Annotated in this window: 96 protein-coding genes and 4 tRNA genes (1 of these 100 running past the window's edge); 15 read left to right on the forward strand and 85 right to left on the reverse strand. The window is 62.6% G+C overall.

What is annotated here, in order from left to right; genetic code table 11:
• The 32 genes from JAB8_RS05080 to rpsO form a co-directional block, all read right to left on the reverse strand.
• Positions 1-1,106, reverse strand: partial view of a PQQ-dependent sugar dehydrogenase gene (locus JAB8_RS05080; protein WP_070288748.1) — the 5' portion only. The gene continues 58 nt to the left of window position 1, outside the view; only the first 1,106 of its 1,164 coding nucleotides appear in the window; it begins with the start codon at positions 1,104-1,106; the stop codon falls past the left edge of the window.
• 37 nt (positions 1,107-1,143) lie between these two features.
• Positions 1,144-1,644: a 2-C-methyl-D-erythritol 2,4-cyclodiphosphate synthase gene (gene ispF, locus JAB8_RS05085; protein WP_070288749.1), complete on the reverse strand. Its 501-nt coding sequence runs from the start codon at positions 1,642-1,644 to the stop codon at positions 1,144-1,146.
• Between the two features lie 16 nt (positions 1,645-1,660).
• Positions 1,661-2,374 (reverse strand): 2-C-methyl-D-erythritol 4-phosphate cytidylyltransferase, encoded by a 714-nt coding sequence (ispD, locus tag JAB8_RS05090; protein ID WP_070288750.1) that lies wholly within the window; start codon positions 2,372-2,374, stop codon positions 1,661-1,663.
• Positions 2,375-2,386: 12 nt separating this feature from the next.
• A complete protein-coding gene (locus JAB8_RS05095; protein WP_070288751.1) occupies positions 2,387-3,082 on the reverse strand; it encodes a hypothetical protein in 696 nt (231 codons plus the stop codon).
• Between the two features lie 8 nt (positions 3,083-3,090).
• The gene (locus tag JAB8_RS05100; protein WP_070288752.1) at positions 3,091-3,663 is read right to left on the reverse strand and encodes an NUDIX hydrolase; all 573 of its coding nucleotides are present in this window, start codon (positions 3,661-3,663) and stop codon (positions 3,091-3,093) included.
• A gap of 59 nt (positions 3,664-3,722) precedes the next feature.
• Positions 3,723-4,046, reverse strand: coding sequence for a DUF2818 family protein (locus tag JAB8_RS05105; RefSeq protein ID WP_070288753.1), 324 nt, complete (start codon positions 4,044-4,046; stop codon positions 3,723-3,725).
• Positions 4,047-4,049: 3 nt separating this feature from the next.
• Complete coding sequence (nuoN, locus tag JAB8_RS05110) at positions 4,050-5,552, reverse strand: NADH-quinone oxidoreductase subunit NuoN (RefSeq protein ID WP_070288754.1); 1,503 nt, start codon at positions 5,550-5,552, stop codon at positions 4,050-4,052.
• A 16-nt stretch (positions 5,553-5,568) separates the two neighbouring features.
• Positions 5,569-7,068, reverse strand: a complete 1,500-nt coding sequence (locus JAB8_RS05115; RefSeq protein WP_070288755.1) for an NADH-quinone oxidoreductase subunit M — start codon at positions 7,066-7,068, stop codon at positions 5,569-5,571.
• A 29-nt stretch (positions 7,069-7,097) separates the two neighbouring features.
• Complete coding sequence (nuoL, locus tag JAB8_RS05120; protein WP_070288756.1) at positions 7,098-9,182, reverse strand: NADH-quinone oxidoreductase subunit L; 2,085 nt, start codon at positions 9,180-9,182, stop codon at positions 7,098-7,100.
• 46 nt (positions 9,183-9,228) lie between these two features.
• The gene (gene nuoK, locus JAB8_RS05125; protein WP_010399724.1) at positions 9,229-9,537 is read right to left on the reverse strand and encodes an NADH-quinone oxidoreductase subunit NuoK; all 309 of its coding nucleotides are present in this window, start codon (positions 9,535-9,537) and stop codon (positions 9,229-9,231) included.
• A complete protein-coding gene (locus JAB8_RS05130) occupies positions 9,534-10,166 on the reverse strand; it encodes an NADH-quinone oxidoreductase subunit J (RefSeq protein WP_034779507.1) in 633 nt (210 codons plus the stop codon). Before JAB8_RS05130 ends, nuoK begins: the two co-directional genes overlap by 4 nt.
• A 65-nt stretch (positions 10,167-10,231) precedes the next feature.
• Positions 10,232-10,720 carry an NADH-quinone oxidoreductase subunit NuoI gene (gene nuoI / locus JAB8_RS05135; protein WP_010399726.1) on the reverse strand — a complete coding sequence of 163 codons (489 nt, stop codon included), beginning with the start codon at positions 10,718-10,720 and terminating at the stop codon, positions 10,232-10,234.
• Between the two features lie 14 nt (positions 10,721-10,734).
• Positions 10,735-11,817, reverse strand: coding sequence for an NADH-quinone oxidoreductase subunit NuoH (gene nuoH, locus JAB8_RS05140; protein WP_070224109.1), 1,083 nt, complete (start codon positions 11,815-11,817; stop codon positions 10,735-10,737).
• Complete coding sequence (gene nuoG / locus JAB8_RS05145) at positions 11,817-14,150, reverse strand: NADH-quinone oxidoreductase subunit NuoG (RefSeq protein WP_070288757.1); 2,334 nt, start codon at positions 14,148-14,150, stop codon at positions 11,817-11,819. Before nuoG ends, nuoH begins: the two co-directional genes overlap by 1 nt.
• Before the next feature lie 22 nt (positions 14,151-14,172).
• Positions 14,173-15,468: an NADH-quinone oxidoreductase subunit NuoF gene (nuoF, locus tag JAB8_RS05150; protein WP_010399729.1), complete on the reverse strand. Its 1,296-nt coding sequence runs from the start codon at positions 15,466-15,468 to the stop codon at positions 14,173-14,175.
• Positions 15,465-15,944, reverse strand: a complete 480-nt coding sequence (gene nuoE / locus JAB8_RS05155) for an NADH-quinone oxidoreductase subunit NuoE (RefSeq protein WP_035820520.1) — start codon at positions 15,942-15,944, stop codon at positions 15,465-15,467. Before nuoE ends, nuoF begins: the two co-directional genes overlap by 4 nt.
• 12 nt (positions 15,945-15,956) lie before the next feature.
• Entirely contained in the window at positions 15,957-17,210 is a 1,254-nt protein-coding gene (locus JAB8_RS05160; protein WP_034749992.1) for an NADH-quinone oxidoreductase subunit D, read from the reverse strand.
• Complete coding sequence (locus JAB8_RS05165; protein WP_070224111.1) at positions 17,210-17,803, reverse strand: NADH-quinone oxidoreductase subunit C; 594 nt, start codon at positions 17,801-17,803, stop codon at positions 17,210-17,212. Before JAB8_RS05165 ends, JAB8_RS05160 begins: the two co-directional genes overlap by 1 nt.
• A 17-nt stretch (positions 17,804-17,820) precedes the next feature.
• Entirely contained in the window at positions 17,821-18,297 is a 477-nt protein-coding gene (locus JAB8_RS05170; RefSeq protein WP_010399733.1) for an NADH-quinone oxidoreductase subunit B, read from the reverse strand.
• 3 nt (positions 18,298-18,300) lie between these two features.
• Complete coding sequence (locus tag JAB8_RS05175) at positions 18,301-18,660, reverse strand: NADH-quinone oxidoreductase subunit A (protein WP_010399734.1); 360 nt, start codon at positions 18,658-18,660, stop codon at positions 18,301-18,303.
• Between the two features lie 177 nt (positions 18,661-18,837).
• Positions 18,838-18,922: transfer RNA gene (locus tag JAB8_RS05180), tRNA-Leu, on the reverse strand.
• Positions 18,923-19,113: 191 nt separating this feature from the next.
• Positions 19,114-19,518 (reverse strand): preprotein translocase subunit SecG, encoded by a 405-nt coding sequence (gene secG, locus JAB8_RS05185; RefSeq protein ID WP_034749996.1) that lies wholly within the window; start codon positions 19,516-19,518, stop codon positions 19,114-19,116.
• A gap of 28 nt (positions 19,519-19,546) precedes the next feature.
• Positions 19,547-20,296 carry a triose-phosphate isomerase gene (tpiA, locus tag JAB8_RS05190; RefSeq protein WP_071654384.1) on the reverse strand — a complete coding sequence of 250 codons (750 nt, stop codon included), beginning with the start codon at positions 20,294-20,296 and terminating at the stop codon, positions 19,547-19,549.
• Positions 20,297-20,369: 73 nt separating this feature from the next.
• Positions 20,370-21,350, reverse strand: a complete 981-nt coding sequence (locus JAB8_RS05195) for an NAD(P)H-quinone oxidoreductase (protein ID WP_070288759.1) — start codon at positions 21,348-21,350, stop codon at positions 20,370-20,372.
• A gap of 73 nt (positions 21,351-21,423) precedes the next feature.
• A complete protein-coding gene (locus tag JAB8_RS05200) occupies positions 21,424-22,032 on the reverse strand; it encodes a tetratricopeptide repeat protein (RefSeq protein ID WP_070288760.1) in 609 nt (202 codons plus the stop codon).
• 62 nt (positions 22,033-22,094) lie between these two features.
• Positions 22,095-22,856: a DUF2807 domain-containing protein gene (locus JAB8_RS05205; protein ID WP_070224115.1), complete on the reverse strand. Its 762-nt coding sequence runs from the start codon at positions 22,854-22,856 to the stop codon at positions 22,095-22,097.
• Between the two features lie 109 nt (positions 22,857-22,965).
• Positions 22,966-23,175 (reverse strand): hypothetical protein, encoded by a 210-nt coding sequence (locus tag JAB8_RS05210; protein WP_070288761.1) that lies wholly within the window; start codon positions 23,173-23,175, stop codon positions 22,966-22,968.
• 154 nt (positions 23,176-23,329) lie between these two features.
• Positions 23,330-25,276, reverse strand: a complete 1,947-nt coding sequence (locus JAB8_RS05215) for a methyl-accepting chemotaxis protein (RefSeq protein ID WP_070224117.1) — start codon at positions 25,274-25,276, stop codon at positions 23,330-23,332.
• 143 nt (positions 25,277-25,419) lie between these two features.
• The gene (locus tag JAB8_RS05220) at positions 25,420-25,716 is read right to left on the reverse strand and encodes a hypothetical protein (RefSeq protein WP_070224118.1); all 297 of its coding nucleotides are present in this window, start codon (positions 25,714-25,716) and stop codon (positions 25,420-25,422) included.
• A gap of 9 nt (positions 25,717-25,725) precedes the next feature.
• Positions 25,726-26,421, reverse strand: a complete 696-nt coding sequence (locus JAB8_RS05225) for a hypothetical protein (RefSeq protein ID WP_070288762.1) — start codon at positions 26,419-26,421, stop codon at positions 25,726-25,728.
• Positions 26,422-26,637: 216 nt separating this feature from the next.
• Positions 26,638-28,755 (reverse strand): polyribonucleotide nucleotidyltransferase, encoded by a 2,118-nt coding sequence (gene pnp / locus JAB8_RS05230; RefSeq protein WP_010399742.1) that lies wholly within the window; start codon positions 28,753-28,755, stop codon positions 26,638-26,640.
• Positions 28,756-28,987: 232 nt separating this feature from the next.
• Positions 28,988-29,257, reverse strand: a complete 270-nt coding sequence (gene rpsO / locus JAB8_RS05235) for a 30S ribosomal protein S15 (RefSeq protein WP_010399743.1) — start codon at positions 29,255-29,257, stop codon at positions 28,988-28,990.
• 185 nt (positions 29,258-29,442) lie between these two features.
• On the opposite strand from rpsO, the gene bamE reads away from it, so the two are divergent.
• Complete coding sequence (bamE, locus tag JAB8_RS05240; RefSeq protein ID WP_070288763.1) at positions 29,443-29,940, forward strand: outer membrane protein assembly factor BamE; 498 nt, start codon at positions 29,443-29,445, stop codon at positions 29,938-29,940.
• A 76-nt stretch (positions 29,941-30,016) separates the two neighbouring features.
• Here the strand turns inward: bamE and JAB8_RS05245 are convergent, their stop codons facing one another.
• The 9 genes from JAB8_RS05245 to JAB8_RS05285 form a co-directional block, all read right to left on the reverse strand.
• Positions 30,017-31,561, reverse strand: coding sequence for a 2-isopropylmalate synthase (locus JAB8_RS05245; RefSeq protein ID WP_070288764.1), 1,545 nt, complete (start codon positions 31,559-31,561; stop codon positions 30,017-30,019).
• 48 nt (positions 31,562-31,609) lie between these two features.
• Positions 31,610-32,461: a CDP-diacylglycerol--serine O-phosphatidyltransferase gene (pssA, locus tag JAB8_RS05250; RefSeq protein WP_070288765.1), complete on the reverse strand. Its 852-nt coding sequence runs from the start codon at positions 32,459-32,461 to the stop codon at positions 31,610-31,612.
• Between the two features lie 157 nt (positions 32,462-32,618).
• Positions 32,619-33,374, reverse strand: coding sequence for an SIMPL domain-containing protein (locus JAB8_RS05255; RefSeq protein WP_070288766.1), 756 nt, complete (start codon positions 33,372-33,374; stop codon positions 32,619-32,621).
• 101 nt (positions 33,375-33,475) lie between these two features.
• Positions 33,476-34,231 (reverse strand): SIMPL domain-containing protein, encoded by a 756-nt coding sequence (locus JAB8_RS05260; RefSeq protein ID WP_070288767.1) that lies wholly within the window; start codon positions 34,229-34,231, stop codon positions 33,476-33,478.
• Positions 34,232-34,436: 205 nt separating this feature from the next.
• The gene (locus tag JAB8_RS05265) at positions 34,437-35,663 is read right to left on the reverse strand and encodes an MFS transporter (RefSeq protein ID WP_070288768.1); all 1,227 of its coding nucleotides are present in this window, start codon (positions 35,661-35,663) and stop codon (positions 34,437-34,439) included.
• Positions 35,664-35,839: 176 nt separating this feature from the next.
• On the reverse strand, positions 35,840-36,289 hold the full coding sequence (locus tag JAB8_RS05270; RefSeq protein ID WP_139142951.1) for a hypothetical protein: 450 nt from the start codon (positions 36,287-36,289) through the stop codon (positions 35,840-35,842).
• Between the two features lie 110 nt (positions 36,290-36,399).
• Positions 36,400-37,416: a ketol-acid reductoisomerase gene (ilvC, locus tag JAB8_RS05275; protein ID WP_034750044.1), complete on the reverse strand. Its 1,017-nt coding sequence runs from the start codon at positions 37,414-37,416 to the stop codon at positions 36,400-36,402.
• 74 nt (positions 37,417-37,490) lie between these two features.
• On the reverse strand, positions 37,491-37,982 hold the full coding sequence (gene ilvN, locus JAB8_RS05280) for an acetolactate synthase small subunit (protein ID WP_010399754.1): 492 nt from the start codon (positions 37,980-37,982) through the stop codon (positions 37,491-37,493).
• 1 nt (position 37,983) lies between these two features.
• Complete coding sequence (locus JAB8_RS05285) at positions 37,984-39,714, reverse strand: acetolactate synthase 3 catalytic subunit (RefSeq protein ID WP_071650268.1); 1,731 nt, start codon at positions 39,712-39,714, stop codon at positions 37,984-37,986.
• Positions 39,715-40,210: 496 nt separating this feature from the next.
• Here JAB8_RS05285 and JAB8_RS05290 point away from each other — a divergent pair, with 496 nt between their 5' ends.
• The 5 genes from JAB8_RS05290 to JAB8_RS05310 all read left to right on the forward strand — a co-directional run bounded on the left by JAB8_RS05290 (position 40,211) and on the right by JAB8_RS05310 (position 42,966).
• Positions 40,211-40,780: an RNA polymerase sigma factor gene (locus tag JAB8_RS05290; RefSeq protein WP_034779551.1), complete on the forward strand. Its 570-nt coding sequence runs from the start codon at positions 40,211-40,213 to the stop codon at positions 40,778-40,780.
• Positions 40,777-41,181, forward strand: a complete 405-nt coding sequence (locus JAB8_RS05295) for a DUF3619 family protein (protein WP_070288770.1) — start codon at positions 40,777-40,779, stop codon at positions 41,179-41,181. The genes JAB8_RS05290 and JAB8_RS05295 overlap by 4 nt, the downstream gene beginning before the upstream one ends.
• Complete coding sequence (locus tag JAB8_RS05300) at positions 41,182-41,949, forward strand: DUF3106 domain-containing protein (protein ID WP_070288771.1); 768 nt, start codon at positions 41,182-41,184, stop codon at positions 41,947-41,949.
• Entirely contained in the window at positions 41,939-42,475 is a 537-nt protein-coding gene (locus tag JAB8_RS05305) for an RDD family protein (protein ID WP_070288772.1), read from the forward strand. Before JAB8_RS05300 ends, JAB8_RS05305 begins: the two co-directional genes overlap by 11 nt.
• A 62-nt stretch (positions 42,476-42,537) precedes the next feature.
• Positions 42,538-42,966, forward strand: a complete 429-nt coding sequence (locus JAB8_RS05310; protein ID WP_070288773.1) for a group III truncated hemoglobin — start codon at positions 42,538-42,540, stop codon at positions 42,964-42,966.
• Here the strand turns inward: JAB8_RS05310 and JAB8_RS05315 are convergent.
• The 15 genes from JAB8_RS05315 to JAB8_RS05385 all read right to left on the reverse strand — a co-directional run bounded on the left by JAB8_RS05315 (position 42,963) and on the right by JAB8_RS05385 (position 54,696).
• The gene (locus JAB8_RS05315; RefSeq protein WP_070288774.1) at positions 42,963-43,721 is read right to left on the reverse strand and encodes an rRNA pseudouridine synthase; all 759 of its coding nucleotides are present in this window, start codon (positions 43,719-43,721) and stop codon (positions 42,963-42,965) included. The genes JAB8_RS05310 and JAB8_RS05315 overlap by 4 nt on opposite strands.
• 198 nt (positions 43,722-43,919) lie before the next feature.
• Positions 43,920-44,759, reverse strand: coding sequence for an SAM-dependent methyltransferase (locus tag JAB8_RS05320; RefSeq protein ID WP_139142954.1), 840 nt, complete (start codon positions 44,757-44,759; stop codon positions 43,920-43,922).
• Between the two features lie 64 nt (positions 44,760-44,823).
• The gene (gene iscX, locus JAB8_RS05325) at positions 44,824-45,018 is read right to left on the reverse strand and encodes a Fe-S cluster assembly protein IscX (protein WP_070288776.1); all 195 of its coding nucleotides are present in this window, start codon (positions 45,016-45,018) and stop codon (positions 44,824-44,826) included.
• 1 nt (position 45,019) lies between these two features.
• Complete coding sequence (fdx, locus tag JAB8_RS05330) at positions 45,020-45,361, reverse strand: ISC system 2Fe-2S type ferredoxin (RefSeq protein ID WP_034750070.1); 342 nt, start codon at positions 45,359-45,361, stop codon at positions 45,020-45,022.
• A 71-nt stretch (positions 45,362-45,432) separates the two neighbouring features.
• Positions 45,433-47,313, reverse strand: coding sequence for a Fe-S protein assembly chaperone HscA (gene hscA, locus JAB8_RS05335; protein WP_070288777.1), 1,881 nt, complete (start codon positions 47,311-47,313; stop codon positions 45,433-45,435).
• A gap of 108 nt (positions 47,314-47,421) precedes the next feature.
• Positions 47,422-47,937 carry a Fe-S protein assembly co-chaperone HscB gene (gene hscB / locus JAB8_RS05340; protein WP_070288778.1) on the reverse strand — a complete coding sequence of 172 codons (516 nt, stop codon included), beginning with the start codon at positions 47,935-47,937 and terminating at the stop codon, positions 47,422-47,424.
• Positions 47,938-48,003: 66 nt separating this feature from the next.
• Complete coding sequence (gene iscA / locus JAB8_RS05345; protein ID WP_034750079.1) at positions 48,004-48,324, reverse strand: iron-sulfur cluster assembly protein IscA; 321 nt, start codon at positions 48,322-48,324, stop codon at positions 48,004-48,006.
• Between the two features lie 51 nt (positions 48,325-48,375).
• Positions 48,376-48,765, reverse strand: coding sequence for a Fe-S cluster assembly scaffold IscU (gene iscU, locus JAB8_RS05350; protein ID WP_034779562.1), 390 nt, complete (start codon positions 48,763-48,765; stop codon positions 48,376-48,378).
• 175 nt (positions 48,766-48,940) lie between these two features.
• Positions 48,941-50,167, reverse strand: a complete 1,227-nt coding sequence (locus JAB8_RS05355) for an IscS subfamily cysteine desulfurase (protein WP_275528097.1) — start codon at positions 50,165-50,167, stop codon at positions 48,941-48,943.
• A 70-nt stretch (positions 50,168-50,237) separates the two neighbouring features.
• Complete coding sequence (iscR, locus tag JAB8_RS05360) at positions 50,238-50,714, reverse strand: Fe-S cluster assembly transcriptional regulator IscR (RefSeq protein WP_034779566.1); 477 nt, start codon at positions 50,712-50,714, stop codon at positions 50,238-50,240.
• Positions 50,715-50,903: 189 nt separating this feature from the next.
• Complete coding sequence (locus tag JAB8_RS05365) at positions 50,904-51,455, reverse strand: NADAR family protein (protein ID WP_070288780.1); 552 nt, start codon at positions 51,453-51,455, stop codon at positions 50,904-50,906.
• A 38-nt stretch (positions 51,456-51,493) separates the two neighbouring features.
• The gene (locus tag JAB8_RS05370) at positions 51,494-52,273 is read right to left on the reverse strand and encodes a hypothetical protein (protein ID WP_070288781.1); all 780 of its coding nucleotides are present in this window, start codon (positions 52,271-52,273) and stop codon (positions 51,494-51,496) included.
• A 136-nt stretch (positions 52,274-52,409) separates the two neighbouring features.
• On the reverse strand, positions 52,410-53,060 hold the full coding sequence (gene maiA, locus JAB8_RS05375) for a maleylacetoacetate isomerase (RefSeq protein WP_070288782.1): 651 nt from the start codon (positions 53,058-53,060) through the stop codon (positions 52,410-52,412).
• Between the two features lie 15 nt (positions 53,061-53,075).
• Positions 53,076-54,110 (reverse strand): fumarylacetoacetate hydrolase family protein, encoded by a 1,035-nt coding sequence (locus tag JAB8_RS05380; RefSeq protein ID WP_070288783.1) that lies wholly within the window; start codon positions 54,108-54,110, stop codon positions 53,076-53,078.
• Between the two features lie 52 nt (positions 54,111-54,162).
• Positions 54,163-54,696 (reverse strand): VOC family protein, encoded by a 534-nt coding sequence (locus JAB8_RS05385; protein ID WP_070224143.1) that lies wholly within the window; start codon positions 54,694-54,696, stop codon positions 54,163-54,165.
• 106 nt (positions 54,697-54,802) lie between these two features.
• On the opposite strand from JAB8_RS05385, the gene JAB8_RS05390 reads away from it, so the two are divergent.
• Together JAB8_RS05390 and JAB8_RS05395 are read left to right on the forward strand one after the other, a co-directional pair.
• Positions 54,803-55,771 (forward strand): LysR family transcriptional regulator, encoded by a 969-nt coding sequence (locus tag JAB8_RS05390; protein ID WP_070224144.1) that lies wholly within the window; start codon positions 54,803-54,805, stop codon positions 55,769-55,771.
• Positions 55,772-55,800: 29 nt separating this feature from the next.
• Positions 55,801-56,418 carry a gamma-glutamylcyclotransferase gene (locus JAB8_RS05395; protein ID WP_070288784.1) on the forward strand — a complete coding sequence of 206 codons (618 nt, stop codon included), beginning with the start codon at positions 55,801-55,803 and terminating at the stop codon, positions 56,416-56,418.
• A gap of 45 nt (positions 56,419-56,463) precedes the next feature.
• Here JAB8_RS05395 and JAB8_RS05400 read toward each other — a convergent pair whose 3' ends face one another.
• The 12 genes from JAB8_RS05400 to JAB8_RS05455 all read right to left on the reverse strand — a co-directional run bounded on the left by JAB8_RS05400 (position 56,464) and on the right by JAB8_RS05455 (position 69,327).
• Positions 56,464-57,606 (reverse strand): PA0069 family radical SAM protein, encoded by a 1,143-nt coding sequence (locus JAB8_RS05400; protein ID WP_070288816.1) that lies wholly within the window; start codon positions 57,604-57,606, stop codon positions 56,464-56,466.
• A 128-nt stretch (positions 57,607-57,734) separates the two neighbouring features.
• Complete coding sequence (locus JAB8_RS05405) at positions 57,735-58,403, reverse strand: tRNA-uridine aminocarboxypropyltransferase (protein ID WP_071650273.1); 669 nt, start codon at positions 58,401-58,403, stop codon at positions 57,735-57,737.
• A gap of 125 nt (positions 58,404-58,528) precedes the next feature.
• Entirely contained in the window at positions 58,529-60,286 is a 1,758-nt protein-coding gene (locus JAB8_RS05410) for a methyl-accepting chemotaxis protein (protein ID WP_070288785.1), read from the reverse strand.
• A 263-nt stretch (positions 60,287-60,549) separates the two neighbouring features.
• Positions 60,550-61,062 carry a lipocalin family protein gene (locus JAB8_RS05415; protein ID WP_070288786.1) on the reverse strand — a complete coding sequence of 171 codons (513 nt, stop codon included), beginning with the start codon at positions 61,060-61,062 and terminating at the stop codon, positions 60,550-60,552.
• Positions 61,063-61,087: 25 nt separating this feature from the next.
• The gene (locus tag JAB8_RS05420; protein ID WP_070288787.1) at positions 61,088-61,888 is read right to left on the reverse strand and encodes an ABC transporter substrate-binding protein; all 801 of its coding nucleotides are present in this window, start codon (positions 61,886-61,888) and stop codon (positions 61,088-61,090) included.
• A 33-nt stretch (positions 61,889-61,921) separates the two neighbouring features.
• Entirely contained in the window at positions 61,922-62,959 is a 1,038-nt protein-coding gene (gene tssA, locus JAB8_RS05425; protein ID WP_070288788.1) for a type VI secretion system protein TssA, read from the reverse strand.
• 34 nt (positions 62,960-62,993) lie between these two features.
• Positions 62,994-65,636 carry a type VI secretion system ATPase TssH gene (gene tssH, locus JAB8_RS05430; protein WP_070288789.1) on the reverse strand — a complete coding sequence of 881 codons (2,643 nt, stop codon included), beginning with the start codon at positions 65,634-65,636 and terminating at the stop codon, positions 62,994-62,996.
• Positions 65,633-66,109 carry a type VI secretion system baseplate subunit TssE gene (gene tssE, locus JAB8_RS05435; RefSeq protein ID WP_070224151.1) on the reverse strand — a complete coding sequence of 159 codons (477 nt, stop codon included), beginning with the start codon at positions 66,107-66,109 and terminating at the stop codon, positions 65,633-65,635. Before tssE ends, tssH begins: the two co-directional genes overlap by 4 nt.
• A gap of 65 nt (positions 66,110-66,174) precedes the next feature.
• Complete coding sequence (locus JAB8_RS05440; RefSeq protein WP_034750126.1) at positions 66,175-66,666, reverse strand: type VI secretion system tube protein Hcp; 492 nt, start codon at positions 66,664-66,666, stop codon at positions 66,175-66,177.
• A 31-nt stretch (positions 66,667-66,697) separates the two neighbouring features.
• On the reverse strand, positions 66,698-68,188 hold the full coding sequence (gene tssC / locus JAB8_RS05445; RefSeq protein ID WP_070224152.1) for a type VI secretion system contractile sheath large subunit: 1,491 nt from the start codon (positions 68,186-68,188) through the stop codon (positions 66,698-66,700).
• A 1-nt stretch (position 68,189) separates the two neighbouring features.
• The gene (gene tssB / locus JAB8_RS05450) at positions 68,190-68,699 is read right to left on the reverse strand and encodes a type VI secretion system contractile sheath small subunit (protein ID WP_070288790.1); all 510 of its coding nucleotides are present in this window, start codon (positions 68,697-68,699) and stop codon (positions 68,190-68,192) included.
• Positions 68,700-68,736: 37 nt separating this feature from the next.
• The gene (locus tag JAB8_RS05455) at positions 68,737-69,327 is read right to left on the reverse strand and encodes a tetratricopeptide repeat protein (RefSeq protein ID WP_070288791.1); all 591 of its coding nucleotides are present in this window, start codon (positions 69,325-69,327) and stop codon (positions 68,737-68,739) included.
• Positions 69,328-69,598: 271 nt separating this feature from the next.
• On the opposite strand from JAB8_RS05455, the gene tssJ reads away from it, so the two are divergent.
• From tssJ to icmH, 3 genes are read left to right on the forward strand one after another with little or no spacing between them, the layout of a single operon-like run.
• On the forward strand, positions 69,599-70,195 hold the full coding sequence (tssJ, locus tag JAB8_RS05460) for a type VI secretion system lipoprotein TssJ (protein ID WP_070288792.1): 597 nt from the start codon (positions 69,599-69,601) through the stop codon (positions 70,193-70,195).
• Positions 70,196-70,232: 37 nt separating this feature from the next.
• On the forward strand, positions 70,233-71,603 hold the full coding sequence (gene tssK, locus JAB8_RS05465) for a type VI secretion system baseplate subunit TssK (RefSeq protein WP_070288793.1): 1,371 nt from the start codon (positions 70,233-70,235) through the stop codon (positions 71,601-71,603).
• A complete protein-coding gene (gene icmH, locus JAB8_RS05470) occupies positions 71,600-72,385 on the forward strand; it encodes a type IVB secretion system protein IcmH/DotU (protein ID WP_070224157.1) in 786 nt (261 codons plus the stop codon). Before tssK ends, icmH begins: the two co-directional genes overlap by 4 nt.
• A 28-nt stretch (positions 72,386-72,413) precedes the next feature.
• Here the strand turns inward: icmH and JAB8_RS05475 are convergent, their stop codons facing one another.
• The 4 genes from JAB8_RS05475 to JAB8_RS05490 form a co-directional block, all read right to left on the reverse strand.
• Entirely contained in the window at positions 72,414-73,193 is a 780-nt protein-coding gene (locus JAB8_RS05475) for an OmpA family protein (RefSeq protein WP_070288794.1), read from the reverse strand.
• A 9-nt stretch (positions 73,194-73,202) separates the two neighbouring features.
• The gene (tagF, locus tag JAB8_RS05480) at positions 73,203-74,183 is read right to left on the reverse strand and encodes a type VI secretion system-associated protein TagF (protein ID WP_070288795.1); all 981 of its coding nucleotides are present in this window, start codon (positions 74,181-74,183) and stop codon (positions 73,203-73,205) included.
• Positions 74,180-78,001 (reverse strand): type VI secretion system membrane subunit TssM, encoded by a 3,822-nt coding sequence (gene tssM, locus JAB8_RS05485; RefSeq protein WP_070288796.1) that lies wholly within the window; start codon positions 77,999-78,001, stop codon positions 74,180-74,182. Before tssM ends, tagF begins: the two co-directional genes overlap by 4 nt.
• A gap of 217 nt (positions 78,002-78,218) precedes the next feature.
• A complete protein-coding gene (locus tag JAB8_RS05490; RefSeq protein WP_070288797.1) occupies positions 78,219-79,058 on the reverse strand; it encodes a M15 family metallopeptidase in 840 nt (279 codons plus the stop codon).
• Positions 79,059-79,197: 139 nt separating this feature from the next.
• On the opposite strand from JAB8_RS05490, the gene JAB8_RS05495 reads away from it, so the two are divergent.
• Complete coding sequence (locus JAB8_RS05495; RefSeq protein ID WP_254679454.1) at positions 79,198-79,896, forward strand: hypothetical protein; 699 nt, start codon at positions 79,198-79,200, stop codon at positions 79,894-79,896.
• 23 nt (positions 79,897-79,919) lie between these two features.
• Here JAB8_RS05495 and JAB8_RS05500 read toward each other — a convergent pair whose 3' ends face one another.
• Positions 79,920-80,297, reverse strand: coding sequence for a VOC family protein (locus JAB8_RS05500; RefSeq protein WP_070224162.1), 378 nt, complete (start codon positions 80,295-80,297; stop codon positions 79,920-79,922).
• Entirely contained in the window at positions 80,294-81,085 is a 792-nt protein-coding gene (locus tag JAB8_RS05505; RefSeq protein ID WP_070288798.1) for an alpha/beta hydrolase, read from the reverse strand. The genes JAB8_RS05500 and JAB8_RS05505 overlap by 4 nt, the downstream gene beginning before the upstream one ends.
• 340 nt (positions 81,086-81,425) lie before the next feature.
• On the opposite strand from JAB8_RS05505, the gene JAB8_RS05510 reads away from it, so the two are divergent.
• Positions 81,426-81,809 carry a hypothetical protein gene (locus tag JAB8_RS05510; RefSeq protein WP_227742012.1) on the forward strand — a complete coding sequence of 128 codons (384 nt, stop codon included), beginning with the start codon at positions 81,426-81,428 and terminating at the stop codon, positions 81,807-81,809.
• A 151-nt stretch (positions 81,810-81,960) separates the two neighbouring features.
• Here the strand turns inward: JAB8_RS05510 and JAB8_RS05515 are convergent.
• Positions 81,961-82,036: transfer RNA gene (locus JAB8_RS05515), tRNA-Asn, on the reverse strand.
• 270 nt (positions 82,037-82,306) lie between these two features.
• Between JAB8_RS05515 and JAB8_RS05520 the strand changes: the two genes are divergently transcribed.
• Complete coding sequence (locus JAB8_RS05520; protein WP_070288799.1) at positions 82,307-83,014, forward strand: GntR family transcriptional regulator; 708 nt, start codon at positions 82,307-82,309, stop codon at positions 83,012-83,014.
• Positions 83,015-83,082: 68 nt separating this feature from the next.
• Here the strand turns inward: JAB8_RS05520 and JAB8_RS05525 are convergent, their stop codons facing one another.
• The 8 genes from JAB8_RS05525 to JAB8_RS05560 all read right to left on the reverse strand — a co-directional run bounded on the left by JAB8_RS05525 (position 83,083) and on the right by JAB8_RS05560 (position 90,079).
• The gene (locus JAB8_RS05525; RefSeq protein ID WP_070288800.1) at positions 83,083-84,381 is read right to left on the reverse strand and encodes an NCS2 family permease; all 1,299 of its coding nucleotides are present in this window, start codon (positions 84,379-84,381) and stop codon (positions 83,083-83,085) included.
• Positions 84,382-84,480: 99 nt separating this feature from the next.
• The gene (locus JAB8_RS05530; protein WP_070224166.1) at positions 84,481-84,882 is read right to left on the reverse strand and encodes a GtrA family protein; all 402 of its coding nucleotides are present in this window, start codon (positions 84,880-84,882) and stop codon (positions 84,481-84,483) included.
• A 143-nt stretch (positions 84,883-85,025) separates the two neighbouring features.
• Positions 85,026-86,504: a c-type cytochrome gene (locus tag JAB8_RS05535; protein ID WP_254679455.1), complete on the reverse strand. Its 1,479-nt coding sequence runs from the start codon at positions 86,502-86,504 to the stop codon at positions 85,026-85,028.
• Complete coding sequence (locus tag JAB8_RS05540) at positions 86,501-88,159, reverse strand: GMC family oxidoreductase (protein ID WP_034788982.1); 1,659 nt, start codon at positions 88,157-88,159, stop codon at positions 86,501-86,503. The genes JAB8_RS05535 and JAB8_RS05540 overlap by 4 nt, the downstream gene beginning before the upstream one ends.
• Entirely contained in the window at positions 88,156-88,815 is a 660-nt protein-coding gene (locus JAB8_RS05545; protein ID WP_070288801.1) for a sugar dehydrogenase complex small subunit, read from the reverse strand. Before JAB8_RS05545 ends, JAB8_RS05540 begins: the two co-directional genes overlap by 4 nt.
• A 348-nt stretch (positions 88,816-89,163) precedes the next feature.
• Positions 89,164-89,466, reverse strand: coding sequence for a hypothetical protein (locus JAB8_RS05550; RefSeq protein ID WP_070288802.1), 303 nt, complete (start codon positions 89,464-89,466; stop codon positions 89,164-89,166).
• A gap of 137 nt (positions 89,467-89,603) precedes the next feature.
• Positions 89,604-89,679, reverse strand: a tRNA-Asn gene (locus JAB8_RS05555).
• 73 nt (positions 89,680-89,752) lie between these two features.
• Positions 89,753-90,079 carry a Dabb family protein gene (locus tag JAB8_RS05560; protein ID WP_070288803.1) on the reverse strand — a complete coding sequence of 109 codons (327 nt, stop codon included), beginning with the start codon at positions 90,077-90,079 and terminating at the stop codon, positions 89,753-89,755.
• 197 nt (positions 90,080-90,276) lie between these two features.
• Here JAB8_RS05560 and JAB8_RS05565 point away from each other — a divergent pair, with 197 nt between their 5' ends.
• Positions 90,277-91,221, forward strand: coding sequence for an alpha/beta hydrolase (locus JAB8_RS05565; protein ID WP_083287581.1), 945 nt, complete (start codon positions 90,277-90,279; stop codon positions 91,219-91,221).
• A gap of 12 nt (positions 91,222-91,233) precedes the next feature.
• Here JAB8_RS05565 and JAB8_RS05570 read toward each other — a convergent pair whose 3' ends face one another.
• Complete coding sequence (locus JAB8_RS05570) at positions 91,234-91,980, reverse strand: alpha/beta hydrolase (protein WP_070288804.1); 747 nt, start codon at positions 91,978-91,980, stop codon at positions 91,234-91,236.
• 186 nt (positions 91,981-92,166) lie between these two features.
• Positions 92,167-92,242, reverse strand: a tRNA-Asn gene (locus JAB8_RS05575).
• Positions 92,243-92,430: the final 188 nt, after the last annotated feature.

A 92,430-nucleotide genomic window follows, 5' to 3' on the forward strand; every position in this document is an offset into this window, starting at 1 on the left:
TAGCCATCCGGTCCCTGGCGCACGTCGCGCACGCGCGCGCCGATGTCCAGGCGGTCCTGGCCCGTCACCTTGCCGTTCGCATCGACGGCGATGCGGCGGATATCCTTGGCCGCCAGGCCGCCGCTGAAGATGCTGCCGCGCCAGGCGGCGATCTTGTCGCCCGTATAGACGGCCAGCCCCGACGGGGCCGGCGACGGCACCCAGGCCACGCTCGGATTGAGCATGCCGGGCACCTCATGCTTGCCGACGGGTTCATGCGTCTTGTAGTCGGCGCCGTAGCTTTGCAGGGGCCAGCCATAGTTGCCGCCCGCCACCACCAGGTTCAGCTCGTCGCCGCCATACGGACCGTGTTCCGTGGCCCACACGCGGCCGGAAACAGGGTCGAGTGCCAGGCCCTGCACGTTGCGGTGGCCGTACGACCAGATTTCCGGCAAGGCCCCCTTGGCGGCCAGCGGATTGCCGGGCGCCGGTTTACCGTCTTGCGTCAGGCGCAGGATGGAGCCCTGGTGCGTGGCGAGGTTTTGCGCCTGCTCGCGCGCCAGGCGGTCACCGATGCGCAGCGGCGGATTGCCGCCATCGGCCACGCTCATGAGCAAAGTGCCGTCCGGCAGCCACAGCAGGCGCGAACCGAAATGCTGGCCGCCGCTCTTGTCGGTCGCCACCTTGAACAGGGTCTCGATGCCCGTCACCTTCTTGCCGTCGAACACGCCGCGCACCAGGGTCGTGCGGTTGGCGTCATTCGTGCCTGTGGACACCGTCATGTAGACGCGCGGGTTCGGCTTGCCCGCATCCTGCGGATGCAGCACGATATCGAGCAAGCCGCCCTGCCCGCCCGTAAACACCGTGGGCATGCCTTCCAGCGCCACGTCCTCGAATGTCTTGCCAGTGAGCAGATGCAAGGTCCCCTGCTTGCTGGTGACGAGCGCGCGGCCCTCGCCCAGCCAGGCGATGCCCCACGGCTGGCGCACGCCCTGCGCGACGGTCTCGGCCTTCCAACCCTGTCTGGCGGCGGGCGGCTCGCCCGTGGCTTGCAGTTCGGCCCAGGCCGCTGGCGCGGCAGTCAATGCCAGTGCAAGCGCGATACCGGTACGGCGTAACTGGAACATGGCGACTCCTGTCGTTAATCGATCAATAGTTGGCGTCTCAGGCGCGCAGCAGCAGGGCCACGGCTTCTGCCGCGATGCCCTCTTCCCGCCCCAGGTAGCCCAGTTTTTCATTCGTCTTGGCCTTGATATTGACCTGGCCCACGGTCACACCCAGGTCTTCGGCCACGTTGGCGCACATGGCGGCGATATGCGGCGCCATTTTCGGACGCTGGGCGATGATGGTGGCGTCGATATTGCCGATGATATAACCGGTCGCTTGCACGCGGCGCACGGCTTCGCGCAGCAGGGTGCGCGAATCGGCGCCCTTGAATTGCGCGTCCGTGTCGGGGAAGTGGCGGCCGATGTCGCCCAGCGCGGCGGCGCCGAAGATGGCGTCCGTAATCGCGTGCAGCAGCACGTCCGCGTCGGAGTGGCCGAGCAAACCGAGGTGATGGGGAATTTTCACGCCGCCGATGATCAGGTCGCGGTGATCCACCAGCGCGTGGCAGTCATAGCCCTGGCCGATACGAAATGGGAGGTCGGGAGTCGTTGTGTGCATGCAGGTCTTTCTGGAGTCAAGAATGGGCCAAATACAGCTCGGCCGTGTGTATGTCGCGCGGCAAGGTCACCTTCAGGTTGCGCGGGTGGCCCTCGACCAGTTTCGGCGCCAGGCCCAGCGCTTCGACGGCGCTGGCGTCGTCCGTGATCGCCAGCGGATCGGGCGCCTCGGATAGTGCCCGGTGCAGCAAGGCGTAGCTGAACATTTGCGGCGTCTGCGCCAGCCAAAGATGATCGCGCGGCACCGTCTGCGCCGACACATGGGCGAGGCCGGCCCGCTTGACGGTATCGACCACGGGCAAGGCCAGCAAGCCGCCGGCCGGGTGGTCGCCCACTTCCATGATCAGCTTTTCGATCAGCGCCGGCGTCAGGCCGGGCCGGGCCGCGTCGTGCACCAGCACCTGGTCATGGGCATCGATGCTGCCGTGCACGGCGTGCAAGCCATTCAGGATGCTGTCCATGCGCGTGGCGCCGCCGCAGCGCAGCACGGTGACGCCATGCCCCGCGCCCTGCTCCGGCACGACGGCGTCGATCTGGCCATCCTCGGCGCTGACGACGACATAGGTGTGCGCGATCAGGGGGCTGGCGAGAAAGGCGTCGAGCGCGTGGCGCAGCATGGGCTTGCCGGCGATGGCCAAATATTGCTTGGGACTGCCCGCTTCCATGCGCGCACCCACGCCGGCGGCGGGGATCAGGGCAAAATAACGGACGGTGTTCGATGCTGCGGTCATGCCATTCCTTGTCTAGTTGGCGGGCGCTGTCTTGCCCGACAGGATGTTCTGGATTTCGCCCTTGCACGCCTTGCCCAGGCGCGCATATTCTTGCGGCGAATCGATGGCGGCCTGCAAGGTTTCCACCTTGCGCATTTCCGCCTTGATATACGGCAACCAGCCCGTGTCGATTTCGCGCGCCAGCGCCGCCTTGGCCGTGCCGCTGGGCGCGTACAGGGGCCGCGCCTCGAAGCGTCTGGCCAGCGCGGCGCGCACGGTCTTTTCCACGCGCGGCAAGTGTTCCATATAGGTTTTCATGTGCCGCAGCTCGTGCGCGAGTATCTCATCATACGCGCACGTGCCGGGGGCAAACTCGCGGCCGATATAGATCACCACGGGCGCATATGTCAGGCTCACGGTAATCTGCGGCGCCACGCATTCATAGCCGCTGGCCGGGTCTTGCAGCATGGGACCGGCCAGCGCGATGGCCACGCGCGAATCCGTCTTCGTCAAGCCCAGCACCCAGGTGTTCGCGCGCGCCGTGCCCTTCATCACCGTCAGGGCCTTGTACGGCAGATGCGTATCGATGCTGTAGCCGTTCTGCTGCGCCGTCAGCACGGACACGGTCTTGCTGATCGTGTCTTCGCAGCGCACCTGGAACGGCGTGCGCGCCTGCGCCTGCGCACCCCAGGTGACACAGGCCAGCAGCAGAAAAAGCGCCGTGCGCATGTGCGGAATCAGGCCGCTTGCCAGGCGCCGCTGGTAATCTTGTCGAGCCAGAAGATGCCGATGACGGTCTTCACGTCCGTGATGGTGCCATCCCTGACCCAGCCGAGCAGCTGCGGCACGGTGGCCGTAAACGTTTCCAGGAATTCGCCCTCGTCGAGCTGGCGTTCGCCGGCCACGAGTCCGCGCGCCAGAAACAGTTCCAGGTGTTCGTCGGAATAGGCGATGGCGTTGTGGATGGTGGACACGAATTGCCAGTCGCTGGCCGTGTAGCCCGTCTCTTCCAGCAATTCGCGCTGGGCGCAGGCCAGGTGCGACTCGCCCGCATCGATTTTACCAGCAGGAAATTCGATGAAGACCCGGTCCAGCGGATAGCGGTACTGGCGTTCCATCAGCACCGTGCCGTCGTCGAGCAGCGGCAGGATGACGACGGCGCCCGGATGCAGCACGAATTCGCGCGCCGTAATCTTGCCGTCCGGCAGTGCAACACGGTCGCGCTGCACGCGCAGGAAGCCGCCCTGGTAGACGAGCTCGCCGTCGACCTTAGTTTCAATCAATTGCGTATCAGTGGCTTGGGTATCCATACATTTCCTTATGTTCAATAAAAAACGGCGCCAGAGGCGCCGCTTTCGGAGGATGGTGCCTAGCGGCGTTTACGCAGATAACGAGTCACGAAACCTGGGAAAGCCAGCACCAGGAACAGGCATCCCGTGATGGCATAGAACTCCCACGTCTGCGGGAAACCGTTGCCGATGCGCGCTTCGAGGGCGAACGCCACGGCGCCGACGATGAAGTACAGAATCACCATCTCCAGCAGGCGCAGCGCCAGTGGCTTGCGCCAGCCCTGCTCCGCTTGCGCCGCCTTTTTCAGCGGCACGGCGGCAAACAGTTTCTCGTTCAGGAAAGGCAGGTTGGCGCCCAGGATGCCCAGGGCGATCACCAGCCAGCTCGAGGCGGTGACATCCATCGGTCAGGACGCCAGGGTCTTGGTGATGGCGGTCGCGCAGGCAGCCAGGATGCTGTTAGGCATCACACCGAGGGCCAGAACGAACACGCCGTTCAGTGCCAGCACGACGCGCATGTCGCCATGCACGACCAGCGCATTGCTGTCGGTCGGCTCGTCGAACCACATCATTTTCACGACGCGCAGGTAGTAGAAGGCGCCGATCAGCGAGAACAGCACGGCGGCGATGGTCAGCCACAGCTGGCCCGTCGCCAATACCGAAGCGAGCACCGAGTACTTGGCCATGAAGCCCATCAGCGGCGGCACGCCGGCCAGCGAGAACATGAACAGGGTCATCACCAGCGCGAAGATCGGGCTGCGTTTGCCCAGGCCCTTGAAGTCGGCCAGTTCTTCAGCTTCGAAACCGTTACGTGCCAACAACATGATCACGCCAAAGGTACCCAGGGTGGTAAACACGTAGGTGATGACGTAATACATCGAAGCGCCGTAGGCGGTGGCTGCGCCAGCCGCGTTCAGCGTGTTGTTCGGCGCGTCGACGGTACCGGACAGCAAGCCCAGCAGGACGAAGCCCATTTGCGCGATGGTCGAGTACGCCAGCATGCGCTTCAAATTGGTTTGCGCGATGGCGGTGAAGTTACCGATGGCCAGCGACATCACGGCCAGCACCAGCAGCATTTGCTGCCAGTCATGTGCCATCGGCAGCAAGCCTTCGGCCAGCAAGCGCAGGGTGATGGCGAAGGCGGCCAGTTTCGGCGCCGCGCCCAGCAGCAGGGTCACGGCCGTCGGCGAACCTTGATACACGTCAGGCACCCACATGTGGAATGGCACGACGCCCAGTTTGAAGGCCAGGCCAGCAACGAGGAACACCAGGCCGAAGACCATGATGGTGCCGTTGGTCTTGCCGTTTTCCAGCGCTACGCGCACTTCGTTCAAATCCAGCGTGCCGGACGCGCCGTACAGCATCGAGATACCGTACAACATGAAACCGGAAGCCAGTGCGCCCAGGATGAAGTATTTCATGGCCGCTTCCGTGGCCTTGGCATTGTCACGGCGCAGAGCGATCAGCGCGTACAGCGACAGCGACATCAGTTCCAGACCCAGGTAGATGATCAGGAAGTTGTTGGCCGAGATCATGATCATCTGGCCCAGCAGTGCAAACAGGGCCAGCACGTAGAACTCGCCGCCCAGGTTGCCCGACAGCATGCTGCGGTCGGTGGCATAGGCACGCGAGTAGATCAGGGTCAGCGCCACGGCGCCGTACGAGAACAGTTTCAGCAGCTGCGACATCGGGTCCGACACGAACATATTGTGGAACGTGTAGACGGTGGTGCCCGCGTTGAAGTCGCCCACGGTCAGCAAGGCGCAGCCGGCCAGGGTCAGCAAGGACAGCGCATAGGTGATCGAACGCTTCGCCGCAGGCAAGAACATATCGATCAGCAAGAGCGCCGACGTGGCGATCAGCAGAAAGATTTCCGCGTACAGCGGTACCAGATTAGGTGCATTAGTCATGTTATCGGTCTTCTATTTAAGGCAACTTGCTGATGGCGACATGCTGCAGCAGGTCGGCAACCGAAGTTTGCATCGTGTCGGTGAACGGGGCTGGGTACAGACCCATCACGAGCACGGCGATGGCCAGCACAGCAAGCATGAAGAATTCACGTTTGTTGATATCGGTCAGTTCGGCCACATGCTTGTTCTTGATCTTGCCGAACACCACGCGCTTGGCCATCCACAGCGAGTACGCCGCGCCCCAGATCAATGCCGTCGCAGCCAGCAAGCCGATCCAGAAGTTGTATTGCACCGCGCCCAGGATCACCATGAACTCGCCGACGAAGCCGGACGTCGCTGGCAGACCGCAGTTGGCCATCGAGAACAGCACGAAGAAGGCGGCAAATTTCGGCATGCGGTTCACGACGCCGCCGTAGTCGGCGATGTTGCGGGTATGCATGCGGTCATACAGTACGCCGATGCACAGGAACATCGCGCCGGAGATGAAGCCGTGCGAGACCATCTGCACGATACCGCCCTGCACCGAAATGTCGTTGAACATGAAGAAGCCCAGGGTGACGAAGCCCATGTGCGCGATCGACGAATAGGCGACCAGTTTTTTCATGTCGGTCTGCACCAGGGCAACCAGACCGATGTAGATGACGGCGATCAGCGACAAGGCGATCATGAAGCCCGACAGGTAGTGGCTGGCGTCCGGCGTGATCGGCAGCGAAAAACGCAGGAAGCCGTAGGCACCCAGTTTCAGCATGATGGCGGCCAGCACGGCGGAACCGCCCGTCGGCGCTTCCACGTGGACGTCCGGCAACCACGTGTGGACCGGGAACATCGGCACTTTCACGGCAAACGCCATCAGGAACGCCAGGAAGATGAAGATCTGCTCGTTCATCGACAGCTTGAACGCATGCCAGGCCAGGATGTCGAAGGTGCCCGACACATTGCGCAGGTAGATGATGGCAACCAGGGTCAGCAGCGAACCGAAGAAGGTGTACAGGAAGAACTTGAACGACGCGTACACGCGGTTCGAACCGCCCCAGATACCGATGATGATGAACATCGGGATTAGGGTTGCTTCAAAGAAGAAGTAGAACAGCAAGCCGTCCAGCGCGCAGAACACGCCGATCATCAGGCCCGACAGGATCAAAAACGAGCCCATGTACTGGGCGATGCGCTTCTCGATCACTTGCCAAGCCGAAATGACGACGATGACCGTGATGAAGGCCGTCAGCGGCACGAACCACAGCGACAGGCCGTCGATACCCAGCGAGTACCAGATATTGAAGGTTGCTATCCACGGCGCTTTTTCGACGAATTGCATGCCGTGCGCGGCGTTGTCGAAATGCTGGATCAGCGGCAAGGTGCACAGCATGCTGAGCACGGCGCCAGCCAGCGACAGCCAGCGGGTAAAGCCCGCTTTGCTGTCACGGCCAAGAGCCAGGATCAGGACGCCGCAAATGATCGGCACCCAGATCGACAGACTCAGGTAAGGAGGTAGTGTAGAAATCGTAGACTGCATCATGGTTCTCAGTATTCTTTTATCAGGTCAGCTTACTTAGCGGGCCAGAATGGCAGGAAATAGATCAGGAAGCCCAGCACGCCCAGGATCATCACGAATGCATAGTGATAGATGTAGCCGGTCTGCAACACTCGCGACAGCGAGGACAGCCAGGCGACAACCTTGGCGCTGCCATTGACGACGAAACCGTCGATCAGCTTCTTGTCACCGAAGTTCCACAGGCCATTACCCAGCAAGCGGGCACCGCCGGCGAACACGACTTCATTGAACTTGTCCATGTAGTACTTGTTGTCCAGCAGGGTGTGGATCGCGTGGAACTTGGCAAAGAACCAGGCCGGTACGCGCGGGTTGACCATGTAGCAGTAGTAGGCTGCCACCACGCCGGACAATGCCAGCCAGAACGGTGCCGTCGACAGGCCGTGGATCGCCATCGCCATCGCGCCGTGGAATTCATGCGACAACTCTTCCATTGCTGGATGGTTTTCGCCCACAAAAATCACGCCCTTGAAGAAATCGCCATGCAGCATCGGGCCGATCGTCAGGTAACCGATCAGCAGCGACGGGATCGCCAGCATCACCAGCGGGAACCACACGACGAACGGGGATTCATGCGGCTTCTGGCCAGGTTCCAGGCCATGGTGCGCGTGGTCGTCTTCGTCTTCTTCATCGTGCGCGTCCGAATCATGCTTGGCCGCAGGCGCGTGGTGGTCGTCATGACCGTGCGCGTGTGCCTGGCCGAAACGTTCCTTGCCGTGGAAAACGAGGAAATACATGCGGAACGAGTAGAACGCGGTGACGAACACGCCAGCCAGCACGGCGAACTGGGCAAAGCCAGCGCCCCAGATGTGCGTCGCTTCGACGGCTTCGATGATGCTGTCTTTCGAGTAGAAACCGGAGAACAGCGGCGTGCCGATCAGGGCCAGCGAACCGACCAGGGAAGTGATCCAGGTGATCGGCATGTACTTGCGCAGGCCGCCCATGTTGCGGATGTCCTGGTCATGGTGCATGCCGATGATGACGGAACCGGCGCCCAGGAACAGCAGTGCCTTGAAGAATGCGTGCGTCATCAGGTGGAACACGGCCACGGAGTATGCGGACGAACCGAGCGCCACGGTCATGTAGCCGAGCTGCGACAGGGTCGAGTAAGCGACGACGCGCTTGATGTCGTTCTGGATGATGCCCAGGAAGCCCATGAACAGCGCCGTGATGGAACCGATCACCAGGATGAAGGACAGTGCCGTGTCGGACAGTTCGAACAGCGGCGACATGCGCGAGACCATGAAGATACCGGCCGTCACCATCGTCGCGGCGTGAATCAGTGCCGAGATCGGGGTAGGACCTTCCATCGAGTCAGGCAGCCACACGTGCAGCGGGAACTGCGCCGACTTGCCCATCGCGCCGATGAACAGGCAGATGCAGGCAACGGTCAGCAGAGCCCAGTCGGTGCCCGGCATCGTCAGCAGTGCCAGTTCGTCTTTCTTGGCGAACACTTCCTGGTAGTTCATGGTGCCGGCGAATGCCAGCAGCAGGCCGATGCCCAGGATGAAGCCGAAGTCGCCCACGCGGTTGACCAGGAAAGCCTTCATGTTGGCCACGATGGCCGTCGGACGCTGGTACCAGAAACCGATCAGCAGATAAGAGACCAGGCCCACGGCTTCCCAACCGAAGAACAGTTGCAGGAAGTTGTTGGCCATGACCAGCATCAACATCGAGAAGGTGAACAGCGAGATGTAGGCGAAGAAGCGGTTGTAGCCTTCGTCGTCCTTCATGTAGCCGATCGTGTAGATATGCACCATCAGGGAGACGAAGGTGACCACGCACATCATCATCGCCGACAGCGAATCGATCTGGAAGCCCACTTCCATCTTCAGGGTGCCGATCGTCATCCAGTTATAGATCGTGCCATTGAATGTCGCGCCATCCATCACTGCCAGCAGTGTCTGCACGGACAGGATGAACGCAATCAGTACGCCCAGGATCGTCGCGGTATGCGACGTCTTGCGTCCGACCAAATTACCCAGGAACTGGGTGCCAAGCAAGCCTGCAATCGCGGCACCGGCCAGCGGCGCCAGCGGTACGGCAAGAAGGAGGTTAGGGTTGAGGAGTTGCCCCGCCATGATGAACCTTAATCGTTATTATTCGAGAGATCGAGTCTGAAAAACATCAGCCTTTGAGGCTGTCCAGGTCTTCGACGTTGATGGTATCCAGATTACGGAACATCACCACCAGAATAGCCAGACCGATAGCCGACTCAGCGGCGGCAACCGTCAGGATGAAGAAAACGAAGATCTGACCGGCCGCGTCGCCCATGAAATGGGAGAACGCGATGAAATTCATATTCACCGCCAGCAGCATCAATTCGATTGCCATCAGCAATACGATGATGTTCTTGCGGTTCAGGAAAATACCGACGATCGAGATTGCGAACAGGATCGCGCCCAGGACCAGAAAATGTGTGAGCGATAATGTCATGGTGCCTCCTTAACTTCCGGCTCAGCCGCAGGACGCTCGACGACCGCGTCCATCTTGATGATCTTCAGGCGGTCGTTGCGCTTGACGCGCACGGCATCGCCTGGAGCAAAATGCTTGGTGTCCTTGCGTTTGCGCAAAGTCAGTGCGACCGCGGCGACGATGGCCACCAGCAGCACGACGGCGGCGATTTCGAAGGCGAACACATATTTGGTATAGATCAACAGGCCCAGTTCCTTGGTGCCGCCCAGGTTGACGTTCACTGGCGCGATGCTCGGCGCAAAGTTGCGGAAACCGTGCCACAGGACGGCGGCCATTTCCAGCACGATGATCACGCCCACCGTCACGGACAGTGGCAAGTAGCCCCAGAAGCCTTCGCGCATGCGGTCGATATTGATATCGAGCATCATGACCACGAACAGGAACAGCACCATCACGGCGCCGACGTATACCAATACCAGCACGATGGCCAGGAATTCAGCTTGCAGCAGCATCCAGATGCCCGCTGCCGAGAAGAAGGACAGTACCAGGAACAGTACTGCGTGGACCGGATTACGGGCCGTGATGACGCGCGTCGCTGCCAGAATCAAGATCAGCGCGAAGGCGTAAAACAAAATTGTTTTAAAGTCCATAAAAAACCCAATAGACGTACAGATGAACGAGGGGCGCGCCGCAGCCAGGGGCTACGGCGCATCCATCAGCGATAAGGTGCGTCGGCGGCGCGCGCAGCGGCAATGTCATTTTCATAACGATCACCTACGGCCAGCAACATCTCTTTCGTGTAATACAAATCCCCGCGTTTCTCGCCGTGGTATTCCAGGATTTGCGTCTCGACGATCGAATCGACCGGGCAGGACTCTTCGCAGAAACCGCAGAAGATGCACTTGGTCAAGTCGATATCGTAACGCGTGGTACGGCGCGAACCGTCGTCACGCTGTTCCGATTCGATCGTGATGGCCATCGCCGGGCAAACCGCTTCGCACAGTTTGCAGGCGATGCAACGTTCCTCGCCGTTCGGGTAGCGGCGCAGCGCGTGCAAGCCACGGAAACGCGGCGAGATCGGTGTCTTCTCTTCCGGGAATTGCACCGTGATCTTGCGCGAAAACATGTACTTGCCTGTCAGCGCCATGCCCTTGATCAGCTCGCCTAACAAGAGGCTGCTGAAGAAATCTTTTACCTTATCCATTCGTATGCACTCTCTTACTTCCAAATATTCCAGGATGTCTGCATCCAGGCAGCGACGAAGACCAGGTAGACCAGCGTCAACGGGATAAACACTTTCCAGCCGAGGCGCATGATCTGGTCATAACGGTAGCGTGGGAACGTACCGCGTACCCAGATGAACACCGACACGATGAAGAAGGTCTTGGCGAACAGCCAGAAGAAGCCGCCGAAACCACCCCAGAACTCCAGGAAAGCAAATGGTGCGGACCAGCCACCGAGGAACATGATCGAAGCCAGGGCGCCGATCAGGATCATGTTGGCGTATTCGGCCAGCATGAACATGGCGTAGGCCATGCCCGAGTACTCGACCATGTGGCCGGCCACGATTTCCGACTCGCCTTCGACGACGTCGAACGGGTGACGGTTGGCTTCAGCCAGGCCCGACACCAGGTAGATGACGAACATCGGCAGCAGCGGCAGCCAGTTCCACGACATGAAATTGACGCCCTTGTCGGCGAAGAAGCCGATCTGCTGGCCGCCGACGATGTCGATGAAGTTCAGGCTGCCCGAGACCATCAGCACGATGACCATCACGAAGCCCATCGGGATTTCATACGAAATCATCTGTGCCGAAGCGCGCATGGCGCCCATGAACGAGTACTTCGAGTTCGAAGCCCAGCCGGCGATGATGATGCCGTAGACTTCCATCGAGGTAATCGCCAGCAGCATCAGCAAGCCGGCGTTGACATTGGCCAGCACGGCTTGCGGACCGAAGGGCACGACCGACCAGGCGGCCAGGGCCGGCATGATGGTCATGATCGGGCCGATCACGAACAGGCCTTTGGCGGCCTTGGACGGGATGATGATCTCTTTGAACAAGAGTTTCAGCGCATCGGCGATCGGCTGCAGCAAGCCCAAGGGGCCGACGCGGTTCGGGCCGACGCGGATCTGGATCCAGCCGATCAGCTTGCGCTCCCACAAGGTCAGGTAGGCAACCAGGCCCATCAGCGGCAACAGCACGCACAGGATCTTGATCAGGGTCCAGAAGAACGGCCACGAGCCGCCCAGCAGATCCTGGCCGCTGCTGTTGATGACGTTTACAAATTCAGGCAGAGCCATCAGATTTTCCCCTCTGCTGTTTCAACTGTGATGTCACCGAACATGCCGCCCAGGCTGGCCGTCGAGGCATGCGCCGCCGACACTTTGACCACATTGGCTGGCAGGCCGGCATGAAGTGCCGCCACCAGGATGGCGCTGCCGGAGCCTTGCGCCACTTTGACCTTGTCGCCCGCCTTGATGCCCAGCTTCTCGGCCAATGCCGGCGACAGATGGGCTTGCGGCGCGGCGCCGTCGACCGTGCGCAGCAGCGGTTCGGAGCGGCGGACCAGCGCGTCGGCGAAGTAGATCGGCACGTCGGCGATGCGTTGCAGCGCTGGCGAAGCCGGTGCGTAGCTTGCCGCTTCCGGTGCGTTCTTGGCGATATTGTTCAGCTGTGCCGACAGATCGGTCACGCCAGCGCCGAACGCTTCGTCGCGGATCGCTTCGGAGGTGTCGTAGTCGAAACCGGCCAGGCCCAGGATGTTGCCCAGGACGCGCAGCACTTTCCAGGCTGGACGGGTTTCCGCCAGCGGCTTGACGGTGCCGTTGAAGCTTTGCGCGCGGCCTTCGCAGTTGACGAAGGTGCCCGAGGTTTCAGCGAACGGGGAAATCGGCAGCAGCACGTCGGCGTAATCCATGCCGTGCTTGAAGGCCGACATCGCCACGACCATGTCGGCGCCATCGAGGGCGGCGCGGGCCGCCTGTGGATTGGCGGCATCGAGTTCCGGCTCGGCGTGCAGCAGCACGTAGGCTTTTTTCGGAGCAGCAAATGCGGCTTGCACGTTGGCGCGCGGCTTGGCGACCAGGTGCGCGCCTACCGTGTTGGCCGCTTCCGTCAGGTAACCGAGCTTGGCGCCCGTCTGTTCGGCGATCCATTGCGCGGCAGCATGCAGTTGCGACGCTTGCGGGTGTTGCGTTGCGGCGTTACCCAGCAGCACGGCACCGTGGTCGCCGGCCATCAGGCTGGCGGCGATGGCGACGGCCACGTCCGAAGCAACAACTGCTTCAAAACCGGCTGGCGCGGTGATTTCTTTCGCTTTAGCAACAGCGACGACCACTTCCGACAAGGCCGCCAGCCAATCGCTTGGCGCGACGATCATCTTGTTGGCGATGGTGATCAGCTGATCATCGTCGGAGGCGTGCAGGATCGACAGCTTGGCGCCGCCCTTGACGGACGCGCGCAAACGCGTGGCCAGCAATGGGTGATCCTTGCGCAGGAACGAGCCGATGACGAAGGCGCGCTTGATCTGGCCAAATTCGTTGATCGGCATGCCCAGCCATGGTTTCACACTGGCGTCGAGCGCGAAGTCGGTCTGGCGCAGGCGGAAGTCGACGTGCTCGGAACCGAGGCCGTGGGCGACTTTTTGCAGCAGGACCAGCTCTTCGACGGTCGAATGCGGGGTGGCCAGCGCGGCGATGGCGTCAGCGCCATGCTCGTGCTTGATATTTTTCAAACCGTGCGCCACGTATTCCAGCGCGGTCTGCCAATCGACTTCTTTCCACTCGTTGCCTTGTTTCAGCATCGGGGACGTCAGGCGCTCGGCGCTGTCCAGCGCTTCGTACGAGAAACGGTCCTTGTCCGAGATCCAGCACTCGTTGACGGCTTCGTTTTCCAGCGGCAATACGCGCTTGACCTTGCCAGCTTTCACTTGCACGATCAGGTTCGAACCGAGGCCGTCATGCGGGCTGACCGATTTGCGGCGCGACAGTTCCCACGTACGGGCGCTGTAACGGAACGGCTTCGAGGTCAGTGCGCCGACCGGGCACAGGTCGATCATATTGCCCGACAGTTCGGAGTCGACCGTCTGGCCGACAAACGACACGATTTCCGAGTGTTCGCCGCGGCCGATCATGCCCAGCTCCATCACGCCGGCCACTTCCTGGCCAAAGCGCACGCAGCGGGTGCACTGGATGCAGCGCGACATTTCCTGCATGGAGACCAGCGGACCGGCTTCCTTCGGCGTGACGACGCGCTTGTCTTCCTTGTAGCGCGATTCGCTCTTGCCGTAACCGACGGCCAAGTCTTGCAACTGGCATTCGCCGCCCTGATCGCAGATAGGGCAATCGAGCGGGTGGTTAATCAGCAAGAATTCCATGACCGACTTTTGCGCCTGCACAGCTTTATCGCTGGCGGAGCGCACGATCATGCCGGCACTGACCGGGGTCGCACAAGCGGGCAAAGGCTTGGGCGCCTTTTCCACTTCGACCAGGCACATGCGGCAGTTCGCTGCGATCGACAATTTCTTGTGATAGCAGAAGTGCGGAATGTAGGTTCCCAATTTGTTGGCGGCGTCCATCACCATGCTACCAGCAGGGACTTCGACTTTTTTGCCGTCTATTTCGATTTCAACCATGGTGATCGTTACCTGACGCAGCTTAGATATATGCGGGCACTAAGCAATGCTTGTGCTCGATATGATATTCAAATTCTTCACGGAAATTCTTAATGAAGGCCCGTACCGGCATGGCAGCCGCATCGCCCAGCGCGCAAATGGTGCGGCCCTGGATGTTGTCGGCGATCGAGTTGAGCATGTCCAGGTCGTCTGGACGACCCTGCCCCTGCTCGATGCGGTGCACCATGCGGTACATCCAGCCTGTGCCTTCACGGCAAGGCGTACACTGGCCGCACGATTCTTCAAAGTAGAAGTAGGACAGGCGTTCCAGCGCCTTTACCATGCAGCGTGTTTCGTCCATCACGATGACGGCGCCCGAACCCAACATCGAACCGGCTTTCGCGATCGAGTCGTAGTCCAGGTCGGTCTGCATCATGATGTCGCCGCGGATCACCGGCGCGGACGAGCCGCCAGGGATCACGGCCTTGATCTTTTTGCCACCGCGCATGCCGCCTGCCAGTTCCAGCAGGGTCGCAAACGGGGTGCCGAGCGGTACTTCGTAGTTGCCCGGTTTTTCCACGTCGCCCGAGATCGAGAAGATCTTCGAACCGCCGTTGTTCGGCTTGCCCATGGCCAGGTATTTCTCTGGACCGATGTTCAGCACGAAGGGCACGGCCGCGAAGGTTTCCGTGTTGTTGATCGTCGTCGGCTTGCCGTACAGGCCGAACGAGGCAGGGAAAGGCGGCTTGAAGCGCGGCTGGCCTTTCTTGCCTTCCAGCGATTCGAGCAGGGCCGTTTCTTCGCCGCAGATGTAGGCGCCATAACCATGGTGCGCATGCAACTGGAACGAGAACTCGCTGCCCATGATCTTGTCGCCCAGGAAACCGGCGGCGCGCGCCTCTTCCAGCGCTTCTTCGAAACGCAGGTATTCCTGGAAGATTTCACCGTGGATATAGTTGTAGCCAACGGTGATGCCCATCGCATAAGCGCCAATGGCCATGCCTTCGATCAGGGCATGGGGATTGTAACGAATGATGTCACGGTCCTTGAAAGTGCCCGGTTCGCCTTCATCTGTATTGCAGACGAGGTATTTCTGGCCCGGGAACTGGCGCGGCATGAAGCTCCACTTCAAGCCGGTAGGAAAACCCGCGCCGCCACGGCCGCGCAAGGACGAGGCCTTGAGGTCGGCGATGATCTGTTCCGGCGTGATTTTCTCTTCCAGGATACGCCGCAGGGCCGAATAGCCGCCGCGGTTCACATAATCTTGCAAATGCCAGTTCTTGCCATCCAGATCCTTCAGGATCAATGGATCGATATGGCGGTTGTGGAGTGACGTCATTTCTTGAGTTCCTCCAGCATGGCGTCGATTTTCTCGTTCGACATCCAGCTGCACATGGTTTTATTACTGACCAGCAAGACCGGCGCATCGCCGCAAGCACCCATGCACTCGCCCTCAACCAGGGTGAACTGGCCATCTGCGGTGGTTTCGCGGAAATCGATACCGAGTTTCTGCTTCAGGTACTCTGCAGCGCGCACGCCGCCCGACAGGGCGCATGGCAGGTTGGTGCACACGGTGATCTTGTGCTTGCCCACGGGTTTCACGTTGTACATATTGTAGAACGTGGCCACTTCCTGCACGGCAATCGCCGGCATGCCGATGTAATCGGCCAGTTCCTTCATGGTTTCCGGTGCCAGCCAGCCCAGTTCATCCTGGGCATGGGCCAGGGCGGCCATGACGGCCGACTGACGCTGGTCGGCCGGGTACTTGGCCAGCTCGCGGTCAATTTTCTTATAGCATTGCTCTGATAACAACATACTTTTTGCCTCTTAGCGGTCAATACTGCCGAACACGATATCTTGCGTCCCGATGATGGTCACGGCGTCGGCAAGCATGTGCCCACGCGCCATCTCGTCGAGCGACTGCAAGTGCGCGTAGTCTGGCGCGCGCAGTTTCATGCGGTACGGCTTGTTGGCGCCATCGGACACCAGGTACACGCCGAACTCGCCCTTCGGATGTTCCACGGCGCTGTAGGCCTCGCCTGGCGGCACGTGGAAACCTTCCGTGAACAGCTTGAAGTGGTGAATCAGCGATTCCATGTTGGTCTTCATGTCGACGCGGCCAGGAGGCGCCACCTTGCGGTTGCTGGTCATGACAGGACCTTCATTGTTGCGCAGCCACTCCACGCATTGCTTGATGATGCGGTTCGACTGGCGCAGCTCTTCCACGCGGACCAGGTAGCGGTCGTAGCAATCGCCGTTGGTGCCGATAGGAATGTCGAAATCCATCAGGTCGTACACTTCGTACGGCTGTTTCTTGCGCAAATCCCACTGCACGCCCGAGCCGCGCAACATGGCGCCCGTAAAGCCCATGGCCAGCGCATCTTCCGGCGAGACCACGCCGATGCCGACGGTACGCTGTTTCCAGATACGGTTGTCGGTCAGCAGGGTTTCGTACTCGTCCACCGAGTTCGGGAAACGGCGCGCGAAGTCTTCGATGAAGTCCAGCAGCGAACCCTGGCGGTTTTCGTTGAGCTTGCCGATGGCCTTGGCGTTGCGGATGATCGACGCCTTGTGCTGCGGCATCGCGTCCGGCAGGTCGCGGTACACGCCGCCCGGGCGGTAGTAGGCCGCGTGCATGCGCGCGCCCGAGACTGCCTCGTAGGCGTCGAACAAGTCTTCGCGGTCGCGGAAGCAATACAGGAACGGGCCCATGGCGCCAACGTCCAGCGCGTGGGTGCCGAGCCACATCAGGTGATTCAGGATGCGCGTCATCTCGTCGAACATGACGCGGATGTATTGCGCGCGCAGCGGCACTTCCAGACCCAGCATCTTTTCGATGGCCATCACGTACGCATGTTCATTGCACATCATCGACACATAGTCGAGACGGTCCATGTACGGCACGGATTGCAGGTAGGTCTTCTGTTCGGCCAGCTTTTCGGTGGCGCGGTGCAGCAGGCCGATATGCGGGTCGGCGCGCTGGATGACTTCGCCATCCATTTCCAGCACCAGGCGCAGCACACCGTGCGCGGCCGGATGCTGTGGCCCAAAGTTCAGGGTGTAGTTCTTAATCTCAGCCATTATTTCATCCCGTAATGTTCTTCGCGGATCACGCGCGGCACGTTTTCCCGCGGCTCGATCGTCACGGGCTGGTAAATCACGCGCTTTTGTTCCGGATCGTAACGCATCTCGACATAGCCGGAGACGGGGAAATCCTTGCGGAACGGATGGCCGATGAAACCGTAGTCGGTCAGCAGGCGGCGCAAGTCGTTGTGGCCTTCGAAGAGGATGCCCAGCAGGTCGAACGCTTCGCGCTCGTACCAGTTGACGGCGCGCCAGATGCCGACCACGGAGGGCAGCAACGGCATGTCGTCGTCGGGCGCGAACACGCGCACGCGCACGCGCCAGTTGTGCTTGACCGACAGCAAGTGCGAAACGGCCGCGAAACGCAGGCCGTCCCAGCTGCCGTCGCCATAGGTCGAGTAGTCGACGCCGCACAGGTCGAGCAATTGCTCGAAATGCAGGCTCGGATCATCGCGCAAGGTCTGCATCACGGCCAGGTAGTCCTCGGCCTTGACCTGCAAGGTGACTTCGCCCAGTGCAACCGTCGTGCTAACGCGATCGCCCAGGGCAGTGCCGAGGGCGTTTTGCAATACTTCTAAATGTGTTGTCATAATCTGAAGCGGCCCGGTTAGCGTGCGATCGTGCTGGTACGCTTGATCTTGTTCTGCAACTGCATGATGCCGTACAGCAAGGCTTCAGCGGTCGGAGGACAGCCAGGCACATACACGTCGACGGGCACGATGCGGTCGCAACCGCGCACCACGGAATAGGAGTAATGGTAGTACCCGCCGCCATTGGCGCAGGAACCCATCGAGATGACCCAGCGTGGCTCTGCCATCTGGTCGTAGACCTTGCGCAGGGCCGGCGCCATCTTGTTGCACAGGGTGCCGGCAACGATCATGACGTCGGACTGACGCGGCGACGGACGAAACACGACGCCGAAACGGTCCATATCGTAGCGGGCTGCGCCCACATGCATCATTTCGACCGCACAGCAGGCCAGACCGAACGTCATCGGGAACATAGACCCGGTGCGCGCCCAGTTGATCAGCTTGTCGGCCGAGGTGGTGATGAAACCTTCGCTTAATACGCCTTCAATAGCCATGGCTTATTCCCAGTCAAGGGCACCTTTCTTCCAAATGTACCAAAATCCGACCACGAATTCAGCGATGAACACCATCATCGTGACGAAACCGGCCCAGCCCAGGTCGCGCATTGCAACGCCCCATGGGAAAAAGAATGCCGTTTCCAGATCGAACAAAATAAACAGGATTGCGACCAGATAGTAGCGCACATCGAATTTCATGCGCGCGTCTTCGAATGCTTCAAAGCCACATTCGTACGGGGAGAGTTTTGCTGCGTCAGGCTTGTTAGGGCCTAACAGGCGCCCCAGGAGCTGGGGAGCGATACCGACACCGAGGCCGATAATAATGAACAGCAGGACGGGGAAGTAATTTTCGAGGTTCACGATTGATAAGCTTATATTGAACGATCGGTTAAATGAGGACGCTGCGATCATTTGCAGCGTATCTAACGCACGACCCCAATCAAAGCTAAGACCAGGATCGAACGACACATCCTCGTAAAAAAAGCCAGCAACTTTGTACGAGCCATGGCTCGTGCGCCGTTGCTGGCTTCTGATTTCTGGTGCCGACGACGAGACTCGAACTCGTACAGCTTGCGCCACTACCCCCTCAAGATAGCGTGTCTACCAATTTCACCACGTCGGCGGTAAGGCCCGTATTCTACTCTGCTTTGCCGCTAAAGTTAATGCACAAATGCATCAAAACACAGATAAAAACGATAAATTTTTACATCTTCCAGCGCGTCACGATTTTTTCCTGCCGCACTGCTGAAACATTGAGCAATAATCTGCCCGTAATGAGAATTACTCTCGATGAGGTATCGAGTTGCTACAGAATTACTTCGGAATCGCGCCTGCCGGGGTGCTGGCAACCGGTGCGGCCGCTGCTGGAGCGCTGGCCGCCGGAGCTGCCGCAGGTACCGTCGTCGGGATCGCGCCCGCGCCGGTGACCGGCACTGGCTTGACGACTTTGTCCATCACGCCGCCGCCCACCGTGGTGGCGCGCTGATTGGCCATCAGCGACAGGGCCAGCGTGGCGCCGAAGAAGATCGCGGCGGCAACGCCCGTCGACTTCGACATGAAGTTCGACGAACCCGTCGCACCGAACAGGCTGCCCGAGGCGCCCGAGCCGAAGGCGGCACCCATGTCGGCGCCCTTGCCGTGCTGCAGCAACACCAGCGCGATAATCGACAATGCCGAAATAACCTGTACTACCACTACCAGATTGAACATCATGTTCATTGCAATTCCATTCTCAGTTTAAATTAATTCAATCGGCGGCGTGAATAATCGCCAGGAAATCCGCCGCCTTCAATGCTGCTCCACCGATCAGACCGCCATCGATATCCGGCATCGCCATCAATTCTTTTGCGTTCTCCGGCTTCATGCTGCCGCCGTACAGAATCTGCACGCCGGCGGCCGCTACCGCATTCTTTGCCGCCAGCTGGGCACGCAATACCTGATGCACGTCCTGCGCCATCTGCGGCGTGGCCGTCTTGCCCGTGCCGATGGCCCAGACCGGCTCGTAGGCCAGCACCAGCTTTGCCACGTCGTCGGCGGAAATCGCCGCCAGCACGGCACCCAGCTGCTGCGCCACGACCGCGTCGGTCTGGCCCGCTTCGCGCTGCGCCAGGGTCTCGCCGATGCAGACGATAGGCGTGATGCCTGCCGCCAGCACGGCAACCGTCTTGGCCGCCACTTGCGCATCGCTCTCGCCATGGTAGGCGCGGCGCTCGGAATGCCCGATCACCACATAGCCGCAACCGAAATCCTGCAGCATGGCGGCCGAGATTTCGCCCGTGTAGGCGCCGCTGGCGTGCGCGGACACATCCTGCGCGCCCCAGCCCAGCGCCGTGCCTGCCAATTGCGCCTGGCACTGCGCCAGATACGGCGCAGGCACACAGACGGCGCTGGCGGCGCCAGAAGCAGCCAGGCCAGCAACTATTTCAGACAATAACACCGCGTTCGAGGTGCGACTGCCGTTCATTTTCCAATTTCCGACGACGAGTTTGCGACGCATAGTAGCCTAAATTCTTAATAACCCGTCATTCTAACTCCGGCACCGATGCCGGTCAAACAGGCAGTGCCCCGTTTCAGGCAACTTGCAACATGATCTTGCCCACGTGCGTGCTCGCTTCCATCAAGGCATGCGCCTCGTTGGCCTTTTCCAACGGAAAAGTTTGATAGATCACGGGCTTGATCTTGCCCGCCTCGATCAGCGGCCAGACGGTCGTGCGCAGGTGGTTTGCGACGGCCGCCTTGAAGGCGACGGAACGGGGGCGCAAGGTGGAACCTGTCACTGTCAGGCGGCGGCGCAGCAAGGCGCCCAGGTCCAGTTCCGCCTTGGTGCCGCCCTGCACGGCGATCAGGCCGATGCGGCCATCGTCGGCCAGGCAATCGATTTCGCGCGGCAGGTAGTCGCCGCCCACCATGTCGAGGATGACGTCGACACCTTTGCCATCGGTCAATTCCTTGACGACGGCGACGAAATCCTCCGTGCGGTAATTGATACCGCGTTCGGCGCCCAGCGCCTCGCAGGCGCGCGCCTTCTCGTCGCTGCCCGCCGTGGCGAACACGCGGTGGCCGAGCGCGGCCGCCAATTGAATGGCCGTCACGCCGATGCCGGACGTGCCGCCCTGCACCAATAACGTTTCGCCATCGGCCAGCGCGCAGCGGTCGAACACATTGCTCCAGACGGTAAAGAAGTTTTCCGGCAGGGACGCGCCTTCCAGCGCCGTCAAGCCTTTCGGCAAGGGCAGGCACTGGCCGGCGGGTGCGGCGCAGTATTCGGCATAGCCGCCGCCCTGCACCAGCGCGCAGACGAGGTCGCCCTTCTTGAATGCCGTGTTGCTGAAATCGCCATCGACGACTTCGCCCGCCACTTCCAGGCCCGGCAAGTCGGAGGCGCCCGCAGGCGGCGCATACTTGCCCAGGCGCTGCAGCACGTCGGGGCGGTTGATGCCGGCCGCATGCACCTTGATCAACAGTTCGCCCGCCTTATATTGCGGCGTGGGACGTTCGGCGATCTGCAAAACGTCGGCGGGACCTGGCTGGCTGATGGCAACTGCACGCATGGCGGGACTCTTTCAAGGGAAAACGGCGATTGTACGCCAAGCCGTCCACCCTTGCAGGCCGCTACATGACCTTTCAGCCACCGCCCGTTTTCGACTGGCGCGGCAAGGGCGTGCCCGGCTTCCATTGGGCCGACAGGGCCTGCCCTTCCTCGACTTGCTCATGCGTCATCTTGCGCACCACGGCGGCGCGCTGGTCGGCCGCATTCGCGTTGCCATTCGCCGCCGCCAGGTTCCACAGCATGTAGGCGATGACATTGTCCTGCTGCACGCCGCCCATGTGATAGCGGTACATCAGGCCCAGCACCTGCTGCGCCTCGGCATGGTTCTGCTCGGCCGCCTTGCGGAACCAGCCGACGGCCTGCTTGTGGTCCTGCAGCACGGCGTTGCCCGTGTAATACATGGCGCCCACCACGTACTGGGCGTCGGCCTTGCCCTGCTCGGCCGCCTTGCGGTGCCAGAACATGGCTTGCTTGTAATCCTGCGGCAAGCCCCGCCCCATGTAATACATCAAACCCAGCAAATGCTGGGCATCGGCATTGCCGGTCTTAGCAAGGGGCAATATTTCCTTGTAAGCCAGCGCGTAATTCTTGTTGTTGTAGGCGCTGGCGCCTTCGGCGAAGCCGGCCCGCGCGGGTAGCTGTATCGTCAACAGCATGAGTAATGTAATGATCAGTTTTTTCATCGGAATGGGATGTGGTCTGACAACTTATTCTTGTCCTGCAGAAGGCCTGCGGCAGGATGCTTTTACTTCCAGCTGACTTTGCCCAGGCCCTCGACACTGACATCGCGATTGGCCGGCTTGCCGTACACCACCACCGAACCGAGTCCGCTCAGGTTCAGCTTGGCATTCGTATGGGCATTCACCGTAGCATTACCCAGGCCGCTCAATTCCAGGTTGACGGCATCGACTTCGAACTGCTGCGCGTTCAGGCTGCCCAGGCCGCCCAGGCTCGCTTTCAGCAGGCGTCCGCGTCCGCCCAGCACCACGGAACCGGCGCCCTGCAAGTCCAGCTCCGCGCGCTCATTGTTGCCGATCCACAGCTGCATGCTGCCCACGCCGCCCAGGCTGGCATTGAGCTTGCGGTAGTCGCCCACCAGCTTGATGCTGCCCGCCCCTTCCAGCGACAGGGTCAGTTCCTCGCCCTTGAAACCCGTGATGTCGGTGCTGCCGAAGCCTTCCGAGCTCAGTTCGCGCAGGTTCGGCAAGACCAGGTCGGCGCGGATCGACGAAGGGCCGAGCTTGAAGCCGCGCACTTCCGTTTCGATGTGCAGGGTGTCGCCGCTTTGCGCCGTGCTGACATCGGCGATGTAGCGCTTGTCGGCCGTGATGCTCAGCGAAGGCACGTTGCCCTGGCGGATGCGCACCTCCATCACGCCGTCGAGCTTGACCCGCACCACGCGGGCGTCGACGTTGCGCATTTCCAGCAAGCGGGTCTCGGCGGCCACGCCGCGCACCAGGCCCAGTGTCGCCAGGAACAGCAGCGCCAGTTGCAGTATCTTTTTCATGTAGTGCATCCTCGGTATCTTGTTTTTATGTCTTGCGGCGCCCGCGTCGGGCGGCCGGCATTGCATCGCGCCTTGCACTCTAGCAGCGCGGAAAATGACTGGCAATCAATTATGCGAAACGGGCTTTTTCGGCCGCGTTCAGGCGCCTGGCCTTGACGACCACCACTTGCATGGCAGCCTTGTTTGCTGGCGCAGCCACGGTGGCCGTGGAACTGGCCACTTGCAGGGCCGGGGCGGCCGGAGCGATGGCGTAGCAGCCGGCGCCGAGCACGATGGCGGCGGCAACGGCGATGATTTCCATGTTTTTAGCGACGTTCATGTTGTTCTCCTCGGGTGTCTGGCAGTGGGCTTGCGGTATGGTGTCACTATAGCCATACCGCCCCCGCCAGACACGCCGATTGCGACGAACTGCGCTTTTGGCAGGCTGGCCTGACAAAAACGCGGATGAACGCGCAGATCGCTGCGCTTGCAGCTTAAAACTCTTCCCACTCGTCGGCGCCGGACTTGGCCGCCTTGACGGGCTTGGCCGGCGACAGCGCACGGGCCGGCGCGCGCGGCGCTGGCGCGGCCGGTTTCGCCTTGAGGCGCGCCACCGGTGCGGATGCCGCAGCAGGGCCAGCATCGCCCAAGCGGAACATGCCGACGGCTTGCGCCAGGTCCACGGCCTGTTCCTGCAGGCTTTCCGCGGCGGCCGCAGCTTGCTCGACGAGGGCAGCGTTCTGCTGCGTCATGGTGTCCATGTGCGTGACGGCCGTATTGATCTCGCCGATGCCGGCGCTCTGTTCGCGGCTGGCCACTGTGATCTCGCTCATGATGGTCGTCAGTTGCTGCACCGAGGCCACCACCTGGTCCATGGTCTGGCCCGCTTCATTGACAAGGCGGCCGCCCGCATCGACCTTCTCCACCGAATCGCCGATCAATTCCTTGATTTCCTTCGCCGCGCCAGCGGAGCGTTGCGCCAGGTTGCGCACTTCGGACGCGACCACGGCAAAGCCCCTGCCCTGCTCGCCCGCGCGCGCCGCCTCGACGGCCGCGTTCAGGGCCAGGATATTCGTCTGGAAGGCGATGCCGTCGATCACGCCGATGATGTCGACGATCTTGCGCGAGCTTTCCTGGATGCCTGCCATGGTGCCCACCACCTGCTGCACCACGCGGCCGCCCTTGGCCGCCACTTCCGAAGCGGACACGGCCAGCTCGTTGGCCGCATGCGCGTTTTCCGCATTCTGCTTGACGGTCGAGGTCAGCTCATCCATCGAGCTGGCTGTTTCCTCCAGCGCGCCCGCCTGCGCTTCCGTGCGCGAGGACAGGTCGGCATTGCCGGCGGCGATATCGGCCGATTCGCTGCGCACCAGGGTGCTGATGCTGCGGATCTGTACCAGCACGGTGGCGATCTTTTCGACGAACAAATTAAAGGCCTTGGCGATCTGCGCCAGCTCGTCCGAACCTTCCGCGTCGAGGCGGCTGGTCAGGTCGCCGTCGCCCGTGGCGATCGCTTCCATCGCATCACGGACCAGACCGAGGCGGCGCAAGGCGCGCGCGACCAGCACGCTCAAGACGGTGGCGGCCAGGGCCAGCACCAGCAAGGCCGTCAGGACCGAGGCGCGCAGCATGGAAGTCAATGCCTGCGTCGCTTCCGCCCGGTCGAGCACGGTAGCCAGCAGCCAGTCGCTGCCTGGCACTTTACTCACATGCAAGATGCCGTTACGGTCGCCCAGGCGGATGGCGGCGCCGTCGCCGCTCTTTTCGATATCGGCCAGCGCCTGCGCGCTCAGGCCCGGGTCCAGTTCGGCCAGCGGCTTCAGGGTCAGCTTGCCGTCCGGGTGGGCGATGATCTTGCCGCCGCCGTCGACAAGGAAGGCGTAGCTGGATGCCGTCGGCTTGATCGAGGCGACGTTTTGCACGACAGCATCCATCATCACATCGGCCGCCATCACGCCCGTCACGCTGCCCTTGCCGCCCAGCGGCTCGGCAAACGTCACCACCAGCTTGCCCGTGCTGGCGCCGATATACGGCGCCGTGATGATGGGGCCGCCCACTTCGGACGCCAGCTTGTACCAGGGCCGTGCCGTGGGATCGTAGTCGGCGGCGCGCTTGCGCTCCTGCGAAAAGACGGCGTGCTTGTCGGCAAAGCCGATATACGCCATGTCGAACGTGCCTGCCTGCTCGGCCGCCTTCAGCGCCGGCAAGGGATCGGCCGCCGTGGCGCCCTGCTTGAGCGAGCCCACGACGGCTTGCTTGGAACGCAGCCATTCGGCGATGGCTTGCGCATGGCTGTGCGACAACTGCAGCATCTGCGTGTCGAGCGCGGCCAGGGTACTTGCGCGCGTCGTGAAGAAATTGGCGATGGCGACGGCCAGCATGGCCAGCACGACGATTGAAACGGCAATGGCGATCAGCCGCGCCTTAAGGGAGGACAACATGGTGCATCCAATAAAAAAGAGAAAATCGGGAGGGATGCGCCATGGTCAGGGAATAAGATTTTGTCGTCAAGCAATACCGACTCTCGATTACCCATAAACAACAATTGATACCTTATATTAAGCACACGATAATAAAATACTAACTATATCTCGCCGCGCAGCTTGCGCAGAGCCGGCGAATCGCCGCCCGTCGCTTCGATGCGGAAGCGGGCAAATGCCTGTTCCAGCTCAGGGTACCGGCGCAAGCCGCCCTCCGTAAAATAGCGCCCGCCGGGGATATCGCCCCACGGCAGCGGTGCGCTCAAGGCACCGCTGCCCGCCAGGGCCAGCAGCGGCTCGAGCGCGCTGCGCAGGTCGGCCACTTCGCCGTCGGCGCTCGCCAGGCGCGCCAGCAACTGCTCCAATTCGGCGGCATGGGCTTGCAAACGCTGCTGATCCATCTTCTCTCCTCAATTCTTGATCGTGCCGATCAGCACGGGGGCCGACCACAAGCTGCGGTTGGGGAGCAAATACTGCTGCGCCCCGCCCTTGCGCCGCACCAGCCCGCCCAACTCTTCCGTCGGCGCGACCTGGCTGACGAACACGTTGACGGTGCCCTTGGGCATGATCTGATACACATCATACAGCGGCGCCTCGCTCTTCAAGGGCAAGCCGAAGCAGTCGGCCAGGGTGGCGCAGCGGCCCGAGGCCAGCTGCAACTGCGCGCTGGTGGTGAAGTATGGCGAATACGGCGACACATTCTGGCCATGCGGCACGATTTTTACCAGCGCGGCAGCCATGGGCTGCAGGTCCGGCAAGGTGCTGCCGGACGCGAGCTGCTCGACGGCCCGCGCATAGAGGGTGTCGGCCGAGGCGGCAGGATCGGCGGCGCGCAGTTCGCGCAAAAATTGCTGCCCTGGTCCGCTATCGAGATAGGAGTCGATAGCCTCACGCGGCAAGCCCGCCGTCCTGAAGGTGCTGAGGTCATTGATTTCGCGCGCATGCACGGCGCGCAAGGCGTCGAGGTCTTGCGCCGGCATGGCCCCAGACGCGGCGGCGATGGGGATGGGCAGCGGCACCGGCGTGGGTGCGTTGTCCAGCTTCGCCCAGGCGCCGGGCGCGACGGCAAGCAGAAAGGCGGCGGCCAGCCAGCAGAATGTGCGCATGCTGCATCTCCTTGGAAGACTCGTTCGAGGGAAAATCCCACTTCGAATCTACAAGGCGCGGCAGCGGCCGATACGCGCTGGATCAATGCCGGTGCACGCGTCGGCATACACCTTCGATACAGCGCAAACGCCGCGCATAAAAAAACCGCCAGGGCTTGCGCGCTGGCGGTTGTTGAGCATGCGGCCGAGGCCACATTCAGGCGAACCCGAAGGAAATTAAGCGGCTGGCGCTTCGTTGCCTTCGGCAGCTTTCATCGACAGCTTCAGGCGGCCGCGGTCGTCCGTTTCCAGCACTTTGACGCGGACCAGCTGGCCTTCTTTCAGGTAGTCGGCCACGGCGTTGACGCGCTCGTTGGCGATCTGCGAGATGTGCAGCAAGCCGTCCTTGCCTGGCATGACTTGCACGATGGCGCCGAAGTCCAGCAGTTTCAGCACGGTGCCTTCGTAGGTCTTGCCCACTTCGACGGAGGCCGTCAGTTCTTCGATGCGGCGCTTGGCTTCCTGGCCGGCGGCAGCATCGACGGAAGCGATGGTGACCACGCCTTCGTCGCTGATGTCGATCTGGGTGCCCGTCTCTTCGGTCAGCGCGCGGATCACGGCGCCGCCCTTGCCGATCACGTCACGGATTTTTTCCGGGTTGATCTTGATGGTGATCAGACGCGGTGCGAAATCGGACAGTTCGGTTTTGACGTGCGGCATGGCTTTTTGCATTTCACCCAGGATGTGCTCGCGGCCTTCCTTGGCTTGCGCCAGTGCCACTTGCATGATTTCCTTGGTGATGCCCATGATCTTGATGTCCATCTGCAGTGCCGTGATACCGTTGCGGGTACCGGCTACCTTGAAGTCCATGTCGCCCAAGTGATCTTCGTCGCCCAGGATGTCGGACAGCACGGCAAACTTGCCGCCTTCCTTGATCAGGCCCATGGCGATACCGGCCACGTGTTCTTTCATCGGTACGCCGGCGTCCATCAGTGCCAGGCAGCCGCCGCACACCGATGCCATCGACGAGGAACCGTTCGATTCCGTGATTTCCGACACCAGGCGCACCGAGTAGCTGAACTCTTCGGCTGCTGGCAAGGCGGCGATCAGCGCGCGCTTGGCCAGGCGGCCGTGGCCGATTTCGCGGCGTTTTGGCGTACCGACACGGCCCGTTTCGCCGGTGGCGAACGGAGGCATGTTGTAATGCAGCATGAACGAATCGGTGAACTCGCCCATCAGCGCATCGATCTTCTGGCTGTCGCGGGCGGTGCCCAACGTTGCCACGACCAGCGCCTGCGTTTCGCCGCGCGTAAACAGAGCCGAACCGTGGGTGCGTGGCAGCACGCTGGTGCGGATCGAGATAGGACGCACGGTGCGCGTGTCGCGGCCGTCGATGCGTGGCTCGCCGTCCAGGATCTGCGTACGCACGATTTTCGCTTCGATGTCGAACAGGATGTTGTTCACTTCAGCGCTGTCGATCGACGCGCCGCCGGCAGCAGCCGCTTCAGCCGACAGGTCGGCGATCACTTCCGACGTTGCTGCCTTCAGCTTGGCCGTACGCTCTTGCTTGTCCTTGGTTTGATACGCATCATTGATCTTGGCGTTGGCGAAATGCGCGACGCGGGCGATCAGCGCTTCGTTTTTCGGCGCAGGCGCCCATTCCACTTCCGGCTTGCCGCCGTCACGCACCAGGTCGTGAATCGCGTCGATGACGACTTTCATCTGGTCGTGGCCGAAGACCACGGCGCCCAGCATGATTTCTTCGGACAGCTGTTTCGCTTCCGATTCGACCATCAGCACGGCCGTTTCGGTACCGGCGACCACCAGGTCCATTTCCGACGTTTTCAGTTGCTGGACGGTCGGGTTCAGGATGTACTGGCCGTTGGCGTAACCGACGCGCGCGGCGCCGATAGGACCGTTGAAAGGCACGCCCGACACGCACAGGGCGGCGGAGGCGCCGATCATGGCGGCGATGTCCGGATCGATTTCAGGGTTGACCGACAACACGTGAATGATGACTTGCACTTCATTCAGGTAGCCTTCCGGGAACAGCGGACGGATAGGACGGTCGATCAGACGCGATGTCAGTGTTTCTTTTTCGGAAGGACGGCCTTCGCGCTTGAAAAAACCGCCCGGAATTTTACCGGCAGCATAGGTTTTTTCGACATAATCAACCGTCAAAGGGAAGAAATCCTGGCCTGGCTTGGCATCTTTGCGTGCCACCACCGTTGCCAGAACGACGGTATCTTCGATCGACACCAGCACTGCGCCGGATGCCTGACGCGCGATTTCGCCGGTTTCCAGGGTCACTTGATGTTGACCGTACTGGAAGGTTTTCGTAACTTTGTTAAACATGGGGTATCCCTTTTCTAATTGCCGACAGATTTTCAGGGGCTGTCGTTCACCTCACCACAGGCGGCGTAAAAATGCTGCCTTTACTTGTTACCACCTTTGCTACTTTACTTTTAAAACATGATATCGGTAGAGAATACTGTACTTCTCGACATAAATCCGGAATTCAAATGACAAAATGCCCGCGTCAGCGAACTGGCGCAGGCATTTCTGTATAAACCTTGTACGGCAAAAATTACTTGCGCAGACCAAGTTTAGCGATCAGGTCGCGATAACGGGTAGCGTCTTTAGCCTTCAGGTAGGACAACAGGCTCTTACGACGGTTGACCATCATGATCAGGCCGCGGCGGGAGTGGTGATCTTTCGAGTGGGCTTTGAAGTGGCCGTTCAGTTCGTTGATGCGAGCTGTCAGCAGTGCAACTTGCACTTCAGGGGAGCCGGTGTCGTTTTGACCACGTGCGTTGTCCGCGATGATAGCGGCTTTGTTGATGTTTTCTACTGTCATGATAAACCTTTCACATGCGGTGCACAGAGTCTGAACCCTATCCACCGTGAACTACGATTATTAAAATACTGGTCTATGCTTCCAACCAGACGCGCAAGTATATCGGAAAAATGCCCGCCTGTATCCTGCCGTGCGCGCTTTTCTCGGTGCATGATAGGGTTTTCCTGCATTTCAGGAGGTCAAACATGAAAAAACTGCTCAAATTAGCAACGCCGCTGCTGTTTGCCGCGCTGGCCGGCTGCGCCAGCTGGAACGTCCCGCCGCCGCCGCCGGGCGAGCCGCGCGCCGCCGTGGAAGCGCGCCTGGGCCGGCCCACGGCCATCTACCAGTTGCCCACGGGGCCCGAACTCGAATACGCGACGGGGCCGTACGGCCAGTACACGTATATGGCCCGCTTCGGCCCCGACGACAAGCTCATTTCCTACGAACAGGTGCTCGACACGCCGGGCTTTGCCCGCATCAAGGTAGGCGTATCGACGCAGCAAGACGTGCTGCACACCCTGGGCCGCCCGACGGAAACATCGTATCTGCCGCTGCCCAAGCTCTACGTCTGGTCCTACCGCTACAAGGAATCGGGCGTGTGGGATTCCATGATGCACGTGCACTTCGACCACGACGGCATCGTGCGCATGATGATGAACGGGCCCGATCCGGCCAAGGAAGAGCGGCGCTTTTTCTGGTGACGAGCGTCTTGCACCAAGACTAGCGCCTATCCCAAATGCAAATTCTGGGGTCAGACCCGGCGGGTCTGACCCCGGCTTACGGCTGCGGGTCGATGCGCTCATCCTTGGCATGCAGTTTGTTGAGCGCCGACAAATACGCCTTGGCCGACGCGACGATGATGTCCGGGTCGGCGCCCACGCCGTTGACGATGCGCCCGTCGCGCGACAGGCGCATCGTGACCTCGCCCTGCGACTGCGTGCCCGTGCTGATGGCATTGACTGAGAACAAGACCAGTTCCGCGCCGCTGGCGGCCGCGCTTTCGATGGCGTTGACGGTGGCGTCAACGGGACCGTCGCCCCGCCCTTCGCAGCTGCGCTGTTCGCCGCCGACGAGAAATTCCACGCGCGCATGGGGCACGGCGCCCGTCGTCGACTGCTGCGTCAGGGAAATGAAACGGTAGTGCTCACTCTCCTGCGCCTGCTGCTCCTCGCTGACGAGGGCCATGATGTCTTCGTCGAAAATCTCGGATTTGCGGTCGGCCAGCTCCTTGAAACGCAGGAAAGCGGCGTTGACTTCCGCCTCGGATTCGAGCGCGATGCCCAGCTCATGCAGCCGCTGCTTGAAGGCATTGCGGCCCGACAGTTTACCGAGGACGATCTTGTTGGCCGTCCAGCCCACGTCTTCGGCGCGCATGATTTCATACGTCTCGCGCGCCTTCAAAATGCCGTCCTGGTGGATGCCGGACGCGTGCGCAAAGGCGTTTGCGCCGACGACGGCCTTGTTCGGCTGCACGGCAAAACCAGTGATCTGCGACACCATTTTCGAGGCGGCCACGATTTGCGTCGTATCGATACCCACCGTCAAGTTGTAATAGGCGGCGCGCGTGCGCAGCGCCATCACCACTTCTTCCAGCGCCGTGTTGCCGGCCCGCTCACCGAGGCCATTGACCGTGCATTCGATCTGCCGCGCGCCGCCGATCATGACGCCGGCCAGAGAATTGGCCACAGCCAGGCCCAGGTCGTTATGGCAATGGACGGACCAGATGGCTTTATCGGAATTCGGTATGCGTTCGCGCAAGCGCTTGATGGTATTGCCGAAGATTTCAGGCACGGCGTAGCCCACCGTGTCGGGGAAATTGATGGTGGTGGCGCCCTCGGCGATCACGCCCTCCAGCACGCGGCAGAGGAAATCCTCGTCCGAGCGGCTGCCGTCTTCGGGGCTGAATTCGATGTCGTCCGTGAACTGGCGCGCGTAGCGCACGGCGTTCTGCGCCTGCAGCAGGACTTCCTCGGGCGTCATGCGCAGCTTCATCTGCATGTGCAGGGGCGACGTGGCGATAAACGTGTGGATGCGCTTGCGCTCGGCGGGCGCCAGCGCTTCGGCGGCGCGGGCGATGTCGCGGTCGTTGGCGCGCGACAGCGAACAGATGGTCGATTCGCGCACGGCGCCGGCAATCGCCCGTATCGACTCGAAGTCGCCCTGCGAGGCGGCGGCGAAGCCCGCTTCGATCACGTCGACCTTCATGCGCTCGAGCTGCTTGGCGATGCGCAGCTTTTCCTCGCGCGTCATGGAGGCGCCCGGCGATTGCTCGCCGTCGCGCAAGGTGGTGTCAAAAATGATGAGTCGGTTGCTGGTGTTCATGGCTGCTCCTGGCTGGCTGAAGACTGGCGACGCTACCGACTCGCCGTATTAATGCTCGGGGTCGGTCTGGATGATGCTGACGGGCTTGCCCTTCGCCATGCGCCAGAAAAACACGGCGTAGCCGGACAGGCCATAGACGACGAAAATCGGGAACAGCACTTTCGGCGGATCGATGGAAATGAGCGCGAAGAACAATGCCAGCAGGAATACCACGATGAAAGGCACGGACTTGCGGAAATTCACATCCTTGAAACTGTAGAACGGCACGTTGGTGACCATGGTCAGGCCCGAGAACAGGGCGATCGTCCACGACACCCAGGCCAGCTGGTTGCCGGCAAATTCCAGGTCGTTCATGAGCAGGATGAAACCGGCCACCATGGCCGCCGCCGCCGGGCTGGGCAAGCCCTGGAAGAAGCGCTTGTCGACCACGGCGATGTTCGTGTTGAAGCGGGCCAGACGCAGGGCGGCGCCGGCGCAATACACGAAGGCGGCCAGCCAGCCCAGTTTACCCATGCCGCGCAGCGACCATTCGTAGATCACCAGCGCCGGCGCGGCGCCGAACGACACCATGTCGGACAGGCTGTCGTACTGCGCGCCGAATTCGCTCTGCGTATTCGTCAGGCGTGCGATGCGTCCGTCGAGGCCGTCGAGGATCATGGCGATGAAGATGGCCCAGGCCGCGTGTTCGAATTTCTGATTCATGGCCATGACGATGGCGTAGAAGCCGCAAAACAGGGCTGCCGTCGTGAAGGCGTTCGGCAACAGATAGATGCCGCGGCGGCGCAAGGTTTTCTTGCCAGTGCCATCGGTCACCGGCTGGCGCACGAATTTGCTGAAGCGGGACGCTTTGGATACTGCGGGGGTGCCGTTCTTGCCTCTACGACGGGGGAAGTTTGCCATGTTGTTCCATATCTTGTGTACTGCGGGGGAATCGGTGCCAGATGGCAGGCGCATGACTGTCAGGGCATGCGCCTGCCGATGTTGTCATTATAGAGGAGCCGCCGCCAAAGAAAAGCGCGGCGGCGTCAAGCCGGCAATATTGACACCAATACTAGCCTTATTTGAACTTGACCTTGGCCACCAGGCCCATGTTGAGGGTCGTTTCGCCCGGTTCAAAGCTCGGTTCGGCCACCTGGCTGCCGCCGTAGCCCATGGAATCGGCGCTCATGGCGCGCGCGCCTGCCACGTTGGCGCGCTGCGTATAGTTGCCGGAACCTTCGAAATCGATGGTGTCGATCACGGCGTCATTGACGTTGCGGCCCATGGCGCCGGCGATGGCGGCCACGCGCTCGTTGAGGTTCTTGTAGGCGGCGGCGATGCGCTGGTCGTCGAGCTTGCGCACGGTGGCGGGCGCCAGGCCGAAGTTCAGGCGGTTCAGGGTCAACACACCTTGCGCTGCGGAAACGGTTTTCGGCAAGGCGGCCAGGTTGGTCGTCGTCACCTGCAGGTACTGGCCTACGCGCCAGCCGGTCGGCACTCTGGGCTTGGCAGCGACACCAGGCGGCAAGGGCGCCGTTTCCGGGTACACGGCATACGTGTAATAGCCTTGGGTCTTCAGCACGGCTTGCGGATCGGCTTTCTTGACGATGGCCGTGCCCTGGTTCATCTTCTGGTTGACGCGCGAGGCGGCGGCGGCCTTGTCCTTGTCCTGCTCTTCGATGGCCAGGGTGACGGTCACCTGGTCGTTCGCGTGCACCACTTCGCCATTGGCGGGCACCACCACGAGGGTGCCGGAAGTGGGCATGGCCTGGGCTTGGGCGCCCAGGGCAACGGTAGCGGCGGCTGCTGCCAGCAGCGATTTCATGACGGTCATGGTGTTCTCCTGGAAAATAATGGGGCAAAAACGACCATGGGGCCAACAGCCCCATGATTTTTAAAACAGTCTAACGCGAAAATATTTCCGCGCTAACGCGCTTACTTGAACTTGACCTTGCCGACGACGCGCATGTCGAGCGTCGTTTCGCCCGGCTCGAAGCTCGGTTCGGCGACGGTGCTGTCTTCGGCCATCTTGGCGCTGCGCATCATCATCGGCGCGGCGGCAGGACGGCTTTCCGTGGCGTAGTTGCCCGAACCTTCGAAGTCGACCGTATCGAGCACGGCGTCCGAGACGTTGCGGCCCATGGCCTTGGCGATGGCAGCCACGCGCTCGTTCAGGTTTTTATAGGTGGCGGCGATGCGCTGGTCGTCCAGCAAGCGGATGGTTTCCGGCTTCAGGCCGAAATTCAAGCCATTCAGGGTCAGCACGCCTTGCGCCGCCGACACGGTTTTTGGCAGGGACGCCAGGTTGGCCGTCGTCACTTCCAGGTACTGGCCGACGCGCCAGGCCGTCGGCAAACGCGGCTTGGCCACGGCGCCAGCCGGCAATGGACGCTCTTCCGGGTAAACGGGATAGGTGTAGTAGCCGTACGATTTCAGTGCCGCCGACGGGTCGGCCTGCTTGACGATGGCGATACCCTTGTTCATCTTCTGGTTGACTCTCGACGCAGCGGCAGCCTTGTCCTTGTCCTGTTCTTCGACGGCCAGGGTAGCGACCACCTGGTCATTGACATGCTTGACTTCGCCAAATGCGGGTACGACCACCAGGGTGCCGTTGGTCGGCAAAGATTGGGCTTGCGCGCTCAGGGCAACGGTGGCTGCGGCGGCAACAAGGACGGATTTCATCATGGTCATGGGGGTACTCCTAGGTAGTTAATGTGGCTGACAGCCCGCGAAAGGGACGCTTTTGCCATCCCTTTCGCCTGAGAAACTTGTCAAACTGTGTAGATTCTAACGCCTCATTCATTCCCGTGGCGCAAATTAACAAATCGTCACAAAATGTGCTTGCCAGTCACATCTGCTCACATTTCAACACACCGTCATTGAAAATAACAGTGTGTTAGTGACCCAGCACCGCGCCGCCGCTGCGCCGGCCCGGCTTGAAACTGTGGCGGTGCGCGCACCAGGCGATGGTCAAGGCCACCAGCAGCAAGGCCAGCATGGCCCACGGGAACGATGCCGCGCCATAGCCGTCGAGCAGCATGCCGCCCGCCAGGCCGCCGCCCGCGATGGCCACGTTCCAGATGGTCGCCACCATCGCTTGCGCCACATCCATGCCGTCGCCGGCCGCATCGGCCGACGCCGTCTGCAGCAAGGTGCCGGCGCCGCCAAAGGTGATGCCCCAGATGGCCATGCTGACATAGATCACGGCGGGCGAGTCCATCGCCAGGCCCAGCGCCACCATCACGAGGGCAAAGGCGGCGATGCAGCCCAGCACGAGCGGGCGCAGCCAGCGGTCGATCAGCTGGCTGACCAGCCAGATGCCGGCCAAGGAGCCCACGCCATACACGAGCAGCACCAGGTCGACGCGGGGGCGCAAGCCGGACGGCGCCAGGAACGGCGCGATATAGGTATAGAGAATGTTATGCGCCAGCATCCAGGCGACGATCACCGCCAGAATCGGCCGCACGCCCGGCGTCATGAACACCTGGCGGATCGACAGACGTTCGCCATTCTTTTGCCCCGGATAATCGGGCACGACCAGCAGCACCCACGCGACCAGCACCACGGCCAGGCCGGACATGATGCCGAAGATGCTGCGCCAGCCCAGCACGCCACCCATCAGGGTGCCCAGCGGCACGCCCAGCGACAGGGCCAGCGGCGTGCCGATCATGGCGATGGCCATCGCCCTGCCCTGCTGCTCGACGGACACCATGCGGCGCGCGTAGCCGGCCATCAAGCCCCAGGCCAGGCCGGCGGCCATGCCCGTCACGAAGCGCGCGACCAGGGCGACGATGTAGCTGGGCGCCAGGGCCGTCGCCGTATTGAAGATCAGGAAGCCGATGATGGCCAGCAACAGGACATTGCGCCGGCGCCAGGTGCTGGTCAGCGCCGTCAGGGGGATCGCCGTCAGGATGGAACCGATGGCATAGACGGTGACCAGCTGGCCCGTCATGACTTCGGAAATATTCAGGTCGCGGGCAATCTGCGGCAGCAAGCCGGCCGGCAAGGTTTCCGACAGGAGGGCGAGAAACGCCGTCATGGCCAAGGCCAGCAAGGCGAGGATGGGAATGGAAGAGTCAACAGCAGCCTGCGAGGGCGCCGTGGCGGTGATACGGTCAGTCATGGAGGCCTTTCTGGTTGCGCAAGCGGCTAAAAAACTAGCGCCTGGCGTGCTACAAAAGCGGTGATGCGCGTTGCGGTCGGCAGATACCGAAACAGATGCAGTCCATAGGAAACTGCAAAGGAAGGGCGGGATTGTAAAGCAAACGCGCCAACAGCGTGTGACGAAACCAACCGTGCTCAGGCTGGCGTCATGCAGGCATCATTGGCCGCCTTGCGCGGCGAAAACCAGGCATTCGATTTCGGGCTGTACAGGAAGGCGCAGATGACGGCGAACGTGAGCGCGCCAGGCAAGACGTACATCTTCTGCGGCACGGTCGCCAGGCAGATGGCAATGTCGATCACGCCCCACACCAGATACACGGTGCGCGCGCCACGCTGCCTTTGCAGCATGGCCAGCGCTGTCACCAGGGTAAGGCCCTGACTGAAGAGCAAAATCGCGTATTGCACTTCCGCGGGAATCACGCCGTCCGTCATCCACGCCTGCATGGCGGGATCGTTGCGGCCAAGGTAAGCAGACACCAGCGCTGACAGCGAGCCGAGGACCAGAAACCAGCAACTGATGGCAACCGAGACGGGGCGTTTGACCACGTGAAGATTGCCGACAAAAACTTTAGAAAAAACGAGCATGGTGCTGACGCTATGGTTGATTGGGCCTGATTGTAACGGATGTTGGCGGCCAAACGCCCGCGCAAAAAAAAGCCGGCTTGCGCCGGCTTCGTGTGAGGAACGATTGCTGCTTAGTTCTTCGACTGGTCAACCATCTTGTTCTTGGCGATCCAAGGCATCATGGCGCGCAGTTTCGCGCCCACTTCTTCGATCTGGTGCTCGGACGTCAAACGGCGGCGCGAGATCAGGGTCGGTGCGCCTGCCTTGTTTTCCAGGATGAAGCTCTTCGCGTATTCGCCCGTTTGAATGTCTTTCAGGCATTGACGCATCGCATCCTTGGTGGCCGAGGTGACGACTTTAGGGCCGGTCACGTATTCGCCGTATTCCGCGTTGTTCGAGATCGAGTAGTTCATGTTGGCGATGCCGCCTTCATAGATCAGGTCAACGATCAGCTTCAGTTCGTGCAAGCACTCGAAGTACGCCATTTCAGGCGCGTAACCCGCTTCCGTCAAGGTTTCGAAACCGGCCTTGATCAGTTCCACGGCGCCGCCGCACAGCACGGCTTGTTCACCGAACAGATCCGTTTCGGTTTCTTCGCGGAAATTCGTCTCAATGATGCCGGCACGGCCGCCGCCGTTGGCCGAAGCGTACGACAGGGCGATATCGCGGGCGATGCCCGATTTGTCCTGGTACACGGCGATCAGGTGGGGCACGCCGCCACCCTGGGTGTACGTGGCGCGCACGGTGTGGCCCGGGGCTTTCGGCGCGACCATGATCACGTCCAGGTCGGCGCGCGGCACGACTTGGCCGTAATGCACGTTGAAGCCGTGGGCGAAGGCCAGCACGGCGCCTTGCTTGGCGAACGGCGCGATGTTTTCGTTGTAGACCTGGGCGATGTTTTCATCCGGCAACAGGATCATGATGACGTCGGCCGCTTTCACGGCGTCGTTGACTTCCGCTACTTTCAAGCCGGCTTGCTCGACCTTGGTCCACGAAGCGCCGCCCTTGCGCAGGCCGACGGTGACATTGACGCCCGAATCGTTCAGGTTTTGCGCGTGTGCATGGCCTTGCGAACCGTAGCCGATGATGGCAACGTTTTTGCCTTTGATCAAGGAGAGGTCAGCGTCTTTGTCGTAAAAAACTTTCATGGTATTTCCTATCATTTGATGATGCGTTGTTGTTTTAAATGCGGCCCCAGGGCCGCGTAGTGCTGCTTATATTTTTATACTTTGAGGATGCGTTCGCCGCGGCCGATGCCGGAACCGCCCGTACGGACGGTTTCCAGAATGGCGGCGCGGTCGATCGAATCGATGAACGCGTCGAGCTTGACCTTGTTGCCGGTCAGTTCGATCGTGTACGTCTTTTCGGTGACATCGATGATGCGGCCACGGAAGATATCGGCGGTGCGCTTCATTTCCTCGCGCTCCTTGCCCACGGCACGAACCTTGATCAGCATCAGCTCGCGTTCGATATGCTGGCCTTCGGTCAGGTCCACCACCTTCACCACTTCAATCAGACGGTTCAGGTGCTTGGTGATCTGCTCGATGATGTCGTCCGAACCGCTGGTGACGATGGTCATGCGCGACAGGGTCGAGTCTTCCGTCGGCGCCACGGTCAGTGTTTCGATGTTGTAGCCGCGTGCCGAGAACAGGCCCACCACGCGCGACAGGGCGCCCGCTTCGTTTTCCAGCAAGACAGAAATAATGTGGCGCATATTAGAGATCCTCCGAACCGAGCATCATTTCGGACAGGCCTTTGCCGGCTTTCACCATGGGCCACACGTTTTCGGACTGGTCGGTAATGAAGTTCATGAATACCAGCCTGTCTTTCATGCCAAACGCCTCTTTCAGCGCGCCATCGACGTCGCCCGGTTTTTCAATTTTCATGCCCACGTGGCCATACGCTTCCGCCAGTCTCTCGAAGTCGGGCAGCGAATCCATGTACGACTCGGAATAGCGCGAACCGTAATCGATTTCCTGCCACTGGCGCACCATGCCGAGGAAACGGTTGTTGAGCATGATGATCTTCGGCGTCAGATGATACTGCTTGCACGTGGCGAGTTCCTGGATGCACATCTGGATCGAACCTTCGCCGGTAATACAAGCAACGGTGGCGTCCGGATTGGCCATCTGCACGCCCATGGCGTACGGCAAGCCGACACCCATGGTGCCCAGGCCGCCGGAATTGATCCAGCGGCGCGGCTTGTCGAAGCCATAGTATTGCGCGGCCCACATCTGGTGCTGGCCCACGTCGGACGTGATGAAGGCGTCGCCCTTGGTGATCTGGAACACTTTTTCCACCACCGATTGCGGCTTGATGACCAGGTCGGAAGTCGGGTATTTCAGGCATTCGCGGCCACGCCATTCGGCGATCTGCTTCCACCAGTTGCTCAAGGCATTGACGTTCGGCTTGGCTTCGGCCGCGTCGAGTTGCGCGAGGAACTCGATCAGCACGTCCTTGACGTTGCCGACGATGGGGATATCGACCTTGACGCGCTTGGAAATCGACGATGGATCGATGTCCACGTGGATGATCTTGCGCGGATGCGAGGCGAAATGTTTCGGGTTGCCGATCACGCGGTCATCGAAACGGGCGCCGATGGCGATCAGGACGTCGCAGTTCTGCATCGCCATGTTCGCTTCATAGGTGCCGTGCATGCCGGGCATGCCGACATACTGCTCGCTCGAGGCGCGGTAGCCGCCCAGGCCCATCAAGGTGTTGGTGCACGGGAAACCCAGGCGGTCGACCAGCTTGTTCAGCTCGGCCGAGGCATTTGCCAGGATGACGCCGCCGCCAGTGTAGATCATCGGGCGCTCGGCTTGCAGCAACAGCTGCACGGCCTTGCGGATCTGACCCGAATGGCCCTTGTCGACGGGACGGTAGGAACGCATCTCGACTTCCTTCGGATAGTCGAAATGGCATTTGTGCATGCTGATATCCTTGGGGATATCGACCAGCACGGGTCCCGGACGGCCGGTACGGGCGATAAAGAAGGCTTTCTTGATCGTCGCTGCCAGGTCCTTGACGTCCTTGACGAGGAAGTTATGCTTGACGACGGGGCGCGTGATGCCGACCGTGTCGCATTCCTGGAACGCATCCTGGCCGATGGCGTGGCTCGGCACCTGGCCGGAGATCACCACCATGGGAATCGAGTCCATGTACGCGGTCGACAGGCCCGTGACGGCATTCGTGACGCCCGGACCGGACGTGACGATGGCGACACCGACTTTGTTCGAGCTGCGCGAATAGGCATCGGCGGCGTGGATCGCGGCCTGCTCGTGGCGTACCAGGATATGCTGGAATTTGTTTTGCTGGAAGATGGCGTCGTAGATGTAGAGTACGGCTCCGCCCGGATATCCAAAGACGTGCTCGACGCCCTCTTCAGCCAGACAGCGCACGACAATTTCTGCGCCCGTAATTGGTCCTGCTGCTGCTTCGGTATTCATGAAACATTCCTTTCAAGGTCCATTGGAGATTGATCGGATGTTCTTTCCTGACGAGGTACGCCTAACGCAACAGTGCTCCTGCTTCCCTTTTCATGCGGTCACGCAATTTCTTTGGGCACCCATAGATACCTTACAAAACAACGCTTAACGCAACTCGTTTGGCCGGAGTTTCTGTGGCGCCTGTACGAACCGCTCGCGCTTGTGGCGCGGGTTAGAACAAACTGCCTACAAATGAAAGCGCGTCTTGCCGCTGCTGGCCTTGTGTGCCGGTCGCGACCTGACCATAGGGCTTTGGGGTGTTCAAAGCGTCCCATACGTTATCGCGTTGCACCATTATGGTCAAGGAAAATGTCGGCCTCGCTGCATTTTTGCTCGCACAACGTGCAAAAACCCTGCGGAAACGCACATTTTTTGCTAGCATGCACGGGGTTGCAAAAAGCATACCCGCCCCCATTTCGCCCACCGCATCCCGCAGCCGCTAAGATCCCCATACCGCATGGCAACAGACAAAGAATTATCCGACTTTCTAGAAAATGTCGAGCGGCGCGCTTTCAAGCAGGCCGCCTACGCGGTCCGCAAGGAAGAATCGGCCCTCGACATCGTGCAGGACGCCATGATCAAGCTGGCCGAGAAATACGGCGACAAGCCGGCCGCCGAGCTGCCGATGCTGTTCCAGCGCATCTTGCAGAACACCATCCTTGATTATTTCCGCCGTGAAAAAGTTCGCAACACCTGGGTCAGCCTGTTTTCCGGCATGAAGCCCTCGGGCGACGAACATGAAGATTTTGATATACTTGACACGTATGAATCGGAACAGGGCTCCAGCGCCGCCGAATCGTCGGCCGACCAGGTCGAACGCGCGCAAATCCTTGATTTGATTGATGCCGAGGTACAAAAACTGCCCTCACGTCAACGCGAAGCCTTCCTCATGCGTTATTGGCAGGACATGGATGTGGCTGAAACAGCGGAAGCGATGGGTTGCTCCGAAGGTAGCGTGAAAACACATTGCTCTAGAGCTACCCACACGCTCGCCGAATCGCTGAAAGCCAAGGGAATTAAATTATGAACACCGACGATCTCAATTTCGCTTACAAAGTGCGCCATGCACTGAACGAAAAACTCGACGACCTGCCCGCATCGACCGCCGATCGCCTGGCAGCGGCACGCAAGCTGGCCCTGTCGCGCAAGAAGGCGGACGCGCCCGCCGCTGTCGCCGTGCGCCAGAACGTGTTCGCCGGCGTCGCCAGCAGCCTGTTCGTCGAGCCGCTGTCGTGGCTGGGCCGCATGAGCGTCATCATCCCCCTGCTGCTGCTCGTCGGCGGCCTGGTGGGCATCTATCAGTTTGAGCAGGAACAACATATTGCCGAACTGGCAGAAATCGATGCCGCCGTTCTGTCGGACGAATTGCCGCTGTCTGCGTACATGGACCATGGCTTCAACGCCTACCTGACGAAACGCGAGCAATAAATGGCAGGCACGAGCGTACGCAAAGGCTGGCTGGCCGGCGGCATCGGCCTGGGCGCCTGCGCCTTGGCGGGCGCCGCCTGGGTAGGCGCGCAGCAACATCCCGCGCCCGCCGCGCCTCCCGTGGCGGCAGCGCCCGTGGTGGCGCCGGCGCCGGCCTCAGCCGTCAAGCCCGGTTCGCCCCGCACAGCCGGCAAGGGCGGCACGCCGCCCAAGGCCAGCGAGAATCCATCGTGGAACAAGCTGTCGCGCGCGCAGCAGGAAGCCCTGCAGCCGCTGGCGGGCGAATGGAACAAGCTGGAACCGCTGCGCAAGCAGAAATGGCTCGATATCGCCAGCCGTTTTGCCTCGATGACGGCGGACGAGCAAATCCGCGTGCATGAACGCATGCGCGAATGGATCAAGCTGACGCCGGAACAGCGCCGCCTCGTGCGCGAAAACTACACGCGCACGAAGAAGATTGATCCGGGTCAAAAAACCGCGCAATGGGAGCAATACCAGCAATTGCCGGAAGATCAAAAGAAAAAGCTGGCGACGGAACTCGTGCCGAAAAAACCGCTGGGCAAGGTGCCTGCGATCAATTCGACCACGAGCAAGCCGCCCGTGATCGTGCCGCCCGCCACGCCGGCAGCGCCTGCCGCCGCGCCCGTCCTGCCGCCAGCCGCTGCGCCAGCGGCGGTCGTGCCGCTGACGGATCCTGCCGCGCCCCCCGCCGCCGTGCCTGTCACGCCACCTGTTACGCCTGCCCCACTGCCGACCAATGTCAAATAGCACGCCCGCCGCCAGCATCACTTCCCATCCCACGATCAAGCGCCGCCTGATTTCCATGGTGTACGAGTCGCTGCTGGCCCTGGCCGTGCTGTTTCTGCCCTTCCTGCTGTTTGAACTGGCCGTGCAGGGCGCGCATACGCCCATGACGGAACACATGCGCCAATGCCTGGCCTTCCTCGTCATGGGCGCGTATTTCATCCATCAATGGAGCCGCGAAGGGCAAACCCTGGCCATGAAGACGTGGCGCCTGAAAGTCGTGCTACCGGGCCACGCCCACGTGCCGCTGCGCGTGGCCGCGTACCGCTACATCCTGTCATGGATGTGGCTGCTGCCAGCCTTGCTGGTGTCGTATGTATTCGGTTTGCAGCACTGGACAGCCTTGGGCGCCATCGGCGTGGGCATCCTGGCCTGGTCGGCCACGGCCCTGTTCACCGGCAACGGGCAATTCCTGCACGACAAGCTGGCGGGCACGCAGATCGTGCAATTGCCGGCCCCGGCGAAGAAGGCGAAGAAAGTCGCCGCCTGAGTTTTATGCGGCTTGACCTGGGTCATTGAAGCGCCACGGGGGCTCTGCGATCATGGCATGCCATGAAGAATACCGCCCCCCTCCCCCACACACGCTTCGCCGCCTATCGCGAGGAAGTCTGCAGCGAAGACGACGTCAAGCATCTCGTCCACACCTTTTATGCGGCCGCGCGCGACGACGCCATGCTGGGCCCCATCTTTGCCGCCGAGGTCAAGGATTGGGATGCCCACTTGGCAACATTGGTCGATTTCTGGTCAGGCTTGCTGCGCGGCACCATGCGCTACCACGGCAAGCCGCTGGCCCAGCACGCGAATATGGAAAACCTAACGCCGTGCATGTTCCGCCGCTGGCTGACCCTGTTCTTCGCCACGACCGAAAGCATGGGCAACCCGGCCCTGCAGGAGAAAGCCGATACCATCGCCTTGAATATTGCCGAACGGCTATGGAAAAGCTTTGCGGAAAACCACTCCATCGGAGCGCCGCAGCTTTAGAACCTCTCGTAACCTTGAAGGTAACGCCATTGCCCCACGGGCATGGCGCCCATCGGGATGCGGCCGATGCGCAAGCGCTTCATGGCAACGACGTCCAGTCCCACCATCTTGCACATATGGGCGATCTGGCCCGGCTGCACGTTTTTCAGGGCGAAGCGCAGGCGCGTCTCGTTCTGCCAGCTGACCTTGATCGGCGGCAAAGGCTTGCCATTGAAGGGCAAGCCGTAATTGAGCAGCGCAAGGCCATTCTCAGCGATAGTGCCCGACACTTCCACGATAAATTCCTGCTCCACCGTTTTCGCTTCATCGACCAGCTTGCGGGCGACGCGGAAATCCTGCGTGAACACCAGCAGGCCGGACGCCATGGTGTCGAGCGGATTGGTGATGGTCAGGCCGATCAAATGGCGCTTGAGGAAGCGCGTGATGGAGCTGGGCGCCACGTTCTCCGGCGTAAAAATCTCTTCGGGACGCAAACAGCTCAGGGCCGGCTTGCCTTCCGCGCCCACGCCGCCGTTGATGCCGGCCGGCTTGTGCAGCAAAATCGTCACGGGCGGCATTTCATCGAGGGTGGCGTTCGGCAGCAGCACCACGGTCTGGTTGTCGGCCACGCGCGCGCCCGACTCTTCCACCAGCACGCCATCGACCGTCACCCAGCCGCCCTCGATATACAGCTCGGCCTCGCGGCGCGAACAGGGCACGTCTTCGGACAGGCGCTTGGCCAGGCGGACGGTGGGCATTTCGTGTGGTGTGGTCATGGGGAGGCGCAAAAAGCAGGAGGAGGAGAAAGCCGGTATTGTAACCGACCCGCTCCTCCCCTTTTACGACTTGCGCTGCTGATTGTCGGATTACGCTGCTGATTGTCGGATTACGCTGCGCTAATCCGACCTACCCGACCTACCTGACCATGTGCGGTTTTGTAGGTTGGCTTAGCGGCTTGCCGCGTAAGCCAACAATCAGGCCTGCGCCTTCGCCAATTCCTCGGCAAAGAAGCGGTGGCCCATCTCTTCCAGGCCCAGCGTTTGCAGCACTTCCTGCAGGCGCTCGGTGGGGCGCTGGCGCGGCAGGTTTTTGTAGCTGGCGATGATCAGTTCATTCTTCATCGAATGCTCCCAGCCCACCAGTTCCGTCACGCTGACCTGGTAGCCATGGGCTTCCAGCTGCAGACAGCGCAGCACGTTGGTGATCTGGCTGCCGAACTCGCGCGTGTGCAGCGGGTGGCGCCACAATTCCGTCAAGACGTTCTTGCCCAGACTCTTGCCCTTGTTCTTCTTCAGGACGGAAGCGACTTCCGCCTGGCAGCATGGCACCAGCACCATGAACTTCGCCTTTTTCTTCAGGGCGAAGTGGATGGCGTCGTCCGTCGCCGTGTTGCACGCATGCAAGGCCGTGACGATGTCGATCTGCTGCGGCAGCAAGTTCGATTCCGTCGATTCGGCCACGGACAGCGGTAAAAACGACATGCCGGGAAACTTGAATTTCTTCGCCAGCTCCTGCGAGCGCTGCACCAGCTCTTCGCGCGTCTCGATGCCGTAGATGTGCGAACCGTCGTTGCCGTTCTTGAAGAACAGATCGTACAGAATGAAACCCAGATACGACTTGCCGGCGCCGTGGTCGACCAAGGACACGCCGGGGTGGTCCAACTGCACTTCGCGCAGCAGCGGCTCGATGAACTGCGTCAGGTGGTACACCTGCTTGAGCTTGCGGCGGCTGTCCTGGTTCATCTTGCCGTCGCGCGTCAGGATGTGCAATTCCTGCAGCAAGGCGACCGACTGGCCATCCTTGATCTCGGGCATGTTGCTGGCGGCCGTGATGATGTCTTTCGGCGCAACGGCTGCGGTGGCGGCGGGTGCCGCGCCCTTAGCGCGCTTCATCGATCCACGCCATCTGTATCGCTTCGAGCACTTTTTCGCCGCCGCGCGTGTGGTCATCGTCGAAGCCGTCCAGTTCCACCACCCAGTTGTGCAGGTCGGTGAAACGCACGGTCAGCGGATCGATGTCCGGATGCGCATCGAACAAAGCCTCGGCGATCGCGTGTATGTCGGACCATTTCATGTTAGTGGCTGCCTTCGCTGACCTGGTTGATCGTGTATTTCGGGATTTCGACGACGAGGTCGGCCTCGGCCACGATGGACTGGCACGACAGGCGCGACACGGCTTCCAGGCCCCAGGCCTTGTCCAGCATGTCTTCTTCCAGTTCCGTCGCTTCGTTCAGGGATTCGATGCCTTCGCGCACCAGCACGTGGCAGGTGGTGCAGGCGCACGATTTTTCGCAGGCGTGCTCGATGTCGATGTCGTTTTCCAGCAGGATGTCGCAGATGGACTTGCCGGCCGGGGCTTCGATGACGGCGCCGTCCGGGCAAAGCTTGGCGTGCGGCAGGATAACGATTTGTGGCATGGTTTCTTCTTTCAGTCTGTCATTCGGAGCGCCGCCGCGGCGAGTGCCTGCGGCGTGCTGTTCAATTAGTGTTATACGACCTGATCCAGCGACTTGCCGGTGAGAGCAGTACGCACGCTGCGGTCCATGCGGCGCGAGGCGAAATCCTCGGTGCCGTCGGCCAGCGCCTCGATCGCCAGTTTTAATGCCTGGTGGTCGATGGCGCCGCTTTGCGACTGCACGATGGCATCGCGCACCTTCGTCATCAAGCCATCGACAGCCACGCGCTCGGCGTCGTCGAGCAAGCCGCCGTCCTCGTCCAGCGCCGACTGCGTGGCCAGCAGGATGCGTTCCGCTTCCACCTGCTCTTCGCGCAGCGCGCGCGCCACCATGTCGGTGTCGGCCGAGGTGTACGAATCCTGCAGCATGCGGGCGATGTCGTCGTCGCCCAGGCCATACGCGGGCTTGACGCTGATCGACGCTTCCACGCCCGAGCGCAGTTCACGCGCCGAGACGGACAGCAAGCCGTCCGCATCGACCTGGTAGGTGATGCGGATGCGCGCGGCGCCGGCCACCATCGGCGGAATGCCGCGCAATTCAAAACGCGCCAAGGAACGGCAATCGCTGACCAGTTCGCGCTCGCCCTGCAGCACGTGCACGGCCAGGGCCGTCTGGCCATCTTTAAATGTCGTGAATTCCTGCGCGCGCGCGCATGGTATGGTCGAGTTGCGCGGGATGATCTTTTCCACCAGACCGCCCATGGTTTCGATACCGAGCGACAGCGGAATCACGTCCAGCAACAGCCAGTCGTCGCCGGCGGCACGGTTGCCGGCCAGCAAGTTCGCCTGGATGGCCGCGCCCAGCGCCACCACCTTATCGGGGTCGATATTCGCATGCGGCGTCGTGTGGAAGAATTCGCTGACGGCGCGCTGCACGTGCGGCATGCGCGTGGCACCGCCCACCATCACCACGCCGTCGACGTCATCCGCATCCACGTTCGCGTCGCGCAGGGCTTTCTTGATGGCATTCATGGTCTTGGCCACCAGGTGCTGCGTCATGGCGGCAAAGTCCGCGGCCGTGATGCGCAAGTGGATTTCTTCGCCCGAGTTCAGGGCCGCGTCGATCATCGTTTCCGGCTTGGTCGACAGCGTTTCCTTGATTTCGCGCGCTTTCACCATCAGGATGGCCGTGTCTTCGTCCGACAGCGGCGCCAGCTTGGCCTGCTCGCTGATCCAGCAGAACAGGCGGCGGTCGAAATCGTCGCCGCCCAGGGCCGAGTCGCCGCCCGTGGACAGCACTTCGAAGACACCCTTGCTCAGCTTCAGGATCGAGATATCGAAAGTGCCGCCGCCCAGGTCGTACACGGCGTACACGCCTTCGGAGGCGTTGTCGAGGCCATACGCGATGGCGGCAGCCGTCGGCTCGCTCAGCAGGCGAAGCACATTGATGCCGGCCAATTGCGCCGCATCTTTCGTCGCCTGGCGCTGCGCATCGTCAAAGTAGGCGGGCACGGTGATCACGGCGCCCACCAGGTCGTCGCCGAGCGAGTCTTCCGCGCGCTGGCGCAAGGTGGCGAGGATTTGCGCCGACACTTCGACGGGGCTTTTCACGCCGGCCACGGTTTTCAGCTGCACCATGCCAGGCGTATCCTGGAAGTCGTACGGCAGGTTTTCCGCGTAGGCGATGTCGGCCAGGCCGCGGCCCATGAAGCGCTTGACGGACACGATGGTGTTCTTCGGGTCGGTGGTTTGCGCGGACAGGGCCTTGTAGCCGATGTTGGCGTGGCCGTTCGGCAGGTAGCGCACGACGGACGGCAGCAAAGAGTGCCCTTCTTCGTCGTTGAGCACCTCGGGAATGCTGTTGCGCACGGTCGCGACCAGGGAATTGGTGGTGCCAAGATCGATGCCGACGGCCAGGCGGTGCTGGTGCGGCGCGGTCGACATGCCTGGTTCGGAAATTTGCAGAAGTGCCATTGTATTCGTGCCTCGATTAATTTTTTGCGTGATGCAGCTGATGCCTGGTGCGCATTATAAGACGGGGGCCGGACTGGCGCTTGGCACGCCGGTCAAGCGATCGCCGGGTCAAGCCTCGATGGCCTCATAGGCAAAACGCACTTCCTCGCCGAATTTGTCGAGGAACATCAGGGCGCGCACGCTTTGCGCCGCATTCACGTAGTCGTCGGCGTCTAGCTGGGCGGCCACCTGGGCCAGCAAGGCCTTGCGTTCGGCGCGCAGCTGGCGGTCCAGGGCGTCGAGCGCGTCGGCATCCTTGCCCGCGCGCGCATCGCCCAGTTCCTCGCGCCATTCCATCTGCTGCATCAGGAAGCTGACGGGCATGGCCGTGTTCGATTCCGTCTGCAGATCGACGCCATTGAGTTCGCACAGGTATTGCGCGCGCTTTTGGGGGCTTTTCAGGGTTTGGTAGGCTTCATTGGCGCGCGTGGCCCATTGCATCGCCACGCGCTTTTCAGCGCTGCTGGCGTTGATGAAACGGTCCGGGTGGACCTTGCCCTGCACGTCGCGATAAGCCGCGTCCAGCGCGCTCATGTCGAGCCCGAACTGCGCCGGCAACTGGAATAATTCGAAGTGGTTTTGCATAATTGTCAGTGGTCGCTGTACCGCAATCGATGGGTACAGCGCACCGACCGGGGTCTTGCCAGCTGTTTAAATCCTGAAGGACTCGCCGCAGCCGCAGGCGTCTTTTTCGTTCGGATTGTGGAACTTGAAGCCTTCGTTCAAGCCTTCGCGCGCGAAATCGAGTTCCGTGCCGTCGATGTAAGGCAAGCTTTTCGGGTCGACGAAGACTTTCACGCCGTGCGATTCGAAGACGCTGTCTTCGGCCGCCGCCTCATCGACATATTCGAGCTTGTAGGCCAGGCCCGAGCAGCCCGTGGTGCGCACGCCGAAGCGCAGGCCCATGCCCTTGCCGCGCCGTTCGATATAACGGTTGATGTGTTTCGCCGCTTTTTCGGTCAGTGTGATCATGTATTTCTCCGTAACTGCCCCGGCCTTGCGGCTGGGGCGGGCTACCAACGATTAAGCTGCTGCCGGGTGACGCGTTTGATAATCCAATACCGCCGCCTTGATGGCGTCTTCCGCCAGGATGGAGCAGTGGATCTTCACTGGCGGCAGGGCCAGTTCTTCGGCGATCTGCGTGTTCTTGATGGCCAGCGCCTGGTCCAGGGTTTTACCTTTGACCCATTCCGTTACCAGCGAGCTCGACGCGATGGCCGAACCGCAGCCATAGGTCTTGAATTTCGCGTCTTCGATCAGGCCATCGGCGCCGACCTTGATCTGCAGTTTCATCACGTCGCCGCAGGCGGGCGCGCCCACCATGCCGGTGCCGATGGTTTCATCACCCTTGTCGAAAGCGCCCACGTTGCGCGGGTTTTCGTAGTGATCGAGTACTTTGTCCGAGTAAGCCATTTTGATGCTCCTTTAATATTCTTGCCGGCCCCATTCACGAGGCCAATTTATCTTCAAGTGCCTGGAAAACCGTAGCGAGCGGCAGTGAGTTGTGGCCGAGAAGCGGAACTGTGCTGTAGCACAGTGAGCATCGCAGGCCGCAAATCGCGACGCGCAGTAGGTTTAACAGGTGCTTTTAGTGGGCTGCCCATTGGATGGAGTTAATATCGATTCCCTCTTTGAACATGTCCCACAGCGGCGACAGTTCGCGCAATTTGTGTACTTTCGATTTCAGCAGGTTCACGGCGAAGTCGATGTCTTCCTCGGTCGAGAAACGGCCGATGGTGAAGCGGATCGAGCTGTGCGCCAGTTCGTCGCTGCGGCCTAGGGCGCGCAGCACGTACGATGGTTCCAGGCTGGCCGAGGTGCAGGCCGAACCGGACGACACGGCGATATCCTTGATCGCCATGATCAGCGACTCGCCTTCGACGTAGTTGAAGCTGACGTTCAGGTTGTGCGGCACGCGGTGGTCCATGTCGCCGTTGATGTAGACTTCTTCGATCTCCTGCAGGCCCTTGGCCAGGCGGTCGCGCAAGGCCTTGATGCGGCCGATTTCGCTGTCCATCTCTTCCTTGGCGATGCGGAAGCTTTCGCCCATGCCGACGATCTGGTGCGTCGGCAGGGTGCCCGAGCGCAGGCCGCGCTCATGGCCGCCGCCGTGCATCTGCGCTTCCAGGCGCACGCGCGGCTTGCGGCAGACGTACAGGGCGCCCACGCCTTTCGGGCCGTAGGTTTTATGTGCCGTGAAGGTCATCAGGTCGACCTTGGTCTTTTGCAGGTCGATGACGACCTTGCCCGTCGCTTGCGCGGCGTCGCAATGGAAGATGATGCCTTTCGAGCGGCAGAACACGCCGATCTCGTCGATAGGCTGGATCACGCCGATTTCATTGTTCACCAGCATCACCGACACGAGGATGGTGTCCGGGCGCACGGCCGCGGCCAGCTGCTCGACGGTGATCAGGCCGTTGTCCTGCGGTTCCAGGTAGGTCGCCTCGAAGCCGATGCGTTCCAGTTCGCGCACCGTGTCGAGCACCGATTTGTGCTCGGTCTTGACGGTGATGATGTGCTTGCCCTTGGTCTTGTAGAACTGCGCCGCGCCCTTGATGGCCAGGTTGTTGCTTTCCGTCGCGCCGGACGTCCAGATGATTTCGCGCGGATCGGCGTTCACCAGGGCCGCCACGTGGCCGCGTGCCTCTTCCACGGCTTTTTCCGCCGTCCAGCCATACATGTGGCTGCGCGATGCCGGATTGCCGAACTGCTCGCGCAGGTAGGGAATCATCTTGTCGGCGACGCGTGGATCGATCGGCGTGGTGGCCGAGTAATCCATGTAGATCGGGAAATGCGGTGCGGTTTCAAAGTGCACTTGGCCTACGTTTTTTTCTGGGGCGTTCATCAATAACTCCTGCAATCAGCAACTTGGTATTTTGTTATGTTCAACCGAGGGCGGCGTGGTTACGGTGCATCACCATCACGCTTTGTTCGGCAATCTTTTGTCTCTGCTGGTCGACCAGGTCCTGCAAGGACACAGAATCCAGATAATCGACCATTTTTTCATTGAGCGTGGACCACAATTCATGCGTCATGCAGCGCGCGCCCGTGGCCGCGTCGGCGCCGTGGCAATGCTCCTTGCCGCCGCACTGCGTGGCGTCGAGCGGCTCGTCAACGGCGATGATGATGTCGGCCACCGTCACCTTGTCAGCACGGCGCGCCAGGCTGTAGCCGCCGCCCGGACCGCGGATCGACTCGACGATCTCATGCCGGCGCAGCTTGCCGAACAGCTGTTCCAGGTAGGACAGGGAAATCGACTGGCGCTGGCTGATGCCGGACAAGGTGACCGGTCCCTTGCCCTGGCGCAGGGCAAGATCGATCATCGCTGTCACGGCAAAACGGCCTTTTGTAGTCAGACGCATACATCCTCTGGTCAACTGGTTTAAAATATTGCGGTTTTTCAACTTCTCAAACCCTGAGTAGTTGAATGATTTAGTCAAGTATAACAAATTCGGCGGGGTTTGTCAGAGCGCCCCTCGATGACCACAGGGCTGGCAGGGGCATGGCCGGCCGCGCCAGGCACGGCGGCATCAGGAAAACAACAATACTGCTCAGGCACGCAGAGCGCTACGTACTTTCATTAACTCAAACCCCAGCAGGTTCAAGCCGTCCCAGCGGGCCGGATCGCCGATGCGCGGATTGTCCGACGCCAGGCCCACGCCCCAGATGCGGTCGACGGGACTGGCTTCGACGATGACGCGCTCGCCCGTGCCCAGCAAGAACTTGCGCAGCGCGGCTTTTTGCGAGAACTTGGCAAAATTGCCATCGAAGACGATGCCCGCGCGCGCCGCTTCCCACACCCTGGCGTCAAAATTGGCCACTTCGCGCCCCAGCTTCTTCACTTCCGACGGCCGGGCGGCCGCCACGATGCGCGCCTGCACGGCCGTGTCGCCGAACAGGGCCGCCTTTTGCGCCATCATGTAGTGCTCGGCCGTGGCATACGTCACTCCAGCGAGGCTGAACGGCGACGGAAACCACTGGCTGAAGCAGCTTTTGTCGGGCACCTGCGGCTGCGCCGGCGTGTGGCCCCAGAAATACAGATAGTCGGGCTCGCCGCCCGCCGCGATCCACGCCTTCAATTCTTCCACGTTACTGATTTGCATATTCCCCGCACTTCCGCCAGACAGGCGATGATTCAAGCTCAAGCACGCAACAGTTGCATCGGCCCAAACAGGGCCTGCATGTCGCTGTTGCCGATAAAGGACAGATTATACGGATGTTCCGCCGTCACCTGCGGCAAGGCTGCGGCCACTGGCAAGCGTTTGATGAGCTCGGCAATCTTGCCCCACAGCACCAGTTGCGGCAAGGCCGCCCCGCCCTGCAGCGCCAGCGCTTCCAGCACCACCTGCAGGAAAGGCAGCCAGCCGCGCGCATCCTGCACGGGCGGCACGTGGGCACGGAATACCAGCGCCGCATTGAGCAGCAAGAAACCCTGCTCCGTCATCTTGCGCTGCAAGTCGGGCAGGGTCTGGATCGCGCCGCTGCCCGGCAGCTGCGCGGCGGCGGCCACGGGCGCCATGGCCACGCCGGACGTGTCGCCGCCCTGCAGCTGGCCATCGGCCACCAGCAGCATCTTCATGAAGTTGCGCAGGGATGTGGCGCGGTTGACGGGCTTCGACAGGCCCGTCGCCGACCACAGGCTGCCCACGGCGCCATCCATGAAGCACACGCCCGTGGCGCTGTCGGCGCGCGGATACGGTCCCTCGCCCACCAGCACGTAGCGCACCTGCGCCAGCGGCAGGGCAAAGGCGGCGAACAGCCGGCCCTGCGTGGGCAGATAATCGTCGGCAGCCAGCGCCGGCAGGTAGGCGGGATCGGCCGCCATCACGGCGTGCAAGCCGCGCAGCAGGACGGGACGCCAGGAAGCATGCGCCAGGGACAGGGCATCGGTGATGCTGGCAGGAACGGTTGTTGCGGTCATGGCGCGTCAGTAAAATATTTGGGCAAACGCAAATTGTAGCCTACCGGCAAGCGGGTATTGACTGCCCAAATCAAGCACGCATAAAAAAACCCCGCCTGGTGCCCGGCGGGGTGTTCTGGCTCGCGCCTTATAAAAGCTATTCGGCGTCGGGCTGCTGCGACGGATGGGCGGCGGCAAACGCCGGCAAGCCGGCGCAATGCGCGTGGATGCGCGCCACGCGCGGGTACGGCGCCAGGTCGATGGCGAAGCGCTGCGCATTGAACACTTGCGGCACCAGGCAGCAGTCGGCCATCGTCGGGCTGTCGCCATGACAGAACAGGCCAACTCCGGCCGGATCGCCCTGCGCCAGCAGCGCTTCCACGGCCGCCAGTCCCTCGGCCATCCAGTGGCGGTACCATTCCTGCTTGGCCTCGTCCGACAGCCCCAGGGTGTTTTTCAGGTATTTCAGGACGCGCAGATTCGTCAACGGATGGGCGTCGCAGGCGATCGCCAGCGCCAGCGCGCGCACGCGGGCGCGTCCCAGCGCATCCGCCGGCAGCAGCGGCACCGCTGGCCGCGTCTCGTCGAGGTATTCGAGCATGGCCAGCGACTGCGTCAGGATGGCGCCCTCGTCGTCGAGCGCCGGCACCAGGGCCGACGGGTTGACGGCGCGGTAGGCCGGCAGCAGCTGCTGGCCGCCGTCCTGCAGCAGGTGCACCGGGATGCTGTCGTAATCGATGCCCTTCAAATTCAAGGCGATGCGCACGCGGTAGGCGGCCGAACTGCGGAAATAGGTGTACAGCTTCATGGCGCGGCCTCCCCCTCAGGCGCGGCCGGCGCTGTTGCCAACATACAGCGCGACCGTCTGCTCGATGCTGCCGAAGATGCTGGCGCCGGCCGCGTCGCGCATCTCGATGCGCACCGTGTCGCCGAACTTCAGGTACGCCGTTTTTGGCGCGCCGTGTTCGATGGTTTCATACATGCGCACTTCGGCCAGGCAGCAGTAACCGACGCCGCCGTTTTCGATGCTGGAGCCGAACAGGTTGCCCTGCTTGTTCGACACGGTGCCGGAGCCGACGATGCTGCCGGCGCCCAGTTCGCGCGTCTTCGCCGCATGGGCGACGAGCTGCGCAAAATTGAAGGTCATGTCTTCGCCCGCATTTGGTTTACCGAACGGTTTGTCGTTCAAGTCCACCAGCAGCGGCAGGTGCAATTTGCTGTCCGCCCAGTCGGCACCCAGTTCGTCGGGCGTGACGGCGACGGGCGAAAACGCGCTGGCCGCCTTCGACTGGAAGAAACCGAAGCCCTTGGCCAGTTCGCCCGGGATCAGGTTGCGCAAGGAGACGTCGTTGACCAGCATCACCAGCCGGATCGCTTTCGCCGCGTCGTCCACGCCGGCGCCCATGGCCACGTCGCCCGTGATCACCGCCACTTCCGCTTCCAGGTCGATGCCCCACTCTTCCGACAGGGCGAAGATGGGGTCGCGCGGGCCGATAAAGCTGTCGGAGCCGCCCTGGTACATCAGCGGGTCCGTGTAGAACGAGGCCGGCACTTCCGCGTTGCGCGCCTTGCGCACCAGTTCCACGTGGTTGATGTAGGCCGAACCGTCGGCCCACTGGTAGGCGCGCGGCAGCGGCGAGTGGCACAGATTGGCATCAAACGGCTGCGCGTCCGGCGCCTGGCCCGCGTTCAGGGCCGCGTAGGCCTGTTCCAGTTTCGGCGCCACGGCATCCCAGTTGTCGAGCGCCGCCTGCAGGGTGGGAGCGATGGCGGCCACGCGCTGGTACTGGCGCAGGTCGCGGCTGACGATGATCAGGGCGCCGTCGCGGCTGCCGTTTTTCAGGGTTGCGAGTTTCATGGAGTGTGTTCCTTGTTAGGCTTAGTGTTCAGATGGATGCCGTGGGCGGCGCTCAGGCTTCGGCCGGCGCGTGCATCCAGGCGGCGTGCTTCGGCGCGCGGCGCGTCTGCGACCATTCTTCCAGCATTTCCCATTTGACGGCGTCCAGTTTGGCCATCATCTCGGGCGTGCCCACGTTGGCTGCCAGTTCCAGGCGGTGGCCGTTGGGGTCGAAGAAATAGATCGACTGGAAGATGGCGTGGTTCACCGGGCCCAGCACCTCGATGCCGGCGGCCACCAGGCGCTCCTTGGCGGCCAGCAGTTCCTCCATGCTGCCCACTTCCAGCGCCAGGTGCTGCACCCAGGCCGGGGTATTGCGGTCGCGGTCCATCGGCGGCTGCGTCGGCAGTTCAAAAAAGGCCAGCACATTGCCCTGGCCCGCGTCGAGGAAGACGTGCATGTACGGGTCCGGCGCCTTGGTCGACGGCACCAGGTCTTCGGCGATGGCGAGGACGAAATTCATGTTCAAATGCTTGACGTACCACTCGACGGTTTTCTTCGCGTCGATGCAGCGGTAGGCGACGTGGTGGATTTGCTTGATCTTCATAATGTCTGTCTCCGATGGATGGCGGGTTTTTCAGCTTTTCACCATTAGAATCGAGTTACAGCTATCATACAAACAATTTTTAACCATCGATTTATCGGATTATCTTATGAGTCCCAGCCTGCGACAGATGCGCGCCTTCGTGGCGCTGGCCAAGACCGGCAGTTTTACCCTGGCCGCCGAATACCTGCACGTGACGCAGTCCGCCTTGAGCGGCTTGATCAAGGAACTGGAGAGCGTGCTGGGCGTGCGCGTGGTCGAGCGCAGCACGCGCAAGACGCAGCTGTCGGAAATCGGCCGCGAACTGTATCCGCTGTTTGAAAAGATGATCGAGGACCTCGACGGCGCCATGGCCGGCATCGCCCAGCGCAAGGCCCTGAAGACGGGCCTGGTGCGCATCGCCGCGCCGCAGATGATGGCGTGCACCCTGCTGCCGGAAGTGATCGCCGCATACCGCCAGGCGCACCCGGAGGTGCAGCTGCGCCTGGTCGACTGCCCCGTGGAAAACGTGTCGGCGCGCGTCTTCAGCGGCGAAGTCGATTTCGGCATCGGCCCCGAGCGCGATCCGACGGCGGAAATCGCCGCGCAAGTGCTGTTCGAGATGCCCTTCGTACTGGTCTTCCCCGAGCAGCATCCGCTGCAGCAGAAAGAGCGCGTGACCTGGGCCGACGTGGGCGACTATCCGTTCATCTCGCTGCAGGGGCAATTTACGGAGCGTTTGCTGCGCGACATGCACGGCGCGTTTCGCGAACTGTCGCTCAATCCCTATAACGAAGTGACCTTCATGACGACGGCGCTGGCCATGGTCAGCGCCAACCTCGGCATCACGGTCTGCCTGCCGTACGCGGAGCCGATGGTCAAACTCTACAAATTGCACATGCGCACCCTGCACGAGCCGGAACTGACGCGGCGCTTTTTCGTCTACACGAAGACGGGGCGTTCGCTGTCGCCGGCCGCCGAAAGCTTCATGGCATTCCTGTTCCGCTTTGTCGAGACGCACGAGTGGAACGTGGGAGCGGGCGGCGGCACGGCCCGCGAGGCGCTGTCGGCCGGCGGCCCGGCCGGCGCCCCTTTATAATGGCGCATCGCCCCTTATCCACTTGCACCATGACCCAGCCTGACCAGCACGCCCTGTCTGCCACCGACGCCGCTACCATCGCCATCAACCAGCGCATGAACAAATTCGACGGCCATGAGCAGGTCTGGCTGTTCGGCTACGGCTCGCTGATCTACAAGGCGGACTTCCCCTATATCGAACGGCGCCCCGCCAGCATCGAAGGCTGGACGCGGCGCTTCTGGCAAGGTTCGCACGACCACCGGGGCACGCCGATGGCGCCGGGCCGGGTCGCCACCATCGTGCCGCAGGCGGGCGCCGTGTGCGACGGCATGGCGTATCTGATCACGCCCGAAGTCTTCGCCCACCTCGACCACCGCGAAAAAAACGGCTACCTGCGCCTGGCCACCGACATCACCTTCGACGATGGCAGCAAGGTCGAAGGCCTGGTGTACATCGCCAACGAGGAAAACGCCGCCTTCCTCGGCGCCGCATCGGAACTCGATATCGCGCGCCAGATCGCCCGATCAAACGGCCCCAGCGGTCCGAACAGCGAGTACCTGCTGCACCTGGCCAGCGCCCTGCGCGAACTGGGCAAGAGCGATCCGCATGTCTTTTCCATTGAGCAACATCTGGCGCAGATGCAGGAACAGGATAATGCCGCACGATAGCGCCGCAGCGCACCCCTGCGGCATCAGCGCTGACGCTGGTTTAACTTAAAACAAATCCAGCTGCCCCGCATTGCCTTTTTTTACTTTTGCACCCAATGGCGGCACCACCAGTGGCCGGCGGAACTGCGTGCAATCGAGCTGTTTGAAGCGGCCACCCTTGCCGTGCAGCCCCAGCCGGTGCACGGCCTTTTCAAAGCGCTGGCGGATGAGGTCGGCCCACACGCCTTCGCCCCGCATGCGCGCGCCGAACGCGCTGTCGTAATCCTTGCCGCCACGCATTTCGCGCACCCGGTTCATCACGCGTTGGGCACGCTCCGGAAAGTGCGCTTCCAGCCATTGCTGGAACAAGGGGCTCACTTCCCACGGCAGGCGCAGCACCACGTAATGGGCGTGGATGGCGCCCGCGTCGCGCACGGCTTCGAGCAGCTGCTCGATTTCCGGCTCCGTCACGAACGGGATGATGGGCGCGATGCTCACGCCCACGGGAATACCCGCGTCCGTCAGGGTGCGGATGGTGCGCAGGCGCCGCGCCGGGGCGGCCGCGCGCGGCTCCAGGGTGCGCGCGATGGCCGGGTCCAGCGTCGTGACAGTGACGGCCACGGCAGCCAGGCGCCTGGCCGCCATGGGCGCCAGCATGTCGATATCGCGCTCGATCAGCGATGATTTCGTGATCAGCGCCACGGGGTGGTCGCATTCGTGCAGCACTTCCAGCACGCGCCGCGTCAGCTGCCGTTCGCGTTCGCACGGCTGATACGCATCGGTATTGACGCCCAGGGCGATCGGTTCGGGCACATACGACGGCTTGGCCAGTTCGCGCCGCAACAGTTCGGGGGCGTTCACCTTGGCGTAGATGCGGCTTTCGAAATCCAGGCCCGGCGACAGGCCCAGGTAGCTGTGCGTGGGGCGGGCAAAGCAATAAATACAGCCATGTTCACACCCCCGGTACGGGTTCAGCGACACGTTGAAGGGCAAATCGGGCGAAGCGTTGCGCGTGAGAATGGTGCGCGCCTGTTCGTCGCTGACCTGCGTCTTCCATCCCGGCGCCGCCGCCTCCCCAGCCGCCTCGCCCAGGCCGCCCACGCTCCAGCCGTCATCGAAACCGGCGCGCGCATGCGTCTCGTGGCGCCCCAGCAGATTCGAGACGGCCCCGCGCCCCTTTTGCGCTTTCAGCGATTGCGGCGGCAACATGGCTTGCCCGGCGAAGCTGTCATCGTGCTCTGGAATGATTGCTTTCATGAACGGCCCCATCAACTGTATATACGTACAGTATACTATGCCGCTGTGCGGCCAAGATCAAGGGCTACCGTGCTGTCGTTTCAAGCTTTTTCGCCATGCGGCATGACATAACTCAACTGCTGCGCCACAAAGCCGTCAAATGCCGTGATCAAGGGAACGAAGCGGGAAGCGTCCTGCTCCAACTGCATCAGGGCATAGCACGTCGCTTCCAGGGTCGATAACTGGTCTGGCGCATGCGCCTTGCGGATCAGATAATGGGAAGCGGGTGTATCGCGCAGCGGCAGGCGCGGCAGCTGTTGCAACAGGGGATTCAGATACAGCATCTTGCGGCTCTTGCGCCAGGTGGCGTCCAGCACCACCAGCCGCAATTGGCTCGAAAATCGGGCCGGATCGAGCAAGATGGACGGGTCGAGCGCTGGCGGCGGCGCGATGCCCAGCGAACGGTCGCCTGGCGTATCCGGGTACAGCAGCACATTGTGCTTGTCGGCCAGCAGTTCAGCGAGCGCCTCCGGGGCAAACTGTTCGCCCGTCAGCAGGCGGCTGTTGGGCAGGCTCAGATGCAGCAAGCGGGCGCTGCCCTTGGCGTTGTGGACTTCCAGCGGATGCTGGAGGATCAGCACGTCCACGGCGTGGGCGACGGGGGCAGTCCAGCGACAAATGCAGCTGGACGCAGCGCGCAGGCAAACCGGGCAGCGTGCGCGTTTGGCGGGTTCAGCCTGGAAGGAGGATGCGGCGCCAGGGCTGGCGATCGCGCTGGAAATAGAGCGGGAGGTACGGCGGGTGGTCATGGCGGAGCGCGTTCGCGGCTGTCTTCAAGCCGCGATTGTAGCGCCCGTGCCATGCCAAGGGAAAGCTGCGCTTAAAACACCTGCGCTTAAAACTCTTCCCAGTCGTCGGCACCGGATGCCACCGTCGTCTTCGGTGTGCGTGCACGCACAGCTTCCGCTGGCGCCGCCTTGCCCGGCGCAGGCGCGGCCACGGCGGGTGCCGGCGTCCGCGGCGTGGCGTGCCGCATGGCAGGCCGCACCGCAGCTTTGATGGGCGCCGACGCCGTCACGGACGGGCCAGCACTGGCCGAAACATAGCGCTGTGTGGCATCGAGCTTGAACACGCCCACCACGTCGGCCAGCTTGGCTGCCTGTTCCTGCATGGATTCGGCCGCCGCCGCCGCTTCTTCCACGAGGGCCGCGTTTTGCTGCGTCACCTGGTCCATCTGGCCGATGGCCCGGTTGACTTGTTCGATGCCGGTGCGCTGCTCATCGCTGGCGTCGGTGATCTGGTTCATGATCTGCGTCACGTGGCTGATGCTTTGCACGATCTCGTCCATGGTGCGGCCCGCCTTGTCCACCAGTTGCGAACCGGCCTCGACCTTTTGCACGGAATCGTCGATCAAGCCCTTGATTTCCTTGGCCGCCGCGCTAGAGCGCTGCGCCAGGTTGCGCACCTCGGAGGCCACGACGGCAAAACCACGGCCCTGCTCGCCGGCGCGGGCCGCTTCGACGGCCGCGTTCAGGGCCAGGATATTCGTCTGGAAGGCGATGGCGTCGATGACGCTGATGATGTCGACGATCTTGCGCGAGGAATCGTTGATCGAGCCCATGGTGCTGACCACTTCCGAGACCACCACGCCACCCTTGCTGGCGATCTGCGAGGCGTCGATGGCCAGCTGGTTGGCGCTGCGCGCATTGTCGGCGTTGAGTTTCACGGTGGAGGTCAGCTCTTCCATGGACGATGCCGTCTCTTCCAGCGAACTGGCCTGCTCTTCCGTGCGCGACGACAAGTCCAGGTTGCCGGCCGCGATTTCGCTCGACGCCGTGCTGATCGATTCGGTGCCGGCGCGCACCTGACCCACGATACTGACCAGTTTATCGTTCATGTTTTTCAGCGCGTGCATCAATTGCCCCGTCTCATCGCGGCTTTCCACGACGATATGGCTGGTCAGGTCGCCGGCGGAAACGGCTTGCGCCACCTCGACTGCACGCGTGATGGGACGCGTGATCGAGCGCGTGATCCAGTAGGCGCAGGCAATGCCCAGCAAGATGGCCACCACGCCCAGCGAGATCAGCAGCAGGCGGCCGTTTTCGTAGCGCGAACGAATTTGCGCAGCCGTTTCGTCGAGCAATTTGGCTTCCAGCAGTTCCAGCTTCTTCAACGACGCCAGATAGATGTCGCGCTTGGCGACCATGTCGCCTTCGTACAGGCGCTTGCCCAATTCCAGATCGCCCGCATTCTTGGCCTTGAACACATTCTTGCGTACTTCCGTGTAAGCCTTGCGCGTGCTCAGCACCTCCTGGTACAGCGATTGCTCTTCGGCATTCAGCTCGCTTTTGCCGATAGCGTTCTGAATTTCCGTGGCGCGTGCCGACGAGACGGCCATTTCCTGTTCAAACTGCTTCTGGTGTTCGGGATCGCCGACTTTCCAGGCGGCCGCCGTGCGCGCCGCGTTCACCTCGATGACCTTGGTCCATTCACCAATCAGGCGCTCGTTGCGCACCTTGACGTTGACCAGCGCATCGGTTTCCTTGCTGGCGCTTTGCATCTGCACGATGCCCACCACGGTCAGGGTCGTCAACAGGAGCAGGACGGCGGCAAAACCGCCACCGAGACGTACGCCGATTTTGAGGTTTTTCATTGCGTGATTCCTATCTGAAAAAACAATGCACAGACGCCACGAAACCGACGTGCTGCTACGTATCAATATAGCAGGCATCTGCCGTGCGGCAATCACGAGCGGCGACGCAACGGCAGGCGCGTCACCAGAATGGCAGCACGCCGCAGCGCACCACTTTGGAGCAGATTGTGAGTGAATCAGGATGGTATTGCAAGAAATAACATGCAGAAAAGCAACAACCAGAAGACGGTATGCCGCCACGAACGGGCGGCAGGCAAGCAAGGTCAGTTTTGCTTCACATAGATCAATTTTGATGTATCGAAACCCAAGCCGCCGGCTTTCTCGATCAGGCGCCGCTGCAAGGCAGGATCCATGGTGGGCGTGCGCGACAGCAACCAGAAGTAGGACTTGTCGGGGCCGCTGATCATGGAATAGCTGTAATCATGCTGGTCCAAATCAAACACGATGTAGGAACCATAGAAGGGCCCGAAAAACGACACTTTCAGGTAGCCCACGTCTTTCTTGTAGACGAAATACGCCTTGCCTTCCGCTTCCTTCCACTTCGCGTCCGCATCCTGGTAGCCGCGGTTGAGCACTTTCAGGCCGCCATCCTGGCGCAGGCTGTAGTCGGCCGTCACGTGGCTCAGGCCCCGCTCGAACGAGTGGTCGAGGCGCGCGATCTCATACCATTTGCCCAGATAACGGGTCGTGTCGAAATTGCTGACAGGTACAATATTCTCGGGCCGGCCTACGCAGCCGGCCAGCACGAGCACACATAGCAATAATATTCTTTTCATGTTTTTCTCCATCGGGTTGAATCAGTCAGGGCAGCAGCGCGCGGTCCAGGATGCGGCGAATTGCGCCATTGGCTTGCATGCGCACGATGGCCGCATTGAATTGTTCGATAAAGTCATCGCGATAAGGGTAGGCGGCAGGCCGGCGCTCCGTAAAACCCAGGTGGCCCTGCTGGCTGGCCAGCTGCGCGGTTTCCTGTATCGCCTGCATCGGCGTGCCCGGCGCACCCTCGCGCCGGATGCGCTGCAATTCCCACTGCGCCGACAGGCGGTCGCTGACATAGCAATCGATACGCCCGCGCATCAGCTTGAGCAGATTCGTGCGCGTGCCCTTGGCCGTATCGAACACGATGCTGGCCGCTTGCAGGGCTGCCGTCTGTTGCGCATCGCCCAGCAAAAAACCCGCGTTCACGCCGATGTGCAGGCCGCCGTAATCGGCGGGCCATTGCCGCAGCGCGCGCTTCGCCAGCACGTCCTGGTTGCACAGCACCACCAGCTGCTCCATCAGCAACGGCACGGAATAGCGCACGTACGGCCGCTCGCTGCGCCACGAATACGGCGGATACAGGGCAAACGCCTCGCCTGTCTGCAGCATCAGCACGCCCCGTTTCCACGGCACGGGACGCAGTTGCACCGCATATTGCGGCATCGATTGCACGGCTTCGCGCACGATCTCCGTGTAGATGCCTTTCAGCTGGCCGTTGTCGACGTAGGAGTACGGCGGATAATCGTCGTCGCCATAGATCACCAGCGGCGTCGCCCCTTCCGCCCGCGCACTGGCAGCGAGGAACAGGCATAGCGCGGCAGGCAGGATGAACATTCTGGACATGCCGGAAGATTAGCATGGAAGCGCGCAAACCAATCATCCGTTCGCGCTGTTCGTGCCCAGCATTTCGTCGAGTTGCGCCAGGGTGCTTGAATCCTTCACGACGGCGCGCAGCCACAGGTGCAGCGGCAGCTCGCCCCAGCTGGCGGCCTTGTCGGCCAGGTAGGCGACGGGGCTGTGCGGCTCCGTGCGGCGGAAAAAATCGGCCACCTGACGCAGCTGGGCCAGCGCCTGCTGGCGCTGCACGATGGCGCCCCCGCCTGCGCCTGCGTCAGCGCCCTGGCCAGCGGCCCTCGGCGCGCCGGCAAAGTCCGCATCCGGTGACAGCGGCGCGATGAAATGAATGGCGTTTTCCAGCGCTTCGCGCGCGGCGCGAAAACTCGGACCGTCGACGCCGAAACGCGCGTCGACGCTGCGTTCGAACGCCAGCAGCGACTGCATGCAGTATTGGGCATCGGCCAGCAGGCCGTCGGAAAAGGCGCGCGAGTTCCTTTGCCGCGCCGCCTCCATCTGCGCCAGGGTCACGCCTTCGTCGTGGCGCGCATCGCCCCAGCCCTGCTCCGCCGCGCCCGGCGCCAGGCTGGCGGCCGCACGCTGGCGCGCCGCATCGAAATCCTGCAGCGAAAACAGGCCGTCGGCCCCTTCGGTCAGCGGGATCTCGCGCAGCAGCTGCGGCGTGCGCGAGAGCAGCCAGAAGACATTGCCGATACGCTGCTCCTGGTCGCCCTCTTCCGCCGGCGGATACAGGCCATCCCAGTAACGCTCGCACAGGCCGGCCAGCAGCGCGTAGCCGTCGCCCAAGCCGCGGAAGTGGCGCGTTTTCGCGTGCGCTTCGGCCAACCACACGGCCACGCGCAAATCCTTGCTGTGCGTGGCGATCAGCTGTTCGCAGCGCGTCGCCACGAAAGGCCAGTCGGCTTCCTTCAGCGCCGTCACCCACTCGCCCTGGTCCAGGCTCGGGTCGTCGTGCTGGCGCGCGCGCGCGATGGCGTCGAGCTCCTGGCTGAAGGTGATGTCTTCGCCGCAGGGACTGACGGCGCTGACGGGGTGCAGCAACTGCTCCAGATTGAACATGGTGCCCTCCGCGGGGTGACGTTACTTGCTGACGTTATTTGATGGTGTATTTGAACTGCCCCTGCTTATTTGCAGTGACGCGTATCGATGCGACCGGCTCGCCTGCCGCCATGCGCGCCAGCACCGCTTCGGCGATCGCCGGCAGCAGGCTGCCGTTGAGAATTTGATCGACATTGCGCGCGCCCGAATCGACCTCGGTGCAGCGCGCCAGCACGGCGTCGACCAGGCCCGCATCATGGCTGAACTGCGCCTGGTGGTTGCGCGCGATGCGCGCGCCTATCCTCGCCAGCTTCAGGGCGATGATTTCGGCCAGCACCGCGTCGTTCAGGGGATAAAACGGCAGCACTTTCAGGCGCCCCAGCAGGGCCGGCTTGAAGTGCGCCACCAGTTGCGGGCGCACCAGTTCTTCCAGCGCGGCCGGCGTGGGCAAGTCTTGCGCGACCCGGTTCAGGCAGGCGGCCATCATGGCGCCGGACCCCAGGTTCGACGTGGCGATGATGATGGTGTTGCGAAAATCGACTTCGCGCCCTTCCGCATCATCGAGCACGCCCTTGTCGAACACCTGGAAGAACAATTCGAGCACGTCGGGGTGAGCTTTTTCCGCCTCGTCGAGCAGCACCACGCTGTAGGGCTGGCGCCGCACGGCTTCCGTCAGCACGCCGCCTTCGCCATAGCCGACATAGCCGGGCGGCGAGCCTTTCAGGCCGGCCACGCTGTGCGCTTCCTGGTACTCGCTCATGTTGATGGTAATGAGCTTGCGCTCGCCGCCGTACAGCAGGTCGGCCAGCGCCAGCGCCGTTTCCGTCTTGCCCGTGCCCGACGGCCCCGTGAACAGGAACACGGCTTGCGGCTTGTTCGGGTCGTCCAGGCTGGCGCGCGCCGTGCGCACGCGCTGCGCCACCGCGTCGATGACGTGGTCCTGTCCCAGCACCCGTTCGCGCAGCGCGCCCTCCAGGGTCAGCACCGTGCGGATCTCGTCCTTGAGCATTTTTCCCAGCGGGATGCCGGTCCAGCCGGCGACGATGCCGGCCACCACCTGCGCATCGACTTCCAGCGGCGACAGCGGCGCTTCTCCCTGCAGGGCCGCCAGCTCTTCCTTCAGCGCCAGCAGGCGCGCCGCGCCGATCTCGCCCGGCCGCTCGCCGCGCAGCTGCGCGCGCAAGTCACCGATCTGCGTCACCAGCGTTTTTTCGCGCTCCCAGCGCTGCGCCAGCGCCGCGATCTGTGCCTGTCCTTCGTCATGCTCGCGCCGCAGCTGCGCCAGGTGCGCAGCGCCGGCTTTGTCGGGCACTTCGCCATCGGCCGCTTCGCGGCTCAGGGCGGCGATTTCCGCACCGATGCGTTCCTGCCGCCGGTTCGCGTTTTCCAGCTGCGCCGGCGTGGCGCGCTGGCCCAGCGCCACCTTGGCGCACGCCGTATCGAGCACGCTGATGGCCTTGTCGGGCAGCTGACGCCCGCTGATGTAGCGGTGCGACAGGCGTACCGCCTCGACGATGGCGGCGTCGCGCACGCGGATGCCGAAGTGGCGCTCCATCAGCGGCGCCATGGCGCGCAGCATGGCGCAGGCGATGTCTTCGCCCGGTTCTTCCACCTTCACCACCTGGAAGCGCCGCGCCAGCGCCGCATCCTTTTCAAAGTACTTTTTGTACTCGCTCCAGGTGGTGGCGGCGATGGTGCGCAGGGCGCCGCGCGCCAGCGCCGGTTTCAGCAGATTGGCCGCGTCATTCTGTCCCGCCTGGCCGCCGGCGCCGATCATGGTATGCGCCTCGTCGATGAAGAGGATGATCGGATGCGGGCTTTTCGCCACCTCGTCGATGACATTTTTCAGCCGGCTTTCGAACTCGCCCTTCACGCTGGCCCCCGCCTGCAGCAAGCCCATGTCGAGCGCGTGGATGTGCGCGCCCTGCAGCACCTCGGGCACGTCGCCGGCAGCGATGCGCAGGGCCAGGCCTTCCACCACGGCCGTCTTGCCCACGCCCGCCTCGCCCGTGAGTATCGGATTGTTCTGGCGCCGGCGCAGCAGGATGTCGACGGCCTGGCGTATCTCGGTCTCGCGGCCGATCACGGGATCGAGCTTGCCGTCGCGCGCCAGCTGCGTCAGGTCGGTGGTGAACTGGTCCAGCGCCGGGGTTTTGCTGGCCAGGGCGGCAACAGGATCTTCGGACAGGTCGGCAAGCTGCGGCACCGCCGCGCTTTCCTCTTCATCAGAACCTGCCGTCAGCTTGTCCGGATGGTGTTTCAACTGCTCCACGCTGAAGCGGGCGAACAGCTTCGAGCCGCGGTACGCGAGCTGCGACAGTTCCGGCTCCGTCAGCAGCGCCAACAACAGATGGCGGCTGCGGATGGGCCCTGGCCGCGTCGTGTCCAGCGAAGCGATCAGCCAGGCGTGTTCGAACAGCAGCGGCAAGTGGCGCGAAAACACGGGCGTGCGCGCGCTGCCCGTCCTGAAGCCGCCGATCTCGCGGCGCAAATCCGCCTCCAGCGCCGTCAGGCTGATTTCGCTGCGCCGCGCGATGGTGACGAAATCGCTGCGCTCCTGCTCCAGCAGCGCCAGGAACAGGTGCTCGACATCGACTTCGTACTGGCCCAGTCCCACGCAGATGGCGGCGGCGCGGGTGGCGGCCGTGCGCGCCGTGTCATTGAGTTTGGCGATCAAGGTTTTCAAATGATTGCTCATGCGGCGGCTCCCTTGCGGTTGATCGAATAGCGCAGCGACGACGGCTGCAGCACGGCGTCGAAATTGACCGCCTCGCCGCCGGCCATCACGGCCAGGGTGCCGCTGATGACGAAGCCGACGCGGTTGATGCTGCCCGCTTCGCGCTCCAGGCGGGCGCGCACATTGCGCAGGCGCGGTTCATGGCGTTCGATGGCCGCCTTCAGCGCTGCGCAGATGCGGGCGCGGTCATCGCTGCTAGACAGGCACATGCCTGCGAAATCGATGAGGCCATAGTTGACGATGGAGGCCGCGCATTCCGGATAGGCGTCGAGCGCGCCGGGCGGCAGGGCCACGCGCGTGTTGAGCAGTTCCTCCAGGTCGCGCGCCACCGCATCCTTCAATTGTTCCAGCGACAGGCGCACCGCCACGCCGCCCGCCGCACCGCCGCCGTCATCCATCAGGCGGTCAAACAGGCCAGGTACATAACTGTCCATGCGCTCTCCTGAAAAATCGGCGCGGCGCGCGGCGAAGGTGGCCGCCGCGCGCCGCGCACCATGGATCAAGCCACGCGGTTCGCGGCCAGGTCCCAGCCGCCCGAAGTATTGCCGCCGGCGCCGCCCGTCACTTTTTGCTGCGTGTATTTCCACTTCACTTTCGAGAATTTGAAGCCGACGTGTTCACCGAGGATGTCGCCTTCTTCCACATTCGGCGTCACGGCACCGATCAATACGTTCTCGATTTCGATTTCAAAATACTTGACGCGCTCCCCTTGCCCGTCGGCGCGCATGAATTCGAAGCGCGCCTTGGGGATGGTCTTGCCGGCCGAGCAGGTCTGCAACAGCACCGGCGAGGCCAGGTCGGCCAGCTTGGAGATGACGATGTCCTTGTGTTCGCAGCGTTCGGCCGTGTGGCCGCCGCCCGTCGAGGCGGTGGCGGACTTCGGCTGCTCGACGCTCCAGCTGACCGATTTGCATTCGATCCAGTCCTTGTGCTTGTCATCGGTGGACTCGCCTTTGATGCCGTCTATCTGCAGATATACATCGATTGCCATGGTGTGCTCCTCTGGTTGAAAGATGGGTAATTCAGGAATTGGTCGACTTCGGCAACTCCGCGACCAGTCGGAGCGAAACGGATAATTCATCGAGCTGGAAGTGCGGCCGCAGGAACGACACGGCGCGGTACACGCCGGGCCGGCCCGGTACTTCATGTACCTGCACGGACGCCTCGCGCAGCGGGAACTGCGCCTTCTGTTCCTGGCTGGCGTTATCGTCGAGCAGCACGTACTGCATCAGCCAGCGATTCAGAAAATCTTCCACGCTGGAGGCGGCGGCAAAGCTGCCGATCTTGTCGCGCATCATGGCCTTCATGTAGTGCGCGATGCGCGAGACGGCGAAGATGTACTGCAGCTGCGACGACAGCACCGCGTTGGCGTTGGCCGCGTCGCTGTTGTACTTGCGGCTTTTCTGCGCCGACTGCGCGCCGAAAAACGCCGCATACGCCGTGTTCTTGCAATGCACCAGCGAGATGAAGCCCAGGTCCGACAACTCCTTTTCGCGCCGGTCGGTGATCGCCACTTCGGCCGGGCATTTCAGGGCCACGTCTCCCTCGTCCGTCTTGAAGGTGTGGGTCGGCAGGTCGTCCACCAGGCCGCCGCCCTCCACGCCGCGGATGGCGGCGCACCAGCCGTAGTCGGCAAAGGCGCGCGTCAGCTTGCTGCCAAACGCATACGCGGCGTTACACCACAGGTATTTGTGATGGTCGCTGCCGTCGACTTCCTCGACAAAGTTAAAACCGTCGACCGTGGTGCCGTCGACGGGATTGAACGGCAGCCGGCCCAGGAAGCGGGGCAAGGTCAGGCCGACATAGCGCGCGTCCTCGGATTCGCGGAAGGCTTTCCATTTCGCGTACTCGACGGTATCGAACACCTTGGCCAGGTCGCGCGGCTTGCCCAGGTCACCGTAGCTTTCCAGGCCAAACAGTTCCGGCGCAGCCGAGGCGATGAAGGGCGCGTGCGCGGCGGCGGCGACGTGCGACATCTGCTCGACGAAATACATGTCTTCTGGCTGGCGCGAGATGGCGAAGTCGCCCAGCAGCGCGGCAAATGGCGCACCGCCGAAGGTGCCGAATTCCTCTTCATACACCTTCTTGAACATGCTGCTCTGGTCGAACTCCAGCGCGGCCTGGAAATCCTTCACCAGTTCGCGCTTGGTGGCGTTGAACATGCGGATCTGCAGGCGCGTGCCCGTGTCGGAATTGCCGACCAGGTAGCGCAGCCCCGTCCAGCTTTGTTCGAGCTGCTGGAACGGCGCCGCGTGCATGATTTCGCTGAGCTGGGCCGAAATCAGGCGGTCGATCTCCGCCACGCGCGCGTCCAAGGTGGCCGACAGGCTGCTCGACATCAGTACCGTGCCGTCGAGCACCTGCGCCACCAGTTCCGAGATCAGGTCACGCGCGCGCGCATGTTCGGCACCGGACTTGGCGACGCGGCTTTGCTCGACGATCTGGTCGAGCAAATCGGTCGCGGCCGGCGCGCCGGGCGTGGATACTGCTAGGGCCTCTGCCTGGGTACTCATCTCAATCCTCCTGCGCTTGGAACTGCGGTTTCAGGGTAGCCAGGCTGTCCGTGTTGTTCAGCACTTCCGTCAGCAAGTCTTCCAGCTTGTCGTTGCCGGCCAGCTTGTTGCGCAGGTCGGCCAGCTTGGTGCGCGCCTCGAGCAGCTTGCGCAAGGGATCGACCTGGCGCACCACCGATTCCGGGCGGAAGTCGTCCATCGAGCGGAAGTGCAGATCGACGGCGAACGTGCCGCCCGCCTCGCTGATACGGTTCGGCACGGCGAAACGGGCTACCGGCTCCACGCCGGCCAGCACTTCGTCGAAATTGGCGCTGTCGATGGAAACGAACTTGCGCTCCTTCAGGCGTTTTTTCTCGCTGTCAGGGTTGCCGCCAAAGTCGCCCAGCACGCCGACCACGAAGGGCAGCTCCTTGTTTTCAATCGCGTCGCCGATCTCGACGTCATAGGTCATTTGCACGCGCGGCGCGCGTACCTGCTTCAGGCGTTTTTGCACGCTGTCGGACTTGGACATGTCGCTTCCTTTGCAAGGAGATGGTGGGGATGCTCGCTTATTTCAGGCCGCTGAACGGGTCGGCCGCGCTGCCTTGCTGCGCCGCGCCCTTCGCCGCCGGCGTACCGGAACCGGCCGCGCGCTTGCCGGCCGCCGGCGGGCGCCTGGCCGGCGGCACCAGGACGTCTTCGCCTATGCTTGCGCGCAGCAGCTTGGCCAGGTCCTGCGCTTCCGAGCGCAACGAACCATTCAGATTGTTTTGCCGCGACAGATCGGCCAGCGCCTTGCCGGAAAGGCGCAAGCCGCTGACGGCGACGATGCTGTTGGCCACCTTGTCGTCCGGGTCGCGCTCCAGCGCTTCAAGCGCATGGCCGATGGCGTCGCCGTACTGGCCGCGGTCGAACTTCATCTGCGCCATTTGCAGCCACGGCGCCTTGTCGGCGGGATAGCTCGCGCCGCCGCGCTGAAGCAGGGTCATGGCACGCTCGTACTGGCCGGCGCGCGCCGCCGCATCGGCGTCGCTCATCACTTGCGCCAGGGTCGCCGCGGCAGGTTTTGGGGACGCCGACTGGTCCGGCGTGGCGCAGGCGGCCAGCAGCAAGGCGCTGGCAAGGCAGACAATACGGAGCGATATCGTGGCTGGCTTCATCGGGGTACTCCTTCACGTGGAGGACGCTACCGCTGGGAAAGATGGGCGGCGTGAAGACTATTATTGATCGGCAATTTTTTACCAAATTGAGATTAATCAGCAAAGAAGAAGTTCCACGCTGCAGCCGCGCAGGACGACATGAATCCTGATCTGGCGCAGTAATTGTCTTGATCGCAGACCGATCTTGCGCCAACGCAAGCAGGTCGCCCGTGCATGCGTTTAAATGACTGCAACACTTTTGTTTCCACACTTCATCTTGCAAAGGTCGCCCATGCCACCTGACGCCCTACTCCGCCCGGCCCGCGCCACCGCGCTACCGTTGCTGGCATTGCTGCAAGCGTTGCTGCTGACCGGCTGCGCGGGCGGCGCCATCGGCACCCTGGCCAACGCGGCGCTGCAAATGGCCGGCGTGGCCAAGCCGCCGCCGGAACTGCCCGACGCGCAGCAGCCGCCGCGCAATGTCAGCATCCGCCTGCACGCGGCGCAGCGCCTGAACACCGATGCCGACGGCCGGCCGCTGGCGCTGGTGGCGCGCATCTACAAGCTACGCCAGAGCGCCGCCTTCGAGCAGGCGCCTTACGACAGCTTCCTCGACGCGCAGCGCGAAAAAGCGGCGCTGGGCGCCGACCTGATGGAAGTCAAAGAGGTGCTGCTGGTGCCGGGCCAGCGCTACGAAGTGCAGGAAAAAGTCAGCAAGGAAGCGTATTTCATCGGCGTCGTGGCCCTGTTCCGCGCGCCTGCGACACAGCGCTGGCGCGCCACCTTTGCCGCCGCCGACGCGGAACGCAGCGGCATCACCGTCGGCCTGCATGCGTGCGCGCTCAGCATCAGCGGCACGTCCACGCTGTCGGCCCCGCGCTGCCAATAGCACCAACAGACACGCCACACATTCAAGGAGAAACGAGATGGGCATGGCAGCGAAAGTCTTGTGGGGAGAAGGCCTGTTCCTGCGGCCGCAGCATTTCCAGCGCCAGGACCAGTATCACGAAGCGCGCCTGCATCACACGGCCAGCGCGCTGCATCCCTACCTGTGGGGCGTGGCGCACATGGAGTGGGACCTGGCGGCGCTGAAGACGGGCACCCTGCGCCTGCAGGCCCTGTCGGCCATCTTCCGCGACGGCGAAGTGTTCGAGGCGCTGGGCGACGGCGCGCCCGGCAGCGATATCCTGCCCCCGCCGGTGGACCTGGAAGCGCTGCCGCCGGCGGTGCAGGAAGTGACGTATTACGCGGCCCTGCCCATCCTCAACCGCGAAGGCGTGAATTACACGGCGCAGGCGTCAAACGCCGGTACGCCGGCGGCCACGCGCTTCGCGCACGCCATGCACGCCACGCCCGACCTGTTTACGGAGTCCGCCGTGGCCGACGTGGCCTATCTGAAAAAGACCGTGCGCCTGATTCCCGACAGCGAGGCGCGCGGCTCCTACGACTGCCTGCCGCTGATCGCCCTGCGGCGCACGGTATCGGGCGGCTTCGAACCCCTGCCCTCGTTCATGGCGCCCAGCCTGGCGATCGCCGGCGCGCCGCGCCTGCAAGGCGTGCTGGAACACCTGCTCGACGCCTTGCAGGCGAAAGTGAGCGCGCTGCACGGCCACCACCGCGAACCGAGCCGCAACGTGATCGAGTTCCGCTCGGGCGACGTGTCCTCGTTCTGGCTGCTGCACACGGTCAGCACGGCCGCCGCCGCGCTGATGCACTATGTGCGCCACCCGGCCCTGCATCCGGAGCGCCTGTACGAGGCGCTGCTGGGCCTGGCGGGCGGCCTGCTCAGCTACTCCAAGCACTACACCCTGGCCAGCCTGCCCGCCTACGACCACGCGCAGCCGGGCGCCTGCTTCGATGCCATCGACGCGATCATCCGCGAACTGCTCGACACCGTCATCTCGTCGAAGTATTTTTCCATCGCCCTGCTGGAAGACAAGCCCTCGTACTACCTGGGCAAGCTCGATTCGGGCAAGATCGACCAGCACACCACCCTGTACCTGGCGATACGCGCCGCCATGCCCGCCGTCGAGCTGGTGGACGTGGTGCCGCTGCGGGTGAAAGTAGGCGCGCCCGACGACGTGGAAAAATGCGTGCTCACGGCCATGCCCGGCCTGAAACTGTCGCATGCGCCGCAAGTGCCGGCGGCCATTCCCGTGCGGCCCGACACCTATTATTTTGCGATTGAAAACCGCGGCGCGCTGTACGAGCAGATGCTCAAGGCGCAGTCGATTTCCGTCTACGTGCCGGCCGGCATACGCGACCTGCAGCTGGAACTGATCGCGGTGACGGCATGAGCCAGCTCATCGAACGGCGCGCGGCGCCCTCCCTGCTGGGACCACGCGGCGCCGCCCCGGCAGGCAGCAGCCGGCATGCGGGCAGCGCCCTGCTGGATCTGATGCACGAAGGCTTTTACATGCTGTTCATGCTGAAGCACGGTTCGGCGCCCGGCGACGAGCAAAGCTTCATGGACCGCATCACGGCCTTCCTCGACGACTTCGAACGCGAAGCGAAGAAGATCCGCGCCGATGGCGACGATATCGAGGCGGCCAAGTATGCGTTCTGCGCGGCCGTCGATGAAATCATCCTCGCCTCGCCGTTCGCCCTGCGCAAGCAGTGGGAGCGGCGCCCGCTGCAGCTGCTGATCTTCGGCGACCAGCTGGCCGGCGAACACTTCTTCGACCGCCTCGACGCCTTGCGCGGCAAGGGCGCCATGCGCGTGCAGGCGCTGCAGGTGTTCCACATGTGTTTATTGCTGGGATTCCAGGGCAAGTATGCGATCGACGGCGGCGAAAAACTCAGCTATCTGACGGCGCGCCTGGGCGACGAGATCGCCCACATCAAGGGCAAGAGCCGCGGCTTCGCGCCGCGCGCGGAACGCCCCGACCAGGTGGTCAACAAACGCGGCAGCGACGTGCCGCTGTGGGCGCTGTCGAGCTTTTTCGCCCTGCTGGCCATCTGCGCCTACCTCGGTCTGAAAACGCATCTGACGCGCGGCACGCAAACGACCCTGGCCGCGTATGCGGACCTGGTCAAGCTGGCGCCGCGGCCCGCGCACCTGACCATTACTCTGCCCTGATCATTGCGCATGTCCCATTACGCGTGCTTCATTGAGCAATGCGGAACTCGATGCGCCGGTTTCTCGCCCGGCCATCAGCCGTGGCGTTGCTGGCCACGGGACGGTCCGGCCCCTGGCCCGACACCAGCACGGTATCGGCCGCGACGCCCTTGCTGGCCAGGTAGGCGCGCACGGCTTCGGCCCGTGCCTGGCTCAGGGCCACGTTGCTGGCGCGCAGGCCCGTGTCGTCCGTATGGCCGATCACCTCCACCTTGCGGCCCCGCAGCCTGAGCATGGCGGCCGCCATCTCGTCGAGGATGGCCTGGCCGGCCGGCGTGATGGTGGCCTTGCCGCTGTCGAATTCAATGATGCGTTTATCGAGCGCCGCATCGAGCAAGCCCTGCTCGGCCTCGGCCGCCTTGACACGCAAGCCATTGTTGACGGTGTAGGTGGGATTGAGGCTGGTGGCGATATCGCTGGCGATCTGCTGGCGCTGCGCCTCGTTCGCCACTTCGCCGCGCACGCTGACGTTGTTGCCGGCTATGCTGATCTGCCCCCGTGAAATCAGCTTCAGGTTCGGCGCGATCAGCTTTTGCACGTAGCCGTTCCAGTTGGCCGGCACCGCCACATTGCCGATGCTGATCTGGTCGACCACGCGCTCGGCGCCATACAGTTCGCGCAGGCGGCCCAGCACGGCCGCCTTGCCCGCCTCGTCGGCCAGGGTGCCCGTGACGAGGATCTGGCCCGGCATCGGCGTCTGCGGCGCTTGCGCCTGGGCGTGGCAGGCAGTGGCGGCAAGCTGCAGCAGGAAGAAAACGGTTGGTTTCATCGCAATCCCTCAGGTAAAGGTATCCGTGAACATGGCGCAGGCCGAGCGCAGCGACAGCTGCTCCTGCTGCAAACAGGCGGACAACCGGCGCAGCGCCGATGCGTGTCCCAGCTGCTCCTCGACCCAGTCGAGCTGGTCGAAGATGATCAGCCGTTCGCTGCCGGCCTGCGGATCGATCAGCGCGCGCAAGCCATGCGGGTCGGCGCCGCAAAAACCGATCACCAGCACGGGCGCCTCGTCGAGGTGGGAAAAGAACAGCGCCAGTTCGAAATCGGCCTGGCGCAGGAAAGGCGCGATCAGATGCAGCCAGAAGCTGGCCACCAGGTCGCGCAGCTGCGCGTCTTGCGGCAGCGGCAGCACCAGGCTTTTTTCCAGGCGCGGCAAGCCGCTCCGGCGCACCGGCTGCAGCAGCAGGCCCAGGCCCAGCAGCAATTCGCGCACCGTCACGGGGAACGCGGGCGAAGCGAGCATCGTTTGCAGGCCATGCACGGTCTGCGCCTGCAAAAAGGCGGCCAGCCGTGCCGCGTGCTCAGGCGCGGCCGGTTCGACCTCCACCACGTTGCCAGCCAGCGCCAGCAAGGCAGGACCCGGCTCCGGGCTGGCCACGATGCCTTGCGACAGCTGCTCCACGCGCTGCCACAGCGGCGCCAGCGCCAGCGGGCTGCAGCCGACGAAGGCTTCAGCATCATCGATTTCCAGCGCGCCCATGGCCATGAAGGGAAAGCGCCGCTGCGACTGGTCGTTGCTCGCTTCCAGGCGCCCGGCGATGGCGCGCCGGCTGCGCATGCCGACGAAGGCAAAGCGCAGCGGCGGCAAGGCGTCGTAATTGAGCTTCCAGCGCGGTTCCACCGTCAGCGCAGTCATGACCTGCGCCAGCCAGTCGTCGAGCAGCTGCACCAGCGCGTGATTGTCGCAAGCCTTGATGAAATCGCCGCGCGCGGGGATCTTGCCGAAGTAACCGAGGCGCACCTGCTGTTGCGCGCGCATCATGGCGACACTCCCGCAGCCGCGGCGATGACCGGCACAGGAGCCGGAGCACCCACGATGGTCTCGGGCAGCTGCATGCCGCGAAAGCCCTGCTCCTGCACCGCCGCAGTTCCGCCCGCACCCGTCGCCGTCGTTTCCGCGCTGCTGGTGATTTTCAGGTCGACCGCCACGGCCACCTCGCCGCGCGTCCAGCGCAGTTCGAACACGCCGCCGTCCTTGCGCTTCTTGGCCGCCGCATCGATCATGCGCTTCAAGCCGAACTGCCCCGGCTCGTTGAACAGTTCCACCGTGCGTCCGTCGAAGGTGACGGCCGTGATGCGCGCCCCCTGCATGCCCGCCGCGCCCTGCGGCCCCGGATGGACCATGTTCGTCCACTGCGCAGGCGTGTTGCGGTAGCGCAGCTGCTGGCCGTCGATCTCCACCGTGTATTCCAGCGTGCCCGGTGCGGGCGACGGCTGGATCTGGAACACGGTTTGCGCCGCCGTCGACGTGGCCGCCACGCCGCCCGCGCCCAGCGGCGCGATCCAGCCGGGGAAGCGCGCCACCACCTGCGGCGACAGGCTGATGCCCATGTCGGCCCAGGTGCGCGGCGCCAGCACGTCGCCGCGCCGCACCACCAGGGGCCCCATGGACGTCGTGACGAATTTCGCCACCAGGCCTTCCGGGCCGAAGAACTGCCCGATCTCCAGGTTGCTCGCCTCGATGCGCGCGCTTGGGGCAAACGGATATTTGTTGGCCAGCGATTTCTGGAACGGTTCGTACACCTGCACCGCCCAGGTCTTGTTGATATCGAGTTCGGCCGGCGCGACGATGACGGCAAAGGTCTGCATCAGCGGGCGCACGAGGATGGGGCGTATCGCCTGCTTTTGCGCGTCGCTCATCCCCGTGAGCAGCTGCTCGTCGACCAGTTTCAGGGCGTCGGCCAGCTCGGAGCCGCTGCCCTCCAAGGTCTGCTGCATGAACTGGCGCGCGCCCGGCCCTGCGTCACCCTGGTTCTTCAGCAGGTTCAAGCGGCTGCGCAGTTTCGACAGCGCTTCCAGGTAGGCGCGCATCAGCGAGGCATTGTTGTCCCTGGCCGCCACCAGCTTGCCCACGCCGGCAAATTCGCGTCCCACGGGGCCCATCGGTTTGTCCAGGCGCGCCGGATCGAGCTGCGCATTGACGCCGGGACTGGCCGTCAGCTGCGACGGCGCGCGGCGCAGCACCGTTTCCTTGAACCACGCGATGATGCCCCTCTCAGCCTTGCTCAATTGGGCATTTTGCAGCGCCGGGTTGTCCCACGAAGTTTCTTCGTAAATTGCCGTCAGCAGTTTGGCGATCGGCGACGACTGCGGGTCGCCCAGGCGGTTCATCGCCTGCACGGCGCCGTCAAAACCTTTCAGGTCGGCGACGGCGACGCCCTGCACGAATTTTTGCCACTCGCGCGCGTAGTCGGCCTTGTACATGGCCACGAGGTTTTTCTCGATCTGCTCCGGACTGCCTTCCAGGGTCAGGTCGTCGGTGGAGGCGCTTTTCAGCACCCAGTCGGCGCTTTGCAGTTCGCGATTGGCGGCGTCGCGAAACGCGCCCTCGACGAACTTTTCCCAGGCCTGGCGCGTAAAGGCGCCGGAGACGGCATAGCTGCCCGCCAGCAGGGCCTGATCCTGTTCGCCGACGATACGCGCCACCGTCATGCCGGGAAAGCGCGTCGAGGCGCGGGCCTTGATGTCGGCATACACGCGCTCGCGCGCCGGCATGCCGCGCACCACGCGGCGCAGGTTTTCGCGCGCCTGGTCGACCAGCGCCAGCTTCTGCTCGATGCGCGGCCAGGACGGGTCGCCGATCTGCGCCAGGTAAAACGTCAGCAGCCGCTCGGCGCTGCGTATCATCTGCTCGCGCGGCATGGCGCCCCGGTTGCCCTCCAGCCAGCCGCGCCAGAAGCGCGTCATCTGGTCGTTCAGGTGGCTGCTTTCCGCATGCGTCTTGTCAGCCAGCATCAGATAGGTTTTCAGCGCGTTGTAAGCGTCTTCCACATTCGTCGCGCTGGCCGCCTGGTATTGCACGCTGCGCGGCGCGGCGGGCGCCGCAGCGGGCGATGCGGCGCCCGGCGTCTGCGGCGTGCGCGCCGCGGGCTGCAGCTGGTCGGCGCTGGCGTTCATCTCGAACAGCAAGGCTTCCAGCGCGCCCGCCACGGGGGTCAGCATGACCTGGCGCGCGCCGGCGAAATATTCCTCGCGCAGCTTGCGCTCCAGTAAATCGCCCTGATACAGGCCCAGGCGCAAGGACCACGGCCTTTGCTCCCGGTACGCTTCCAGCTGCTCGATGCGGTCCTGCAGTATTTCGAGCGCTTCCAGGCGCGATTGCAAGTCCAGGCGTTTCTCCTGCAGCTTCACGACTTTATTCAGATCGGCTTCGACGTTGGCCACCAGTTGGCGGTTGCCCAGGTAGGACCAGCTCCAGCCGCCCAGGCAGGCGCCCAGCGACACGGTGGCGGCAAAGAACACGGCATATTTGAAGCGCAGCCTGGCGCGGTTGGCATAGGTGGCCACCAGGTGCTTGTCGGCAAAAATCACCTTGCGGAACAACTCCAGCAGGAAATAGCCATGCTGGCGCGCGCCCGATGGCGCCGTGGCCGGGGCCGGCGCGAAGGCCAGGTCGAAGCGGCGCGCCACCTGCTGCGAGGAGGCACTGACGGGCTCGCCCTCCTGCAGCGCGCTGGTCAAGTAAAAACCGCGGAACACGGGCTGGAACTGGAATGGGTTTTCCTCGAACAGGGTGGCGATGAAGGCGCGCAGGGCCGGCTTGATGGCGGCAAATTCCAGCGGGAAGGTGAACACGCCGGGCGCCATCGTCTTGCGTTGCCGGTGCGCCATGTTGGCCAGGCTCAGCTCCGTCAAGCCATCGTGCAATTCATCGAAGCTCTGGTCGAAAAAACTCAGCAAGTCCGCCGTGGGCAGCTTGCGCTGGTAGGGCATGGTGGCGCCCCATACGCGCTCGCGCTCGCTGCGTTCGGCGTCCGCGAAAAACTCCGTGAAGCCGGCGATCAGGTCCGCCTTGGTAAACACGATGTACAGGGGCGCGAACACTTCCAGGCGCTCGATGACGTCCTGCACGCGCTTGCGCAGGCTGCGCGCCAGCTGCATGCCGACGTCGGGGTCGCCCTTCAATTCGGCGATGCTGACGGCGATGAGGATGCCGTTGATGGGCGCCTTGCGCCGGTATTTTTTCAGCAGGTCGAGAAAGCCGAACCACTCGCCCCGGTGCTCGTCGACGACGGAGTAGCGCCCTGCCGTGTCGAGCACGATGCCGTCCGTGGTGAAAAACCAGTCGCAGTTGCGCGTGCCGCCCACGCCCTGCACGATCTTGCCGTCGGCGAAAGGAAACTGCAGGCCCGAATGCAGGATGGCGCTGCTCTTGCCGGCGGCCGGATTGCCGATGATCATGTACCACGGCAATTCGTACAGGGCGGCGGCGCCCGACTTGAGGCCCAGCTTGGATGTCTTGATGGTCTCGATGGCGGCCAGCATGCCCGTGCGCACGGCGTCGAGTTCGCCCTGCTGCGTGTTGCTGGCCCTCGAGGACGAGGCCGCCTGCGCGGCGGCGATCTCGGCCTCGTTGAGGATGGCCTGGCCCAGCTCCTGCGCATTGCGCCGCGCGCGGCGACGGCGCCACAGCCACAGGCCCAGCCACGTGACAAAAGCCAGCAGCAGCAAGGCCAGCGCCCAGATCAGCGCCACTTCCAGCACCTCGGCGCCCAGGTACAGGGACACGGCCAGCGCCACGAAGCCGAAGATGGTCAGATTGCGGCTGTCGGTGAGGAAATGCCAGAGTCGTCGCAGCATGATGAGCCCAGGGTGAGGTCGCAAAACAGGAGGAACGCCGCCGCGCAGCGAGGCGGATTCGGCCCATGCTGACAGCAATGCGGCGCGCCTTTGTTGACATACGACAAGTACCTGGTGCCAGCGCACGGCCCGCGCCGGTGTGCAATTGACGCTGCGCAAGTAAGCTTGCAGCGGTGAAATTCAGGCCGGTACGCGGCGCTAGAATGGCTGGCGCGGCTTACTTGCCCGGCCCGCGCGGTTGCGGCAATTCCGTGTGGCCAAAATCCATCATGGTCCAGCGCCCGCCCCAGCGCAGGCCTACCGATTCGGCCGTCACGCCATACAAACGGTAGCCGCGCATGGCCCAGGCATTTTTTTCAGAAATGATGAGCTTTCCTTCATGCATGAATGCGCAATCGGCGGCCAGGCCGTACTGGTGATAGCTTTGAAACGCCCTCGCGTTGGTCACGTTCGGGCCTGCCGCCGCCAGCTGGTCCTGGCGCGCGGGGCTGCGATAGCCCTCCAGCAAGACCATGTCATAGCCATGCACCTCCTTCATGATCTTGAAGACCAGCAGCAGGCGTTGCGCGAAATCGTGGTCGAGCAATTGCCAGTTGCGGCTGGCGCCGCCCAGCAGCGGGCGCAGCTGCGTGACTTCGGCAGTGGAAAACAGCAGCGGCGGCAAGGTCGGTGGCGGTACCAGCTGTTCGCCCTTCAGCAAGTCGCTGACCTGGTCATTGATGACGTGTTGCTGGTCGGCATAGCCGCGCAGGGCGATGCGGTCGCTGGACAGCCAGGCCAGCAGCGGGGGCACGATGACCAGCACGCTGCCTGCCAGGCTCAGCCAGCGATGCCGCCACAGCAATTGCCAGGCGCGTGCCATGCCCGAGCCCGTGTGCTGCTGCACGCGCTGCCACTGCGCGCCGCCGCCCCGCTGCAGCCCTTGCGCGCGCCGCTGCATGCGCCAGCCCAGGTTGACGAGCGTATGCAGCACGATGGCGCGGCCGCCGGGAAACAGCAGCAGCCAGCAAGCGAGACAGGCGAGCAGGAAATACATCAGGACCAGGGCGACAAACATGGGGCGCTCCGTGACGGGAATCGGCGGGGCCGGGCAATCCATTGCTCGGCGGTATCGTTAGATCGTAGGCGTCCGCGGCCCGCATGAGCGCGGTTTACATCAAGGTCAGTCGAATTTGATCCATTGCGGAGGTGATATTTTGTCTTTACTGAAAACCGGAGATGGCCAGGCGCGCGGTCCTGACCTGCTGAGCAAGGCCGGCGCGGCGGGCGCGCGCATCGAAGGCAAGGGCATCCTGTCGCAACTCGAGCACGGCGCCGCCGCGCCCGCAGCCATGCCGGCCCCGCGCTGGCGCCCCGGCTGGCGGTACGGCGCCGCCGGCGCCCTGTGCCTGGCGGCGCTGATCATGGCCGTGCTTGCCTACGACACGGAGGTGCCGCCCCTGCCGCCGGCGCCCGCCACAGCCATGACCGAGATTCCGCCCGCGCCAGCAGCAACGGCGCTGCCGCACGCGGCACAGGCGGCCACCATCGTCAACACGGCGGCGCCGCCCTTGCCTGCTGCGGTCGCCGCCACAGCAAGCGCGCCGCCCAAGACGCCGCCGCCCGCGCGCCAGGCGGCCGCCCGCCCACAGGGAGCGAAACCGGCCGCCGCATCCGGCGACAGCGACGTCGCCTTGCTCACGGCGATGGTCGCCCATGCGCACCGGCAGGAAGGCATGGCGCCGCCCGTGCGCGACGTGGTGCTGCGCAGGCAGGAGCAGGGACAGGAACAGGGACAGGAACAGGACACGGCGGAACTGTTGCGGCGCTGTCAGCAGCTGGGCCTGATCGAAGGCATGCTGTGCCGTTCGCGCATCTGCTCGGGCCGCTGGGACAGCGATCCCGCCTGCCATTGAACGCCTGGGCGCCGCATGAAACCTCAGGCGCGCTCGGACACTTCGATCAGGTTACGGTCCGGGTCGCGCAGATACACGGAGCGGATGGGCCAATTGGCGCCCGTGCGGGACACTGGTCCTTCCTCGATGGCAATGCCCAGCGCCGCCAGATGGGCGATGAACACGTCCAGCGGCACGGCCGCGATGAAGCACAGGTCCAGCGCGCCGGGCGTGGGCAGGTCCGCCTTGGGCAGGAATTCCTTGCCGGCTTCATGCAGATTGATCTTTTGCGCGCCAAACTTGAAAGCATGGCGGCCGGTGCCGAACGTTTCCAGCTGCATGCCCAGCACGCGCGTATAGAAATCGATGCAGGCCGGTTTGTCGCGGGTGGTCAATACCAGATGATCGAGGTGGTCTATCATATAGTTTTCGGGTGAGCGGCCGCGTCCATGCGGCCTTGCAAGAAACCTTCCATCAGCGCCAGCAATGCCTGCGGCTGCTCCTGGTGCGGCGTATGCCCGCACTGCTCGACCATGGCGGGCATGGCGTTGAGGGCCTGCGCCACGATCGTGTCGACCTGGGCCGCGCTGCCGTACTGGTCCTCGCTGCCCTGCACCACCAGCGCCGGGCATTCGACGGAAGGCAGCAGGTATTCGATGTTCCAGAACTGGAAACCGTAGCTGAGCCAGGTGTCCGACCAGGCCTTGAAGATGGTTTCCGTCTTGTCGCCATGGTATTTCGCCAGCGCCCGCAGCTTGCCCGCGCCAAACGCCGCGTCCGCCACGCGGATACCATCGAGCGTGATGCCTTCGACAAACACGTGCGCCGCCTCGGTAATGATGCCACGCAAGCGCGGCGGCTGCTGCGCCGCATAGATCAGGGCGATGCTGCCGCCATCGGAGTGGCCGACGAGAAAATGGTCCTGCCCCGGCAGCAGTGCCGCCAGCACTTGCGGCAGTTCGCACAGCGCGTAGTCGTGCAAATAATGGAGTTGGCGCCGCGCCGCCAGCGGCGACGACCGCCCATAGCCATGACGGTCATACAGCAAGCCGCGGCACCCCGTCGCCTGACATAGCTGCGCGGGAAAATCTTTCCACATCGCACAGCAACCGAGTCCTTCGTGCAGGAATACCAGGCAGGGCTTGGCGGGGTCGCCTTCGATCAGTTCGTAATAGATATCGGTTTCGGCACTCAGGTTCAGTATCGGCATGGGCTAGGCTCGCAACGGGTTCCGTATCGGCAGGTCGACTGGGCCTATTGTGCCATTGTCCTGCGCCGCATGCGTGGCGGCCCCGTAAAAATAGCCTGGGGGAAAATATCTTGCCGCCTGCTTGCAAGGTGTTTGCGCCAGCACAATCGCACGCCGCTTTTCTTGCGGCCCAGCGCGCTTTCCGCCCCCGCGTATGCCTAGAATGAATTACTCCAACAGCATGGAGCAGGCGGCTACCTTATCAGCCAGGACGTGACACTGGCCGTCACGGCAGCACAGATAGGGCGTCTTGCCGCACGACGACAGGCGCGGCGTCCAAACTATCGATCAGGAGTACATCATGGAAATGAAAGTAGAACATCGCACCGGCAGCAACCTGGCACTGGATGAAACCGATACGCCGATGGAGCAGGAAGGCCAAAGCGCCCAAGGCGCGGCCGCACAGGACTTGAACCTGAGTCCCGCCGCCTTCACCACCTACTATACGTGGACGGCCAATGGCGTGCATCCTTCGGTCAACTTCGCCAATGCCAATGTGCACGCCAATTCGCGCGTATTTCTCAATATCAGCGAATATGGCGCGAATCCCCAGGACCGTTTCATCGGCGCCGCCCGCATGGCCGTGTATAACATCGCGCCATACAACGGCGGCTTCCGCGCCTGGGTGGAAATCTCCTGGGGCAGCCCGCTCAAGGTGCGCTTCGACGTGTTTGTCGATCCCTGATCCGGGCATCATTGCGCGTGCCCCTGCCACCAGCGGGATGGCATCGCGCAGGCCGTTGATACACTGACGGGATGGCAAGCATGGATGAAAACCATGCGCACATGACAAAAGGGCCACGTGTTGCCACGTGGCCCTTTGCTGCTGCTTGTTCTGGCTCCCCGACCTGGACTCGAACCAGGGACCTGCGGATTAACAGTCCGTCGCTCTACCAACTGAGCTATCAGGGAAAGGAGGCCGAATTATATACGTCAAAATTTCCCATGTCCAGTCGTTACTACATGGTTGCTGCATGGCCAGCAAAACAGGCAGCCAGGGAGCATGCCTCGCCAGGCGGCGGGCCCCGTCTGCGCGCAGCCAGGCAAGATAGTAGAATAGCCATGCCTTGCCGATACGCAAGGCGCACAACGGCATGCCGGCAGCGGGGCGTCAACCACGCCGCCGCGCGGACATGCGCTTGCAAGGTTCGCCTTGCCCCTGGCTGACTGCTCTTACCCGACATGACAGAATCAAGCGCAACCCTGGTAGACAAGGCCGGCAGCGGCGACAGCTCGGCAGAAATTGCCGAACATATGGCGGCCGCCATCGTGGCGCGCCAATTGCCGCCCGGCACGCGGCTGCGCGAAGAGGCGCTGTGCCGGCTGTATGGCGTCAGCCGCACCAAGATCCGCGCCGCCCTGCTGATTCTCTCGAAAGACAAACTCATCCGCATGGTGCCCGACAAGGGCGCCTTCGTCAGCCAGCCCACCGAAGCGGAAGCGCGCGACATCTTTGCCGCGCGGCGCATCATCGAAGCGGCCCTGGCGCGCGAATTCGTCGCGCAGGCCAAACCTGCCGACTACAGGATGCTCGATCGGCACCTGAAAGCGGAACGCCTGGCGCTGGCGCAAGCGACGCCGCTGCGCTCGCAACTGCTGGGCGACTTCCACGTCTTGCTGGCCGATATCGCCGGCAACGCCGTTCTGCGCGACATCGTGCGCGAACTGGTGGGCCGCAGCTCGCTCATCACCATGCTGTACCAGTCGGGCCACGCGGCCGCCTGCTCGTGCGACGAACACGGCCGCTTTCTCGATGCGGCACGCAGCGGCGACGCCGATCTGGCGGCGCGCCTGATGATCGAGCACCTGGCGCACGTGGAAGCGGCCTTGCGCTTCGACGGCAGCGCCGGCGACGCCAAAAAAGACCTGGTCGCCGCGCTGCTGATGTAAGCGGCGCCAAAAAAAAGGCCGCCCTGCTGGTGCGCGGGCGGCCTTGTCAGTGCTTGCAGGCAAACTTGCTATTCGCCCAGGTAGATGAACTTGAACAGGAAGATGGCGGCGATGATGTAGGCCACCACCGAGACCTGCTTGCCCTTGCCCGTCAACAGTTTCAATACCGCATAGGTGATGAAACCAAAGGCCACGCCGCTGGCCACCGAATACGTAAACGGCATCATCAGCGCCGTGATGGCGGCCGGGATGCTTTCCGTGCTGTCATCCCAGTCGATATACGTCAGTTCGCGCAGCATCAGGCAGGCCACGTACAGCAGCGCGGGCGCCGTCGCGTACGGCGGCACCGTGTGCGCCAGCGGAGCGAAGAACAGGCTGCCCAGGAACAGCAGCGCGACGGCGACGGCCGTCAAGCCCGTACGTCCGCCCGCCTGCACGCCGGCTGCGCTTTCGACGAAGGCGGTGGTGCTCGACGTGCCCAGGCAGGCGCCGGCGGCGATCGCCGTGCTGTCGGCCAGCAAGGCCTTGTTCATGCGTTCCATCTTGCCGTCTTTCAGCAAGCCGGCACGGTTGGCCACGCCCATCAGCGTGCCCGTCGCATCGAACAATTCAACCAGGAAAAACACCAGCACCACGTTGACGATGCCGATCGACAGCGCGCCCATGATGTCGAGCTTGAACAGGGTCGGTTCGATGGCGGGCGGCGCCGAGACGATGCCGTTGAACTGGTTGCCGCCAAAGAAGAAGCTGGCGATGGTGATGATGAGGATGCCGATCAGGATGGCGCCCGGCACTTTCAGGCGGTCCAGCGCGACGATGATGAAGAAACCGAGGATGGCCAGGATGGGCGCCGCCTGGTGCAAGTCGCCCAGCGCGATGATGGTGGCCGGGTTCGATACCACCACGCCCGCGCTTTTCAGCGAAATGATGGCCAGGAACAGGCCGATACCGACCGTAATGGCCGTGCGCAGCGCGGGCGGGATGCTGTTGATGATCATCTCGCGTATCTTGAACAGGCTGACCAGAATGAACAGGCAGCCGGAAATGAAGACGGCGCCCAGCGCCACTTCCCAGCTCATGCCCATGCCCTTGACCACCGTGTACGAGAAATACGCATTCAAGCCCATGCCCGGCGCCAGCGCGATCGGGTAGTTCGCGTACAGGCCCATGATCAGGGTGCCGATGGCGGCCGCCAGGCAGGTGGCGACAAAAACGGAGTCTTTCGGCATGCCCGCGTCACCGAGGATGGACGGGTTGACGAAGATGATGTAGGCCATCGTCAGGAACGTGGTCAGGCCGGCCAGCAGCTCCGTGCGCACATTGGTCCCGTTGTCCTTCAGTTTGAAATAGCGTTCCAGGAACTGCATGATTAACCCCTTGTTTTGGTAAAACCGCGCGCCTGGTCTTGGACTATGCGCATCTTTTTTTCTTGCAACAACTACTTACTTGCTTACTTGCTTACTTGATTACTTGCCTGGCGCGCCGGCCGGCTTGAAGGCCCACCAGCGGCTGCCCGCGAAATTCCAGACCAGCCCGATGCCCGTCGCCAGCACCTGCGCCAGCCAGTAATACCAGCCCAGCTGGTGTACCAGCAGCCACATCAGCCCCGTATTGATGCACCAGCCGATGCCCAGCAAGGTGAAATACTTGCTGGCCGCCTCGCCATGGCCCTTGTCGCTTTTAAACGTGAAAAAGTAATTCAGGAGGTAGTTGACGACGGAACCGAGGATGTAGCCGATGCCGGACGCGGCGGCGGCGCTGATGCCCGCCCATTCCACACCGCCCCACAGCACGCTGTATTGCACGGCCGTGCCGGAAGCGCCGACGGCGGCGAAACGCAAGAATTGGTGATGCAGGGAATGGGACATTGTCAATTTTCAAATGAACGATAGCAGGATCGGGCCAGAATAAAAAATGGCTACGATTGCTCGTAACCATTTTTCAGCCTGCATTTTACTGCAAGTTGCGCCCAACGTTCATATTCGCCGCCGATACTCCACGGCTCCGATGCCTATTTCTTGACTTGACGGCGCCGGCGCAGCCACACGCACAGCGCGATCAGCAACAAGATGGCCGCGATGCCGCCCGGCAGCATGAACGGTTGCGCCCGCGCCAGCACGGGTTTTTCGCCGCCGCTGCGCGCCTGCGCCACGTAGGCAGGCGTCACCGACACATCCGGGTTGCCATACTGTTTCAGCACGTAATTGGCGATCGAGGCGATCTGCTCGTCCGTCAAGGGCTGCACGTACGAGCGCTGGTCGAAACGGGGCATGAACGCTTCGTGCTCTTCCCCTTCGATCTTGCGCTCGACGCCAAACAGGATGGCCGAGACCAGGTTGGCCGGCGTGTTGCCGCCCGTCGCCGTGTTGTTGAACAGGGCCGGATAACTTTGCCCCGTGCTGCCGGCGCCGTTGGCCGAATGGCAGCTGACGCAATAGCCGGAAAACAGCACGGCGCCGCTATTCAAGGAATGGCGCTCGGTGGCAGCGGCCATGCCGCGCAATGCCGCTTCCTCGCTGGCGGCGCTGCCGTGGCTGAAGGCAGCCTTGGTCTGCCCCTGCGCGCGCACGGGCGGCACCGTGCGCAGCCAGGCGACGATGGCGGCCACGTCGTCGTCGCGCAAAAATTGCAGGCTGTTCTGGATGGCTTCGGCCATGCCGCCCGCCGCCTGCCCCTTGCCTTCCACATGACCCGTCTTCAGGTAAGCCGTGAGTTCCGCATCCGTCCACGCGCCGACGCCGCTGACCTTGTCGGACGTGATGTTCGGCGCATGCCAAGAGCCGAGCGCGGCGCCCGCCAGGGTCTGGCTGCCGATCTCCCCCATCAGCATATTGCGCGGCGTATGGCAGGCGCTGCAGTGCGCCAGCCCTTCGGCCAGGTAGGCGCCGCGGTTGATCTGCGCGCTCTTCGCCGGATCGGGCACGAAGCGTTTATTGTCAAGGAACAAGGTGTTCCAGCCCAGCATGGACAGGCGCACATTGAACGGGAATGGCAAGGCCGTCTGGCGCGCCGGCTCGTCGACGGGTTTGACTGCCTGCATGAAGTAGTAATACAGGTCGCCCACGTCCGCATCCGTCAGCTGCGCATAGCTGGTGTAGGGCATGGCCGGATACAGATGACTGCCATCGGCGCGCACGCCTGCGCGCAGGGCGCGCGCAAAGTCGGCTTCCGTGTAGCGGCCGATGCCGCCTTTTTTGGAGGGCGTGATATTCGTCGCGTAGATCGTGCCCAGCGGCGAATCGATGGCGTAGCCGCCCGCATACGGCTTGCCGCCCGCCGCCGTATGGCAGGCCATGCAGTCGGCCGCGATAGCCAGGTAGCGGCCCCGCTCCAGCCGTGCATCGGGCTTGGCGGCTGTGCTTGCGGCCGGCGCGGCCGGACGGTCCGGCGTCAGGGTGACGGGCGGCGCCGGCGGCACAGGTGGTAAAGCACGCGCGGCCAGCGGCAAGCCGGCCGCCAGGGTCAGGCCCAGCAAGAAACGGCGCATCATGCAGCCTCCCTTGCCAGGGTGCGGGCGATGTCGTCGGCCGCGCGCAAGCCGAGCGCGGCCATGCTGAGGGTCGTGTTGACGACGCTGGCCGATGGCATGGCGCCGCCGCCCGGCAGCCACAGGTTGGCATGGTCGTGGGCGCGGCAATTGCCGTCGACCACGGAGTCAAGACGGTTACTGCCCATGATGACGCCGCCCATGATGTGGTTATTCGCATTCAGGCTGTCGGTGATATGGAATTCCACGGCGCCGAACAGCTTGCCGATGTGTTCGAGCTGCGCATGCGCGGCCTTCGCGCCATTGCGCACGTAATCGCCCACGTCATAGTAGATGTCGGGACAGGCCAGGCCCAGCGGGTCCTTGCGCGTCTTGCTCAAGGTCAAACGGTTGTGCGCTTCGGGCAGCGGTTCCAGGCTGATCGACAGGTCCACGCCGAACGCGGCGCGTCGACGGATTTCATCGTCGAGATCCTTGCCCACCAGGCCCAGCTTCAATGACTGCTGCGTTGCAGGTCCGACCCTGGTGATGTTGTTCAGGATCATCTTGTTGGCCGAATACTGTGCGCGGAAGGCGCCGTCGCGCGGGCCCACCAGGCAGCTGCTTTGCGCGGGGCCACGGCCCGTCCAGATCGGTTCATTGGCCAGGAAGGTACAGTGGAAACCCGAGTGGTCCATCATGTTGCGGCCGACCTGGTCCGAACTGTTGGCGATGCCGTTCGGATTATTCTGGTTCGCCGCCAGAAGCAGCAAACGGGGCGTTTCGATGCCGTTGCAGGCGATGACGAAGGCCTTGCCCGTCGCCATGTGCGACTGTTTCTTGGCGTCGTACCAGTGCACGGCGGTGACGCGATTGTTCTGGTCCGTGTCGATGCGGTAGACGACGGCCTCGGCCAGCACGCCAGCGCCTTTCAGCTCGGCCCGCTCCACGTGGTGGATGCCGTTGTACATGGCGCCGATCGGGCAGATCGGCTGGCAATTGTTATTGCCGCAGCACGTGGGACGGCCCTGCCATGGGCGCGTCGAACGCCCTTGCGGAATCGGCACGGAACGGTAGCCGTGCGGGTTGACCACTTCGGCGAAGCGCTTGTCGCCATAGCCCCAGGGCACCATGTCCATCGGGTACGGCGCGCTGCGCTCGCTGGGCGACTGCAAGGCGGGATCGTTGGGGCCGGCCACGCCCATTTCCTGCTCGGCGCGGCAATAGTAGGGTTCCAGTTCATCATAGGAAATGGCCCAGTCGCGCCCGACGCCGTAATCGCTCTTCATGCGCATGTCCGACGGCAAATGGCGCCAGCACGACGCGGCCCAATGCCAGGTCGTGCCGCCCACCGTGCGCAGATAGCCCTGCTGGAAACTGCTGCCGCTGGGGCCGGACAATTCCACATAGTTATTCTTCGGAAAATACAGGGGCGCGGGCGCATTGTCCGCCTGCGGATACAGGCCCTGGAAGTCGGAACCGACGCGGTTCTCGAACGGCATGTTGCGCCAGTTTTCCACGGCTTGTCCCCGCTCGATGCGCAGGCCCGCTTCCAGCATGATCACGGAATGGCCTTGCGCGGCCAGCTGGTCGGCCATCATGGCGCCGACGACACCCGTGCCGACGATGACGACATCGGCGACGACGTCGCCATTACTCTTGAATTGCGGTGATTTCATTTTGCTTGCTTGCCTTTCGGTTCGGGAGTGCCGGTAGTGGCCGGGGCCGGTACGGGTTTGGGCGCCACGGGCGCGGAGACGCGCACGGCCGGCGGCGCCTTCAGCCACCACAGGGGGCCGTAATTGCAATAGGTCGGCACGACCTGGCCATCGGCCACCGTGCGGTACATCAAGGCTTCCGCATACGCGACGACGATGGACTTCGTGCCCTGCGCCGCATAGCCGGCGACGGTGCCCGTGTACCAGGCGGCAACGATGGCCAGCGCCAGCTCGCGCAAGCCCGCATCGGCGGCGCTGGCGGCGGCCAGCAGCGCCTTGGCTTCCTGGCCCGTGACGAGCAGCGCGCCCAGTTGCGGCAAGCGCTCGGCGAAGCCGGGCACGTTCGTGCGCATGGCTTGCTCGATGCGCGCCGCCGTCGCGGCGGACAGATCGCGGTGGCCCGTGATGGTTTGCGACAAGGTGTAGAACAGCATCGTGGCGGGCGCCAGGCCGGGCGCCGGAGCGCTGGCTGGCGCCGGCATGGCGGCCGAGAGCGGATTGCTCCAGAAACCGGCCTGCGCCAGCAAGGCGGCCAGGCCGATCAGGGCGTGGCGGCGGCTGATGCGGGGAAGGGATGAAACGGATGTTGCAGATGGTTCGCTGCCTGGATAGTTCATGAGACTCCCGCAAGACTTGTTGTTTTATTGACTTCGATGGTTGCGCCACATTGCATTTGCGCATAAATGGAACCGGTTCCACATTATCCTACAGAAGTAAATTGTCTGCCAATGTAGTATTACTATTGAGAATTTGCCCTGCGCGATGCCGGCATGGATGCCGGCTGGCTGCCCAGCAAGAACATGTGCTGGCCAGGGGCGAGATAGCGGCATCGCACGAGGGTGACGCCCGGCGATATCGATGGCCATACGGGCCTCGTGCCGGTCAGGCTGTACCACGATTTATGGGGCCGCTTGGGCATCGCCCCCACGCCGACACAGCTGCAGGCGCTGCGCACGGGGCAATGGTCACGGCGCCGCAGCATTTTCCTCGCGCCACTTGCGCACCATCTCGCTGCTGATTTCGCGTTCGTAGCAAATGGGGGCATAACCGCCCTTCCTGCTCCATGCGCTGCGTCCTCCGCAAGCGCTGCCATTCTTGGCGGCATGGTAGGGACAGGGGCAGCGCCCCGGATAGGCGGCAATCGATTCGGCGATGATCTGCTGCTTGACCTTCGCTTCGGACAAGGGCTGGCGTCCCTGGCCGCCGGCAAGGGGCCCATAGACGATGCCGGCGGCCAGCATCAGCATCAGGGCGCAGATATTCTTCATGGGAAGGCTTGTGTTCCTCGAGAGGCGGCAAATATGCCCTGCAAGTATGACAGATGCTTTTCGACACATCTGCGTGCAATGTCACAATGCAAAAAGCCCAACCGTAATGGCTGGGCTTTTCGATACTGCTGATGTTCTGGCTCCCCGACCTGGACTCGAACCAGGGACCTGCGGATTAACAGTCCGTCGCTCTACCAACTGAGCTATCAGGGAAAAGAGGCCGCATTCTATAGCGCAAATTTTCAGTTGTCCAGATTTACGCGAAAAAAATTATGCGCGGCATACCTCAGCCCGGATTTTCCTGCGGATGATAGTCGAACACGAGTACGCGGCCCAGCCATGGCTTAAGCAGCTCGACAAAAGCCTGGTGCGCGGCATGGGTCAGATACGCATCGCGCGCGCGCGTATCGGCAAAACTCAAGCTGAAGCAATCGGTAAAGCCGTCATCGAGGCCTTCCGGGCTGACGTTCGGCCCCCATTCGAATTGCAGCACGCCGGGGATGCGATGTTTAAGCTGGGAAAATTCATAGACCAGCTCGGCATGCTTGGCCGGTGTGATGTCCTCAAGAAAATCACAGAGGACGATATGGCGCAACGGGATAGAACAGGTCATGGTGGCAACTCTCCTATGGGGTTGCATTCAGGATAGCGCAAAACGGGAAAAGACACAGGCCGCAGCCCGCCATGGCGCCACTGCGGACGCGCTGCAGATATTTTTCATATGCAACATGTTATTCGGATAACATCCTAAATGGACACTCCATACCTGCCAGCAACCATCCATACCAGCCCATGACAAAAAACAGCATAATGGCCGTGTTATTCATCGCCTTGATTCCATTTTATGCATGTAAAGCACAACCCGTTCCGCTTGCCATCGACGTGCTGCTGACTCCTGACATTGGCGGGATAAAGCAGTTTGTGGAAATCAAAACAGATGACTCCAACAAGCCTGCTCTTCTCTTTCTATCGGGCGGGCCGGGAAGTTCGATGATGAAGAATGCGGATGCGTTTACCGCCATCCTGAAAAAGAGATTTACGCTTGTGCAATGGGACCAGCGCGATGCAGGAAAAACCCTGAAACTGAATCCTTCGCCAAGCCAGCCTTCCGTCGCGCAGATGGAGCAGGACACGTACCAGGTCATCACGTTTCTACAAAAAGAGCTCAAGCAGGAAAAAATATACTTGCTGGGCAGTTCCTGGGGCAACGTCCTGGGCTTTTATATCGTCAAGCATCATCCGGAACTGCTGCATGCCTATTTCGCGTCCAATCCTGTCGTGAGCCAGCTGGAAAGCGAGAAAGAATTGCTGAAAACCTTGAAAGTGCATTTCAAGGACAATGCCGTCGCCAGCCAGGAACTGGACAGCGTCAGTTTCCCGTTTGCAAGTGACGAAAGTATGTTTTATTTAAGGAAATGGCTTTTTTATAAGGATGGCAAGGAATTTGCCACGAGCGAGGGCTTCAAGACGGGCTTTCTTCAATGGTCGAAAACTTGGTCGCCAGTCTGGAACGAGGTCATGAACATCGATCTGCCCAGGACCTTGAAGAGCGTTGACTGCCCCGTGTATTTCTTCGTCGGCAAAAACGATATCCAGACCTCGACCAGGATCACGCAAGCGTATTTTGAAACATTGAAGGCGCCAAAGAAGGGGCTGTTTTTCTTTGACCATTCCGGGCATCAAATTCACCAGGATGAACCGGTGCAGTTCCAGGAAGCCATCATCAAGACATTGGATGCAGCGCCGAAGTCCTGATACGACGCCCCGTCACGGGACACCAATCCCGGAAGCGGACAGGTTGGCCTGGTCGCCGGCAATGCTGGCGGCGGCCTTGCGGATCAGCGTCGCCACCGCATGGGCTTGCGAAATGTAAATGGCATGGCTGCCGGCGACTTCGACCACCTTCGAGCCCGCGCGTTCGGACATCTTGCGTTGCATCGCCGGCGCAATCATCTTGTCCTCAGTCGCCACCAGGTACCAGCTGGGCTTGCTCCTCCACGCTGGCGCGCCGACCACGCCGGTCAGCGCGGCCACTCCCCATGGCACTTGCGATGCCGCCATGAAGCGGGCCTTGTCCCTGGGCACATCGGCCGCGAAGGCGGCCGCAAACTTTTTCTGGTCGAGCAACAGGAAGCCATCGTGCGGCGGCAAGATCGGCGGCACCGGTGCGCCAGGCGGGGCATTCTTCAGCAAGGAATCGACGGACTCGCCTTGATCCGGCACAAACGCCGCGATGTAGACCAATGCCTTGACCTTGGGATCGTTCCCCGCTTGCGTGACCACGGCACCGCCATACGAATGACCAACGAGGACCACGGGACCCGGCGACGCGGCGATGACCCGTCCGGTCGCGGCCACATCGTCCGCCAGCGATAGCGTTGTGTTTTGCGCAATGGCAACGTGACAACCCTCGTCACGCAGCGCCCGGTAAACGGCTTCCCAACCCGACCCGTCGACAAAACCGCCATGCACGAGCACGATCGTTGCTGCCCCAACACTTGTGACCTCATCCATTTCAGCCCCTCCAGGAAGTTGAAGGCGATGACAGGCCTGCCGGCGCCTTGTCGCCTCCAGCATAGCGCCGGGTGCCTGGCGGCCTATGCGCGGGATCAAGAGTGATGACACGGATGCCTCATGCAGGCTCTGAAACGCGAAAAGCCCAACCGGTGAAGGCTGGGCTTTTCGATACTGCTGATGTTCTGGCTCCCCGACCTGGACTCGAACCAGGGACCTGCGGATTAACAGTCCGTCGCTCTACCAACTGAGCTATCAGGGAAAAGAGGCCGTATTATATAGGGCAAGCAAGCACATGTCCAGATTCCCCCAGGGAAATTTCTATTCCGGACAGCAGCTGCCCGCCGACAGCGCAAAAACAAAAAAGGCCACGTTTTTCAACGTGGCCTTTCGAATTCTGGCTCCCCGACCTGGACTCGAACCAGGGACCTGCGGATTAACAGTCCGTCG

It is taken from the genome of Janthinobacterium sp. HH106 (assembly GCF_001758725.1).
Taxonomy (GTDB): Bacteria; Pseudomonadota; Gammaproteobacteria; order Burkholderiales; family Burkholderiaceae_D; genus Janthinobacterium.

What these genes read in the sequence shown, in the direction of transcription:
- ispF (WP_070288749.1), bottom strand. Translation starts at nt 1,644, where the DNA reads ATGCACACAACGACTCCCGACCTCCCATTTCGTATCGGCCAGGGCTAT.
- ispD (WP_070288750.1), bottom strand. Translation starts at nt 2,374, where the DNA reads ATGACCGCAGCATCGAACACCGTCCGTTATTTTGCCCTGATCCCCGCC.
- JAB8_RS05095 (WP_070288751.1), bottom strand. Translation starts at nt 3,082, where the DNA reads ATGCGCACGGCGCTTTTTCTGCTGCTGGCCTGTGTCACCTGGGGTGCG.
- JAB8_RS05100 (WP_070288752.1), bottom strand. Translation starts at nt 3,663, where the DNA reads ATGGATACCCAAGCCACTGATACGCAATTGATTGAAACTAAGGTCGAC.
- JAB8_RS05105 (WP_070288753.1), bottom strand. Translation starts at nt 4,046, where the DNA reads ATGGATGTCACCGCCTCGAGCTGGCTGGTGATCGCCCTGGGCATCCTG.
- nuoN (WP_070288754.1), bottom strand. Translation starts at nt 5,552, where the DNA reads ATGACTAATGCACCTAATCTGGTACCGCTGTACGCGGAAATCTTTCTG.
- JAB8_RS05115 (WP_070288755.1), bottom strand. Translation starts at nt 7,068, where the DNA reads ATGATGCAGTCTACGATTTCTACACTACCTCCTTACCTGAGTCTGTCG.
- nuoL (WP_070288756.1), bottom strand. Translation starts at nt 9,182, where the DNA reads ATGGCGGGGCAACTCCTCAACCCTAACCTCCTTCTTGCCGTACCGCTG.
- nuoK (WP_010399724.1), bottom strand. Translation starts at nt 9,537, where the DNA reads ATGACATTATCGCTCACACATTTTCTGGTCCTGGGCGCGATCCTGTTC.
- JAB8_RS05130 (WP_034779507.1), bottom strand. Translation starts at nt 10,166, where the DNA reads ATGGACTTTAAAACAATTTTGTTTTACGCCTTCGCGCTGATCTTGATT.
- nuoI (WP_010399726.1), bottom strand. Translation starts at nt 10,720, where the DNA reads ATGGATAAGGTAAAAGATTTCTTCAGCAGCCTCTTGTTAGGCGAGCTG.
- nuoH (WP_070224109.1), bottom strand. Translation starts at nt 11,817, where the DNA reads ATGGCTCTGCCTGAATTTGTAAACGTCATCAACAGCAGCGGCCAGGAT.
- nuoG (WP_070288757.1), bottom strand. Translation starts at nt 14,150, where the DNA reads ATGGTTGAAATCGAAATAGACGGCAAAAAAGTCGAAGTCCCTGCTGGT.
- nuoF (WP_010399729.1), bottom strand. Translation starts at nt 15,468, where the DNA reads ATGACGTCACTCCACAACCGCCATATCGATCCATTGATCCTGAAGGAT.
- nuoE (WP_035820520.1), bottom strand. Translation starts at nt 15,944, where the DNA reads ATGTTGTTATCAGAGCAATGCTATAAGAAAATTGACCGCGAGCTGGCC.
- JAB8_RS05160 (WP_034749992.1), bottom strand. Translation starts at nt 17,210, where the DNA reads ATGGCTGAGATTAAGAACTACACCCTGAACTTTGGGCCACAGCATCCG.
- JAB8_RS05165 (WP_070224111.1), bottom strand. Translation starts at nt 17,803, where the DNA reads ATGACAACACATTTAGAAGTATTGCAAAACGCCCTCGGCACTGCCCTG.
- JAB8_RS05170 (WP_010399733.1), bottom strand. Translation starts at nt 18,297, where the DNA reads ATGGCTATTGAAGGCGTATTAAGCGAAGGTTTCATCACCACCTCGGCC.
- secG (WP_034749996.1), bottom strand. Translation starts at nt 19,518, where the DNA reads ATGAACATGATGTTCAATCTGGTAGTGGTAGTACAGGTTATTTCGGCA.
- tpiA (WP_071654384.1), bottom strand. Translation starts at nt 20,296, where the DNA reads ATGCGTCGCAAACTCGTCGTCGGAAATTGGAAAATGAACGGCAGTCGC.
- JAB8_RS05195 (WP_070288759.1), bottom strand. Translation starts at nt 21,350, where the DNA reads ATGCGTGCAGTTGCCATCAGCCAGCCAGGTCCCGCCGACGTTTTGCAG.
- JAB8_RS05200 (WP_070288760.1), bottom strand. Translation starts at nt 22,032, where the DNA reads ATGAAAAAACTGATCATTACATTACTCATGCTGTTGACGATACAGCTA.
- JAB8_RS05205 (WP_070224115.1), bottom strand. Translation starts at nt 22,856, where the DNA reads ATGAAAAAGATACTGCAACTGGCGCTGCTGTTCCTGGCGACACTGGGC.
- JAB8_RS05210 (WP_070288761.1), bottom strand. Translation starts at nt 23,175, where the DNA reads ATGAACGTCGCTAAAAACATGGAAATCATCGCCGTTGCCGCCGCCATC.
- JAB8_RS05215 (WP_070224117.1), bottom strand. Translation starts at nt 25,276, where the DNA reads ATGTTGTCCTCCCTTAAGGCGCGGCTGATCGCCATTGCCGTTTCAATC.
- JAB8_RS05220 (WP_070224118.1), bottom strand. Translation starts at nt 25,716, where the DNA reads ATGGATCAGCAGCGTTTGCAAGCCCATGCCGCCGAATTGGAGCAGTTG.
- JAB8_RS05225 (WP_070288762.1), bottom strand. Translation starts at nt 26,421, where the DNA reads ATGCGCACATTCTGCTGGCTGGCCGCCGCCTTTCTGCTTGCCGTCGCG.
- pnp (WP_010399742.1), bottom strand. Translation starts at nt 28,755, where the DNA reads ATGTTTAACAAAGTTACGAAAACCTTCCAGTACGGTCAACATCAAGTG.
- rpsO (WP_010399743.1), bottom strand. Translation starts at nt 29,257, where the DNA reads ATGACAGTAGAAAACATCAACAAAGCCGCTATCATCGCGGACAACGCA.
- bamE (WP_070288763.1), top strand. Translation starts at nt 29,443, where the DNA reads ATGAAAAAACTGCTCAAATTAGCAACGCCGCTGCTGTTTGCCGCGCTG.
- JAB8_RS05245 (WP_070288764.1), bottom strand. Translation starts at nt 31,561, where the DNA reads ATGAACACCAGCAACCGACTCATCATTTTTGACACCACCTTGCGCGAC.
- pssA (WP_070288765.1), bottom strand. Translation starts at nt 32,461, where the DNA reads ATGGCAAACTTCCCCCGTCGTAGAGGCAAGAACGGCACCCCCGCAGTA.
- JAB8_RS05255 (WP_070288766.1), bottom strand. Translation starts at nt 33,374, where the DNA reads ATGACCGTCATGAAATCGCTGCTGGCAGCAGCCGCCGCTACCGTTGCC.
- JAB8_RS05260 (WP_070288767.1), bottom strand. Translation starts at nt 34,231, where the DNA reads ATGACCATGATGAAATCCGTCCTTGTTGCCGCCGCAGCCACCGTTGCC.
- JAB8_RS05265 (WP_070288768.1), bottom strand. Translation starts at nt 35,663, where the DNA reads ATGACTGACCGTATCACCGCCACGGCGCCCTCGCAGGCTGCTGTTGAC.
- JAB8_RS05270 (WP_139142951.1), bottom strand. Translation starts at nt 36,289, where the DNA reads ATGCTCGTTTTTTCTAAAGTTTTTGTCGGCAATCTTCACGTGGTCAAA.
- ilvC (WP_034750044.1), bottom strand. Translation starts at nt 37,416, where the DNA reads ATGAAAGTTTTTTACGACAAAGACGCTGACCTCTCCTTGATCAAAGGC.
- ilvN (WP_010399754.1), bottom strand. Translation starts at nt 37,982, where the DNA reads ATGCGCCACATTATTTCTGTCTTGCTGGAAAACGAAGCGGGCGCCCTG.
- JAB8_RS05285 (WP_071650268.1), bottom strand. Translation starts at nt 39,714, where the DNA reads ATGAATACCGAAGCAGCAGCAGGACCAATTACGGGCGCAGAAATTGTC.
- JAB8_RS05290 (WP_034779551.1), top strand. Translation starts at nt 40,211, where the DNA reads ATGGCAACAGACAAAGAATTATCCGACTTTCTAGAAAATGTCGAGCGG.
- JAB8_RS05295 (WP_070288770.1), top strand. Translation starts at nt 40,777, where the DNA reads ATGAACACCGACGATCTCAATTTCGCTTACAAAGTGCGCCATGCACTG.
- JAB8_RS05300 (WP_070288771.1), top strand. Translation starts at nt 41,182, where the DNA reads ATGGCAGGCACGAGCGTACGCAAAGGCTGGCTGGCCGGCGGCATCGGC.
- JAB8_RS05305 (WP_070288772.1), top strand. Translation starts at nt 41,939, where the DNA reads ATGTCAAATAGCACGCCCGCCGCCAGCATCACTTCCCATCCCACGATC.
- JAB8_RS05310 (WP_070288773.1), top strand. Translation starts at nt 42,538, where the DNA reads ATGAAGAATACCGCCCCCCTCCCCCACACACGCTTCGCCGCCTATCGC.
- JAB8_RS05315 (WP_070288774.1), bottom strand. Translation starts at nt 43,721, where the DNA reads ATGACCACACCACACGAAATGCCCACCGTCCGCCTGGCCAAGCGCCTG.
- JAB8_RS05320 (WP_139142954.1), bottom strand. Translation starts at nt 44,759, where the DNA reads ATGCCCGAGATCAAGGATGGCCAGTCGGTCGCCTTGCTGCAGGAATTG.
- iscX (WP_070288776.1), bottom strand. Translation starts at nt 45,018, where the DNA reads ATGAAATGGTCCGACATACACGCGATCGCCGAGGCTTTGTTCGATGCG.
- fdx (WP_034750070.1), bottom strand. Translation starts at nt 45,361, where the DNA reads ATGCCACAAATCGTTATCCTGCCGCACGCCAAGCTTTGCCCGGACGGC.
- hscA (WP_070288777.1), bottom strand. Translation starts at nt 47,313, where the DNA reads ATGGCACTTCTGCAAATTTCCGAACCAGGCATGTCGACCGCGCCGCAC.
- hscB (WP_070288778.1), bottom strand. Translation starts at nt 47,937, where the DNA reads ATGCAAAACCACTTCGAATTATTCCAGTTGCCGGCGCAGTTCGGGCTC.
- iscA (WP_034750079.1), bottom strand. Translation starts at nt 48,324, where the DNA reads ATGATCACACTGACCGAAAAAGCGGCGAAACACATCAACCGTTATATC.
- iscU (WP_034779562.1), bottom strand. Translation starts at nt 48,765, where the DNA reads ATGGCTTACTCGGACAAAGTACTCGATCACTACGAAAACCCGCGCAAC.
- iscR (WP_034779566.1), bottom strand. Translation starts at nt 50,714, where the DNA reads ATGCGTCTGACTACAAAAGGCCGTTTTGCCGTGACAGCGATGATCGAT.
- JAB8_RS05365 (WP_070288780.1), bottom strand. Translation starts at nt 51,455, where the DNA reads ATGCAAATCAGTAACGTGGAAGAATTGAAGGCGTGGATCGCGGCGGGC.
- JAB8_RS05370 (WP_070288781.1), bottom strand. Translation starts at nt 52,273, where the DNA reads ATGACCGCAACAACCGTTCCTGCCAGCATCACCGATGCCCTGTCCCTG.
- maiA (WP_070288782.1), bottom strand. Translation starts at nt 53,060, where the DNA reads ATGAAGCTGTACACCTATTTCCGCAGTTCGGCCGCCTACCGCGTGCGC.
- JAB8_RS05380 (WP_070288783.1), bottom strand. Translation starts at nt 54,110, where the DNA reads ATGAAACTCGCAACCCTGAAAAACGGCAGCCGCGACGGCGCCCTGATC.
- JAB8_RS05385 (WP_070224143.1), bottom strand. Translation starts at nt 54,696, where the DNA reads ATGAAGATCAAGCAAATCCACCACGTCGCCTACCGCTGCATCGACGCG.
- JAB8_RS05390 (WP_070224144.1), top strand. Translation starts at nt 54,803, where the DNA reads ATGAGTCCCAGCCTGCGACAGATGCGCGCCTTCGTGGCGCTGGCCAAG.
- JAB8_RS05395 (WP_070288784.1), top strand. Translation starts at nt 55,801, where the DNA reads ATGACCCAGCCTGACCAGCACGCCCTGTCTGCCACCGACGCCGCTACC.
- JAB8_RS05400 (WP_070288816.1), bottom strand. Translation starts at nt 57,606, where the DNA reads ATGTTGCCGCCGCAATCGCTGAAAGCGCAAAAGGGGCGCGGGGCCGTC.
- JAB8_RS05410 (WP_070288785.1), bottom strand. Translation starts at nt 60,286, where the DNA reads ATGAAAAACCTCAAAATCGGCGTACGTCTCGGTGGCGGTTTTGCCGCC.
- JAB8_RS05415 (WP_070288786.1), bottom strand. Translation starts at nt 61,062, where the DNA reads ATGAAAAGAATATTATTGCTATGTGTGCTCGTGCTGGCCGGCTGCGTA.
- JAB8_RS05420 (WP_070288787.1), bottom strand. Translation starts at nt 61,888, where the DNA reads ATGTCCAGAATGTTCATCCTGCCTGCCGCGCTATGCCTGTTCCTCGCT.
- tssA (WP_070288788.1), bottom strand. Translation starts at nt 62,959, where the DNA reads ATGTTCAATCTGGAGCAGTTGCTGCACCCCGTCAGCGCCGTCAGTCCC.
- tssH (WP_070288789.1), bottom strand. Translation starts at nt 65,636, where the DNA reads ATGAGCAATCATTTGAAAACCTTGATCGCCAAACTCAATGACACGGCG.
- tssE (WP_070224151.1), bottom strand. Translation starts at nt 66,109, where the DNA reads ATGGACAGTTATGTACCTGGCCTGTTTGACCGCCTGATGGATGACGGC.
- JAB8_RS05440 (WP_034750126.1), bottom strand. Translation starts at nt 66,666, where the DNA reads ATGGCAATCGATGTATATCTGCAGATAGACGGCATCAAAGGCGAGTCC.
- tssC (WP_070224152.1), bottom strand. Translation starts at nt 68,188, where the DNA reads ATGAGTACCCAGGCAGAGGCCCTAGCAGTATCCACGCCCGGCGCGCCG.
- tssB (WP_070288790.1), bottom strand. Translation starts at nt 68,699, where the DNA reads ATGTCCAAGTCCGACAGCGTGCAAAAACGCCTGAAGCAGGTACGCGCG.
- JAB8_RS05455 (WP_070288791.1), bottom strand. Translation starts at nt 69,327, where the DNA reads ATGAAGCCAGCCACGATATCGCTCCGTATTGTCTGCCTTGCCAGCGCC.
- tssJ (WP_070288792.1), top strand. Translation starts at nt 69,599, where the DNA reads ATGCCACCTGACGCCCTACTCCGCCCGGCCCGCGCCACCGCGCTACCG.
- tssK (WP_070288793.1), top strand. Translation starts at nt 70,233, where the DNA reads ATGGGCATGGCAGCGAAAGTCTTGTGGGGAGAAGGCCTGTTCCTGCGG.
- icmH (WP_070224157.1), top strand. Translation starts at nt 71,600, where the DNA reads ATGAGCCAGCTCATCGAACGGCGCGCGGCGCCCTCCCTGCTGGGACCA.
- JAB8_RS05475 (WP_070288794.1), bottom strand. Translation starts at nt 73,193, where the DNA reads ATGAAACCAACCGTTTTCTTCCTGCTGCAGCTTGCCGCCACTGCCTGC.
- tagF (WP_070288795.1), bottom strand. Translation starts at nt 74,183, where the DNA reads ATGATGCGCGCGCAACAGCAGGTGCGCCTCGGTTACTTCGGCAAGATC.
- tssM (WP_070288796.1), bottom strand. Translation starts at nt 78,001, where the DNA reads ATGCTGCGACGACTCTGGCATTTCCTCACCGACAGCCGCAATCTGACC.
- JAB8_RS05490 (WP_070288797.1), bottom strand. Translation starts at nt 79,058, where the DNA reads ATGTTTGTCGCCCTGGTCCTGATGTATTTCCTGCTCGCCTGTCTCGCT.
- JAB8_RS05500 (WP_070224162.1), bottom strand. Translation starts at nt 80,297, where the DNA reads ATGATAGACCACCTCGATCATCTGGTATTGACCACCCGCGACAAACCG.
- JAB8_RS05505 (WP_070288798.1), bottom strand. Translation starts at nt 81,085, where the DNA reads ATGCCGATACTGAACCTGAGTGCCGAAACCGATATCTATTACGAACTG.
- JAB8_RS05510 (WP_227742012.1), top strand. Translation starts at nt 81,426, where the DNA reads ATGGAAATGAAAGTAGAACATCGCACCGGCAGCAACCTGGCACTGGAT.
- JAB8_RS05520 (WP_070288799.1), top strand. Translation starts at nt 82,307, where the DNA reads ATGACAGAATCAAGCGCAACCCTGGTAGACAAGGCCGGCAGCGGCGAC.
- JAB8_RS05525 (WP_070288800.1), bottom strand. Translation starts at nt 84,381, where the DNA reads ATGCAGTTCCTGGAACGCTATTTCAAACTGAAGGACAACGGGACCAAT.
- JAB8_RS05530 (WP_070224166.1), bottom strand. Translation starts at nt 84,882, where the DNA reads ATGTCCCATTCCCTGCATCACCAATTCTTGCGTTTCGCCGCCGTCGGC.
- JAB8_RS05535 (WP_254679455.1), bottom strand. Translation starts at nt 86,504, where the DNA reads ATGATGCGCCGTTTCTTGCTGGGCCTGACCCTGGCGGCCGGCTTGCCG.
- JAB8_RS05540 (WP_034788982.1), bottom strand. Translation starts at nt 88,159, where the DNA reads ATGAAATCACCGCAATTCAAGAGTAATGGCGACGTCGTCGCCGATGTC.
- JAB8_RS05545 (WP_070288801.1), bottom strand. Translation starts at nt 88,815, where the DNA reads ATGAACTATCCAGGCAGCGAACCATCTGCAACATCCGTTTCATCCCTT.
- JAB8_RS05550 (WP_070288802.1), bottom strand. Translation starts at nt 89,466, where the DNA reads ATGAAGAATATCTGCGCCCTGATGCTGATGCTGGCCGCCGGCATCGTC.
- JAB8_RS05560 (WP_070288803.1), bottom strand. Translation starts at nt 90,079, where the DNA reads ATGACCTGTTCTATCCCGTTGCGCCATATCGTCCTCTGTGATTTTCTT.
- JAB8_RS05565 (WP_083287581.1), top strand. Translation starts at nt 90,277, where the DNA reads ATGGCCGTGTTATTCATCGCCTTGATTCCATTTTATGCATGTAAAGCA.
- JAB8_RS05570 (WP_070288804.1), bottom strand. Translation starts at nt 91,980, where the DNA reads ATGGATGAGGTCACAAGTGTTGGGGCAGCAACGATCGTGCTCGTGCAT.